This is a genomic window from Psychrobacter sp. ANT_H59, assembly GCF_008369225.1.
Classification (GTDB): Bacteria; Pseudomonadota; Gammaproteobacteria; order Pseudomonadales; family Moraxellaceae; genus Psychrobacter; species Psychrobacter cryohalolentis.
This window is the reverse complement of sequence record NZ_VOBE01000001.1, coordinates 692,057-782,174: the sequence shown is the minus strand read 5'-3', so window position 1 is coordinate 782,174 and position 90,118 is coordinate 692,057. Positions and strand designations below refer to the sequence as shown.

General features: G+C 43.1%; 69 protein-coding genes, 4 pseudogenes and 2 riboswitches. Of the genes and pseudogenes, 32 read left to right on the top strand and 41 right to left on the bottom strand.

All coding sequences use genetic code 11. The features are described from left to right. Positions 1-319: 319 nt before the first annotated feature. From FQ083_RS03085 to queC, 7 genes are all read right to left on the bottom strand, one after another. Positions 320-895, bottom strand: coding sequence for a TerD family protein (locus FQ083_RS03085; RefSeq protein WP_011513118.1), 576 nt, complete (start codon positions 893-895; stop codon positions 320-322). Positions 896-1,162: 267 nt separating this feature from the next. Continuing rightward, positions 1,163-3,493 (bottom strand): bifunctional 23S rRNA (guanine(2069)-N(7))-methyltransferase RlmK/23S rRNA (guanine(2445)-N(2))-methyltransferase RlmL, encoded by a 2,331-nt coding sequence (rlmKL, locus tag FQ083_RS03080; protein WP_149408780.1) that lies wholly within the window; start codon positions 3,491-3,493, stop codon positions 1,163-1,165. A 185-nt stretch (positions 3,494-3,678) separates the two neighbouring features. Then, positions 3,679-4,872: a mechanosensitive ion channel family protein gene (locus tag FQ083_RS03075; protein WP_227673075.1), complete on the bottom strand. Its 1,194-nt coding sequence runs from the start codon at positions 4,870-4,872 to the stop codon at positions 3,679-3,681. Between the two features lie 205 nt (positions 4,873-5,077). Further along, positions 5,078-6,613, bottom strand: a complete 1,536-nt coding sequence (locus tag FQ083_RS03070) for a dihydrolipoyl dehydrogenase (RefSeq protein WP_149408779.1) — start codon at positions 6,611-6,613, stop codon at positions 5,078-5,080. Positions 6,614-6,666: 53 nt separating this feature from the next. Beyond that, the gene (locus FQ083_RS03065; RefSeq protein WP_188004052.1) at positions 6,667-7,164 is read right to left on the bottom strand and encodes a peroxiredoxin; all 498 of its coding nucleotides are present in this window, start codon (positions 7,162-7,164) and stop codon (positions 6,667-6,669) included. A gap of 161 nt (positions 7,165-7,325) precedes the next feature. Continuing rightward, positions 7,326-7,655: a hypothetical protein gene (locus FQ083_RS03060; protein ID WP_011513123.1), complete on the bottom strand. Its 330-nt coding sequence runs from the start codon at positions 7,653-7,655 to the stop codon at positions 7,326-7,328. A 274-nt stretch (positions 7,656-7,929) separates the two neighbouring features. Further along, positions 7,930-8,706 carry a 7-cyano-7-deazaguanine synthase QueC gene (gene queC, locus FQ083_RS03055; RefSeq protein ID WP_020443065.1) on the bottom strand — a complete coding sequence of 259 codons (777 nt, stop codon included), beginning with the start codon at positions 8,704-8,706 and terminating at the stop codon, positions 7,930-7,932. 354 nt (positions 8,707-9,060) lie between these two features. Between queC and ttcA the strand changes: the two genes are divergently transcribed. Next, complete coding sequence (ttcA, locus tag FQ083_RS03050; RefSeq protein ID WP_149408777.1) at positions 9,061-10,206, top strand: tRNA 2-thiocytidine(32) synthetase TtcA; 1,146 nt, start codon at positions 9,061-9,063, stop codon at positions 10,204-10,206. Positions 10,207-10,314: 108 nt separating this feature from the next. On the opposite strand, the gene FQ083_RS03045 is transcribed toward ttcA, so the two are convergent. The 6 genes from FQ083_RS03045 to ccoN form a co-directional block, all read right to left on the bottom strand. Next, on the bottom strand, positions 10,315-10,896 hold the full coding sequence (locus FQ083_RS03045; protein ID WP_011513126.1) for a FixH family protein: 582 nt from the start codon (positions 10,894-10,896) through the stop codon (positions 10,315-10,317). Positions 10,897-11,042: 146 nt separating this feature from the next. Continuing rightward, positions 11,043-12,452: a cytochrome c oxidase accessory protein CcoG gene (gene ccoG, locus FQ083_RS03040; RefSeq protein ID WP_020443068.1), complete on the bottom strand. Its 1,410-nt coding sequence runs from the start codon at positions 12,450-12,452 to the stop codon at positions 11,043-11,045. Between the two features lie 440 nt (positions 12,453-12,892). Beyond that, positions 12,893-14,041, bottom strand: coding sequence for a cytochrome-c oxidase, cbb3-type subunit III (ccoP, locus tag FQ083_RS03035; protein WP_011513128.1), 1,149 nt, complete (start codon positions 14,039-14,041; stop codon positions 12,893-12,895). Further along, the gene (locus FQ083_RS03030; protein WP_011513129.1) at positions 14,041-14,220 is read right to left on the bottom strand and encodes a CcoQ/FixQ family Cbb3-type cytochrome c oxidase assembly chaperone; all 180 of its coding nucleotides are present in this window, start codon (positions 14,218-14,220) and stop codon (positions 14,041-14,043) included. The genes ccoP and FQ083_RS03030 overlap by 1 nt, the downstream gene beginning before the upstream one ends. Next, a complete protein-coding gene (ccoO, locus tag FQ083_RS03025; protein ID WP_011513130.1) occupies positions 14,220-14,858 on the bottom strand; it encodes a cytochrome-c oxidase, cbb3-type subunit II in 639 nt (212 codons plus the stop codon). Before ccoO ends, FQ083_RS03030 begins: the two co-directional genes overlap by 1 nt. A gap of 9 nt (positions 14,859-14,867) precedes the next feature. Next, on the bottom strand, positions 14,868-16,349 hold the full coding sequence (gene ccoN, locus FQ083_RS03020) for a cytochrome-c oxidase, cbb3-type subunit I (protein WP_020443069.1): 1,482 nt from the start codon (positions 16,347-16,349) through the stop codon (positions 14,868-14,870). Between the two features lie 872 nt (positions 16,350-17,221). Between ccoN and FQ083_RS03015 the strand changes: the two genes are divergently transcribed. Further along, positions 17,222-17,611, top strand: a complete 390-nt coding sequence (locus FQ083_RS03015) for a hypothetical protein (RefSeq protein ID WP_011513132.1) — start codon at positions 17,222-17,224, stop codon at positions 17,609-17,611. A 91-nt stretch (positions 17,612-17,702) separates the two neighbouring features. Here the strand turns inward: FQ083_RS03015 and FQ083_RS03010 are convergent, their stop codons facing one another. Beyond that, positions 17,703-18,671 carry a hypothetical protein gene (locus FQ083_RS03010; RefSeq protein ID WP_149408776.1) on the bottom strand — a complete coding sequence of 323 codons (969 nt, stop codon included), beginning with the start codon at positions 18,669-18,671 and terminating at the stop codon, positions 17,703-17,705. 449 nt (positions 18,672-19,120) lie between these two features. Here FQ083_RS03010 and FQ083_RS03005 point away from each other — a divergent pair, with 449 nt between their 5' ends. From FQ083_RS03005 to FQ083_RS02995, 3 genes are read left to right on the top strand one after another with little or no spacing between them, the layout of a single operon-like run. Beyond that, complete coding sequence (locus FQ083_RS03005; RefSeq protein WP_011513134.1) at positions 19,121-20,356, top strand: lipoprotein-releasing ABC transporter permease subunit; 1,236 nt, start codon at positions 19,121-19,123, stop codon at positions 20,354-20,356. Between the two features lie 44 nt (positions 20,357-20,400). After that, positions 20,401-21,081 carry a lipoprotein-releasing ABC transporter ATP-binding protein LolD gene (gene lolD, locus FQ083_RS03000; RefSeq protein WP_011513135.1) on the top strand — a complete coding sequence of 227 codons (681 nt, stop codon included), beginning with the start codon at positions 20,401-20,403 and terminating at the stop codon, positions 21,079-21,081. Positions 21,082-21,139: 58 nt separating this feature from the next. After that, the gene (locus FQ083_RS02995) at positions 21,140-21,448 is read left to right on the top strand and encodes a hypothetical protein (RefSeq protein WP_149408775.1); all 309 of its coding nucleotides are present in this window, start codon (positions 21,140-21,142) and stop codon (positions 21,446-21,448) included. 9 nt (positions 21,449-21,457) lie between these two features. Here FQ083_RS02995 and FQ083_RS02990 read toward each other — a convergent pair whose 3' ends face one another. Next, complete coding sequence (locus FQ083_RS02990) at positions 21,458-22,051, bottom strand: DUF2062 domain-containing protein (protein ID WP_011513137.1); 594 nt, start codon at positions 22,049-22,051, stop codon at positions 21,458-21,460. 262 nt (positions 22,052-22,313) lie between these two features. On the opposite strand from FQ083_RS02990, the gene FQ083_RS02985 reads away from it, so the two are divergent. The 4 genes from FQ083_RS02985 to FQ083_RS02970 all read left to right on the top strand — a co-directional run bounded on the left by FQ083_RS02985 (position 22,314) and on the right by FQ083_RS02970 (position 28,564). Continuing rightward, positions 22,314-25,304 carry a ComEC/Rec2 family competence protein gene (locus FQ083_RS02985; protein WP_262880827.1) on the top strand — a complete coding sequence of 997 codons (2,991 nt, stop codon included), beginning with the start codon at positions 22,314-22,316 and terminating at the stop codon, positions 25,302-25,304. A 256-nt stretch (positions 25,305-25,560) separates the two neighbouring features. Further along, on the top strand, positions 25,561-26,616 hold the full coding sequence (gene sppA, locus FQ083_RS02980) for a signal peptide peptidase SppA (RefSeq protein ID WP_020443076.1): 1,056 nt from the start codon (positions 25,561-25,563) through the stop codon (positions 26,614-26,616). Between the two features lie 160 nt (positions 26,617-26,776). Continuing rightward, positions 26,777-27,667: an alpha/beta fold hydrolase gene (locus tag FQ083_RS02975; protein ID WP_020443077.1), complete on the top strand. Its 891-nt coding sequence runs from the start codon at positions 26,777-26,779 to the stop codon at positions 27,665-27,667. Between the two features lie 111 nt (positions 27,668-27,778). Continuing rightward, complete coding sequence (locus FQ083_RS02970; protein ID WP_262880826.1) at positions 27,779-28,564, top strand: CPBP family intramembrane glutamic endopeptidase; 786 nt, start codon at positions 27,779-27,781, stop codon at positions 28,562-28,564. Between the two features lie 96 nt (positions 28,565-28,660). Here the strand turns inward: FQ083_RS02970 and dusA are convergent, their stop codons facing one another. The 3 genes from dusA to FQ083_RS02955 all read right to left on the bottom strand — a co-directional run bounded on the left by dusA (position 28,661) and on the right by FQ083_RS02955 (position 32,979). After that, positions 28,661-29,632 carry a tRNA dihydrouridine(20/20a) synthase DusA gene (gene dusA / locus FQ083_RS02965; protein WP_149408772.1) on the bottom strand — a complete coding sequence of 324 codons (972 nt, stop codon included), beginning with the start codon at positions 29,630-29,632 and terminating at the stop codon, positions 28,661-28,663. Positions 29,633-29,782: 150 nt separating this feature from the next. Next, complete coding sequence (locus FQ083_RS02960) at positions 29,783-31,084, bottom strand: MFS transporter (RefSeq protein WP_149408771.1); 1,302 nt, start codon at positions 31,082-31,084, stop codon at positions 29,783-29,785. Between the two features lie 194 nt (positions 31,085-31,278). Further along, positions 31,279-32,979, bottom strand: coding sequence for a phospholipase D family protein (locus tag FQ083_RS02955; RefSeq protein ID WP_149408770.1), 1,701 nt, complete (start codon positions 32,977-32,979; stop codon positions 31,279-31,281). A gap of 424 nt (positions 32,980-33,403) precedes the next feature. On the opposite strand from FQ083_RS02955, the gene FQ083_RS02950 reads away from it, so the two are divergent. From FQ083_RS02950 to FQ083_RS02935, 4 genes are all read left to right on the top strand, one after another. Next, positions 33,404-34,672 carry an O-succinylhomoserine sulfhydrylase gene (locus FQ083_RS02950; protein ID WP_149408769.1) on the top strand — a complete coding sequence of 423 codons (1,269 nt, stop codon included), beginning with the start codon at positions 33,404-33,406 and terminating at the stop codon, positions 34,670-34,672. An 84-nt stretch (positions 34,673-34,756) separates the two neighbouring features. Then, on the top strand, positions 34,757-35,086 hold the full coding sequence (locus FQ083_RS02945; RefSeq protein ID WP_011513146.1) for a YbaB/EbfC family nucleoid-associated protein: 330 nt from the start codon (positions 34,757-34,759) through the stop codon (positions 35,084-35,086). A 109-nt stretch (positions 35,087-35,195) separates the two neighbouring features. Further along, complete coding sequence (gene recR, locus FQ083_RS02940) at positions 35,196-35,789, top strand: recombination mediator RecR (RefSeq protein ID WP_020443082.1); 594 nt, start codon at positions 35,196-35,198, stop codon at positions 35,787-35,789. Positions 35,790-35,937: 148 nt separating this feature from the next. Further along, positions 35,938-37,236, top strand: a complete 1,299-nt coding sequence (locus FQ083_RS02935) for a ribonuclease D (protein WP_149408768.1) — start codon at positions 35,938-35,940, stop codon at positions 37,234-37,236. A gap of 17 nt (positions 37,237-37,253) precedes the next feature. On the opposite strand, the gene FQ083_RS02930 is transcribed toward FQ083_RS02935, so the two are convergent. The 5 genes from FQ083_RS02930 to gcvT form a co-directional block, all read right to left on the bottom strand. Then, a complete protein-coding gene (locus tag FQ083_RS02930; protein WP_149408767.1) occupies positions 37,254-37,931 on the bottom strand; it encodes an esterase/lipase family protein in 678 nt (225 codons plus the stop codon). 161 nt (positions 37,932-38,092) lie between these two features. Then, the gene (gene gcvP / locus FQ083_RS02925) at positions 38,093-40,990 is read right to left on the bottom strand and encodes an aminomethyl-transferring glycine dehydrogenase (RefSeq protein WP_149408766.1); all 2,898 of its coding nucleotides are present in this window, start codon (positions 40,988-40,990) and stop codon (positions 38,093-38,095) included. Between the two features lie 63 nt (positions 40,991-41,053). Continuing rightward, a complete protein-coding gene (locus tag FQ083_RS02920) occupies positions 41,054-41,812 on the bottom strand; it encodes a nitroreductase family protein (RefSeq protein ID WP_262880825.1) in 759 nt (252 codons plus the stop codon). 349 nt (positions 41,813-42,161) lie between these two features. Next, a complete protein-coding gene (gcvH, locus tag FQ083_RS02915; protein WP_011280078.1) occupies positions 42,162-42,542 on the bottom strand; it encodes a glycine cleavage system protein GcvH in 381 nt (126 codons plus the stop codon). 66 nt (positions 42,543-42,608) lie between these two features. Beyond that, on the bottom strand, positions 42,609-43,781 hold the full coding sequence (gcvT, locus tag FQ083_RS02910) for a glycine cleavage system aminomethyltransferase GcvT (RefSeq protein WP_020443087.1): 1,173 nt from the start codon (positions 43,779-43,781) through the stop codon (positions 42,609-42,611). A gap of 169 nt (positions 43,782-43,950) precedes the next feature. Beyond that, positions 43,951-44,089, bottom strand: a riboswitch (glycine riboswitch). 56 nt (positions 44,090-44,145) lie between these two features. Beyond that, positions 44,146-44,283: riboswitch (glycine riboswitch) on the bottom strand. Between the two features lie 383 nt (positions 44,284-44,666). On the opposite strand from gcvT, the gene FQ083_RS02905 reads away from it, so the two are divergent. The 4 genes from FQ083_RS02905 to FQ083_RS02890 all read left to right on the top strand — a co-directional run bounded on the left by FQ083_RS02905 (position 44,667) and on the right by FQ083_RS02890 (position 48,312). Further along, positions 44,667-44,990: a YcgL domain-containing protein gene (locus FQ083_RS02905; protein ID WP_149408764.1), complete on the top strand. Its 324-nt coding sequence runs from the start codon at positions 44,667-44,669 to the stop codon at positions 44,988-44,990. A gap of 230 nt (positions 44,991-45,220) precedes the next feature. Beyond that, positions 45,221-45,808 (top strand): hypothetical protein, encoded by a 588-nt coding sequence (locus FQ083_RS02900; RefSeq protein WP_011513154.1) that lies wholly within the window; start codon positions 45,221-45,223, stop codon positions 45,806-45,808. Between the two features lie 293 nt (positions 45,809-46,101). Continuing rightward, positions 46,102-46,956 (top strand): AAA family ATPase, encoded by an 855-nt coding sequence (locus FQ083_RS02895; RefSeq protein ID WP_149408763.1) that lies wholly within the window; start codon positions 46,102-46,104, stop codon positions 46,954-46,956. A 132-nt stretch (positions 46,957-47,088) separates the two neighbouring features. After that, complete coding sequence (locus FQ083_RS02890; RefSeq protein ID WP_149408762.1) at positions 47,089-48,312, top strand: vWA domain-containing protein; 1,224 nt, start codon at positions 47,089-47,091, stop codon at positions 48,310-48,312. Positions 48,313-49,104: 792 nt separating this feature from the next. Here the strand turns inward: FQ083_RS02890 and FQ083_RS12790 are convergent. The 6 genes and pseudogenes from FQ083_RS12790 to FQ083_RS02870 all read right to left on the bottom strand — a co-directional run. Then, positions 49,105-49,281 (bottom strand): annotated as a pseudogene (locus FQ083_RS12790) (glycine zipper domain-containing protein); the annotation flags it as partial. 90 nt (positions 49,282-49,371) lie between these two features. Then, positions 49,372-49,842: pseudogene (locus tag FQ083_RS12930) on the bottom strand (hypothetical protein); the annotation flags it as partial. A 593-nt stretch (positions 49,843-50,435) separates the two neighbouring features. After that, the gene (locus tag FQ083_RS02880) at positions 50,436-51,275 is read right to left on the bottom strand and encodes a phosphodiester glycosidase family protein (protein ID WP_149408760.1); all 840 of its coding nucleotides are present in this window, start codon (positions 51,273-51,275) and stop codon (positions 50,436-50,438) included. 64 nt (positions 51,276-51,339) lie between these two features. Continuing rightward, positions 51,340-53,142, bottom strand: a complete 1,803-nt coding sequence (locus tag FQ083_RS02875; protein ID WP_149408759.1) for an FMN-binding glutamate synthase family protein — start codon at positions 53,140-53,142, stop codon at positions 51,340-51,342. Positions 53,143-53,604: 462 nt separating this feature from the next. Then, positions 53,605-53,754: pseudogene (locus FQ083_RS12785) on the bottom strand (septicolysin); the annotation flags it as partial. A gap of 207 nt (positions 53,755-53,961) precedes the next feature. Beyond that, positions 53,962-54,789, bottom strand: a complete 828-nt coding sequence (locus FQ083_RS02870; RefSeq protein WP_149408758.1) for an IclR family transcriptional regulator — start codon at positions 54,787-54,789, stop codon at positions 53,962-53,964. Positions 54,790-54,964: 175 nt separating this feature from the next. On the opposite strand from FQ083_RS02870, the gene FQ083_RS02865 reads away from it, so the two are divergent. Further along, positions 54,965-56,149, top strand: a complete 1,185-nt coding sequence (locus FQ083_RS02865; RefSeq protein WP_020443096.1) for an acyl-CoA dehydrogenase — start codon at positions 54,965-54,967, stop codon at positions 56,147-56,149. A gap of 223 nt (positions 56,150-56,372) precedes the next feature. Next, a complete protein-coding gene (locus FQ083_RS02860) occupies positions 56,373-57,644 on the top strand; it encodes a CaiB/BaiF CoA transferase family protein (protein WP_149408757.1) in 1,272 nt (423 codons plus the stop codon). 184 nt (positions 57,645-57,828) lie between these two features. Here the strand turns inward: FQ083_RS02860 and FQ083_RS02855 are convergent, their stop codons facing one another. Next, a complete protein-coding gene (locus tag FQ083_RS02855; RefSeq protein WP_149408756.1) occupies positions 57,829-58,587 on the bottom strand; it encodes an IclR family transcriptional regulator in 759 nt (252 codons plus the stop codon). A 285-nt stretch (positions 58,588-58,872) separates the two neighbouring features. On the opposite strand from FQ083_RS02855, the gene FQ083_RS02850 reads away from it, so the two are divergent. The 3 genes from FQ083_RS02850 (at position 58,873) to FQ083_RS02840 (ending at position 63,481) form a co-directional block, all read left to right on the top strand. After that, positions 58,873-60,339, top strand: a complete 1,467-nt coding sequence (locus FQ083_RS02850) for an NAD-dependent succinate-semialdehyde dehydrogenase (protein ID WP_149408755.1) — start codon at positions 58,873-58,875, stop codon at positions 60,337-60,339. A gap of 155 nt (positions 60,340-60,494) precedes the next feature. After that, positions 60,495-61,754: a 4-aminobutyrate--2-oxoglutarate transaminase gene (gene gabT / locus FQ083_RS02845; RefSeq protein ID WP_149408754.1), complete on the top strand. Its 1,260-nt coding sequence runs from the start codon at positions 60,495-60,497 to the stop codon at positions 61,752-61,754. A 284-nt stretch (positions 61,755-62,038) separates the two neighbouring features. Further along, on the top strand, positions 62,039-63,481 hold the full coding sequence (locus FQ083_RS02840; RefSeq protein WP_133105330.1) for an APC family permease: 1,443 nt from the start codon (positions 62,039-62,041) through the stop codon (positions 63,479-63,481). A gap of 96 nt (positions 63,482-63,577) precedes the next feature. Here the strand turns inward: FQ083_RS02840 and FQ083_RS02835 are convergent, their stop codons facing one another. Further along, a complete protein-coding gene (locus FQ083_RS02835; protein ID WP_149408753.1) occupies positions 63,578-64,951 on the bottom strand; it encodes an NAD-dependent succinate-semialdehyde dehydrogenase in 1,374 nt (457 codons plus the stop codon). An 83-nt stretch (positions 64,952-65,034) separates the two neighbouring features. Then, positions 65,035-66,102: pseudogene (aguA, locus tag FQ083_RS02830) on the bottom strand (agmatine deiminase). A 74-nt stretch (positions 66,103-66,176) separates the two neighbouring features. On the opposite strand from aguA, the gene FQ083_RS02825 reads away from it, so the two are divergent. Beyond that, a complete protein-coding gene (locus FQ083_RS02825) occupies positions 66,177-66,554 on the top strand; it encodes a cupin domain-containing protein (RefSeq protein WP_227673000.1) in 378 nt (125 codons plus the stop codon). Positions 66,555-66,762: 208 nt separating this feature from the next. On the opposite strand, the gene FQ083_RS02820 is transcribed toward FQ083_RS02825, so the two are convergent. The 8 genes from FQ083_RS02820 to FQ083_RS02785 form a co-directional block, all read right to left on the bottom strand. Further along, complete coding sequence (locus FQ083_RS02820) at positions 66,763-68,061, bottom strand: glycosyltransferase (RefSeq protein ID WP_149408752.1); 1,299 nt, start codon at positions 68,059-68,061, stop codon at positions 66,763-66,765. A 152-nt stretch (positions 68,062-68,213) separates the two neighbouring features. Beyond that, positions 68,214-69,098, bottom strand: a complete 885-nt coding sequence (locus FQ083_RS02815; RefSeq protein ID WP_149408751.1) for a TIGR03915 family putative DNA repair protein — start codon at positions 69,096-69,098, stop codon at positions 68,214-68,216. Positions 69,099-69,153: 55 nt separating this feature from the next. Beyond that, positions 69,154-70,422: a putative DNA modification/repair radical SAM protein gene (locus FQ083_RS02810; protein ID WP_149408750.1), complete on the bottom strand. Its 1,269-nt coding sequence runs from the start codon at positions 70,420-70,422 to the stop codon at positions 69,154-69,156. Between the two features lie 402 nt (positions 70,423-70,824). Then, on the bottom strand, positions 70,825-71,769 hold the full coding sequence (locus FQ083_RS02805) for a hypothetical protein (protein WP_149408749.1): 945 nt from the start codon (positions 71,767-71,769) through the stop codon (positions 70,825-70,827). A 387-nt stretch (positions 71,770-72,156) separates the two neighbouring features. Continuing rightward, positions 72,157-72,633 (bottom strand): transcription elongation factor GreA, encoded by a 477-nt coding sequence (gene greA / locus FQ083_RS02800; protein ID WP_011513174.1) that lies wholly within the window; start codon positions 72,631-72,633, stop codon positions 72,157-72,159. 351 nt (positions 72,634-72,984) lie between these two features. Next, a complete protein-coding gene (gene carB, locus FQ083_RS02795) occupies positions 72,985-76,239 on the bottom strand; it encodes a carbamoyl-phosphate synthase large subunit (RefSeq protein WP_149408799.1) in 3,255 nt (1,084 codons plus the stop codon). A gap of 144 nt (positions 76,240-76,383) precedes the next feature. Continuing rightward, on the bottom strand, positions 76,384-77,616 hold the full coding sequence (gene carA / locus FQ083_RS02790) for a glutamine-hydrolyzing carbamoyl-phosphate synthase small subunit (RefSeq protein ID WP_149408748.1): 1,233 nt from the start codon (positions 77,614-77,616) through the stop codon (positions 76,384-76,386). Between the two features lie 432 nt (positions 77,617-78,048). Next, positions 78,049-78,618 carry a phosphatase PAP2 family protein gene (locus FQ083_RS02785; protein ID WP_149408747.1) on the bottom strand — a complete coding sequence of 190 codons (570 nt, stop codon included), beginning with the start codon at positions 78,616-78,618 and terminating at the stop codon, positions 78,049-78,051. A gap of 174 nt (positions 78,619-78,792) precedes the next feature. On the opposite strand from FQ083_RS02785, the gene FQ083_RS02780 reads away from it, so the two are divergent. From FQ083_RS02780 to FQ083_RS02765, 4 genes are all read left to right on the top strand, one after another. Next, positions 78,793-79,329: a gamma carbonic anhydrase family protein gene (locus FQ083_RS02780; protein ID WP_149408746.1), complete on the top strand. Its 537-nt coding sequence runs from the start codon at positions 78,793-78,795 to the stop codon at positions 79,327-79,329. An 86-nt stretch (positions 79,330-79,415) separates the two neighbouring features. Continuing rightward, on the top strand, positions 79,416-80,123 hold the full coding sequence (locus FQ083_RS02775) for an HAD family hydrolase (protein ID WP_149408745.1): 708 nt from the start codon (positions 79,416-79,418) through the stop codon (positions 80,121-80,123). A 93-nt stretch (positions 80,124-80,216) separates the two neighbouring features. Continuing rightward, positions 80,217-81,312 (top strand): peptide chain release factor 2 gene (gene prfB, locus FQ083_RS02770; RefSeq protein ID WP_149408744.1). Its coding sequence is split into 2 segments (ribosomal slippage): positions 80,217-80,288 and positions 80,290-81,312, totalling 1,095 coding nucleotides; the frame shifts between segments, so codons are not numbered across the junction. A gap of 70 nt (positions 81,313-81,382) precedes the next feature. After that, positions 81,383-81,667 carry a pyrimidine/purine nucleoside phosphorylase gene (locus FQ083_RS02765; RefSeq protein ID WP_149408743.1) on the top strand — a complete coding sequence of 95 codons (285 nt, stop codon included), beginning with the start codon at positions 81,383-81,385 and terminating at the stop codon, positions 81,665-81,667. A gap of 113 nt (positions 81,668-81,780) precedes the next feature. On the opposite strand, the gene FQ083_RS02760 is transcribed toward FQ083_RS02765, so the two are convergent. Further along, on the bottom strand, positions 81,781-82,257 hold the full coding sequence (locus FQ083_RS02760; protein ID WP_133105342.1) for a GNAT family N-acetyltransferase: 477 nt from the start codon (positions 82,255-82,257) through the stop codon (positions 81,781-81,783). Between the two features lie 174 nt (positions 82,258-82,431). Here FQ083_RS02760 and FQ083_RS02755 point away from each other — a divergent pair, with 174 nt between their 5' ends. From FQ083_RS02755 to clpB, 5 genes are all read left to right on the top strand, one after another. Next, complete coding sequence (locus tag FQ083_RS02755) at positions 82,432-83,559, top strand: DNA topoisomerase IB (RefSeq protein ID WP_149408742.1); 1,128 nt, start codon at positions 82,432-82,434, stop codon at positions 83,557-83,559. A 202-nt stretch (positions 83,560-83,761) separates the two neighbouring features. Beyond that, positions 83,762-85,495 (top strand): AMP-binding protein, encoded by a 1,734-nt coding sequence (locus FQ083_RS02750; RefSeq protein WP_149408741.1) that lies wholly within the window; start codon positions 83,762-83,764, stop codon positions 85,493-85,495. Positions 85,496-85,565: 70 nt separating this feature from the next. Next, complete coding sequence (locus FQ083_RS02745; protein ID WP_149408740.1) at positions 85,566-86,357, top strand: SDR family NAD(P)-dependent oxidoreductase; 792 nt, start codon at positions 85,566-85,568, stop codon at positions 86,355-86,357. A 345-nt stretch (positions 86,358-86,702) separates the two neighbouring features. Next, positions 86,703-87,194, top strand: coding sequence for a murein L,D-transpeptidase family protein (locus FQ083_RS02740; protein WP_262880823.1), 492 nt, complete (start codon positions 86,703-86,705; stop codon positions 87,192-87,194). 243 nt (positions 87,195-87,437) lie between these two features. Continuing rightward, on the top strand, positions 87,438-90,035 hold the full coding sequence (gene clpB / locus FQ083_RS02735; protein ID WP_133105347.1) for an ATP-dependent chaperone ClpB: 2,598 nt from the start codon (positions 87,438-87,440) through the stop codon (positions 90,033-90,035). Positions 90,036-90,118: the final 83 nt, after the last annotated feature.

The window sequence follows — 90,118 nt, the reverse complement described above, 5'->3', positions numbered from 1 at the left end:
TCAATGCGATAGCTGTGAAGATGAAGTCTAAATAAAAATGTCTCATGACACATCCTGTCTGGTTGCGTAAAGCTAAGGTTGTCTATTATAGACGCAGCATAAAAAAAGTGGCTATCGCTAGCCACTTCTCCATGTGTGATTTTTAATGAAATATAAAGTATTATCAGTCATTTGGCTATTAAAGATTGTGACTATTTTGCAACCATATTTTACAGCCAATAGTGAGGCATAATGGCTTTAGGTTTTGCACCTACTTATCATCTAATGGATGGTTTTAGCACGGGCTAAATATCGATTTAGATAGTAGTTAACTAACAGTTTAAATAACGACACCATATTGCTGGCACATCGCTTGTAAGCCACCAGAGTAACCTTGACCAACGGCGCGGAATTTCCATTCTGCATTGTGGCGATAGACTTCTCCAAATACCATTGCTGTCTCAACAGAGTAGTCTTCTGCTAAATCAAAACGGACCACTTCAGCACCCGTTTCTTCATTCACAACGCGAATAAAGGCATTAGCAACTTGACCGAAGTTTTGGCTACGAGCCGCTGCATCATGAATAGTGACTGTCACAACGATTTTATCGACATCGGCAGGTACTTGCGTTAGGTTGACTTTGACGACTTCGTCATCACCGTCGCCTTCGCCTGTACGGTTATCACCAGTATGCTCTACTGCGCCATTATCAGACTTGAGTTGGTTGTAAAAGATAAAGTCATGGTCGCCACGTACTTTGCCAGCTGCATTTAATAAGAATACGCTTGCATCAAGATCAAATTCGGCACCAGAAGTTGCACGCTCATCCCAACCAAGACCAATAAGCAGCTTAGTTAAGTTTGGATCCGTTTTGGTTAGCGATAAATTACCGCCTTTATTTAGAGATAATGCCATGGAATGGTCCTTGTTATTTATTGGAGTAGGGTGGACTGCACGTTTACAACGGTAAAAGTAATAACTATTTTGAGACCGTCAGTTCAAAATAGTGCTGTGTCGCTTTTGAATTAGATACGCTATACCAGCGATAATGGGATTCAATAAAGATAAAACGATCGCTAGTAGCTCTCTATCATACCAACAAAAAATGACCCAATCAAAGCTGATTGGGTCATTGTTATGTTTTATAGCAAGTTAGGCGTCAAAGCTAAGATTTAGTATTTGTTATAGACTCTGACGATGACGAATCTCAAAGCTTTGATGAATCGGTTTTTTGATATCAAAATCAAAACCAATGGTTTTTTGGGTAATGTCGATGATGTCATAACGCTCAGTCAGCTGTTCATCCAACTCAAAACGGGTAAAGTTATTAGAGAAGTATAAGATGCCATCTGCCGTTAAGCGGTTCATCGCGCGGTTGATTAGTGCAGCATGGTCACGCTGGACATCAAAGGTACCTTGAAACTTTTTAGAGTTTGAAAAGGTTGGCGGATCAATAAAGATAATATCGAATTGTTCCGTATTGTCTTTGATCCACTCAAAAATATCGGCAGCAACGAATTGATATTTATTACCACTGACATTTAAGCCATTTAAAGCAAAGTTTTGTTTGCCCCAATCCAGATAGTTCTGTGATAAATCAACGCTGGTGACTTTTTTAGCGCCCGCCAATGCCGCATGCACACTCGCCGTACAAGTATAAGCAAATAAGTTCAATACCGATTTATTACGACTGTTGTCTTTGATACGCGCACGCATATTGCGATGGTCAATAAATAGACCCGTATCGAGATAATCGGTGAAATTGACATAAAGATAAGCACCATCTTCGCGGGCAATATAAAACTTGCCACGCTTTTCGGTATTGCCTTGTTTACTATATTGATCATTACCGGATTGACGAGCACGGGTTTTAATAAAGATTTGTTCGCGGTTAATACCGAATACTTCACGAATACCCATTAGCGCCAAATTAAAGCGTTTTTTGGCGGTTTCTGGTGGAATAGTCTTCGGCGGCGCGTACTCTTGTACATGGGCATAATCACCATATAAGTCGATTGCCACTTTGAAATCAGGTAAGTCAGCGTTATAAACACGGATATTACTCACGTTGTCTTTTTTAGCCAATTTCTTTAGTCGGGTCAGGTTTTTTTGCAAACGATTGATAAAATCTTGACCGTCTTCAACCTCAATTTCACGTTTCTCAAAACGGCTAACAAGATTCCCTGTCTGACCAGCAATCAAGGTGCCATAGCGGAAATACACGGTAATGGCGCCATTATGACACCGTAACGTTTTTGGCTCTCTAATTGGCAAAATATCGACTTGCTCAACGTGAGATGCCAATATACCAAGCATCGGGTCAATACCACTACCGGCAAAGCTGTCTTGTAAGATAAGCCCAATCGATTGATATAACGGCTTAATCATTTCTTCATCACCCAGACGCTCACCATAAGGTGGGTTGGTGATAATTAAAGGGTTGCTCAAACGACCGTCAGCAACCAAAGGTTTTAAGAGCGTGCTTAGCTGATCAAGGGCGCGCGTTTCGATATCGAGTAGCGGTAACAGGTCTTGTAAACCAGCAGCAATCAGATTCTTTTCTGTGGCAATGATAGCGCCATTATCGGCATCAAATCCAAAGATAAGCGGTAATGTATCTGGCTGCTCATTAGCAATCTCTAAGGCTGCACGGAAACGCGTTTGTGCATCATCAATCATTTCTTGCCATAAAATCTTGTCATGATGCTGCCATTCATAAAAACCAAACTGATTGGCGGCTTTATCGATACCGACGGCATAATCGCAGTGCATGAGGAGCGCTTCAATGATAAAGGTACCAGAGCCACACATAGGATCGATTAGCGCATTATAAAAAGGCGCATCACCTGCTTCGTTTTTCTTATGCCAGCCTGCGCTATAAAGTAGCGCCGCTGCTAAGTTTTCTTTTAGTGGTGCTTCTGTCATTGCAACGCGATAGCCACGGCGATGCAAGCTGGTACCTGACAAATCCAAATATAACTCAGCTTGCTTGTCATTGACGGTCGCAAAAACAGAAAAGTCTGGGTTTTTACTATCGACGTTAGGGCGGCTCTCATACACTTCGTTAAAGGTATCCGCAATCGCATCTTTAATACGTAGCATGGCAAACTGTTGGCTGACAGCCACACGTTTATCAACAGAAAGACGAATCGCAAAGGTTTGCTCTAGGCTAAATTGCTCTGTCCAATTGACCGATTTCGCCAAACCATACAGCTGCTCAGCCACATCATATTCGGCATTGATATTTTTGCGTTTAATCAGCATTAATACGCGCGATGCCACGCGCGACCAAAGACAGATCTTATATAAATCACGCAAGGTACCCGTAACAGCAAGGCGACCGGTACTCTTTATCTCACTTGCAATACCAAAACTGGTCAGCTCAGTCTGTAGCGGTGCTTCTAACCCATCGGCGCAGGTGATGATAAGGTCAAGCGACAATACCTGTGAAGATGCTTGTGAAGATGGTTGCGAAGACGCTGTGGATGAGGCGAGCGCGGTTGTTTCGGTCATACGGATACCTGTGGGCTAAATTGATAAATAGTGCACATCATAAAATAAGATGTTTAACCGCTAATTTTACCATAATTCTATAGCGGATGGTTTAAAGCGCTGATGTTTAAGAAAGCGATGGTTAAAAGATTTCTATTTGAAAGTACTTTTTATGGCATATAAATGCTAAATAAGTTGCAAGGATATTAATGCTGGTCTTTGTTCAGCGCTAATGACTCTGAAACAGTTTGCGCGGTCGTTGCCAATGGCTTGGGTTTGGTCACAATCGGATAGACGTCTTCTCTTGGCATAAGTAAGCGCATATGAGGATAAGGGGTCGAGATATCAGCGGCATCAAAAGCGCGTTTGATATTCTCTCGTAAATCTTCTTTGATTTTGGGCATACGAGCAACTGCCGCTGGTTTGACCCAAAAGCGTACAATAAAATATACGCCATACTCGCCAATCTCTGCCACAGTCGCAGAAGATTCAGGTCGGTTGAGGACAGCCTCACTATCAGACAGTACCTGCAAAATCTCATCACGTGCTTTATCAATATCATCTTCAAAAGCAATACGCATCTGAATATCAAAGCGTATAAAATTTTTGGAGGTCAGGTTGGTAACGACAGAGGAGGCCACATTCGAATTGGGTATGATGACCGTAATATTGTCACGAGTTAAGACGTGGGTCGTACGTAAGGCAATCACCACCACGCGCCCTTCATTGTCATTGATATTGACCCAGTCACCAACTTGAAAGGACTGCTCAAGCAAAATGGTAATACCTGCGATAAAATTGGCAAGCGTTGACTGCGCGGCAAAGCCGACCGCCAAACCAGCAATACCCAAACCTGCCACCAGAGATACAATATCAAAGCCGAACTGAGCCATGACACTGGCAAGCCCTAAGACTAATAGCAGCACAGATAAGATATTTTTAAGCAGCTGCTCAATAGAAGCGTTTAAACCGTAGTGCTGTAGTATTTTATGGACAATTTGTCCCGATGATGTCCATAGCACGTAATATATTCCCGCCCATGTACTGGCTTTGGCAGTGGCTTTAATGGTATCGGGCTCAAAATTCAGCTGACTCATAATAGCAATGACACTGGTCACAGCCCATACATAACGCAAGATTGAGCGGGCAATTTTAGCGCGGCGCTCATTCAGACGAATGCGTGCTTTGCTTTTTTTTAGTACATAAATAGCAAGCCAATACATAAACCCCGATATCGCAAGCAGTATTAGAATTTTGATGCCAGTGCTTACCAGTTCTACTGATTTAGACGACCAATCTAAGGTGCCTTCCTCGATAGAGCCACCAATCGCAAGAAAAAGGCTGGTATGTAGGTCACGAGCAATCTCTTGAAAAAATTCAGTAATACTAGCGATTGCCATTATCTTATCCATGAAAGGTGTGGTTCTAAAAATGTATTACTTTGCACTAATAAGACGTTAACAACATGATTTAAGCGACTTTAACCGTCATCTAATGATATCAATATCAGTATTGAATCAGCTTAAATCATCGCTACAAATCTCACTGACGTTGGCGACAGTCCATATATTTCATTATTTTAAAAAACAGCGTTTTAATAGGCATTTAAGAGTTATTTTTTTGGGTATCAAGCGACTGATACGGTATTTCCATCAAATCCTGAACATCACGCAAGGCGGTACGCAAGCCTTCTAGGATAGTAGGATGGTAAAAAGGCATATCAAGCATGTCTTTAATACTCAAGTCATTAGTAATTGCCATTGCTAAGATATGCCCGATGTATTCTGCATCTGGACCAACCATACTTGCACCTAAGATTCTGTCTGTTTTTTTGCAGCCATAAATATGCAATAGACCACAGTTAACACCCATGACGCGGCTACGACCTTGATTGTCGAAGCTGACTTTCCCAATCACATGCTCAAGTGTTGAATCTTCTTGGATTTCCGGTAAAGACATACCAACATTGACGATTTGTGGTGAGCTAAATACGATGGAAAATGGCGTGGCAGGCGGACGAATATAAGCGTCTTTTTTATTGTCACAGACCATACTGCCGGCGCTAAAACCTTCATCGCTTGCTACATGCAGCAAGGGAATATTAGCATTGGCATCACCAACGATATAAACGTCTAAATCACCGATTTTACCAGTTTTTTTGTCCAGCTGTTGTGGGCGATTTTTTTCATCAAGTTCAACGCCTAGGTTTTCAACACCCAATGCCTCTATATTATTACGTCGACCAGTCGCGACTAGTACGTAATCACCTTGCCATTGTTGCACTTCGCCAGCGCTGTCTTCATAATCAATAAAGGCAACAGTGCTGTTTTTATTTATGCTTTTATCGCTATTTTCATCTGATTTTTGACCGACATCAGTAATTTTGCTGCCCAAGTGCATGGTCAGCTCACGACTTAAGCAATCAATAGCTTTGTTATTGATGTCTTCGTCTTTTAGACCAGCAACGCGTTTGGCGCGATTAAATACCGTTACCTTGACACCCAATCGTGTGAAAGCTTGGGCAAGTTCTAAACCTATCGCACCTGCGCCAATCACAGCCATAGATTTTGGCAAGTCGGCTAACTCAAAGACAGCATCTGAGGTCAGCATAGTATCACCAAGCTTATCTTCCCAGCCATCTGGAATAAAGGTCGAGCTACCAGTGGCGACAATGATTTTATCTGCTTTGATCAATTGATCATTGACCTCAATCAAGCCTTGCTTATTAATATAAGCCCGTCCCGCTATCTTACTATCCTCAGGCCAGCTATCGACTTGTTTTTCGATGTAGCTGGCAAAATGATCACGCTCAGCGCGCACCCGTTCCATCACTTGTTTGCCATCTATGCGAGCAGTGGCATGTACGCCAAACTCAGCAGAATGATTGGCATCATGAGCGCGGTCAGCAGCTGCAATGAGTAGCTTGCTTGGCATGCAACCTACCGCAATACAGGTAGTCGTCCAAAAGCCATCATTGATAATAATGACATCTTCTAAGAATTTTTTTGCTTGGCGAAAAGCGTTTTGTCCGGCAGTCCCAGCACCAATGACCGCAACAGATACCTTGCGAGTCACGTTTTGATGATTGCTATGATCAAAGGGAGCAGAAGAATCAGAGGCGGTATCAGGCTGTTTATTCATAGTATTCTCAAATAAAAATAGTTTTAAGGTTTATCGTAAGATCGATTAGAAGACTAAGGTGCAAGTGTAGTTAATAAACGCTCAGTATAATCCTTTGCTTTAAGGTTACGCTGTGCATGAGTGAGCGTACCATTTTTATCAAAGACAAACGCCGAACGTACAAGACCTAGAGTAATATTGCCATACATGTTCTTTTCTTTAATCACATCAAAATAGTGGCAGAGTTTTTCATCGGCATCACTAATAAGTGGAATATGTAGATTATATTTGCTAATAAAGTTTTCGTGTGATTCAACGCTATCACGTGAGACGCCAATAATGTCGTAACCTAAATCATCAAATTCGTTAAGATGGGCGGTAAACTCAGTTGCTTGTGTGGTACAGCCAGGTGTATTGTCTTTTGGGTAAAAATAAAGGATAAGTCCTTTGCTGGTGTTGGCGACCAGCTCTTTTAGGCTAATATCATCATGAATGAAATGACCATCTAACTCACGTACGATAGTGACTGGAAAATCAGGTAGAGTAATGGTTTCTGTGGTTGGCTTTGCCATCATAAAATCCTTATTTATTTTGATTGCGGTTATATTATTATTGGTCATCCCATTATAGGCAGATTCATAGAAATAAATCCTCGATTTTACACATCACTTATGGATGAGCAACAAAAAAGACTGGCAATGGCCAGTCTTTTATATATCTAAAAATTTGAGGATTAAGCAGGTTTTTGTGGCTGTTTTAAGTCCAAACCAACGGTACACTGTTGCAAATCTTTTTGCATTTTTTTCACATACGAGAGGCTTGATGGGTCTTTTTTACTTTGCGCATAGCTCTCAATCTCCCACATCTGACCAATGGTCATATTGCTACGGACACCGATCGTGCAATCACAAAGCTTGGTTGCAGTGCTCTTGTCAGCGACTTTATATTTGACCGCGCCGTTGACGCAAGTATTGATATTATTCTGCTTAATATCAACAGCGTTCGCTTGTGGCATGGCAAATAGTGCAGCAAGAGCTAGAGGTAGTACTGGCAAAAATTTCATAAATATCCTTTTACATGTGACTGCGATAACTTGAATTTTTTATAAATGAATTAGATTTTGTACAAATGATAAAATATTACTTCTAATAAAATGTTGCTACTTTGATGAGCATTTATATCTTGTGGTAGAGAAAGTGGTTCATACCATAGCAATGATTGTATTTAAAATACAACGGCAGCGTGCTGTGTTAATGCAAGCGAATGTTTCGCCAATGTTTAATTGCCTTTATTTTAAGACCGTTTATTCATTTTCCAAGGCGAAACTTCTAAAATTATTACTGATAATGGGTAGGGTCGGCAACGCCTGCCTGAGCGAACCCTTGACGACGCAGCGCGCAACTGTCACAAACGCCGCAGGCAAGACCATTGGCATCTGCTTGATAACAAGAAATTGTTTGTCCGTAATCAACCCCTAGCGACAGACCCAGCTCGATGGTTTTGGCTTTCGATAATTGTTGTAGCGGGGTTTGAATCGATAAATGATGACCGGTAACGCCCGCTTTGGTAGCAAGATTTGCCATATGTTGGAAAGCGGCAATATACTCAGGACGGCAATCAGGATATCCTGAATAATCGACTGAACTGACACCAATGACGATATGGTTTGAATCGGTTACTTCAGCAACTGCTAGGGCATAAGATAAGAAGATAGTATTGCGCGCTGGCACATAAGTGTTTGGAATCGCGTCATTATCAATCTCATCACGCTTTTTGTCTGGGAATTTATCCGTATCACCATCAGGCACAATCATACTGTGATCCGTTAGTGATGAGCCACCCAGTTGGGCGATATCGATATCAATAATTCGGTGATTAACGCCTGCAGTTTCAGCGATTGCTTTGGCAGCGACCAGCTCACTATTATGACGTTGACCATAATCAAAGCTGACTGCAGTTACTGACGCATAACGGGCCTTTGCCCAATATAAACAAGTCACTGAATCAAGCCCACCTGATAGCAGTACGACCGCATTTTGGCTTTTATGCAGCTCATTTAATTGGGTATCGTTTTCTTGATCAGCAGAAGAGGTTGGCAGAGCAGTATTTGTCATAATGGCATCTATTATTGGTTAGCGAAAAACGCCTATTTTAGCAAAAATTCTACCATTACAGAACCTTGAAAGCAGCATTAAAACATCATGCAAGTAATAGGATAAAGTTTAGGAAATCGATAATTAGTAGCTTTAGATAAGCAGTCACATTTAAGACGATAATTTAATGTCATCTTTTCAATCTGTTAGCAAATTTTGTTATAATCGCTGCTGTTTTAAATCATGTTTGAAGCGTTGCCTTATGAAGCATCATTGTTAGCCATACGCAGATAGCTTTTATTGCAGCCTTTTGAATAAATCGATTGATTATCTCTTTTGAAGTAACGCCATTCTTGTCAAGATATTGAGTAACTTATGACTGCAGCAACCTTATTTACACCATCAATCACGCCTCAGTTTGACAAGGCTTCTATCGATACTAATGTGAATCATCATGATAAAACAACTGATATCGAACAGATGTTATATGATGATGTCGATGACAGAAATGATGATTTTATGGATGAGCAAGCAGATAACATATTGGCTGATACGCAATCACTGACCGAGTCGGCTCACTTTCGGAAATTGCAAAAGAAGCTTCGTCGTCAAGTATCATGGGCGATTCGTGACTTTAATATGATTGAAGATGGCGATGTGGTGATGGTCTGCGTATCAGGCGGTAAAGACAGCTATACGTTGCTCGATATCTTGCTGCTATTAAAACGTATCGCCCCGATTCATTTTGATATCGTTGCCGTCAATCTTGACCAAAAGCAGCCCGGCTATCCAGAAGAAGTACTACCTGCCTATCTAAACGAGCAGGGCATCGCTCATTATATTCTGGAAAAAGATACTTATAGTATTGTCAAAAGTGTGGTGCCAGAAGGGAAAACTTATTGCTCGGCGTGTTCACGTCTGCGTCGTGGCTCACTGTATGGTTTCGCTAAACAAATCGGTGCGACCAAGATTGCGCTTGGGCACCATCGCGATGATATGTTGGCGACTTTCTTTTTGAACTTATTCCATGGCGGCGCGTTGAAATCGATGCCGCCCAAATTACTCAGTGATGACAAGCAAAACATGCTCATCCGTCCACTGGCTTATGTGGAAGAAAAAGATATCATTGAATATGTGAACCTAAAAGAATTCCCGATTATTCCGTGTAATCTCTGTGGCAGCCAAACCAATCTGCAACGTGCCATTATCAATGACATGTTACGAGAATGGGACGATGCCCATCCCCAGCGCCTAGCGTCTATTTTTAAAGCGATGCAAAATGTTGCGCCCTCGCAATTGGCAGATAGAGAGCTGTTTGATTTTGAGACATTAAGTCTGGATCGTGACGATAACGAGCGTTTATTTGAAGGCGATAATATCCAAGCGGGGCAAATAGAGAGTCTGGCTGAGATTGGTTTGCCAGTATCACCAGAAACGCAGATATTCAATCCAGACTTTGCTAATGCAGAAAAGGGCAGCCGTGCGCCGAAAAAAATCCCAACGATCAATCCAGTGATTTGATGATTTAATAATTTAATGATCTAATACTGTTTACGCTCTTCAAATAATAAAAACCAGCTCATGATAGGTTCATGGCTGGTTTTTTATTTTAATCATACTTTGAACAGTTTAGCTTTCGCCAAATACTGGTAGAGGATCAAAGCTAACCTCTGATCGTGGTAACTTGGCAACATCTTGCATGCGCCAATCGTCTTTACCTTTATGACTTACTTGTAAATAATATTTTGCTTTAAGAGGATCGATATCTACTTGGGCGCTATATTTATTGCCTTCTAGATGCTTTAACACCGCATCACGGTCTTTTTTAATGTCAGTGGCATGAGATATAGACAAATCCAGTGTTTCAGGATAACTAAGTGGACTGCCATTAATCAGTTTGCCTGACTGCAAACTTTGCTCAGGATAATTCAGATAAAACACAACATCGCCATTATCTGCAAATTGCATTTGTCCATGCAAGTCTAAATCATAGGTCAACTTGTCACGCGACACATCATGATAAAGGGTTTTACCATCCATATACCAGTCGTCGCGTACCACGCTATCACGAATCTGATAAGAGTAATAAACAAACCAGATGCAAGCAATGACGACAAAAGCTGGCATACCAATGACAAAGATAACCACCATGTAGTTTTTGTACCATGGCTGGCTGTCTTGATGCTTAAAATTTGGGGCTGGACTGGACATAACATACCTATTAATCAGATATCTAGTAACCGTATCAACGGATAAAGCTGACAGCCAAAAGCTGCCAAGGTAAGGTAACTCAATAACCAGTGAGCTATCAAGCGCTAACTCACTGGTAGGTATCATTTAACAATGAATGTTAATATTTACTGACCTTGAGTGGTAAAAACATTTTGCTTACTAACATGATATTTGCCGTCTTCACTACTGACATTCAAAGTCACGGGTGTTTGACCAAATTCAATCATATCAGGGTCGCCATAGATACTAACTGGCATATCAAAGCTTTCACCGGCATCTAACGGCACATCGTTAAAGCGAATCTCCAAGCTCAAACCCTCTTGCGGTGCGAGCGTTATTTTATAAGTATGGGCATCTTGGGTTTTATTGGTCAGCTTAACGATATAACTGTTTTCAATCATGCCTTGCTGATTCAATGAAGACAACTGATTGCGGTCACGCCGTATATCAATCTCTAATGGCACACGGTCATTCAAAGCGTATAAAACACCGCCACAAAGTATCGTGAGAAGTGCTAAGTAAGCGAAGAAACGAGGGCGAAAGACACGGCTCTTCTCTTTTTCAGCCAATTGACGCTCTGTGGTATAACGGATAAGTCCGCGTGGATAGCCCACTTTATCCATTATCTCATTACAAGCATCCACACAGGCGGCGCACTGAATACAAGCTACTTGTAATCCATCACGAATATCAATTCCAGTAGGGCAGACCTGTACACACATCTGACACTCGATACAGTCGCCTAAATTATCAGGGTTGGTGCCTTTTTTGCGAGCACCGCGAGGCTCGCCGCGCTCATAATCATAAGAAACCACCAAGGTATCTTTATCAAACATCACACTTTGAAAACGACCATAAGGGCAGATTTGGATACACATCTGCTCGCGCATATAACCTGCATTGACGTAGGTCGAAAACGCAAAAATAAATACTGATACCCAAATCCACGTCGCCCAATCAGGGAAGGGGATAAAACCAATCATCTGCCAGCTATTGTATAGAGCATCTGTACCGGATACATAACTTACAAAGGTCGTGGCGGTAATCATGGAAAACACAAACCAGATGAAATATATCAAGAAGCGTTTAAACACCTTGGTTGCGCTCATTGGTTCTTTATCAAACTTAATGCGTTTATTACGATCGCCAATCACCCATTTTTCTACATATTGAAATAAATGCGTCCAAATGGTCTGGGGACAAGCATAGCCACACCAAACTCGCCCTGCATAGACTGTTACCATAAATAAGGCGAAGGCTGCAATGATAGCAAAGGCGGCAATAAAATAAAAATCCTGCGTCAAAAATGTCATGCCAAAAATATAATAATGCTGGGATGGCACATCAAACCAAATAGCTTGTCGTCCGTTATAGCGTAACCAGGGCAACAGCAAAAACGCCGCTAAAAGTGCATACATCGTAATAACACGAATGTTTTGATAGAAACCAGTCACAAATCGTGGATGGACACGATGCTTGGTAGCATCAAGATCTACTTGCTGTACAGGGATTTTATTAGATTGTGGTGCTGACATAAACGTGCCTCTTTAAAAAAAGAATCAGTCTGCTGGCATGGGTAACAAACATCTATTATAAAAATAAGATAGGTGGATGTGCGGTGTTATCAATGTCAGTAAGTAGAGAGATAAAAATTAAAATGCCTTTAATTCGTCTACCAAATGAGGGATGATCAATAATTGGCAAAAAAGCTGAAATGGCTCTGTCACCAATGTCTTATGGTCTAACTATTTTAACATTCTCCCTACTATAAATGGGGTGAGAGTGTTAAAAAGCAATATCTATATGAGGGCTATTACGCTACAAATAGTAGTACTGCTAAAAGCCATAATTGATGACAAAGCTTAAATATTTTTAATAAAAAAGAGAGGACTGTAATGACAGACCTCCCTTTATCTAAATCTACTCGTCAATGAGATAGCTGCTAACCAAGTAACTATAGTTAAAATTAACCGTATTAGTTAACCGTCTTCTCTGTACTTACCACTTGTTTTGGCATTGCAGCAGCAACAGAAGTTGCCTTAGCAGCAGGTTGAACAGTTCTATCTGATAATGAATATACGTAGGCCGCAAGCAACATAATACGTTCATTACCTAGCTTGGTTTCCCACTCAGGCATCACACCTGCACGACCATAACGTAATGTTTCTCGAATAGTCTCGCGATCGCCACCATATAACCAGATATTATCTGTTAAGTTTGGCGCACCCGCTGAAATCATACCTTTACCCTCTGGACCATGACAAAGCACACAGTTGGTAGGTTCTTTAAAGATAGCTTCACCTTGAGCAACTTGGGCTTTATCAAGCTCGTAACCGGGTTGGTTACCAGATAGTGACAACACATATTCAGAAACAGCACGAATACCATCTTCACCAAGTTGATCACGCCATGCAGCCATACCGCCGACGCGACCATTATGTAACGTCGTTAAGATGTTTGACGCTTCGCCGCCATATAACCAATCATTATCGGTTAGATTTGGATAACCTGTAGCACCTTTGGCGTTTGAGCCATGACAGACCGCACAGTTCTGTAAGAACAAGCGACTACCGACTTTTAACGCATTCGGGTTTTCAGATAACTTTTCTACATAAGGTGACAGTTCTGCAATTTTCTCATCAATTTGAGCTTGCAGATCTGCAGGCGGCTTTTCACTACGACGCATAGTCGCTTGCATCTCAGACAAGCTGGCTAGGGTCTTAGTAGCACCGCTGGCATCTGCTTTTGCCAAAATGTTTTTCTCAAAGTTATCCGTAAATACTTTGTTGTTACTCTCAAGCTCACTGTAAAGCTCGTTTTTAGAAGTCCATGGCAAAGTTTTGCCATCGACTTCTACGGTTGTGATGCCTTCCCATTTTGAGGGGAAAATACCTGGAAAGAACACCCAGTAAGCAACACCCCAAATGATTGATCCAAAAAATATCACTAGCCACCATTTAGGCAGCGCTTTATCATATTCTCGAATACCGTCGTATTCATGCCCTGTGGTACCATCGTCTTCTACTTCTGGTTTGAATTTTAAGACCATTAGTAAAATACCGAGGATAAACGCCCAGCACATGATACTTAGTATAGTTATCCAAGAACTCCAAAAGAATGTCATCATTTATCCTTATCGCGCTGCTCGTCAGACAGAGATTTGATATCCTCGTCATCAAGCGCAAGTTGTGCATCTTCTTCGAAGCGTTTTTTGTTTTTTGGCGAATACGCCCACCATGCAACACCTACGAAGGCAATAAAGGCAGAAACGGTCGCAATTGTTTGTAATTCACCAATACCCATTAGCGCTGTCCTTCCATTGCGGTACCTAACTGCTGAAGGTAGGCAACCAAAGCATCAAGCTCAGTAGCACCAAGCACAGCATCTGGAGCGCCTTCGATATCTTCTTCAGTATAAGGCACACCGAAGCGATCACGGAAGAGACGCATTTTGGCTTGAACATTAGAACCATTCACTTCATTGGTCGCAAGCCATGGGAAACCAGGCATGACTGATTCAGGCACTAATGAACGTGGATCAATCAGATGTTGTCTTTGCCAATCTTCAGAATAACGTCCGCCCACACGTGCTAAATCAGGACCAGTACGTTTTGAGCCCCAAAGAAAAGGGTGATCCCACGTTGATTCGGCAGCACGTGAATATGGTCCATAACGCTCAACTTCAGCACGTAATGGACGTACCATTTGGGTGTGGCAGACATGACAACCTTCACGAATGTAGATGTCACGACCTTCAAATTCAAGCGCAGTCCAAGGCTCCATAGAAGGGAGAGGAGTGTTCACACCACCTTCTTCAGCACCTCTATAATCGTATATCAGCGGTACAATCTCAACGAGCGTTGCAAAGCTAATAGCGATAACGATACCGATGACCAACAAGCCTGTATTTTTTTCAATAATTTCATGCGGTGTACCAGCCATGATCGCTCCTTATACTTTAGCTGTCGAGATTTGATCGACACTAGGTTCATGATCAGTCGGATCAGCAATGTCTACTGGCTTACCTTCTGGCATCTTGATTGTTCTATAGACATTATATGCCATTACAAACATACCAGATACATACAGAAGACCACCAAACGCACGACCAATATATGGGAAATGCGAGAACTCAACGGTATCAACAAAGCTGTATACCAAAGTACCATCAGGGTTGGTCGCAAGCCACATCATGCCTTGGCCAATACCTGAAATCCACATAGATACGATATAGAAGATGGTACCTGCTGTTGCTAGCCAGAAATGCGTTGTGATCAAGCTGATAGAATACATTTTTGGCTTGTTATAAATACGTGGTAACAGTACGTATAGCGAACCAATGGTAATCATACCAACCCAGCCAAGCGCACCTGAGTGTACGTGACCGATCGTCCAATCCGTATTATGCGATAACGCATTGACTGTCTTAATCGACATCATTGGACCTTCAAACGTCGACATGGCGTAAAATGACAAAGCGACAATCATAAAGCGAATGATCGGATCGGTACGCAGCTTATCCCAACTACCTGAGAGCGTTAGTACACCGTTAATCATACCACCCCAAGATGGAGCAAATAGAATAATAGAGAATACCATTGCTAGAGACTGCGTCCAATCTGGAAGCGCTGAATAATGCAAATGGTGACCACCAGCCCACATATATGAAGCAATCAATGCCCAAAAGTGAACGATAGACAAACGGTAAGAATAAATAGGGCGACCAATCTGTACTGGTACGAAATAATACATCATGCCTAAGAAAGCAGCCGTCAGATAGAAGCCTACCGCATTATGCCCATACCACCACTGCACCATGGCATCGGTTGCACCGCCAAACAGCGAGTAAGACTTAAACGCACTAACAGGAATCGCCATGCTGTTTACAATATGCAGTAGCGCAATCGTAATAATAAAGGCAGCAAAGAACCAGTTAGCCACATAGATATGTGAGGTTTTACGCTTAATCAGTGTACCGAAGAAGACAATAGCATAAGATATCCATACCAATGCGATAAGGATGTCAATCGGCCATTCAAGCTCAGCGTATTCTTTAGCCGAGGTTAAACCTAATGGTAAGGTGATAACAGCCGATACGATAACCGTCTGCCAACCCCAAAAGGTAAACCAAGCTAAGTAAGGCGCAAATAATCTTGTCTTACAAGTACGCTGAACGATGTAATAAGACGTTGCGAACAAGGCTGAGCCACCGAACGCAAAAATAACCGCATTGGTGTGCAGTGGTCTTAAACGACTAAAAGTCAGCCATGGAATGTCAAAATTGAGTGCTGGCCATGCTAACTGAGAAGCAATGAACACACCAATACTCATGCCGACGATGCCCCATACCACGGCCATAACCGTAAAGAATCTTACGATAGTAATTTCATATTCACGGTCAATGGGGGCGAGTGCTGTGTTTTGTAAACTCATTGGATGATTCCTTTACAGCCCGAATTATCAACAGAATTAACTAACATGCCATGTCATCTAGATCATGATAAAGATCATAACCAAACAATGGCTTTGGTAAAGGCTGTTTTCACTCGTCTTATCAGGCTGACGGTATTAACTATCAAGCTAAGCATGGCCTAGATATCAGTGATTGCTGATGGGTAGAGAGCAGTACTAAAGCGGACTGCCCGCGAAGCTGATTGATAGTAGGATTGTTAATATATTGTCAGGTTTAATAAGAAAATGTGCCGTTCTCGAGCATCAAACATCTATTGAGGCTGAGTATTTATCTTAATTGTCACTGCTAAAAGCCGTACAAACCAAGATAAATACTGATGTTCAACCGGTGATAAGAAGGTATCGACCGTCAATGTATGCTAGCGATAGCTGACAAAAAAACATATTTACGTAATGTTTAGTTAAAACTCCCGACTCTGTTTAAGGGTATTGTAACGCAAACCTAATCAAATATCATCAGAACTATGCGCCAAAATACAAACTCTTTAGTAAAATCTTAGCAAGCAACTTATCACTGCTACGCTATCCGCTTATTTTATACCCAATTTCATGACTATTCTATAGATGAAAAAAGATAGTATTCACAAGTTTGTATGGACCAACTATGAACAAGGTTTTGTAACAATTTTATTATTTGTTCTACAAATAAGTTTTACTTATTGTAAAGTCGCATCTTATAATGCCACTGAGCAGCATCCATAATAAAGTGCTTATTATATAAAATAGTCACCTTGTAGTAGTAAGTTTTTTGGCATTTAACTGGCTGTTAGGTTGGAGCACGAAGGGTGCTGACCTAGCACTGATTAACAACAATAGGTATTAAGGATAATAATATGGCAGTTTTTTTGACAGATGAATGGTTTGAGCAAGTTGAGCAAATGGGTCAAGAAGCAGGTGAGCTTAATTTGCCGCCTGCACTTGCGAATATGATCGTCAATCTAAAAGTATCTGATAGCGATCAAGACATCGAAGCCAACTTTGCAAACGGTCTATTACATCGCGGCTTAAACGATGGAGCGACCACCACGTTATTGCTTGATCGTAGTATCCTACAATCCATCATCACTGATTTCGATACCAATGAAATCATGGGCGCCTTTATGGGTGGCAAAATTCGTGTCGAAGGCGATATGTCACAGTTGATGGCAGTACAGACGGCTCGTCCAAGTGCTGAGCAAAAAGCGCTTTATAGCAATATTAAGTCAATGACTACAATGGCTTAGAGTCATTATTAATTTAATCGTATTTAGACAAATAAAAAGCCCCTAAAATCAATTAGGGGCTTTTTATTTGTCTAAAATAATCTAAATCTGACTAGCTGGCTTTCGATTGTACTACTTGCTGATTTTCTTTATAAATGGCAGCTTGTAGCCATACGTTTGCTTGTACGTAATCATGAACGTTAATAGAGGCAGTATCAGGTGTTTTTAGCGCCCCAATACGCATCACAAACGGATCAGCATCTTGTTCGCGCAGTACCACCACATCAAACAGAATAATCGTTTTACCATTAAATAAGGTTTCTTGCTTGCCCAGTACTTGACCTTGACACCACGCTTCGTCTTCCTGCCCTAACGTATCGCCAAACAAATAAGCACACATATGACCCAGATTGATCTCGACCGGCGCCATTTGTTCTTTGGTTTCTGGTTGCCATGCTTTGATTTGTTCTTGTAGGTCATCCGGCATCTTTCCATCGTTTGCCGCGACGATATCATTGAAAGCACGGTGATAGCGTATCGCTTCTTGGTCTTCTACTTTGATGACTTCATTTTGTTCACTGATTTTGATCTCATGTGCCCATGCGCTAAAGTTCACAAAATAGCTGGTATCACGTTGGTATAAATGACGATTAGCAGTATATAGCTGATCAAAAGCATAGATGATGCTGCCATCAGTGGTACGTAAGCGTAATACGGCATCGTGTGAGTTGTCATTGACAATCATACGCTCGATTTTACAGCTCAATCCATATGGGCTGTCGACACAAGGATAGGCATTGATAAAGCATTCAGGCTTGCCACCCTTCATTGCCAGTACTTGATTGATATGACAAGGCTGGTTCTCAGATAGCAATAAACAGCTGTCTTTGGCACTGACATCGGTATTAAGGCCTTTAGGCATCGCTGCTTTTTCAATCATCTGTTGTAACCATTCAGGTACATCATGACTCATGTCATCAGTCAGAATACGCCAATGGTCACCGTGACCAGCTGATTGCTCATCAGTTAAGGTGATTTTGGTAGGAGATTGGATGTTTTTATATTGATAATTAATGGTCATGAAAATACTCAAACTTAAGTCAGCCATGAGGTTTGGGTCTGAAACTGTGATCGCTGAGTACCATGTGCCACTTTAAAAGAGGGGTTTATGATGGTCAGCAATGCCGTCAGTAAAGAGGCAACAAACAACAATGAGGGGTTAATGACAATTGTCCTTAGCATACAATATATAGGTATAGACACAGAGAATAGCAAGTCTGTTATAAAAAATAATCATAAAACCGCATTTTTTATTATAAAATCTGGACAGTTTTCGGTAATGACTGGCACCTGTTAGCCAAATTGTGTCAAACTAGCTCCCTTTTGACAGCCACATTTGGCTTGTCTTACACCCTGTTTTTGTGTTCGATTGATATGTTTTTGTGGCAGCTGCAAAAGTGTGATGCAATTGCCGCTATTTGTTTTGTAACCTACATAAAGTCGCACGTAGATAAGATAAAGAGTTTGAATATGTTTCGTCCTTTAGCGTTATTTATCGGCTTACGGTATACCCGAGCAGAACGTAGTAATGGTTTTATCTCTTTTATATCACTGATCTCAATGATTGGTCTGACGCTTGGCGTGGCAGTATTGATTACCGTACTGTCGGTCATGAACGGCTTCGATCGTGAGCTAAAAACGCGTATTTTGGGTATGGTACCGCAAGCGACTGTCACATCAACCGAGATTATCGGTGATTGGAAACAAGTCGCTGATAAGATTAAAGAAGATCCGGAAGTGGTTGCAGTTGCGCCTTTTATCCAGTTGCAAGGTATGTTGACCTCGAATGGTCAGGTAGCTGGCATCATGGTGACAGGTGTTGATCCTGAGTATGAGAAAAACGTTTCTATCATCAATGAGCATATGGTAGAAGGCAATATTGATACGCTAAAGAATGGCGAGTTCGGTATTGTGCTTGGTGAAGGTATGGTGCAATCACTAGGACTGCAATTGGGTGACAAAGTCACTCTCGTGCTGCCAGAAGCATCACCATCACCTGCTGGCGTGATACCACGCTTTAAACGCTTTACCTTGACTGGTATATTCTCTATCAGTCCAGAAGTGGACAGTCTCATGGCATTTATTCCAATGGGCGATGCGGCAAAATTACTGCGTTTACCAGAGGGCGCCCAAGGTATCCGTATGAAGCTTCATGATATCTTTACAGCGCCAATGGCAGCACAAAAAGCGGCTGCGATTGCGCCAGAGCAATTATATCCTAGTGATTGGACCCAGACGCATGGCAATCTATTTGGTGCTATCCAAATGGAAAAAGCCATGGTTGGCTTGCTACTGTTCTTAATTATCCTCGTGGCAGCTTTTAATATTGTTTCAAGTTTAGTGATGCTAGTCACAGATAAAAAAGCAGACATCGCTATCTTAAAAACTTTTGGCGCCTCTCCGCGTCTGATTACCCAAGTTTTTATGGTACAAGGTGTAGTGATTGGTTTTATTGGTACCATTGCAGGTACGATATTGGGCGTGATATTTGCATTAACGGTCAGTGATATTTTGGGCTTTATCAATAATAGCTTTGGTCTAAATTTATTTGATGCCTATTTTGTGAACTATCTACCATCGCAGCTGCGTTTGGCAGATGTGGTATTGATTACCAGTGCGTCATTTATATTGAGCTTTTTGGCGACCATTTATCCAGCACGCCGAGCGGCTAAAATTCAGCCTGCACAAACGCTGCGTTACGAGTAATTTACAGGCGTTAATGCCGTTATAAATAAAATAAAGGAAGCATTATGTCTGCTATCTTAAAAGCGACCAATATTAATAAGATATACGATGAAGGCGCTGTGAGCACCCAAGTCTTGACCGGTTTGGATTTGACTGTCACCGCCGGTGAGCGTATCGCTATCGTTGGTACCAGTGGCTCAGGAAAGAGTACTTTGCTCCATCTGCTTGGCGGACTTGATACGCCAACCAGCGGTGAAGTTTGGTTGCATGGTCAGTTGTTAAACAGTATGAATGAGACCGAACGCGGTGCGATGCGTAATAAGCATTTGGGATTTATTTATCAGTTTCATCATCTATTGGCTGAATTTACTGCCATTGAAAACGTTGCCATGCCACTATTGATGCGCCCAGAAGTATCGACGGCTGAAGCGCGTCAGCAAGCCATCGATATTTTAAACAGTGTTGGTCTTGAGCATCGTTTGGCTCATAGACCGGGTGAGTTGTCGGGTGGTGAGCGTCAGCGCGTGGCGATTGCGCGTGCTTTAGTCACCAAACCGTCGCTTATCTTGGCAGATGAGCCAACAGGTAACCTAGATTATGATAACGCACAAAGCGTTTTTGGATTATTATCAGAGCTGCAAAGTACGATGCAAACGGCACTATTGATGGTCACTCATGATCGAAATCTAGCGGCGCTTGCTGATCGTCAGCTGCTTTTACGTAATGGTCATTGGGAAAATTATTAAAATATAATAGGAAAGGACTGCAAGATAGCAGTCTATTGATTGAGTAAGGATAAATATAATGGATAAAGATAACGACCCGATTGCTGCTTTTGGCAGTATTGAAGAAGGCGATGAGCCACTAAACCTTTATATGGATACCGCGTTATTTGATACGCTCGATAAACAAGGTCAAATAGATTTACTGACGCCCGTTTTCGATCGTATTACTTTGGCAGGTGTTGATTTTGATTTAAAGGTTCAAGACAGTGCGACAGGTAAGCGTTATGTATTGCTCAAAAACGAAGAAGTGGTTGAAGTTTTTGTGATGGATAATAAGCTCACTGACAACATCCTTAATGCTATTGAAGCAAATAGAGATGAGGATTAATAGCATTTATTAAAGTTCGGGCGGCTTATCTAAAGAGCTAAGCTGCCTTTTTTGCCAACTCGTGACAGTCTTATAGCGCCAAATGGCTTTAAACGCTAAGCCGCAGACGATGCTTGTAATAATGGCTAAGATAGTCAGACCTAGGCAAAATGCGGTCAAGGACACAGTGCCTTTATAAGTAATAAAGGGGTTGGCGCCGTCCGATATAATCCATAAACTTAAGTCAGAGATCATCCTGCCGATCGTGCGCAAGCTAATCATCGGCAAATCGAGTATTTCGGCACCGATATAGTATCCAGCGTAAAATACCGGTAAGGTGGTGAGTGGATTGGTAATCCATGTTAAGCCCAGTGCCATAGGGACATTGGCACGGAAAATAAGCGCACCAATCAATGCTAATAACATCTGTCCTGGCAATGGAAAAAAGGCACTCAGCACGCCGATATAGACGGCTTTATTTAAGCTATGGCGATTAAAATGCCACAATCGTGGGTCAGAAAGTTGCGGCGCAAACAGTTTTAATGTGCGACTTTCTAACACTTTCTCAGGGGTAGGTAATAAGTCTTTTAAACGTTTTTTTGGCACAGATTTGCCTTTACTCATTGTCCGCAGCCCGCTCAATCATAATAATAGGCAGATAGGCAGTCATGTTATTGATAAAAGTATAGATAAGAATTCTATCAGAAAAACGTAAAAAGAACGTTAGACAATCACCATCCTAGTGTGTGCAATTAGTATAGGATAATATCCGGATAAATACCATGGCTTGATGTAGTGGTATTTAGCGCCAAGGTAATAGAGCAAGCACATTACGGTTTTTTAGTGGATGCTATATATTATTTCAAATATCACGCAAGGAGCACTGGTGTATTGGTTAATAGGTAGCTTTATCATCCTTGCTATGATGGGTGTTTTGGCGGTTGCTGATAGCACGCCTATACTAATAATGCCGCTATTTATGGATAGCGCCAGCACTCCTGTTCTGACTATTTCATTCGTACTTCTTACCTTTATTTTAATTTTGATAAGCCAGTTTACTATCCCGTCAGTTAATCCTATCAATTCTGTAAAAAATACGTCTCATCACTCTAGGTTTGCTTCTCGTATTCTCTATTTTATATCAATCGCTATACTAGTAAGCACTTTGGTTATTGGTAGTGGTTTGAAGGCACTAGTAAGTCACCAACAAGCAGACGATCAAAAAATTACTGAGCCAATGCGTGTGCAGGCTTTGGTTCATATAGAGGGAATAAGCGATAGTGTGTATGATGCTGGTACCGATACTGGCTATCGGCAAGTGGCGATCATCAGTCAAATATTGCCATTGGTTTCTGAGCTGACAGCGCAAGACTTAGATAAAGTGACAGCAGAATATGGAGCAGGGCTAAATAATAGCTTAAGCGGCGATGATATCAAGTATGAATCTTCAAATGCCATATCTTCACATCAAAACACACTCGCTGAAAACGCTGTTCAAGATAAGGTATACCGCGTCCTACTCAATGCTTACCCAAAAAAGCCAGCCAAACAGTCATCTAAGACTAACTCTCAGAAAAAATCTAAAAAAACAAAAAAACAAAGTCAGATTGCTGACTTAAATCATTTGCAGCCGGGTGATAGATTGTTTATGACCTTGAAGCTGGCACCGCTTGCTACTTCTGAGCAAGTATCAAATAACCCATCAGGGTTTGATAGTTATCGCTGGCTACGTAGTCGGCACATTGACGGCGTTGCCAATATACTGGCTACCAGCAGCGCAATTTTGCCATCCAGTCACCCACAGATACAGTCACATTCAAATTCAAATTCGCATTTACTCTCTTCTGATTCTTATTTAACACGGTTGCGTACTGCTATTGACCAAGGGCGTTGGCAATTACGTCAGCACTTTTATAAAGATTGGGCTACAAATACTACTGCAGAGCAACAAGCAAAAGCGGTCACATTAAGCTTGCTGACCGGTGATCGCAGTTTAATTAATCGTGAGACCAAAGATCTATATCAGTTGGCTGGCATTTCACATTTATTAGCAATATCGGGTACACATGTTTTGTTTTTAGCGATTGTGCTGGCTGGTATAGTTATCCTATTGATTAATCGTCTGTATCCCGCTCTATATCGCTATATTCCGCGCTGGCACGTACGTTGGTGGGTGATGATTAGCGCCGCATTTATTTATGCATTGTTTACAGGGTTTGATGTGCCCGCTGCACGTACCGCATGGATGCTACTGGCAATTGGTCTGACAAGACTAACTTTATTGCCCGTCAGTACCATGCGCGTATTACTTGCTCTGGCAGTACTGATGGCATGGCATGACCCTTATGTATTATGGCAAGCAGGTTATTGGCTGTCCTTTATTGCCGTGGCGTTATTGCTTAAATATGAAGATACCTCACAAAATCAGCCATTAACATCAAACCAACCCTCTACTTCTTATGACAAATTACTCAGACGTTTATGGCTAAGTTTTAAGCGCTTATTTAAGTTACAGTGTTGGCTATTTCTAGCTCTTTTACCTGTAACTTTGTTGCTCTTTGGCAAAGCGTCATTATGGGGATTAATCGTAAATCTTTTTGCTATTGGCTTATTTGGTTGGATTATTGTACCGCTGAATTTATTGGCTGGGCTTTGCTATCTTATATTGCCGTCTGTAGCCAATATTATTTGGATGTTAGTTACTGTGATTGTCAGTAACCTACAGGAACTGATAGCATGGCTAACGGCAATGCCTGTGCTATCAGATGCGTGGCTTTATACGCCCGTTAATGCCGCTATTTTGCTCATGGCATTATTAACCCTGTTACCTTGGTTGCTACCTCGCGGTCTGATCAGTCGTTGGTTAGTATTGCCACCGCTCAGTCTTTTGGTAATGACGGTATATGCCAATCAGCAGTCACTGACTACGACACCCACTCTATATATATTGCCAACGGGTGATCATTATATAAGTGCCACTTTATTACAATATCCTGGCGTCAATGATAAAGATGCCAAAAATACCAGCTGGCTGTTTTTGGCAGATCATAGACCCAGTAACACTAAAATTAAGACCATGCCCAGCAATCTGACGGCAGATAAATTCTCTGCCATGTTAGCGCAGCAATTGGGCAGCTTATCTGTCAATAAGCTAGAGGGCATCGTCGTACAAAGCAGTAGTAGTGGCGTGACTGATTCACGCGTTTACGATAAAAAGAGCAGCGCAGTGAGTCCTAATGATTCAGAACTCTTACCCATGATAGTCGCTCAGCTCAGTCAGAGATTGCCTGTGAGCCAATACTGGCAAGCAGGACGTAGTGAGCGTTGGTCTGCGCTGCATCAAGCTTATAAAGTTACTACGGACTCTCAAAAGACGGCAACTATCAGCGCCCAACGTTGCGAATCCGGTAAAATATGGCAGCTGCCAAATGGCAACTTAACGTTGCAAGCAATCACAGGTTGGAGCAAGCTAGAGGACGCCAGTGTTTGGGATTGTACTGTGGCTATTGATAGCAGCACGCCCATACGAGTGCTCAAGTATCAAGCAAATGATCCTCTCAAGTCATTACCTGCTAACTCACAAACACCTATGTCAAAAAGCCAACCACTATCTAACCAAGCAAATATGTCGCAATCGCGGCTAATTTTGAATGCAGATACGCATGAGCGAACTTGGCAAATGTGGTCGTTGCTATGCTCGGCTGATTTAACCAATAGCAATATAGCCATGAATCATACGACATGGCTGGGTCACAGTACCTCACATATCTCGAATGAGGTAATCACCCAGCAACAAATAGATGAGATAATAACCTATGATAATAAACCGTTAGAAGTGGCTTTATCTTCTGATGCGCTATTCAAAGAGGGTGATTAGGAATTGTTCCAATATCAATAATGTTGCAGATGTTATTGGGAACTCCTAATATCTAGTGATAGTGTTTTATTTGTGATATCACATTTATAAAATACACGTATTTCACAGAGATGCTATTGAACCACGAGTAAAATGGCACCATACTTAACCACCTATTCATACAGAAAACTTAAACAGTAAGAATCTCGAATTTTCTGTCGTAAGTTTATATAATCTGTCTTTTATCGTTTTACATTGTTTCTACTTAGGAAGTTATATGCCCAACTGGCCGCCAGACCCTAACAAACGTCCTGATAATTCGGCAAATCAGCCAGCACCGATGCAGCAGTCAAACCAGCCGAGCGGGCAAGAATGGCGACTGATTGAAAATACTTTATTAGCAAGCGTGGTCGAGCAACGCCGTGCTCGTCGTTGGAGTATTTTCTTTAAGCTACTGACCTTTGGCTATATTTTATTGATATTTTTGACGATTGGTCGTAGCTGTAGTACTGAAGCACCCACTGGTCTTGATGGTATCGATACCAGTAAGCCGCATTTGGCAGTGGTTGAGCTTCAAGGAACTATTAGCAGTGGTGATGTCGCTAATGCTTATGATGTCAATGATGCGCTCACACGCGCCTTTAAAAACAGTAACTCAAAGGCAGTGGCGCTCGATATCAACTCACCGGGTGGCTCGCCTGTGCAGTCAGATGAAATCTGGCAGACTATGATGGATTTGCGTAAAGAATATCCAGATAAAAAGCTTTATGCAGTGATTGGTGATATGGGGGCTTCTGGCGCGTATTATATCGCATCAGCGGCTGATGAGATTTATGTCAACCCATCAAGCCTAGTCGGTTCGATCGGCGTCATTATGCCAAGTTATAATGTAAAAGGCTTGATGGACAAGGTCGGCGTAGAAGATCGCACCATTACAGCAGGTGAATATAAAGATATCTTGAGTTTATCACGTCCCCTAACGGATTATGAAGAAAAGCATGTTGAAAAAGTGCTAGACAATACTCATAAGCACTTTATTAATGCCGTAAAAGAAGGTCGTGGCGATCGTCTAAAAAATCCTGAACAAAATAAGCTGTTTTCGGGACTGTTTTGGACAGGTGAGCAATCTATCGAGCTTGGCTTGGCGGACAAAAAAGGCAGTATCTCAAGTTTAGAGAAGCAGCTTAAATTAAATAACGTGGTTAATTATACGCCAAGTGATCCGTTCCAATTATTTATGGATCGCTTCGCCGTCAAATTGGGCGCAGGTGTGGGTTCAAGTATCAATCTTGATCTCTTGCCATCAGAAGAAGGCAACGCGCAGATGCGTTAATAGACTTTAATTTTTAGCGTTACCGTGTATGATTGTTAAGGCTGAGCGTATGATTACGCTCAGCCTTATTTATGTGTCGCTATCTAGCATTTAAAACCATAAATACAATACAAACCACTATAACAACTATAACAACTATAACAACTAATGAGAATGTGTCATGAGTGAAGTCAATTTGCAGTCTTTTGCGTCCTTACCGATATCGAAAATAACCCAAAAACCAGTCATCCATTTTGCTCATGCCAATGGAATGCCAAGTCCTGTCTATGAGCCGTTTTTTGAGAAATTGGCTGAATTTTTTACTATTGAATATATCTCCATGTTAGGCGATACGCCTGATTATCCGGTCGATAACCAATGGCGAAGTCTCACGCAGCAGATTGTCGATAGCGTCAAAGATACCTGTAAAAAACATGGCGTTAAGCAAGTCGTAGCCGTCGGGCATTCGCTTGGTGCCATGTGTACCTTGCAAGCGTTGTACCGTGCACCTGAGTACTTTTCGCAAGCCGTTCTGATGGATCCACCATGGATTTATGGCAAAGTTAGCTTGCTATGGCATCTTGCCAAGACAGCAGATCGATTGCCATTGATGAATAATCGTTTGATGGATAAGCTATCGCCAGCTGGCGTGTCTAAGCATCGCCGTGACGTATGGGATAGCCGAGAAGATGCGTATGACAAACTGCGCAATAAAGGATTTTTTAAAGATTTTACTGAGCGCAGTTTTCAAGGTTATATTGAGCATGGTCTGCATGAGCGTGCCGATGGTAAAGTTACCTTGGCGATTCCAAAAGCCAGTGAAGTCGCCGTCTTTCGCACCAACCCTTCTTGGTATTGGTTGACCCCAAATCGAGCCCCTAAAGTGCCAGTTACCTTGATTATTGGTGAGGACAGTATCTTTTTAAAACGTCGATTCCCGCAACAAATAAAGTCGCGCTTACGTATTCCTTATATTACTCATGCGGGCGGTCATATGTTTCCACTTGAGCATCCAGAGTCTGTGTCAGAGCAAGTATTAGCATTGATTGAAAAACAGTTATCTGCCAAATAACAACAAGCTTTGTTTTTAATCAATTTCCTTATGCTAAACCGATTGTCTTTGTGAGCAGTTTTTAAGTAATGCTTCAGTATCTTTTCGAGTAAACCTATTATGTCAATGCGAATGCCAAATAAGAGCGCCGCTGAAAACAATAAAGTTGTTATACATCATCAGCCTTTATTCACACGCTTAGGCGCTTTACTGCTTATCATAGGCATGGTGGTTTTTTTCTTTATCAGTCAATTGATCGGGATTTATATCGCTGGCAAACTGGTATTACCAACTGCCAAAAGCGCAACGGTCGGCGATATTTTCTTTTTTGGCAGCAATGATGGAACGGTTGTCAGTATTTCTATCATGATAGGCTGCGTGTTATTAGTGGCAATCAGTGCGTTGGTTATACGCGTGAGAGGCGGAAATTTAAAGCAGTATTTGGCATTAAGACCGTTCTCATTGGCGGTCGGTATGGGCATGATAGGGCTGCTGTTGATATTTATGATTGGCAGTCAGGCATTGACGTATATGCTTGATAAATCACCGTTGGCGTTTGTAGATCCTTTATATCAGTCTGTCAGCTCAGTATGGCTACTTATTTTTGCGATGGTTATCGTCGCGCCCATTTATGAAGAGCTCATATTTCGTGGCATATTGTGGTCGGCGATTGCAGAGCAGTTTACTTCGCCACCTGATACAGAATATCGCGGAGCAATCGTAGCAAGTCTGGTGACCAGTTTGATATTTGCGGTCATTCATTTGCAATATGGAATTTACGAGATCAGTACCATCGTGGTGTTAGCATTACTATTTTGCTATGCGCGTATCAAATCAGGCTCGCTGATATTGCCCATTTTATTACATATTATAAATAACGGCGCGGCTATGTGGCAATATTTGGCGCAAGTAGCATAAAGGATAACAGTGAATATTTGATAATTAATACTTACGCCGTATGCATTGTTATTTAATAGTAGGTTTTATCAGGCATCAGGCATCAGGCATCAGGCATCAAGCGCCAGGATTAAGGGCTAATACCTCAGTCGCCGCGTGCTTGATATCATCGATGGTCAAGTGAGGCTTACCGCTCAATGCTTGACGCCATTTTCGAGCACCCACTAATCCTTGGAATAACCCTAAATAGTGCCGAGTCATCGTTGGAAGCGCTTCACCTTTGGCGATTTGCTCTTCTAAATAAGGATACAGCTGAGCTAGTATATCTGAACGCTTGGGGACAGGGGTTTCCCACAAGCTATTGGCTTCGGCTAACAAATACGGGTTGTGATAAAAGGCGCGTCCAATCATAACGCCATCGATGTGCTCAAGGTGTGCCTCAATATCAGCGACGGTCTCAATCCCACCATTTATCTCAATATCAAGGGTAGGAAAGTCCTGTTTTAAACGATACACATCTTCATAACGCAGTGGCGGTATTTCACGATTTTGCTTTGGGCTCAAGCCTTGTAGCCACGCCGTACGCGCATGAACGATAAAGCGTGTACAACCACCTGCTGCTACCTTTTGTACAAAATCCGCCATAAATTCATAACTGTCAAAGTCATCAATGCCAATACGATGCTTGACCGTGACTGGAATATCGACTGCCGCTTGCATATGCTTGACCAAGTCTGCAACGGTATTGGGTTCTGCCATCAAGCAAGCACCGATTTTATTGTGCTGTACACGATCAGAGGGGCAGCCCACATTAATATTAACCTCATCATAACCATGCTGCTGAGCAAATTCTGCACACTGCGTCATCTCAGTGATATCTGCGCCGCCAAGTTGCAATACCAGCGGATGTTCAAGAGTATCAAAGCGTAAATGCCGTGCACGATTGCCATGTATCAGCGCGCCCGTACTGATCATCTCGGTGTACAAATAAACATGCGGATTAAAAAGCCGAGCAAAATAACGATAATCCGTCGTTGTCCAATCAATCATGGGTGCAACCGAAAGACGTTTATTGGTCATATCAACCATAGTGGTTAAGCCTTAATTTTTTAGAAATTTTTGAAGATGTATATGCTAAATGCTAATGCTATATGTGTCAGTTTACGTATCACTTGCAATGGCTTGTGAGTCTATAATCAATAGGCTGATAAAAGATCAGCCTATTTGGATAAAATAATATTATATGACCTGATCGATTTTCTTGAGTTCAGGCAGATTATAAAAATAAATGCCCATGATGATGGCAATAAAACCGATGAAAGTGATATAGAGTGCGGGTGAAAAGCTCACATATAAAGTGGCATAGCCAAGTCCAAATGGTACTAGTACCCCAACGATACCATAAGTGACATTGTAGCAAAAAGCCATTCCGGTGAGTCGCACATTGGTAGGAAAAAGCTGAATCAAGATGGCAGGTATCATGCCGATAACACCGGCACAAAAGCCTAAAAGTGCATACATAATAAGGATATAGTCGCCACTTGCCTCTAAATGATAGAAGAAAGCAAGCATTTGAGCGATTAAAATAATAGAGCCTATCGCCAAAATTTTGCCAAAGTTTTGATGGTTAGAGATGATGCCATAAAAAATACAGCCAAAAATCATAAAAACGATGCCAAGACTGTGTGAGAATCCAAACAAGTCAGTATCGAGCGTAAAGCGTAATTCAATCAAATCAGGCAATAAAATAACCACGACTGTGGTGATGCTTGAGACAATTAAAGTGAGAACCAGACCAATAAAGATAGCATGCTTGCAATGCTTAAATAGGGTCGTAAAAGGCTTAGCAACATAATCACTAGGTCTTGATTTTTTCATCTGAGTGAAAAACGGAGTTTCTTCTATCCATCGCCAGGCAAGGAGCGGTAAAACCGTCAGGATAGCCGCTATAAAGAAAGGCAAACGCCAGCCATAATCTGCCAATTGCTCAGTAGTCAACGTACTGCTTAACCAAAGAAAAAAACCATTAGAAAATAAAACGCCCACAAAAAAACTGGCAGTCACATAGCTACAGCCTACTGACAGATATTGGCGCGGCACGTGCTCTGCAACGAACACCCAAGAGAGTGGCACATAAAGACCATAGGCCATGCCATGTATGATTCGTAAGACGATAAACAATGCAGGCGCTGCCAAACCCCATTGTGCATAAGTAGGCAAACATCCCATCGCCAATAAGCTTGCTGCCGTAATCAAGATACTGATTAGTAATAACGGTTTACGACCTTTTATATCGCCATAACGTCCAAAGATAACACCACCAAGTGGGCGTGCCACATAACCAATTGCAAATAATGACAGCCCCTGTATCTTCATAAGATTGGGATCTGAGCTAACAGGAAATAAAGTCGCTGCCAACATATCTGCAAGATATAGGTATATTAAAAAGTCGAAAAACGCTATTGCACTGCTATAGCAAGTAAACAGTACCGTATTTTTATCTTTAGAAGACATAAGTGCATATTGAGAACGAGAAGGCATATTAGGTCACGCATCCAGACATTAAGGTATTCGTTAAGGCAGTCATTATCTAAATAACTGCCTATAATAAAAAACGATAAATCATCATTGCTAATGATTTATCGTCAAAATAAAGACGTTTATGTCAAATATGATTATATGAAACAGAATTAAGCCAAGAGCATTCAACTTCAGTTTCTTTTATATTGAGCCAACTATAATAGCCAATCAATAGGTAACCATGACATGATGGTTAGCCAAACATGGTCACTGACATCGACGCGCGGCTCTGAATCATAAATGACTTTCTTATCTTTTTCCATGGTATGCCATTGTAAATCACCGTTTTCTAGTAACTTCACTTCATACGCTTGGTTTAGTAAGTCATCGCTCAATGCACCATGCAACTGAGTGGCAAGCTCATCATCATTGATAATCACGCCCATCTCAGTATTAATATTAGCCGAGCGCGGGTCAACATTATATGAGCCAATGAATACTTGATAGTCATCAACGGCGAAAGCTTTTGCATGTAAACTGGTTGAAGATTGGCTACGCGCTTTCCAAAGTTTGTTTTCACGCTTTTCTTCAGAAGCGGTTGATTTTAGCTCATAAATCTTGACTCCCGCGCGCAGTAAACTAGGACGCCATTGGCTATAGCCAGAATGTACCGCTGTTACGTCGGTTGCATCAAATGAATTGGTGAGAATTTTGATTTCGATACCAGATTCTGCTAATGAGACCAACGTATTAACACCGTCTTTGGTCGGTACAAAGTAGGAGGAGATAATAGTCAATTTTTTTGATGGACTACCAAGCAAAGTGCGTAGCTGATGCACCAAATTGGTGTCTGCTGGCACGGTTTTGGTCAATTTGCCGACGTCATCACTCAAGAACTGCATGTCCGTCCAGCGAAACGGCACTCGCTTATTAATCAAATCCGTATCGATAGACGAGTCTTCTATGGCTGCTTTATACACTGATAAGCTGCCACTGCTACTACTTTTCTCATCGGCTTTTAACTTATCGAGCCCTTGTACGAAGTCAGTCGTCTCTCCTTTATCAAGGGTCGCTAAGGTTTGAATATCGAATGATATTGGTGCTGACCAGTAGCTGGCAAAGCTATTATCAATATCTGCCACCACTTTACCAATCAATAGTACATCCAAATCTGCGAACTGACTGCTTTTGTCATTGCTTAGGTATTCATCACCGATATTACGACCACCAATAATGGTGATTTGCTTATCAAAAATCATGCTTTTATTGTGCATGCGTCTATTGATACGTGGCAGACCGGTGACAAAATTTAAAGTCTGAAATTTACGATGCATAAGTGGATTGATGATACGCACAGCAATATTAGGGTGACTGGCAAAACGCAGTAAATGCTGATCAAACTTAGCATTATTATTAAAATCATCGAGCAGTAAACGTACGATCACGCCGCGCTCTGCCGCATCCCATAAGTCTTTGAGCATCAGCTGACCGGCTTGATCATCGTGCCAAATATAGTACTGGGCATCGATATTTCGCGTTGCCATACCTGTCAATATACTGCGTGAGGCAAAAGCATTGGCGCCCGTCACAATTGGATGATAGCCTGATAAATCAGGGTGAATCTCACTCTGTTGACTGATGGCAGCAACCAAATCAAGACTATCCGTGTTTGGGGTAGCAAGGTCTGTGCTGACAGTCGTAGTATTTATAGGATCGCCCTCTTTTTGGGCGTCTTTTTCTATTTCAGCTTGTTTGCTGATGTTCGATTGGTATAAAGCATTGACCCGTGCGGATAGTGCTTGGCTTTCAGGCAAGTGCGGCTGCTTGGGTAAGCTTTGGCATCCACTAAGACCTAAGGTGAGACCGAGTGTCAGGCTCAACGATAAGTTGCTGGGTTCTATACTGAACATCGACATAAATAAATTACCTTAGTGAGCCTTTATATAATGGAGAAGTTGCCAAAAAATATGTATGGATTTCTTGGTGGTTTTGCAGATAATAACACTGATTATAAGGCATATGATAATATCGCCTAAGGCAAAGTTTAAATCGCCGCTAAGCTTATCAGGTGTCGGCATCTGTGCCTATTATAAATACGTTACTTTTATAAAATATTGCCTGTATTAGCTCTTGTTCTTATTGGATCTAGTTAGCACAATTTTTGCTTCTTCTTTCTAATAAGTGATACGTTAGGCAAAATAATAGACAGTCAGCGCTGAAAACTGCTGCTTTGAAGCTGCTGCTTGGAATAATTTATCATGATATGATAACGCGAATACGTGAAGTTTATAATCAAAAATAAACGCTATTGTAAATAACAATCAAGGCAATGGAAACTTTATGAGTCAACCGCAAAATAAAGACAATATAAACGGCTTGGATGCAAACTGGTGCAATGATGCACTGGATTTAGAACTCGATTATGGTATGCAAACCATTGCAGTACGTGCAGGTCAGCATCGTACCGATGAGGGCGAACATTCAGAAGCTATTTTTACGACCAGCTCCTATGTTTATAGCTCAGCAGCTGATGCTGCCGGTCATTTTGATGGCACTAAGACGGGCAATGTCTACTCACGTCATACCAATCCAAGCGTACGTACCTTTGAGCGCCGTTTAGCAGCACTTGAAAATGGTGAGCGTGCAGTCGCAACAGCCTCTGGCATGGGTGCGATTTTGACCATGTGCTTGGCGTACTTAAAAGCCGGTGACCATTTACTTGCTGCTAATCAGCTATTTGGCTCCTCTATTGGTCTGTTTAATAACTATATGGCAAAGTTTGGTGTGGAAGTCAGTTACGTTGATTGTTTCGACAATGACGCATGGGCAAATGCTGTTCAACCAAATACCAAAGTCATTTATTGCGAAAGCCCTAGTAATCCATTGGCACAGATTTGTGATATTGGCTTTTTAAGCCAGCTATGTAAAGCCAATGATATACTCTTGGTCGTTGACAACTGCTTTGCCACCCCAGCTTTGCAACGTCCGCTTGATTTGGGTGCCGATGTGGTGATTCATTCTGCAACCAAATACTTGGACGGTCAGGGTCGAGTACTTGGTGGCGCGTTAGTCGGTAGCGATAAGTTGATGCAAGAAGCGTTTACGGTCATACGTTCAGGCGGCATCAGCATGAGTCCGTTTAATGCTTGGGTCTTTACCAAAGGACTTGAAACGCTTAAATTACGTATGCAAGCGCATTGTAGTAATGCCAATCAAGTGGCAGAGTTTTTGGTTAATCATCCCAATGTCAGCACCGTACACTTTTCAGGCTTGAGCGACCATCCATCGCATGAGTTGACCAAACGTCAGCATCATATGAAAGACGGTTATGGAGCCATTATGGGTTTTGAAGTGCTGCCATCAGAGACGCGTGATTCAAAATTTGCCGCATGGCATGTCATTGATTCAACCCAAATGGTCTCTATCACCAATAATTTGGGTGATGCGAAAACCACGATTACCCATCCTGCAACAACGACCCATTTTCGTTTGAGCGCCCAAGAGCGCGCAGAAGCAGGCGTAAAAGACGGTTTGATTCGTCTGTCTGTCGGTCTAGAAGATGTGGAAGATATCATCAAAGATTTGGCGCGTGGTTTAGACAGTTTGTAAAGATAACGGTATAATTGCTATTAGTATTTTATTTTTTATAATCAAAACCCCCATTATTTATTATTAAAAAACCAAGAGGCAACTATGAATATCCAAGCATTGATGCAACAAGCACAAACCATGCAAAAGAAAGTCGAAGCAAACGTCGAAAATGCTAAAAAAGAGCTTGGTAATAAAGAAGTGCATGCAGAAGCAGGCAGTGGTCTGGTAAAAGTAACCATGACAGGTCGTCATGTGGTCAAGCGCTTGACCATTGATCCAAGCTTATTAGAAGATGAGCCAGATATGATCGAAGATCTTATCGCTGCTGCTATCAATGATGCGGTGCGCCAAGCAGATGCGCTATACGAAGAAACCATGGCTGGCGCGACCTCAGGTATGGGCTTGCCACCAGGTATGCAAGGTATGTTCTAAGTAGCTGGTTCTTAAACGCTAAAGGCGACATATTAAAGAAAATGGGGTTGTTATCGACATGATACGACCCCATTTTCATAGTTATGATTTATAAACAAAGGACATCACTTTGCTGACAGCCAAATTTGATCAGCTGGTCAAACAGTTGCGTATCTTGCCGGGCGTTGGTCAAAAAAGCGCTCAACGTATGGCGCTGCATCTGCTCACCAAAAAACGCCCACAAGGCATGGCACTTGCTCAAGCGCTTGATGAGGCGATGCGTGATATCGTCGAATGTCAGCGCTGCCATAGCTTTAGCGATGAGGCTGTTTGCCCGTTATGCCAAGATCCTAGGCGTGATGATGCATTGCTATGCGTGGTTGAGACTGCAGCTGACGTGATGGCGATAGAGCAGACGGCAGGCTATCGCGGGCGTTATTTTGTGTTAGGTGGTCACTTATCACCGATTGATGGCATTAGCGCTGATGATTTAAATATTGAGCAACTGGTCTGGCGCGTCAAGCAAGAGCCTGTTGAAGAGCTGATATTGGCAACCGGTACGACGGTTGAAGGGCAAACGACCGCGCACTTTATCAGTGAGGCAGTCAGTCGTCATGTCAATAAAGTCACGCGTCTGGCGCAAGGCGTACCGATGGGCGGTGAGCTTGAATATCTTGACAGCATGACCCTTGGACAAGCGATGCAAAACCGCTCCTTTTTATAGCCTTCTTATCTTTATCAGATTAAAATCTTGCGCATTTTATTCAATGATGTGGTTATAATTGCTTATATTATTTTATCGCTTTCTCTTTTAATTTTATTAAGACGTGCTTTAGCGTTTTATTCTCTCTTATCAATGCAGGTATCTGCCCGTGTCTAACACTGCTCCAACCGAATCAAACCTTCAAAATACATTTTCGGCTGACGAATTACACCATTCAATCAATCCAGCCAAATTAGTAGACCTGCCAGTAGAGCCGGATATTGACGCATTATTAGATATTGCTGATGAGGTTACCGTCACTTGGGTGCGTAAGCAAAGCCAGTTGGATGAAGTGATTGAGGCATTGGCCACTTGCGGGCGTGTGGCATTAGATACCGAGTTTATCAAGCGCGATACCTATTATCCACGCTTAGCACTGATACAGCTGAATACTGGCAATCATGTATATTTATTAGATGCGCCGCAGTTACAGCTGAGTGAGCTATGGCAAGCACTTATGAAAGTTGATGTGGCTATCTGGCATGCTTGTGGTGAAGATTTAGGTATATTTTATCTATTGTCCGGCTGCCCGCCGCTGACCAATATTTTTGATACGCAAATTGCCTTGTCCTACTTAACAGGTCAATTACAGATGGGCTACCAGCAAGCGCTTGATGAGCAGCTCGATATGCATATTGATAAGGAACAAAGCCAGTCAGATTGGTTACAGCGTCCATTATCAGATGAGCAAGAGCAGTATGCGATTGATGACGTGCGCTTTTTACCTGCGTTATATTTGAGTCTTGAATACGCCCTAAAATCTCAAGGTCTCTATGAGTATGTCTGGGAAGACTGTCAGCTTTACGCCAACGACTTATATGATGCTCAAAATGTTGCAGACGAGCAGATGTATCTAACCATGGCAGATTATCGCTATACCTCTGAGCAAATGGCCATATTGCAGGCGGTAGCCACATGGCGTGAAGAGCTGGCGCGCTCAACCAATCAGCCACGTACTTTTGTCATAAAAAAACAAGCGGTGCGTGAGATTATCACTGAAAAACCAAACACGATGCGTGAGCTTGCGCATAAGACAACGATACATCGCAGTATGTTGCGACTGTATGGTGAAGAATTACTCAAAGTGATAAAGGAAGCAAAAAATCTGCATCCTGCAGAATATCCAGATTCTCTATTGCCGCCGTATCGCTCAAAGAATAAAGTACTCTCAAAAGCGGTACAAAAAACGATAGATGATCAAGCAAGAGTTACCGGCGTACCTGCCAATGTCTTGATGCGTAAAAAATGGCTTGGGCAATTATATGAAGTGATTGCTTTTGATCAAGATATCAGCGAGTTGCCGCAAGGGTTGAAAGGCTGGCGTCATGATTGGGTAATGCACACCTTTATTCCCGTTATCGAAGCGCATAAAACCGAGCTACAGCAATGCATGGGTATCAATGTATAGGGTTTAACGCCTGATACTTATCTGCGTTCAAATTGACCGTACTGTAAAAAATATCCTGTCTGCTTGGCAACGTTAGTATCAATCAACATGCCGGTATGCGATACAGGCAGGATTAAATGGTCAGCCGCTGCTTCAAGTTTGGTCTCTTTTAAATAGACGGTGCCATCATGCACCAGATGTTCATCAAGCAATGGGTTATGAGCTTGGCGTAATTTGCGATTATGATATTGCAGAAATATCTGACCCAAACCGTATGGACGATTCCCAGCAATCACGCCAAGGGTAATATGCTCAGGTAATGGCCCAACGGTGCCATCTAATGCATCGATATAGGATTGCCCAACGATAGCAGGGCTCAGCCGCCAAATATAATTCGCACAAATACTGCCCATATGCGGTGTCCCAAGGGTCACGCAGCGACCAATTTGCCACTTAGGATACTGAGTAACAAAATCACGAATAATCAAACCGCCCAAGCTATGACCGACCAAATGTATCGGCTCATCAGGATGATGATTTTTTTCAAGCCACTTATTAAGCCGTTGGCTATTGGTTTGAATACCATCGCGCATACTACGATAGCCAAATTGATGAGTTTTAAACCCTGCTGCTTGTAAGCGTTTGGCAAGTGGTCGCATAATCCAAGCCGTTTGGTGCAGACCATGGATAAGAATGACAAGATTATTTTTCTGCATATGTGATTCTAACCAAGTGGATGATATGAATAGATTAATAGCCATTTTATTATAGCGCTAAATGTTAGTAGTAAAATAAAAACCTCCAAATCAGCTGCTGACTTGGAGGTTTATTTTTATCTTTTATAAAGTATCAAAACTAAGACTATATAAAACTGGGATTACATATAGTTCTCGATACTTGGGCACGAACACATGAGGTTTTTGTCACCATAGGCGTCATCGACACGTGCCACACTTGGCCAGAATTTATTGGTGCGGATATAAGGCAGTGGGAATGCTGCTGTCTCACGGCTGTATGGATAGGTCCATTCGCCGTCAATTACCATAGCAGCTGTATGCGGGGCATTGACCAATGGATTGTTCTCTAACGTCCAGTTGTCTTCGCCCGCTTTGGCTTTCAGCGCTTCCGCTTTAATAGATTTTAGAGCACTGATAAAGCGATCAAGCTCTTCTTTTGACTCTGATTCTGTCGGCTCAATCATCAAGGTGCCCGCTACTGGGAAACTCATGGTTGGTGAGTGGAAACCATAATCCATCAAGCGTTTCGCGATATCGCTTTCACTGATGCCCGTCTCTTCTTTTAAAGGACGAATATCGATGATACATTCGTGAGCAACGCGACCGTTTTTACCCGTATATAGCACAGGGTAATGGTCTTTTAATTCAGCGGCAACATAGTTGGCATTCAGTAGCGCAAGCTCGGTCGCTTTTAATAAACCATCGCGTCCCATCATGGCAATGTACATCCATGAAATAGGCAAAATGCTCGCTGAGCCATAAGGGGCTGCTGATACTGCTGAGCAGTCTTTTTGTGCATTGTGCACAGGGCTTAAAGTATGGTTAGCCATAAATGGCGCCAGATGCGCCTTCATACCGATAGGACCCATACCAGGACCACCGCCGCCATGTGGGATACAGAAGGTTTTATGCAAGTTCATGTGCAGTACATCAGCACCAACGTCAGCTGGCTGCATCATGCCAACCTGCGCATTCATATTAGCGCCATCCATATAAACTTGACCGCCATGTTTATGAATGAGGTCACAGATTTTACGGATACCTTCTTCAAACACACCATGCGTCGATGGGTAGGTGATCATCAATGCACCTAGACGCGCGCTATGCTCTTCAGATTTAGCAGTTAGGTCATCGATATCAACGTTGCCATTGTCATCAGTTTTGACCACAACCACTTTCATGCCCATCATCATAGCAGTCGCAGGGTTAGTACCATGCGCTGACATAGGGATCAAGCAAACATCACGGTCAGTCTCACCGAGTGATTCATGATAACGACGAATCGCTAGCAAGCCTGCATATTCACCTGAAGCGCCAGAGTTTGGCTGCATAGAGACATCATCAAAACCGGTAATGGCTTTTAATTGCTCTTGCAAGCTATCAATCATAGCAACGTAGCCTGTGACTTGGTCACGCGGTGCAAAAGGATGCACATTGGCAAATTCAGGCCAAGTGATCGGTAGCATCTCACTGGTGGCATTCAATTTCATGGTACAGCTACCAAGTGAAATCATGCTGCGGTTCATCGCCAAATCTTTGTCTTCAAGCGATTTTAAATAGCGCAGCATTTCATGCTCGGTATGATGCGAGTTGAATACTGGATGCGATAAGATAGCATCAGTACGTAAATGAGCACTATCAAGAGAGACACGAGCGTCTTCTGGTAGATCATGTGCTTTAGTAACGAACAGCTGAGTTAGGACATTAAAGTCTTTCTGATCGCTGGTTTCACTGAATGCAACGCTTAATTTGGTCTCACCAAGACGCCATAAGTTATAACCAACATTGTCAGCATTTTGAAAGATTTGGCTAGCAAGTTTTTCTGAGCCACAATCAACCACAACGCTATCAAAGAATTGATCATGGACAACATTTAAATTACTATCGTTGGCGTTTTTGATGACGTCAGCGAAGGCAGTCGCAAATGCATGGATACGAGTAGCGATACGCTTTACACCACCTGGACCATGATAAACGGCATACATACCAGCTAGGTTTGCCAATAGTACTTGTGAGGTACAGATGTTTGAGTTGGCTTTTTCACGGCGGATATGCTGCTCACGAGTCTGTAGCGCCATACGTAGGGCAGTATTGCCTTGTGAGTCTTTTGATACCCCGATGATACGACCAGGTGCTGAGCGCTTGGCTTTATCAGAGAACGCAAAGTAGGCGGCATGTGGACCACCAAAGCCCATTGGAATACCAAAACGCTGCGTGCTACCCAATGCCACGTCTGCGCCCATGTCCGCTGGTGATTTTAGTAACACCAAACTCATGATGTCACTGACGACACTCACATAAGTTTTGTTTTTCTTCACAGCAGCGATGACGTCGGTTAGGTCTTTAACATCGCCTTCAACACCGACATATTGGAAGAGAGCACCGAAATAGTCGCCTGATTTAGCCAGTTCAAAATCACCAACAACCACTTCCCAACCAAAATATTTGGCACGAGTATTAATAACATCTAGCGTTTGCGGATACACGCGGTCATCAACGAAAAACTGCATAGACTTGCTTTTGCTGACACGTTTTGACATTGCCATCGCTTCAGCAGCAGCCGTTGCTTCATCAAGCAGTGATGCACCAGCAAGCTCAAGACCAGTCAGGTCGATACAAACTTGTTGGAAGTTAAGCAATGCTTCTAGGCGACCTTGAGCGATTTCCGCCTGATAAGGCGTGTAAGCGGTATACCAACCTGGATTTTCAAGGACGTTGCGCTGAATAACTGCTGGCATACGCACAGGCGAGTAACCTTGACCGATATAGCTCTTATTAACAGTGATGTCATCTGCCATGGTACGCAATTTGGCAAGCGCTGCGTGCTCACTCATCGCCACTGGCAAATCTAATTCTTTATGCAGACGTACTGGTTCAGGCACGGTATCATTGATAAAAGTTGCCATGTCGCTGTAACCAATAGCGCTGAGCAGGTCAGCTTGTTTGGCATCATTAGAGCCAAGATGACGATAAACAAATTCGGCTTCATTAAACAAGCCTTCAAACGTATCAAGCGTTGGGTTTTGAGAGATAGTCATGGTGATCCTTGGTAAATATAGGAATAAAGGAGATGGCTATAATAAAAATAGGGTAGTAGCAGGTTATACGTAATGTACAAATTGGTCTTGCTCAAAGCGGAACTGGGTATTGTAAACGCCATTATCAGCACGCTCCCCAGCACCAATCATCATAACGATATGATGATTATCACTCAGTTTTAATAAGCGCTTCATAGCCGGCTCATCGAAACCGCCCATCGGGCAGCTATCAAATCCATGCGCGCGTAAGGCAAGCATCAGGTTTCCAGCCGCTAATGCGGTGTTATTGGTTGCCCAATTTTTGGTATCTTCAAAGGTATAATAAGGCGATTTTATAGGACCCTTTATACGTCTGACTACTTGAATGGCGCTCCATTTGGCTACTGATACCACGTTAGCAGGTCCACGCAAAAAATCTAAGGCAACGACTTTGTTGTAGTAGTCTTTGACTTTTTTTGGCACCGGCATATCAGGGTATTCACGCAATATTTGCTTTGCATGGTCATGCCAAACGTCAGTACGAGCAACGACAGCGATTAAACGTGCTGAAGTTTTTGCTGCGTTTTGATTCATGCAGTTTTTGACTGCGCTCTTGCGCTTACCAGCATCATCAATAACATAAAATTCCCATGGCTGAAGATTGCTTGAGTTTGGGGCAAGCATTGCCAAACGCAGGCAGTCTACTAATACATCGTCAGGTATCGGCGCATCTGTAAATCGGCGTACCGAACGGCGCGACTCTACCACCTCACAAAATGCTTGCAGCTGCGGAGTGTGACTAGGCGTCGCAAGACTGTCTTTATTGCCAGTATTAGAATTCATAGTAGGATCCATGCTGAGGAATGAGTAATCAGCTTCAGGCATTATCGATTGCATATCTTCAATAATGTCTGACGAGTGATTAATATGAATAAATCAGATAGCAGTTGGGCGTCATAAATTGAGTGCTGATTGTCTTGAAAATACTGCATTGAAAACACGGTCTTGCCATTATTGTCTTAAAAGTAAAGCACACAGATACCAGCGCTTGCCAGTATCTGTCGAGTTGCTTCTTTTAATCAGTAAACATTTTATAAATGACAATCTTATCAAAGACTGTCTTATCAATAAAAATATTAAAAGCAGCAATACTAAAGTTAAATGCTGCTTTTAAGAGAGCATAAGACTGATATTACAGCTCGTTTTCGTACTCATCAGCCGTTAGCAGTGCTTCATAGTCAGCGATATTGTCAGGCTTCATTCTGAAGAACCAACCTTCACCATATGGATCAGAGTTGATGATTTCTGGATCATCTTCTAAGGCCTCATTGATAGCAACCACTTCACCTGAAATAGGCGCGTAAACGTCAGATGCGGCTTTTACTGATTCAACAACAGAGATTTCGTCATCGACAGCGATGATGTCACCTACGTCTGGCAATTCAACAAATACTACGTCACCCAATAGGTCTTGAGCATGATCAGTGATACCAACCGTGATAGTACCGTCGTCTTCTAAGCGTAACCACTCGTGGCTGGCGATGTATTTTAGTTCTGCTGGGATATTACTCATGGTTTCTCTCCTAGGTGATAGAGGTTAATTAATAAAAAAGAAAGCTAATAATAGATTTTCTGTTGCCTACGAGTCAAACTGCTGCTTGCCATTACGGACAAACGGTAGTTTAAGCACGCGTACATCGACGAACTTACCTTTACCGCGCAGATCAATTTGCACATTGTCATCTTCTGCTAGGGTAGCAGGAACACGGGCGATGGCGATAGAATTTTTGAGGCTAGGAGAGAAAGTACCACTAGTAATGATACCTTTTTGCTCTTTATCAGTGCCTTGATTAATGGTCACTTCCATACCTTCACGTAATACGCCACGGCTAGTCATTAATAAGCCCACTTGCTTCATAGCAGTATTGTCATCTTTTGACTGTTTGCGTTTACTGACCATAGCATCGCGACCAATAAAGTCACGATCGTCTTTTAGCGCCAGTGTCCAGCCCATGTTGCACTCATAAGGGCTAACATCTTCATTCATATCATGACCATAGAGGTTCATGCCAGCTTCCATACGCAATGTATCACGAGCGCCAAGACCGGCAGGCTTTATACCATTGGCTTTTAATTGCTCAAAGAACGCCGGCGCATCATCGCCATGCATAATGACTTCGACGCCATCTTCACCGGTGTAGCCCGTACGAGCGACGAACCAATCTGTACCTTCGATGTCTGTTAAATCAGCACCAACGAAAGGCTTAAGACCAGCTAAGGTATCTGCCCAGCTAGGTTTGGTTTGCGCCAGTTTTTCAACGGCGTTTGGTCCTTGCACGGCAATCATGGCAAGCTCTGGCCGCTCAGTGATGCTGATGTCAAAACCTTCAGCGACTTTGTCAAATTGCGCCATGTCTTTATCGCGAGTAGCAGCGTTTGAGACGATACGGTATTCAGTAGCGTTTTCGTTCATCAGGTAAACGATTAAGTCATCGATGACGCCACCTTGCTCGTTGAGCATGCCAGAATATAGCGCTTTACCGACGGTTTTGAGTTTATCGACATCATTAGCCAGTAGCTTTTGTAGCCATGCTTTGCTGTCAGCACCTGTGACATCAGCGACGACCATATGTGAGACATCAAACATACCAGCATCAGTACGCACCGCTTCGTGCTCTTCGATTTGTGAGCCATAATGGATTGGCAATTCCCAACCAGAAAAATCCACCAGTTTGCCATCACTCTCGACATGAGACTGATAAAGGGGTGTGCGTTGAGGAGCTTGGCTGTTAGTATTTTGAGTATCGGTCATAACAAATCCTTATGTGGACATTAGCTATACTTAGTAAAAGTATTAGAGCTGATGTACATGATCATAGTAGCGAGAAGCAATATTGCAGGGTACAAGCATTGCAACCAAGGGTGGTACAGAAATAAGATAAAACTATCCGCCAAACAAACGCTTAACGTCAGTTTAGAGGGAAGCCCTATCTGTCCTGTGACCTGAGATTTTCAACACGATCCATCATCGTAATTCTTCAACAGAGCAATGATGTCGCGTTTTCTCCCCTTCGGTGGGTAAGACGTCGTCCGTCCTTACCGCTCTCCAGATTTGTTATGCCTAAGGTTTGAAGAACAATACGCCAATCAGCGTGATGCAAATAAACCGTTATGACATGTGTTTTTCAGTCCTTTTACCTGAGCGATTAGCAGGGTGGATGCGCCTTCGGTGGTCATGTAGCGGCTGTCAGTACAAACTCGTTAATATGAGCATTACTAACATTAGGCTAAAGACTCTCTCCTGAAAAACGCTTTTATTATGAAAGGTTCACAGCTTTTTTACAACCCATCATATAAATTATAGTGAATAATTTTAGCAAACATGCTTTTTTATACGGACAATACATCGAACGACAGCAAAATAGAGTACATGTGTTTCTGTAAAATTACATAGCGCCAATATAAAATAAAGCTGAAGCATTTATTATCAAAATTTAAAAGTATAAAATTTATCTATGAGCATCATGCCTGACCGTACAAGGGATACAGAGTGCTCATATGAAGATGTTCCTTACTTTCTCTTAAGCTAAGTTGCGATAGTATTTGGGATGCTTTACCTTATCTGAACGTAAAGTCACTACTGATAATGGCTTGAAATATGCTAATCTATGACGATAGTTTCTGATAGGTTGTTTTTATGCATTGCGATATTTATAAATTCCTTAAACATGATGATATGTATATCTATATTGCCCGTCCTGATTATCCGAATGATACGGATGAGATCAAGGATTGGCTGGGTGTGTTACCCAAAGACTTTCGTGCAGGCTTAGGTCGTAGCAAGTTTGTCATGCATCTGGATTTGGGTACAACGCCTACACTTGCTAGAGTGGACAAAGAAGAAGTGCTAGAAAAGCTAGCGTCGCAAGGGTATTTTGTACAATTACCACCACAAGATGTCATGCGCCGCCAAGCAGAATTGCGTGCCCGTGAATCTCAAGACAGTATTTATAATACGTAATAGTTATAAAATTATATTTTAACAAGGTTTACGTCGATATTTTGCAGCTCATTTTATCAAGTCTAATTTTTTAGCTGGCTTTTTTGAACAGAGTATATAGATACAGATGAAATGTCGAAATATCAAAATATATAGTGTCATGCATTTTGGTGAATAGTCATGATAAACTAGCAGTTTATTAATATAATCACTATTCCGCACTATTTACGAACGCAGGTAATAAAACACGCATGGACTGGTTAAAAAATATCTTACACAGCTTACCACTAGAAGCCATCAGCGATATTCTCGGTGAGATTGCTATTTGGTGGGGGCAGCTGGTAAAAGACGTGCCGGTAGCAGATTTACCAATGTATGCTTATCTTGGTGGCGTCATTATCGTGTTAGTACTTTGGCTACTGGTCGCGCGCATACTACCACGTCCATTAGGCGGCATGAGTTGGATGATACTGTTTGCTGTATTGTTAGCACCAGGTACAGCACTGGGTGACCCAAGCGTAATTGCACCTGCCAGTATCAGCGTGGTCTATGCGATTATGATGAAGGACACGACTGGGGCGATTGCCAATATGCTGCCCATCATGGTGGTATTATTTGTTGGTTTATTTGTTGGTTTTGTTTGGCAGCTTATTCGCGGTGCCTTTGAATCAAGCTTAGATAAAGCTCGCAGTCGTACTGCACAGGACACGCAAGCAAATATGCAGCTAGCTTCTGGCAATTATTTGGCGACAGAATCTGATGAAGTGGGGGCAGTTAAAGATATTGATCCAGCAATTAATCTAAAAAAGGATACGCCTGTATCTAAAAATAATGATTAGTCTGAATGCGATTGCTTTAACGCTATAACCTTTTAAAGTATTTCCTTTCTAGTTGACAGTGTTGATTCCTGATTCCTGATTCCTGATTCCTGATTCCTGATTCCTGATTCATGATTCATGATTCATGCATTTTTTCTAATGATTATAAAAGACACCATGCGTGTCTTTTTTTATATGATAAATATCTGCGAACGCATGAGTATTTTGGCAATCAATAAGGCTGTGCTAATCTAAATGACAATTTATTAACGCTCTTAAAACCTTTTAACGATAACAATAAATGAGATTGTATTATGACCGATAAAAAAACCAAATTTACGGGTACGCAAAGCTATATCGCTACTGATGATCTGCAATTGGCAGTCAATGCGGCAATGACGCTACAAAAACCGCTACTTATCAAAGGTGAGCCGGGTACAGGCAAGACTTTACTAGCAGAAGAGGTTGCTGAAAGTTTAGGTATGCCACTGATTACGTGGCATATCAAGTCGACGACTAAGGCAGAGCAGGGTTTGTACGAGTATGATGCGGTATCGCGTCTGCGTGATTCGCAAATGGGTGACGATAAAGTCTATGAGATTGGCAATTATATCAAGCCGGGTAAATTGTGGGATGCCTTTACCAGCAAAGAGCGTAGTGTATTATTGATTGATGAAATTGATAAAGCAGATATTGAATTCCCAAATGACTTGTTGCACGAGCTTGATAAGATGTCTTTTTATGTTTATGAGACGGGCGAAACCATCACAGCGGCGCAGCGTCCCGTGGTTATTATCACCTCAAACAATGAAAAAGAGCTACCGGATGCGTTTTTGCGTCGTTGCTTCTTTCACTATATTGATTTCCCTGAAGAGGAAACCATGCGCCAAATTGTTGAGGTGCATTTTCCCAATATTCAAGAAAAGCTGGTCAATGACGCGCTTGATATCTTTTATAAACTACGTAACGTTCAAGGACTCAAAAAGCCGCCATCAACGTCTGAGTTGGTCGATTGGTTGACGCTATTATTGGCGGATGATATGGCTCAAGCAGAGTTAGAAGAAAACTTGCGCGGTGAAAAGTCTATTCCGCCACTATATGGTGCCCTGCTGAAAAACGAAGCCGATGTGAGTTTGTTGCAGCGTTTTGCTAATATGATGCGTCGTTAATATTTGTAGCTTGCATTGATTTTAACATCAGATATCAAAGTCAATGCCAGCGCTTAGCCTATGACTGTATCAATTAATGATATCAGCAATATCACCAGATAATAATATCAGCCAATAAGTGATACGACTCTTATGTTTATCAAACTATTTTACACCTTGCGTACTTATGGCGTGCCAGTCAGTACCCGCGAGCTGCTCGATTTAAATGCTGCGTTAGAGCAAGGGCTGATGATGCAGCCGCACCCTGAAGATCCAGCATTGACTACTTTCGCCAGTCGTGAAGACATGTATCGTCTGATTCGGCTATGTATGGTCAAAGACGAGCGCCATTTTGATAAGTTTGATCGTGCCATGGCAGATTATTTCGAAGGCGTCGATAGTTTAGACATGGATGAGCTGTTGGCCAAGCTAACGGACGTGCCCAAAGAATGGCTCGATTTAAAGCTCGATCCAAAGAACCTGACCGATGAGCAAAGACGTCTGCTAAAAAAGTACGGCTCGCTTGAGGAGTTGATGAAGGCGTTGGAAGAGCGGTTAAAAGAGCAAAAAGAGCGTCATGAAGGTGGTAGTAAATGGGTCGGTACTGGTGGCACCTCACCGTTTGGCGCTTATGGTGACCATCCTGAGGGCGTGCGTGTCGGCGGTGAGTCACGCAAGCGTAGCGCGGCAAAAGTTTGGGAGCAGCGCAAATATCGCAATCTTGATGACGATAATCAGCTCGGTACTCGTCAAATTCAAATGGCGCTACGCAATCTGCGCCAGTTTGCACGGACCGGTAGTGCTGATGAGCTCGATATTCATGAGACAATTAAGCGCACGGCAAAAAAGGGTGTGCTCGATATTCATATGCAAGCAGAGCGCCGTAACCGTGTCAAAGTACTGATGTTATTTGATGTGGGCGGCAGTATGGATGTTCATGTCGAAGCGCTTGAAAAACTGTTTTCTGCGGCGAAAAATGAATTTAAAACCTTAGAGTTTTTTTACTTTCATAACTGTCTATATGATTATGTCTGGAAGGATAATAACCGTCGCCATAGCGCGCCTATGCCAACCTTTGAATTGCTTAATAAGTATGGGCGAGAGTATCGTGTTATCTTCGTGGGTGATGCGTCGATGTCACCGTATGAGCTGATGACGGTAGGCGGTAGCGTTGAGTATATGAATAATGAAGCAGGCATTGTTTGGTTAAAGAGGGTGCTCGCGCACTTTGATAAAGTTGCTTGGCTCAATCCTGAGACTCCAACCTATTGGCAATATACCCAAACCATCGTTGAGATTAAAAAACTGTTTGATAATAAGATGTATCCGATGACGTTACATGGCGTGGAAGATATGACCAATTATATGGCGCGCTAATATTATATTAGATTTAGAGTAATTGAATGTTAGCATTGCAGTCAGTTTTTAGATGATATAAATCAGAATAAAGAAACAGCTTCTATTATTTAATAGAAGCTGTTTCTTTATAACATTTTAATTGTTTACGATAAGCAATCATTGCCTCATCATTAATAATTAAATAATAGGACGATTCCACGCATCACGTACGGCAAATCTAGCATCTGACCATTCTAAGCGTGAGTTGCCACGTGAATTTAACCAATCTCTCTGCAAGTCTTGCTCTACCAGCTCAAACGTTTGATCGTTACCATACTGCTTGCGCTGCGCATAACCATAACCATAGGCATTACGATAATCGGTATCGTAGTCATATTGCGGGTTATAGTAGTCAGTCGTCGCATGCTGAGTACGCCAGTAAGTGTCTTCTTCCATATTGCCTTCAAAGGCATTGGCAACAGCGTTACCAGCTGTTGCACCGACGACTGCACCAACGGCACCGCCTACGACTGAACCTACTGGACCACCTACTGCACCGATAGCTGCGCCTGCTGCTGCACCCCCGACCATACCTGTACCACTACTAACAGGATTGGCTTCTCGTTGTACTTCATTTTGATCAGTAGGATTAACGGCTTCACCAACTTCTTGGCCGCCAGCACCACCAGCAACTGCGCCTGCTAAGCCGCCGATTACTGTACCGACTGGACCACCAACTGCTGTACCTACAGCAGCGCCTGCTGCTGCACCGCCTAGTGCACCAGTACCACTAGCAATAGGATGCGGCTTCTCATGAGCTTCTAAGCTATCGGTAGGATTGACCATCTCGCCTGCTTCATGTCCAACTTTGCTACCTGCGATGGCCCCAACAGCGCCACCAACTAAGGTGCCAACTGGACCTCCAACTGCTGTGCCTACGGCTGCACCTGCTGCTGCGCCACTAAGTGCGCCAGTACCAGTCGCCACTGGATGCGGCTTATCTTCACCATGATGGATCGGCTCAATAGGCTCTCTATGACCTGCATAATGGACGTACTCTTTTGGCTCATAGTTTTCACCATTCATACGAGCATGGGTCTTATCCCAACCATCGCGTACCATGTCTTTTGCTTGTAGCCAAGTCATGCGTGAATCGCCTTTTACCTCATACCAGCGCTGTTCAAGTTCAGCTTCAACTTCCTCAAAGCGCGTAGCATTCGGATAATGTGCACGGGTTGCATAACCTACTGCATAGGCTGGATGATAATCGGTATCGTAATCATAATCTTCGTGATAATAAGGGCGCGTGGTATGAGTTTCTTGCCAGTATTCATATTCTACCGTTGGATCTAGCATCTCACCGACTGAGCTACCTGCGACGCCGCCGACGATAGCGCCAATAGCGCCACCAATCAGCATACCTAGTGGACCACCAATAGCGCCAATAGCTGCGCCTGCTGCTGCACCGCCTGTACCACCAAGAGCTGTACCTATTGGATGTGAGCCTGGCTCACCTGTGATAGGGTCAGCGTTGTCATTGATTACTACTGTACGATTGATATTATCCATGAGCCATTATCCTTTTTTACTATTATTGTTAAATTATTAAGAATGATATAAATAGCCTAAAATCTAAATGACATTAAAATAAAAGTCATTTTTGACATCCAATCTTAGCTTGTCCTCTAAACCAGTATGCTAGCTATTAACGCTTGCTAGCAATCGTTGTGTAGCTGTTCAAATTTCTAATACTTATTTCAATACTTCGCACCTAAATCACCTTTGGAAAAGCTGGCGATCCCTGCTTGCTCAGTAATATAGCCCAAGGATGAGGGGCTAGTCTGTAGTACATATCTGCTACCTGTATAGCAGTTCAGTAAACGATACTTCCATAATGAGCATTATTGTTAACCAATGATTATCAAAGCGTACAAAAGTAAATAGAATGTAAGTTGAGCTTATTGGAATCGCTATTTCCCAGTTATTGATGTTATGAAAAGGATTAAGTAAGCACAAAAAAGGCACTATTATTAAGAGTAATAGTGCCTTCATTTTTATTAATAAATACTTAATGTGGCTCAGTGAGTCTAAAAAGATGCAGTCTCAGTAGATATGGTATTACTGATGATGAATTGGTGGAATGTAAGTAACCATACTATGGTCTATTGTGTTGACTCAACCAGTCCAATCATCACGCCCATCTCTTTTTTATCGTGCTTATCTATCGTGGGTGCGTATAAAGCGGATGCAATACCGCCATCTAAAAATAAAGCATTTGGACACTTCAATTCGTTTTTAAATAGTGAGGCAAACTGATAAAAGGTCACGGGTGCTTCGCTATTGACAAATTGTAGACTGCCATCGCTACACACGCCTATACCGTTGCGAATTTTAGCTGAGGTGCCATCAGGGTCAAACTGCGGATGGATAGCGTCGTTAATAACCAGCATAGGACCTGATTGGGTGGCATACAATGGCTTTGCAGTGCTGTTTTTTAGCTGCTCGGCTAAGGCATTGCTTTCAGTGATTTGTACCTTGCCAGACTTATCCCACCACAGTACACCATTTGGCAAGAGGTGAAAATTGCCGCCGCCTTCTTTCAGGTTTAATGCACGTATCTCTTCAGATTTGATGACGGTATAGCCAATGGGTGCATAATTTTCATTGTACATGCCCGCATTCATGGCAAACTTCAAAGATTGCGATGGGGGCAGTGTGCTCAAGAGATTATCGAAAGTCAGTAGCGGTTGACGACTGTCAGATTGTTGCCAAAACAACTGTAATGAATAGCGCTTATCTGTCAACAAATCAGACTGAATATGACAAGTGCTATAAGCAAACGGTGTGTTGTGTGATTGACATGACCAATCAGTAGAAGCAGTGTCCGCCTGATTACTATCAGTTGGTTGGCAAGCACTTATACCAACAGTCATAAGCGCCATAAGCGCCATAAGCATCATTGGCAGTACATGAAGAAGTTTTTTGAAAACAGTGTTTGGCATCAATCATCTATCTTTTATAAGGAAATAAATTGCGTGATTGTCACAGCCAAACACTGTTAAATGGTTAAACAGTTGGCGGTATAAAATCGCGGACGGTATTATTGACATTGCCAATCATTTTACCACCATCAATATTGACGTCTACCTCTCCAACCGTTTTTTCTGTTGGCGCACCTGTTTCTTTACCAATATCGCGCGAGTCTTTATTATAAGCAATCAGCGCATCATTATTGGCTAAAAAGCTCGACGAATCTGCCATTACCCACATCTGATTAAAGACCTCTGATCGCGCATTATGATCAAGTAAGGCGCCTTTATCGGTGAAATAAAAGAACTTCGACAATAGCTTAATTTGTCCATCATCCAAACGGCGTGCAATGTGATAAGGCTGCAATTGACTTGGGTGCTGTAAGCCGACTGCGCCAACGATGCTGGCAAGCGATTTTAGGGTATTTTTATGATAACTGGCAACGCGTTCAGCCTTACTTGGTACATCAAGTGCTTTTTGACGATAAGGGTCTTGGGTTGCCACACCTGTCGGGCAGGTATTGGTATGGCAAGAGCGTGATTGGATACAGCCGACAGCAAACATAAAGCCACGTGCAGAGTTACACCAATCAGCGCCCAATGCCAATAGGCGGGCGATATCAAAACCTGAGACGATTTTGCCACTCACGCCAAGTTTGATTTGGTTGCGGATACCTGCCCCAACCAAGGTGTTGTGAACGAATAAAAAACCATCGATCAATGGCATGCCGACGCTATCCATAAACTCAACAGGTGCAGCACCCGTGCCGCCTTCAGCACCATCAATGACGATAAAATCAGGGTAGTTATCGGCTTCTATCATGGCTTTGACAATCGCCATAAACTGCCAAGGCTGACCAATACAAAGCTTAAAGCCAACTGGCTTGCCTTCTGATAAATCCCGTAGCTGCTGTAAAAACACAACCAATTCGCGAGGCGTACTAAAAGCAGAGTGCGAAGCAGGTGATACGCAGTCTTGACCCATCGGCACTTGACGGGTTTCAGCGATTTCTGGGGTGATTTTTTCTGCTGGCAACACGCCACCCTGACCGGGCTTAGCACCTTGTGATAGTTTGATTTCAATCATTTTGACTTGCGGGTCAACAGCTTTTTCGGCAAATGACAGTGGGTCAAAGTTGCCATTGTCATCGCGGCAACCGAAGTAACCTGTACCCAGCTCCCAAATCAAATCACCACCGAATTTACGATGATAAGGGCTGATAGCGCCTTCACCACTATCATGAGTGAAGCCGCCCATTTTTGCGCCTTGATTGAGCGCCATAATGGCATTAGCAGACAAACTGCCAAAGCTCATCGCTGAGATATTAAACACTGACATATCATGCGGCTGCTTACACCGCTCACCGCCCACAATGATGCGGAAGTCTTTATTCTTAATCGGCTCACTGACAGCAGATTGCAAAAACCATTCTTTACCATGAGCATATAAATTGTCCAAAGTGCCAAAAGCATTGGTATCGCTGACGTTTTTGGCGCGCTGATAGACCAAGGCCCGCTGCTGACGTGAGAACGGCACTTGCTCTTTATCGTCTTCTAGCAAATACTGGCGAATCTCAGGACGGAAATCCTCTAACACATAGCGGATGTGACCGGCGATAGGATAGTTGCTTAAGATAGAGTGCTTAGACTGCAATAAGTCATAAATACCTAGCCCAACGGCGAGTCCACCGATGATGATGAGTGCCCAGTTGACGAGGAGTAATCCTGCTAAAAACAGCAAGATTGCGGCGCCAAAGGTGCTGTAGCGTAGCAAAACACCGGTTAGGTAAGGGGAGTTGTGTTCAGGCTCAGGGTTCAAATTGGTTCTGGAATCGGGCATAACAAGGCTCAACTATAAAAAATAGGAATTAAAAAATGCGGCAGTAAGTTATTTGGTAACTTTGCCGCTATTCATGATTCAATATAGAAAGATTAAGTAAGAGTTTTAAAATGAGCGAAAGCGCTAAAAGCCAACATGTTAAAAGCAGGCCAAACGCCCTTAGGGGCTCAAATTTGTGGTGTGTATCATACGCCTATAATATCACGGCTCCATATCAATTAAGTAACGGCAGACCGATAAAGACCTTGCAATTGCTACTCTTAGGCTTTAATAATTCCAAAAAAAACCTTAAGCTTATGTTTTAATGACCGTTTGTCGCGTAGCTATGATTAAATCACCTATAATCAATGGCAGAAAATATTAAAAATAAAATTGAAACCGACTGTCAGTATCTGGTGGTAAGGTCTAAAAAGCACCTTGTAAGCTGTGACGAGGACGGCGCATGAAGGGTAAAAAAAGCAATTATTCAACAAGGTCAATTTGCCAGTTATTGGTTTGAATGACAATATTGATTTTGCGCAGTTTCATGGCGATGTCATCCGCTTGTCTTTATAAGCTTGCGACCGAGACCATGAGATTCCATTTAATCTCACGGTGGCTATAGCGATCCGCCTATGTATCAGTCGCTTCTATCAATAGCTTATGGCATATTACTTTTATTATTGGTATTTGCATTAAATTTTAACGTCTCTTACGCTTTAGCACAAAATACTTGCTACAAAGTGTATAGCACTTAGACCAAATCACTTTGTGATTGTATCGAAACGCTTTATTATCATTGGTAAACTAAGTTAAAACTTACCTGGCAACTCAATTAGTCTAAACCCCGCTGCCAATCCTTTCAGCCAACACTTGCAACTTAGGTACTATCATCGCCGCATAGTCTTTGCTTTCCCAGTTAGCACTTGGGACACTGGCATTGAGTGAATACGCATATTGCCCAGTCGCAACATCAAAGACACCAACGGCCACTGCTAATATGTCCGTAGAGAACTCACCATCCGATACGGTATAACCATGCATTTTATAATGGTCTGCAGCGTCAGATAAAGCACCCTGCGCATGGTTATAATCTTCTGCTGATAGCTGCTCTTGTAAATTACTACGAATAACAGCCTGTCTTATTTGCGAGCTAGCCGCATAAAAAGCACGTCCAATAGCAGTGCGGGCGACGGGAACGGCTGAGCCAACTTGCAAATTGACCGATAGGCGGGCAGGGCTACGACAGCAAGCGTGATAGCGCATTTCCCCTTCGACTTCGGTTGCTAAATTCACCGACACCTCGTTTTGACTGGCAAACTGCCGCAATAACGGTTCAGCTGCTGCCACTAAATCATGACGACTCCACGCTGTTGCACTTAATCGCACCGCACTACTACCCAATTGATACTGTCCATGTAGCGTCACGCGCAAAAATCCAAGCGTCATCAAGGTATGAATCAGACGAGTAATTGTCGCTTTTGGCAATTTTGTCATCTGGCATAACTGCTGATGGCTAAGCGCCTCCTCATGCTCAAAAGCTGCCAATATCATTAAGCCACGTCCAAGGGCAGTGACAAATTGCCTATCGTTGTCTTCTTTACCTTGGGTAAGGGAGCTATTTAATCGATCCAATAATGGTGCGGCTACCAGCATATTTTTTCTCATTTTATAACCATCTGAATGAATAAGGGTTTACAGGACGCTAAAATTTTGCTTAAATAGTTCATATTATGAAACTAAGTTTCGCATAGCGGAATTTTGAAGTCAATAGTAAATTTAGCCAAAGCATCATATTCACCATTAATCGTCGGTCAGGATGATTGACAACAAGGAGCACCACATGGCAACTTCTAGCAGCCCGCGTTTTGATTGGGAAGATCCATTTTTATTACGTGACCAGCTTACAGATGAAGAGCGCATGGTAACGGATAGTGCGCGTCAGTTTTTTCAAAAAGAGCTGATGCCGGGTATCATTCAGGCCAATCGTAATGAACATTTCGACCGCGATATCATGCGTCAGATGGGCGAGATGGGTCTTCTTGGTGTGACGATCGACGGTTATGGTTGTGCTGGCATGTCAAGCGTGGCTTATGGCTTGATTGCGAAAGAAGTGGAAGCGGTGGATTCGGGCTATCGTTCAGCGATGAGCGTGCAGTCAAGCTTGGTCATGCACCCGATACATGCCTATGGTACAGAAGAGCAGAAAGAAAAATATCTACCAAAACTGGCAACTGGGGAATATGTCGGCTGCTTTGGTCTGACAGAGCCGGATTCGGGTTCAGATCCTTCATCAATGTCAACGCGCGCGCGCGCAGTGGCAGGCGGTTATGAGCTGACTGGTAATAAAATGTGGATTACCAATAGCCCGATTTCTGATGTATTTGTCGTTTGGGCAAAAGATGATGCCGGTGACATTCGTGGTTTTATCTTAGATAAAGGTATGAAAGGGCTGTCCGCACCGAAAATCGAAGGCAAGTTCTCATTGCGTGCGTCTGTCACGGGTGAGATTGTTATGGACAAAGTGTTTGTCCCTGAAGCCAATGCTTTCCCAGATATTCGTGGTCTAAAAGGTCCGTTTGGTTGCCTAAATAAAGCCCGTTATGGTATCGCTTGGGGGTCAATGGGCGCCGCTGAATTCTGCTGGAAAGCGGCTCGTCAGTACACCCTTGACCGTAAACAATTTGGTCGTCCGCTAGCAGCGACACAGTTGGTACAGCTAAAACTTGCCAATATGCAAACGGAAATCACACTAGGTCTGCAAGCAGCATTGCGTGTTGGCCGTTTGATGGATGAGGACAATGCGGCGCCTGAAATGATTTCACTGATTAAGCGTAATAATTGCGGCAAAGCGCTAGAGATTGCCCGTATTGCCCGTGATATGCATGGCGGCAATGGTATCTCTGATGAGTTTCATATTATTCGTCATGTGATGAATTTAGAAGCGGTCAATACTTATGAAGGTACCCATGATATTCATGCGCTCATCTTAGGTCGTGCGCAGACTGGGATTCAGGCATTTTATTAAGCGTTGTTAGCTAATAAGTATTAGCTAATTTCCCGACCATTAACGTACGTTACTGTTGTGCTTCTTACGAAGCACTTGATAAGCAGTAGCGTGCGTTTTTTAGTTATTAGTCCTCATTTATATCTGGTTTAGCAGTAGTTCTAAAGAATTAGATAAATGAGGACTAGGCACTGTCTTATCATTTTTATCATTATAAAAAATACGTTATCAATAAGGGATTATTATGACTGTCACTACAACGACACAACAGCCTGAACAAGCCAACTTTACTAATAATGCTACCGCTGATATTGCGACTGATGCTGTATCACAAGGCGCATTATATGGTATCAAGGTGCTTGATTTGTCGCGGGTATTGGCAGGTCCTTCTTGCACTCAAGTGCTCGCCGACCTTGGTGCCGATGTGATCAAGGTTGAGCGTCCACATATCGGTGATGAAACCCGTCATTGGGCGCCGCCAAAATTCAGCGATGATACATCCGCTTATTACGCTACCATTAATCGCAATAAAAAATCCCTTACGGTCGATATCACCACGCCTGCTGGACAAACCATCATTAAGCAGCTCGCTGAAACAAGCGATATCGTGGTAGAAAACTTTAAAGTTGGCGGTCTGAAAAAATATGGTTTGGACTATGAGAGTCTAAAGCAAAGCAATCCACGTCTGATTTATGCCTCACTAACGGGCTTTGGGCAAACAGGTCCCGATGCTGAACTTCCGGGCTATGACTATATTATTCAAGGTTTGTCAGGGCTAATGAGCATCACTGGACCTACTGATGGCGAACCGCATAAAGTTGGCGTGGCAGTGGTAGATTTGTTTGCAGGTTTGCAGCTGACGATTGGTATTCAAGCGGCGTTAATAGCGCGCCAGCATACTGGAATGGGTCAACATGTCGATGTCGCGTTACTAGACAGTGCGCTGGCAATGCTCGCCAATGTTGGTATGAATCATTTGGCATCTGGTGAGGTACCGCCGAGACTGGGCAATGGTCACCCTAACATCGTTCCTTATCAAGTGTTTGCCGGTGCAGGGGAGGAGCATTTCATTTTAGCCTGCGGTAATGACAGTCAATTTGCCAGACTATGCCAGATGTTATCCGTAGAGTGGCATACTGACAGTCGTTTTGCGACCAACCCTCAACGCGTTGCCCATCGTGAGCTGATTTGTGAGTGGCTCATAAACGCATTTGCCGAGCATCCACGTGCATATTGGCTTACGCGCTTGCATGAGGCAGGTATTCCTTGCGGTCCTATTCATAATGTTGCAGAAGCTTTGGCTATGCCGCAGGCGATGGCACGAGGGATGATTGTTAATTTTGCCGCGCAAGGCAGTCCGGTAAGAGCACTTGGTAGCCCCATTAAACTCTCAGGCTCGCCTGTCACTTATCGTACACCGCCACCGCGTTTGAGCGAGCATACTGACAGCACGCTTAGTAATTTGGGCTATGACAGCGATATGATCGCCAAATTGAAAGCTGATGGGATTGTTTGATTAAACCCCTAATTGTCTTGGTCGAAGGCGGCTATTACCTGCAAAAGCTCAATGACAATTTGCAGGCGTTTTTGTCAGGGCTTATAGTCAGCCCTAAATAAAATAAGTACAAATATCATAAAGTGCTACTGGTATAAATTTTTCTTTCTTTAAACAAGGAAATAGTAGCGTTTAGGTTTTATTGCTAATCAATGAAACCTAAACGCTGTTCAATTTGCTTCGCCAATTCAATCAGTACAGCACTGACCTCAGCACGCTTGGACTCATATTCTGCTTGTAAAAAGCTGACTGCCATACCCGCAACCGCATTGCCCGACGCATTGCGTATGTAAGTCCCTAAGCAATACATACCATCACGCAATTGCCCATCATCCAGTGAAATACGGCTCTGCTGTATGGCAGCAATTTCATCCGCTAAAGTTTCAAAGTTGGTAACTCCGTTAGGTGTCATTGGCTCTGGAAAGATACCTTCATAAAGTGATTTGATATTATGCATGGGCAAGGTTGAAAGCATAGCTTTGCCCGTGGCAGAAAATACTGCTGGTACGCGCACACCAGCACGGAAAGTAAAACCAAGCGGAGCTGGTGCTTCATGACATGCTAAAAAAACCACTTCGCCCAAATCCATTTTGGACAGGGTGACGGTGTGCTGTAACAGGATAGGATATTGCATGATAAGGTCTTTAAATAACTGCACCACCCCTTGCTGCTGCTCGTATTTACCCGCCCAATATAGCAAGTAAGACCCTAAGTGAAAGCGCCCTTCGCTATCCTTATAGATGACATGCTTGGTAAGTAGGCTTTGCAAAATATTATGCGTTGAGCTACGTGGTAGCTTTAACTCTTTTGCAATATAAGCTGCCGTTAAGGGCTGCTTGCTTGCCGTGATTAAATCCAGAATTTGAAACGTTTTGTCTAGAGCAGGAACGGCGCTGGTACTCATAAGTTGCCTATTAAAATGTCAGTTGAAAAGTAAAAATAAAAAATATGTTCGAGAACTATCAAAATAACGGTTGCAAAGAGTATCGCATCGTTCTTATAATGATGTCTCATATATGGAATATCTGTTCAGTATATTGAACAGTGCATATATTATCAATCATTATTACTGACTGCTTACGTCAATTTTTCATTGGTTTAATAGCTGTTTAAAAAGACAAGCTTATGCCAACGTTAGATAGCTTTATAAATAATAAATAAGTAATAGCGACAAACATGGAGTGTTACGATGCTAAATACGACCCTAAATCTCTCAAACCCAGATTTGATCAAACAGCAGTGTCTTATCAAAGACGGATGGCACGGTGCCAATGATGATGCCACTATTGAAGTGAGCAATCCATTCAACGGCGATGTTATCGGTACGGTGCCAAGCTTGACGACCGCTGATGTCAATGATGCTGTTACTTACTCTCACGAAGCTCAAATCACTTGGGCCGCTAAAACCCCACAAGAACGCGCGCAGCTGCTGCAAAAATGGGCAGATCTTATCGATGCCAACAAAGAAGATTTGGCCATTATCATGACCGCCGAGCAGGGCAAGCCTTTGGCTGAATCACGCGGCGAGATTGGTTATGCCAATAGCTTTATCCGCTGGTTTGCAGAAGAAGGCAAGCGTGTTTATGGTGATGTCATTCCTGCAACCAACTCGCAATTACGCTATGTGGTATTAAAACAGCCCGTTGGCGTTTGTGCTGCCATCACGCCTTGGAACTTTCCAGCGGCGATGATCACGCGTAAAGCAGCTCCTGCACTAGCAGCAGGCTGTACCATCATTATCAAACCTGCGACTGAAACACCATTTTCTGCCTTAGCACTCGGTGCATTGGCTGAGCAAGCAGGTATTCCTGCAGGCGTTATCCAAGTTGTGACCGGCAAATCATCTGTTATCGGCGATATTCTTACCGGCGATGCTCGCATTCACAAGCTATCATTCACAGGCTCTACCGAAGTCGGTCGCACCTTAATGGCGCAGTGTGCTCCAACGATTAAAAAGCTGTCATTAGAGCTTGGCGGCAATGCACCGTTTATCGTTTTTGATGATGCCGATCTTGAAAAAGCTGCTGAAGGTCTAATCGCCTCTAAATACCGTAACGCCGGTCAAACCTGTGTGTGTGCCAACCGTGTTTATGTTCAAGACAGCATTAAAGATGAATTCTTAGATATCTTTATCAAAAAAGTCGCTGAGCTAAAAGTCGGTAATGGCATGGAAGAAGGGGTCAACGTTGGTCCTTTGATTAATGAAAAAGCCTTACAAAAAGTACAAGCGCTACTAAAAGATGCGCTAGACAAAGGCGCAACCCTGATTGCTGGTGGCAGTACGAACAATGCGTCAGCCCTTGCTTACAACCCAACTGTTATCACCGATATCAGCGCTGATATGGATATTGCCAGCGAAGAGATATTTGGTCCTATCGCGCCAGTCTTTACTTTCTCATCTGAAGAAGAAGTTATTCGCGCAGCCAACGACACTATCTACGGTCTAGCAGCTTATTTTTATAGTAGCGACTATGCGCGTGCTTGGCGCGTGACCGAAGGTCTTGAGTATGGCATGGTTGGACATAATACGGGCATGCTCTCAACAGAAGTAGCACCATTTGGCGGCGTCAAACAATCTGGTTTTGGTCGTGAAGGTTCAAAATACGGCATCGAAGAATATGTTGTGACCAAATACTGGTGTTCTGACGTCAGCTAAGCTTTTCAGTTTTATATTCTATTTTAATGGTCACATATTTAATTGTCACATAGCGCGAAACGGGGTTCAGTACTATGAATCCCAACTGTAATTTACTCTATAAACCGCCATCACTTCACTGGCATCTACGTAAAAAGAAAGAAAAGGACATTCTTATGAGTACCAATCAATCATTACTTGCACGCCGTAAAGCGGTATTGCCAACCGGACTGGGTGTGGCTTTTCCTATCTTTGCCGAAAAAGCAAAAAACTCAGAAGTTTGGGATATTGAAGGCAATCGTTATATCGATTTCGTTGGCGGCATCTCAGTACTAAATACCGGTCACAGTCATCCAAAAATCACGCAGCGTGTGCACGAGCAGCTAGACAAATTCACCCATACTGCTGCGCAAATGATTAACTATGAATGCTATGTCGATCTTGCCGAAAAACTTTGCGAAAAAGCGCCTATCAGTGGCGACACCAAAGCGTTCTTCTTGACCACTGGTGCAGAAGCGGTTGAAAACTGTATCAAAATTGCTCGTGCAAAAACCCGTCGTCCAGGTGTGATTTCTTTCGTTGGCGGTTGGCATGGCCGCACGCTTATGTGCATGAGCTTGACTGGTAAAGTATTGCCATACAAAAAGAACTTTGGTCCGATGCCAGGGCCTGTATTCCATGCACTATTCCCATGCGATGAGCTGAATGTTACTGAAGAACAAGCATTGCATAGCCTTGAGATGATTTTCCAAGCGGATATCGATCCTAGTGAAGTGGCGGCGATGATTATCGAGCCAGTACAAGGTGAGGGTGGCTTCCATCAAGTCACGCCATCATTTGCTAAGTCTTTACGCGATATCTGTGATGAGCACGGCATCGTCCTAATCTTTGATGAAGTACAGTGTGGTTTTGCGCGTACGGGTACGTTGTTTGCCTGTGAACAATTGGGCGTTGAGCCAGATCTAATGACCAGTGCCAAGAGCTTGGCAGGTGGTTATCCTATTTCTGCCGTTATTGGTCGTGCCGATATTATGGATGCCCCGCAAGTAGGTGGCTTGGGTGGTACTTATGCTGGTAACCCACTTGCTTGTGTAGCCGCTTTAGCAGTCATCGAAGTCATCGAAGAGGAAAACCTACTTGAGCGTAGTATTGAAATTGGCGACAAAATTGAGTCATTTTTAAAGGGCTTAAACTTAAGTAGTATCGGACATATTCGCCATAAAGGCGCCATGCTCGCGTTTGAATTAATCGATAGTGATGGTAAGCCTGACGTTGAAGCGACGACTAACCTAAAAGCGAAATCATTTGAGCAAGGTTTATTACTAGCATCTTGCGGTATGCATGGCAATGCCATTCGTGTGATGGTGCCATTGACGGTTGAAGATGAAGTGCTACAAGAAGGTCTTGATATCATCAAAGGTATTTTGACTGCCTAAGTATTTGATAGCTTAAAGGATAACAAGTGCTAAAGGTTGGGCTGTGTTTATAGTCAAATCCTAAACAGTGTTGGTACAACGGCGCCTTGCAAGTCAAGACGCCGTTGTTGTCTCCGCTATCGAGATATTAAAAATACTATCGAGCTTCTCGGCTGAGAAGTATGGAAAGATAAACATGAGGGGCAATGCCCTGTTAAATAAAACCCTGTTATATAAAATACAGTGTCACTCTAAGTGTAATGAAAAAAGATTCACACGGATGAAGCACGGACAAGGAGCAAGTTATGTCTGAATTAAAAAAATCGTTAGGGACGCTAGATGTTATCGCCTTAGCATTTGGTGCAATGGTCGGTTGGGGCTGGGTCGTCTTGGCGGGCGGTTGGATTTTATCTGCTGGTACTTGGGGTGCGATGTTGGCATTCTTTATAGGTGGGCTGGCAGTGATACTGATTGGTGTGACTTATGCTGAGCTTGCGGCATCGATGCCCATCACTGGTGGTGAGCATACTTATACCCATCGCGCGCTGGGAGTCAATGTCTCCTTTATCTGTTCATGGAGTATCCTATTTGGTTATTTCTCTGTGGTCGCCTTTGAGGCAGTTGCCTTGCCGACAGTCGTAGAATATTTTATTCCTAATTATAATCAAGGTTATCTCTGGACCATTGCTGGATGGGATGTTTATGCCACATGGGTAGGGGTTGGGATGCTGGGCTCCGTCATTGTAACGTGGCTAAACATACGCGGTATGGAAGTCAGTGCATGGTTCCAAAAAACTGCAGTACTAGGTATTTTATTCGTCGGAACCTTGCTATTTATTGGTGCAGTGCTTTATAACCCTGAAACCTCTACAGCAATACAATCGCCAGCCTTCATTGGTGGTGTCGGTGGCATGATGGCCGTCATTGTCATGGTGCCCTTTATGTTCGTGGGTTTTGACGTTATTCCACAAGCGGCAGAAGAGATTGATTTAACTCGTCCTAATATCGGTAAGTTTTTGATTATCTCTATCGTCGTTGCGGTGATGTGGTATGTGGGTATCGCTTGGAGCGTGGGCACGACGTTGCCACTGGTACAAGCAGAAAGCTCAACCTTAGCCACAGCTGATGCCATGACCAATGCTTGGCAAGGCAAATGGGCAGGTATTTTACTGGTTATCGGCGGTGTACTGGGTATTTTATCAAGCTGGAATGCGTTCTTAATTGGTGGTAGTCGTCTACTTTATGCGATGTCAAAAGCGCGCATGTTGCCAGCTTTTTTAGGTAAGTTACATCCAAAATACAATACACCTTCGAATGCGATTCTCCTCATTGGTGGTTTAGCAACGCTAGCACCTTTATTTGGTCGCAAGATGTTGGTTTGGATCGTTGATGCTGGTGGTTTTGGTATCGTCATTGCCTATACCTGTGTTGCTATTTCATTCTTGGTACTACGCTACCGCGAGCCTGATATGGTACGTCCCTTTAAGATACCAGCAGGTAAGCTTGTCGGTATGATAACGATTGCGCTTAGCTTTGGTTTATTGATGCTATATATGCCAGGTATGCCATCAGCACTGACTGCTGTTGAATGGTGGATTTTCTTTGGCTGGACCGTCTTAGGTATTGTGTTATATAGCTATGCAAGGATTAAATATCCAGGTATTAGTGAATCGATTATGGCAGAAGAGCTACGTGAATTAAAAATCGTCAATCAATTGTGGTTAAAAGATAACCCACCTAAGCGCTAAGTTTTTCGATAAGATATTTTTTCATCAATGATCATTCAACAAAAAGCCTAACATTAAATGTTAGGCTTTTTGTTTATCTAAGAAAAACACTATCGATTACGATTTGTCACGAATCAACTTATAGTTTAAAAATTCAGTGATACCAAGGGTACCAAGCTCGCGACCAAATCCAGAGCGTTTAACGCCGCCGAATGGGGTATTGGCCTCACTACCAGAAGGCGCGTTGATAGTCACCATACCGACATCTAATTGCTCAGCAATCTCTGCTGCCAATGCTGCGTCTTGAGTTTGAATGGAAGCACCTAGACCAAATGGTACATCATTGGCAATTTTGATTGCATGCGCAATGTCATTCGCTTTGTAGATAACGGCGACAGGACCGAATAGCTCCTGACGATAGACATCCATTGAGTCATCAACATCTGCCAATACCGCAGGGGCAAACCAAGCACCTGGCTTGTCTTTAACGATGCCACCCTCGACTAATACCGTTGCACCGGCTTTGACAGCACTGTCTAACTGCTCTTGCAAATTATTTGCTGCCGCCTTCGAAGACATAGGGCCAATGAAAGTATCTTCATTTTGTGGATCAGCTAGGGTCATGCCACGCACGGCGTCGGTAAAGCCTTTAACAAACTGGTCGTACACGCTTTCGACGATGATTAAGCGTTTAGCAGCATTACAAGCCTGTCCAGTGTTACCAAAACGACCTACGATTGCACCTTGTACGGCCTGCTCGATGTCAGCATCCGCTGCGACGATAAAGGCATCGGAGCCACCAAGCTCTAAAACGACCTTTTTGAGGGCGCCACCAGCTACTTTTGCAACTGCTTGTCCTGCACGTTCAGAACCTGTCAACGAGACGCCTTGCACTCTGGTGTCTTCAATAATAGTCGCTGCTTGATCGTTGGTAGCGAAGACATTGTTATACACGCCACTAGGTAAGCCGGCGTCTTTTAGAATATCGACGATAACTTCTGCGGTGTTAGGGCACTGCGGCGCATGTTTTAAGATAATGGTGTTACCTGCCATCACGTTTGGTGCCACAAAACGAGCCACCTGATAATGCGGGTAGTTCCATGGCATGATGCCAAGTAAAACGCCAACTGGGAGCTTTTCTACTGAGGCAGAACCTTGATCCACATCAATGGTATTTGGTGCTAATAGTTGCTCACCGTTATCTGCATAATAGCGATAAATTTGAGCAACCAGTTGGAGCTCACCCTTTGCTTGTGCGAGAGGCTTGCCCATTTCGTTGGCAACGATACGTGCTAGCTCATCTTGGCGCTCAATATAGATGTCAGCTATTTTATTTAATAATGCACTACGTTCGCTAAGCGAGGTCTTTTGCCAGTCTTGATAAGCATTATTTGCTTGTTCAATAGCGTTTTGGATATCTTGTTCAGTGGCGGTAGGGTAAGTGGCTTCTACTTCACCAGTGGCTGGGTTATTAACTTGATAATCGCTCATAGTTATGTCCTTTTTTAAAATATTATTGGGTTCAAAATCCATTTGGGTCTATATTTTTATGCGGCTGCTTTTAGTTAATACTTTTAGTTGCTGCTTTTAATTGATGATTTTGGTTGCTGCTGCGTAATGCAATGAATATTGCCGCCACCAAACACAATCTCTTTCGTTCGTACTCCCACTACCTGATGTTGAGGAAAGACTTTTTCAAGCTGCTCGATAGCGAGTGCATCATTTATATCATCATATTGCGGTACGATGACAGCGTCATTACAAATTAAAAAATTGGCATATGAGGCAATACAGACGTCACCCGTTAAGCGCGCCTTGGCATCATCAGATTGTTCAATATCATAATGTTCAGGCAAGGTGACAGAGTTTTTGGTACAGCAAAGCTTATGGACTTTTAAACGTCTGCCTTTTGCATCAGTCATATTTGAGAGCTGCTCATAGGCTTTTTGCGTGGCTTCATAAAACGGATGCTTAGGGTCGTCAGTAAACAAGCAAACCACTTCACCAGGGCGCGCAAAGCAAGCGATATCGTCAATGTGACCTGTAGTCTCATCAGGATCAATACCGTCATCAATCCACAGCACTTTTTGTACATTGAGATAGGCTTTTAGCTTGTCTTCAATTTGAGCTTCGGTTAGGTGCGGGTTGCGCCCTGGGCTTAGCAGACACATGCGCGTAGTCAGAACCGTGCCTTCACCATCGACATGAAATGCACCGCCTTCCATCACAAAGTCATCCGTTCGATAGCGTTTGGTATCTAAATGGTCACATAAGCGTTCAGCCAGCTTATCATCGTCATCCTACGGCGAGTATAGCCCGTCATAGTCGCCGCCCCATGCATTGAATGTCCAATCACAAGCGCGTAGCTCACCTGCTTCATTGATTAAAAATGTCGGGACAGTATCACGCGCCCAAGCATCGTTGCTGGGCATGGATATGACGTCGATATCAGCAGGTAGACTATCGCGGCATGATTGATAGTCATCAGGATTGACCAGTATGCCAATTTCACAAAATCTGTTAATTGCCAGTGCAACATTGGCATAAGCTTTCTGAGCAGGAAGTGCTTGCTGTCGCCAATTATCAGCACGGTAAGGCCATACCATCCATATTTTTTGTATCGGCTCAAATTCTGCTGGCATGTAAAAGCCGTCTTGTTGTGGTATTGAGCCAGTGATTAATCGGTTCGGTAATAATGACATATAGAGCACCTTATTTGACGACTTTTTTTAGCGATGAGTGGAAAGAGCCTAAAGCTCGAGTGGTGGTCACGCCAAAAGATTTGATAGAGCTGAGCGAGCCGAGCAGTAGAGTGTCTCTAAAGCAGGTATATAACTGTAGCACCACCAAGAATCTGGGTTTTTTGATCGAGACTTATCAGCCAAACAGCTCAACGGAAGAAAAAATTGCTCATGAAGGTGAAGAAATCGGTACCGTCATCGAAGGTAAAGTGTTGATTCGTATTGAAGAGACCACCTACTTATTAAATGAAGGTGACAGTTATGTGATCGATACGATTAAACCGCATACTTTTATCAATCCTACTGATGGCGTGACTCGTATCGTTAGTGCGCATACGCCAACGACGTACTGAACAAAAATCAGCACAAGCTTTTATACAGTGATAAGTCCATATATTAATGCATTTTCAAAAGCGTATGATTATTGAACATACAGGATTGCCTTTTACTCACGCTATTTTCTACTAGAAAGTAGCGTTTTTTATATGTGTCTTTGAAGCAAGCTGATAAGAGGAAAGTTAATAATAGATAGGCAAGAAGTCAAATTAGAAATGACGCCAATTAAGCATCGTTTGGCTCTTCTGTTACTTTAGTACTATAAGATGTGTTGGGTTTGTCTTTGACCAACCTGACTTTATTGGCTGTTTTTTTATTAATGATGGGCTCAGAAGTCACGCCAAAGACTTTTTTGTGTCTTCTTACGGCTAAAGCATCCGCTGCCGCTTTTTCTTCTGCTAATGCCTGCTCATGCAGATTTTTATAGACGCCTATTGTCTCATCAATCATCTCACGCATGGTAAATTTGTTGGTCATCTCAGGGCGAGTCACACTTTCTAACTGATTGCGCACCGCTTTGCACAGTGCGTTGGCATTGTATTTTCTGACCAAACCTTGCGGATAGAGTGGGCGCAGAATTTCACTAAATGCCGCTTGATCCCAGCCAATGACAGGCGTACCCAAATGAATGGCTTGTAAGGCATTAATGCCGATAGATTCAGGCTGATTGGCAAGTGCCATGACGACATTGGCCGCTGACAACCACTCACGCATATCATTACGTTTGCTGCCGACATAAGTGATACGATCGGCTAGTCCCAAAGTATTGCTGCGTTGACGAAAATCTTCATGGGCGACATCGCCTGCGCGATAATCATCATCCATAATAATGGCATGGATATTGGGGAACTGCTCTTGAAGATTGCCCAAGATATCAATCAGCCATTCTTGACCATATTCCTTACCGATAATGGTTGGAAATACTAGCCATTTTTTATTCTCAAGCTCAGGGTATTCAGCAAAAGTATGACGTAGCCAATATACTGATGGATTATGACGATAAGGATAACGCCGCGTATCAACACCGCGGTAGATACGTTTAATGACTCTGGGGTCCAGCTCCTCACGGCGCAGCCCTTTTTTTAAGTAATCAGTCACACTATCAGACACAGTAATAATGGTGTGAACATCAAGCAAGGCTTGTGAGTATTTATTAATAGGATAGAAGCCATACATGGTCGATACCAGTTTTGGTCGACGTTTTACCCGTGCACGGCGCAGCGCTAAATGCAGTACCCATGCTGGTGTCCGCGAATGCACATGGATGATATCAGGGTCATATTTTTCAATCAGGCGGCGCAGTGGCGCGACCTGTAACAAGGACAGCCAAGACTTTTTGTTCATATATAACTGATGATAATGGTTGCCATCACGCTTTAGGCGTCTGACCAAGTCATTGTCTTCATTAGCGCTAGAGATAATAATTGAGGTATGCTCGTTTTTAACCAAAGCACGCCCAAGATGAAAAATACCGCGCTCGGATTCATCATGCTTCAAAGACGACAGTAAACGCATAACTTTCATAATGGCGTGAGTCACTATTAGAGGATATCAAGCTGCTATTGTCAGTGAAAAGCGTCTAAAACTCAACCACCAAGATAAAAAGATAGCATGGGACGATGACTATTATTTGTCGTCAATAAATACAGATAATATAAATAACAGTAATCAAATATTTAGCGCTGTTTTTTGAGGTGCGGCGCATTTGGCAGGACTTGTTTTTCACTCAAGTATTTCCAATAGCGCTGCGGTAAATATTGCTTGTGCAAACGTGGATTTTTACGCTCTTTGATATTGACGTTGGTAAAATAGCCTTGCCAAAAACGCTGATAACGTTGCTCATCTTCGCTATGAATGCTGGCAGGATTGCGCAGTACTGCCTCATCAAGCTCAGTAATGGTTTGCAGGGCTGCGGGGCGCTTGGGCGTGCTTTGACTTTTGTTATAATAAATACCATAGCCACGCGCCAAATCATAAATTGCCCAATGCTGATCTTGATAACGCTGACGAAAATGCTCTCCGATTAAAGGCAAAACATTAAAATCCGGCTCAACACGGGCAAAGTAAATGTCTTCAACTGTATGCTCAAAGCGTACAAAGGCTTCCATGCGGTGTTTTTCACGACCGACAGACTTGACCGTTTGCACGAGCTCTAAAACATTGAGATTACCCAAATCATCCATGATATGGCGACTTGGGTAGTTAATAGCGTATTTGACCACTTGAAACAATGTGCTACCAATATTGTCTTTTTCTGACAAAAAACCCCAAAGTAAATTGCGCATACCCGAGCGACCTAGGAGTTGATTCAACTTCGTAAGTACTCGTTCGGCATGGTTGGCATTGGTCTCTACACTAATGGCGTGAGCGAGTAATGACGGCACATAACAGTCCTGCGCAATAAGCTGTAGCGATGTATCGTCCTGTAAGTGATTGGAATAGACGTAAAATACTGCACTGAGCCACCCCTCAAAACTTGGCTCATAAAGTACAATACTGGGCGTCAATTGACCCAGCTGGTAATTTTGGTTTTTGACAAGTTCTGATAGTGATTGCGACATTATTTGTCCTAAGATAACTTCATGATAGTGGCTAAATTATCAATAATTTTGATATTTAAAACAAAGCCAACTGTCCACTGCGTTGATCTTTAAATTTCGTCTGCGTTTGCGCCAGCACATATTGACGAAAGTTGTCACGGGTTAAGTGTGCGAGATGCTCGTTTTTACCAGTAGTTGCAATGAAGTATTTGGCGCGATTGACCGCCGCGCCCATTTTCTTCAAGTGATAAAGTGTGAGCTGATTAAACTTGCGGGCTTTGACTATTTTCTTAGCCGTTTTTGTACCGATACCGGGAATACGTACAATCATCTCATAACTTGCTGTTTGGATATTGACCGGAAAATGCTCACGGTGGCGGATTGCCCATGCTAACTTTGGGTCGCAGTCCAAATCTAAAAATGGCGAGTCCGGTTCAACGATTTCGTGCGCGCCAAAACCATAAAAACGCATCAGCCAATCCGCTTGATAGAGACGGTTTTCGCGTATCATTGGCACAGGCGTACCGATAGCTGGCAGGCGACTGTCAGATAGCATTGGCACATAGCCAGAATAGTAAACTCGCTTTAAATCATAGTGTTTATAAAAATGACTCGATAGCTGAATCACTTGCAAGTCGGTCTCGTTACTTGCGCCAACAATAATCTGGCTAGTCTGACCTGCAGGCACAAATTTCGGCGCTTTTTTATGCGTTTTACGGCTCTCACGAATGGTGATGATTTCTTCTTTTACCGTCTCCATCGGTGCTTTTAATTGTTCGTGAGATTTTTCTGGTGCCAGTAACGCCAATCCTGATTTAGTCGGAATTTCGATATTGACGCTTAAACGGTCAGCATATAATCCAGCTTCTAATAATAATTCTTTTGAAGCTCCGGGAATGGTCTTTAGATGAATATAACCATTAAAACGCTCACGGGTACGTAATATCTTAGCGACCTCTACCAGTCGCTCCATCGTATAATCACCACTTTTAAAGATACCTGAGCTAAGAAACAGTCCTTCGATATAATTACGGCGGTAAAACTGCATGGTTAAATCAACCACTTCTTCAACACTAAAAGCAGCGCGCGGAGTGTCATTGCTTTTGCGCGAGGTGCAATAAGCGCAATCATATATGCAATGATTGGTCAGCAGGATTTTCAGGAGGCTGACGCAGCGACCATCTTCGGTATAGCTGTGACAAATACCGGTTGCTGAGGCATCGCCAAGGCCCCCGCCTTGGTTTTTGCGGGTACCAGCGGAGGATGAGCAAGAGACATCATACTTTGCCGCATCGGCTAAAATATTGAGCTTACCTTGTAGACGTTCATAATTGATGGTTGCCATAAGCGGTATTTACCATGTCAGTAATGAAAGACTATTTTAGCAAAATTAGCGTTAAGTCATTGTATTTATGAGTAAAATAGCAATGATAGACGACAACTGTTGTCGCCTATTCTGAGCTGCACTATACGATTATAAAAGCGCTTAAATTTGAAGCAATATAGTCAATGAAAAGTAATATCGATGCATTGAGTACTGCTAGTATTAATTTTTTTTGCTTGCTGTGCCTAGGCAGACAGAGGCTACAGAAAATTATACTAGCAGTACCGTAACGTTTTTAAGGTATTTTACTATGGTTTATGAATAGCCACAAAAAAGGCCTTGCCGGCTAGAGACTTAGCAAACAAGACCTTTTATTAGTTTTAGTATTTCTTAAGTTTTAATACTATAACTTCACTGCCGTATTTATTGAACTTTAGCGCGTATCACGACAGTCTGTGCAGCTTTAGGACTAAGATTTACCAAGTTCCATTTAAGACCTGAGTAATTTTCTTTTACCACTACTGTATTGCCAACTTGTTGGATAGTTTGATAGCTATCGCCACCAGTGGTCGCAAGCGTTGGTAGTGGACTGTTCAATGACACCATTCTGACGCCATTTGGCAAAGAAACCATGGCATTGATATCAGTCACTGGTTGTGCTGTGGTATTGGTATAAACGGTATGATACTCAATCACATCACCAGGCGCGATATGGTTGGCAGGTACTGCAACTTCACGTCCATCGCTATTTTTCAGGATTTTCATAACTTTGGTTTGCGCGTTGACCACATCAGGCGTACTAAAGGTTGGTTTGAGCTGCAAGGCTTCTATAGAAGTAATTGTTGTCATAGGGGTGGTGATCATCGGTGCATTGATTACTGACGTATTTATGACTGGCAGCTGAGTTGCCGTGGTAACAGGCAGTACTTGAGTCGTCGGTAATACTTGAGTGACAGTACTGGTCGGTACTGCGATGACATCAACACGACTGCTTTGATTGGTTATTTGGTTGGTCACCGGTACGCTAGTGACAGTCGCACTACCTTGAGTGACGACAGTATTACTAACACCATTACTGGCTACTTGGCGAACCACGTAGCGCGGTACATTGGTAACCTGCGTCACAGCAAACGGCATGCCATCTTGCATACCAATGCTATTAGGCGTAGCAGTAATGACAGCTGTTTTACCATCAGAATACTGCTCGACCACGGTGGTACTACCGCCCGTAGAAGGTAGAACGGTCACTTCAGTGGCGGCATTGGCAGCAGACATAGCCATAACAGTGCCTGCCAACAGTGTGGATACCGCCGTGAATGTAGCTGTTTTTTGCATCACAACGAATGAGCGATTAATAGTGGTGGTCATAATAAAGTCCTTTAAAATGATAATAAGTAACACAAAAATAGAGAACACTTAAATAAGAAAGCCCAGATAAGAAAACCCCCGTTAATTGACGCTGCAGGGGAGGTCAAATAACGGGGGCAGCATTACTGATAATAGTAGTAAATAGCCAGACGATAAAAGCTATCTGTCAAACCGTCCTATCAAACTATTGATTTATCCGTGATTATTTTAATTAGTTGCTAAGCATACACTTAGCAATCTCAACTCAAGAATTATGCGCTAAAACGAGTTAGGTAGAAAAGCAGCGTTGTGTAACTGCTATCCTATAAATGATGACTTTTTGTGTGGTTTACTTTATCTAATTTCTTAAGAAAGTTACTATTTGATTCACTACAAAAGACGACTATATTAATCGTAAATGACTTTCATAATTTCGTATTCAACCACACCTTTTGGGGTTTCAATACGCGCTTCATCGCCCTCAGATTTACCAATCAAACCACGCGCAATCGGTGAGTTAACAGAGATTTTACCGGCTTTGAAATCCGCTTCGTCGTCACCAACGATTTTGTACTGCTTTTCTTCTTCAGTGTCCATGTTTTCAATAACGACGCTGACGCCGAATATCACACGGCCATCTTTTGGTAACGTCGTAGGATCAATCACTTGCGCACCGCCAAGTTTGGCTTCGATGTCACGGATACGAGCTTCACAAAATCCCTGCTGTTCACGCGCTGCATGATATTCAGCATTTTCTTTCAAATCACCGTGTTCGCGCGCTTCAGCGATAGAGGCGGTGATGCGAGGACGGTCAATACTTTTTAACTGTTTTAATTCGGCTTCTAAAGCCGCATGTCCTTGCGGAGTCATGGGATAACGTTGCATGTTTTTTCCTTAAACCAATAACACGGGCACCATCTCCTACTCTTAGTGAATAGTGAGATGGTGTCAGAGTTGTTGCAATGGGTATAAAATAAAAAAAGAATAATGATGCAGACAGCGTAACCAGTCAGGTCGCTATCATTCATTGATATCAATTCAATAATCTGGGTGTTTAAGCTTACGTAATAAAAAGCATAGTCGCAGTTTAGCCACTATGCTTTTTAGGTCTATCATTTAAATTTTATTTCAAGCATGGTCTACATTATTAAACGCTACACTATGCTCAAATAAGCTCCTAGGCAAGCCTAACGGTTATGCTTAATCTACTGAAATTATTCAGCCAAGTCAATAGAGCTATACAATAGACTTTGCTTGCTCATGTAAATCTTGTAATTTATACACCTCAAAAGGTAGGTCAATCGCATAAGATTTACAAACGGCATCTGCTGCACCCAAAGTCGTGACGTAGAACACTTTGCCTTGTAGCGCGCTACGACGGATAGAGAAAGAATCCTCTTGTGCCTGCTTACCTTCAGTCGTGTTAATAATAATATCGATTTTGCCGTTTTTTAAGGCATCAACGATATGTGGGCGACCTTCGGTGACTTTGTTAATTTGCTTGCATTCAATACCATTGTCACTTAGTACTTCTTGCGTACCAGTAGTCGCTACAATGTTAAAGCCAAAGTCAATCAGCTGACGAGCGATAGGGGAAATTTGCTCTTTATCGCTATCACGTACTGAAATAAAGACGGTTTTGGTTTCACCTTCAGTTGGCAAACCGGGTAAACGCTCATTACTACCGATAACCGCTTTGTAGAATGCTTCGCCAAAGGTTTTACCCACGCCCATCACTTCGCCAGTCGATTTCATCTCAGGGCTCAAGATTGGGTCAACACCAGGAAATTTAGCGAATGGGAAGACGGCTTCTTTTACCGCAAAGAATGCAGGAACGATTTCTTTCGTAAAGCCTTGGTCTTTAAGCGACGTGCCAGCCATACAGCGTGCTGCGATTTGTGCTAAAGAAGTGCCGATACATTTAGAGACAAACGGTACGGTGCGCGCGGCACGTGGATTGACTTCTAAGATGTAAACCGTTTCACCTTTTACCGCAAACTGGACGTTCATTAAGCCGACAACACCAAGCTCTTTTGCCATGGCGACGGTTTGTGCGCGCATCACATCGCACAGCTCATCAGACAACGAGTAAGGAGGCAATGAACAGGCTGAGTCACCAGAGTGGACACCCGCTTGTTCGATATGCTGCATGATACCGCCAATCACCACATCTGTACCGTCGCTAACACAGTCGACATCGACTTCGATGGCATCATCTAAGAAGCGGTCTAATAGAACCGGCGCTTCATTTGATGCTTGTACCGCAGTGCGCAAGTAATGTCTTAATTCATCTTCGTTATAAACGATTTCCATCGCGCGACCACCGAGTACATAGGATGGGCGTACAACCAGCGGATAGCCAACATCTTTTGCTTTGACCAAACCGTCTTCTAAGCTCGTCGCCAAGGCATTGGTTGGTTGCACAAGATTCAACTGCTGAATCATATGTTGGAAGCGTTCGCGGTCTTCCGCACGGTCAATGGCATCAGGGCTGGTACCAATGATTTTAACGCCAGCAGCTTCAAGCGCGCGGGCGAGCTTCAATGGCGTTTGACCACCAAACTGTACAATCACGCCGTCAGGATTTTCGATACGGACGATTTCTAACACGTCTTCTAATGTGATTGGCTCAAAGTAGAGACGGTCAGAGGTGTCATAATCGGTAGAAACGGTTTCAGGGTTACAGTTGACCATGATGGTCTCGTAGCCGTCTTCGCGCATGGCAAGCGCCGCGTGTACGCAGCAATAGTCAAACTCGATACCTTGACCGATACGGTTAGGACCACCGCCGATAACCATGATTTTCTTGTTATCGGTAGGATTGGCTTCACATTCGCTATCGTATGTTGAGTACATATAAGCGGTGCTGGTAGCAAACTCTGCTGCACAAGTATCGACACGCTTATAAACTGGATAGACATTTAAGTCCCAACGTTTGGTACGTAGCTGCTTTTGTGAGACGCCAAGCAACTTAGCCAAACGCAAATCTGATAAGCCTTTACGCTTAAAGCTGCGTAAATTATGCTCAGTTAAGCCGCCAAAACCTAACGCTTTAACTTGTGCTTCGGTTTTTACGATATCTTCGATTTGTACCAAGAACCATGGGTCGATTTTGGTTAGTTTGAAAACGTCATCGACGCTCATGCCGATACGAAAAGCATCAGCAATATAGTAGATACGTTCAGGCGTTGGAATGGTTAAGCGGTTGGTGATTTCGCTACGCGCTTTTTCAATACTTACTTTTGATAAGTCAATTTGCTCATCAAAACCATCATTGCCAGTTTCCATACCGCGTAATGCTTTTTGCATCGACTCTTGGAAGTTACGACCAATCGCCATGACTTCACCAACTGACTTCATTTGCGTTGATAATACATTATCGGCTTGTGGGAATTTCTCAAAGTTAAAACGAGGAATCTTAGTGACGACATAATCAAGCGCAGGCTCAAAGCTGGCTGGGGTTTTGCCGCCCGTGATGTCATTTTGCAATTCATCTAGGGTATAGCCAATTGCTAATTTTGCCGCAATTTTTGCAATCGGGAAGCCCGTGGCTTTTGAGGCCAATGCTGATGAACGTGATACGCGTGGGTTCATTTCGATGACGACCATACGACCCGTTTCAGGGTTGATACCGAATTGCACGTTTGAGCCGCCCGTTTCGACACCAATCTCACGCAGTACTGCTAGTGAAGCATTACGCATGATTTGATATTCTTTATCGGTCAGCGTTTGTGCTGGAGCAACCGTGATTGAGTCGCCGGTATGTACGCCCATCGGGTCAAAGTTCTCAATCGCACAAATGATGATGCAGTTGTCGTTTTTGTCACGAACCACTTCCATCTCATATTCTTTCCAACCGATGAGCGACTCATCGATAAGCAATTGATGGTTTGGCGATAAGTCAAAGCCACGCTCGCAGATTTCAATGAACTCATCACGGTTATAAGCGATACCGCCGCCTGAGCCGCCCATCGTGAATGATGGACGAATGATGCACGGATAGCCCATTTTTTCTTGGGTCGCAAATGCTTCTTCCATGGTTTCAGCGGTTTCAGCACGTGGACACTCAAGACCAATACGCTTCATGGCTTTATCGAACAAGTTACGGTCTTCTGCCATCTCGATAGAGTCTTTGGTTGCCCCAATCAATTCGCAGTTATATTTGGTTAATACACCGTGCTTGTCTAACTCTAAGGCACAGTTTAGAGCGGTCTGACCACCCATCGTTGGCAAGATCGCGTCAGGACGCTCTTTAGCAATGATTTGCTCAACCGTCTGCCACGTAATCGGCTCGATATAGGTCGCATCCGCCATGGTTGGGTCAGTCATGATGGTCGCAGGGTTTGAGTTGACCAAGATGACGCGGTAGCCTTCTTCTTTTAGCGCTTTACACGCCTGCGCGCCTGAGTAGTCAAACTCACATGCTTGGCCGATGACGATAGGGCCTGCGCCAATGATAAGAATGCTTTTTATGTCGGTACGTTTTGGCATAGTTAGGGCTACCTTCGTTTGAGTGATATTTTGAGTAATCTGCATTTTAACGATATGTTCAATAACGCTTATCGTGTCTGGCATGGTGTAGCTTGAATCACCATCTGTGCTTCAAGCTTTATACTTATTATTTATGGCTAGGTATTAAGCTTTCGCTGCTGCCATCATATCGGCAAATTTATCGAACAGTGGCGCAGCATCATGCGGTCCAGGGCTGGCTTCTGGGTGACCTTGGAAACTAAAGACTGGCTTATTAGTCAGCTCAATCCCTTGGTTGGTACCGTCAAATAATGAGCGATGGGTCGATTTAACATTGGCAGGCAGCGTGTCTTCATCAACCGCAAAACCATGGTTTTGACTGGTAATCATAACCGTGCCAGTTGCCAAGTCTTGCACTGGATGGTTGGCACCGTGATGACCGGTTTTCATTTTGATGGTTTTTGCACCGCTGGCAAGACCAATCAGCTGATGACCTAAGCAGATACCAAAGGTTGGAATGTCAGTTTGTTCAATGATATGACGTACCGCATCGATAGCGTAATCACAGGCAGCTGGATCGCCAGGGCCATTTGATAAGAAGATACCATCTGGATTCATCGCGAGGACATCTGCGATAGGCGTTTGTGCTGGCACGACAGTGACATGACAACCGCGGTCAACGAGCATACGTAGGATATTGGTTTTGCTACCAAAGTCATAGGCGACAACGTTGTATTTTGCTTCGACGTGCGTGCCCAAATGCTTAAAGAAGCCGCCTGTACCGCTATCATGGCTACCAGCTACATCGCGGTTAAGTAAGGTGTCTGATAAATCCCAGCTACCAGCGGTCCATTCAAATGTCGTCGGTGTACAGCATTCTTTTGCCAAGTCCATGCCTTCGATACCAGCAAATTCTTGCGCCAGTTTGATGGCTTGCTGTTCATCTTCGCTGCTAATTGTTGTACCGTTAGAAGCGGTCATGATACAACCGTTTTGCGCGCCTTTATCACGTAGCAGGCGGGTCAATTGACGGGTATCAATATCAGCAATGGCGACGGTATTATGGCTCTGTAAATAATCAGTCAGTGACTCTGAGTTGCGGAAGTTTGAGGTCACCATGGTCGCATCGCGGATGATAAGACCTTCAGCCCATACTTGATGACCATTACCAGACTCGACATCTTCAGCGTTGGTGCCGGTATTGCCAATATGCGGATAAGTAAGCGTGACCAGCTGACGTGCGTAACTGGGGTCAGTAAGGATTTCTTGGTACCCTGTCATGGCTGTATTAAATACCACCTCACCGACACGATGACCAAGACTACCGATACTCAAACCGCGAAAAATCGTACCGTCTGCTAGTGCCAAAATTGCTTGTATTTCTGCCGATGAATTCAAGGGTTGCCTCCGCTGTTATTAGTGAGTGCTGTGCTGTTTTTTGGTTAAAATAAAGCGCTGCTTTTTTGATTATTGCTATTTAACTGCGGCTAAATAACCATAATAAAAGAGACAGCGCCAAAATTTTTCCACAAAAAAGCGAGAAGACATCATAGATGAAAAGGTACAGGATTCACTAGGTGGTGAATAAGTAACTTACATCATGTCCGCTCGCTTTGGCACAGATTTTGCGCATTATACTAGAGTTTTGCACTAAGGGCTAGCATCTTAAGCTGATGCTTGACTAATAAATTTAAGATGTTTCTTATTTAACCTTCAATCATGAGCAGCCATAGTAGATTTGGCTATAGGTAGTGACTAGGAGGTGATATAAATAGGTATATAGGTATATAGGTATATAGGTATATAGGTATGAAGATTAGGATTTATTGATCAAAAGTTATAATGTACTGATAAGCCATAATAATCTGGCGATAAGTTGGTGGCGATATGCAGCTGGTCATCTTGATAGCTTTTCGTCAGATACATACTGCTCGCCATACCTAAGGCAGCGCCTGCCAATACATCGACAGCATCATGCTCATCGGCTTCAATGCGGCTATAAGCCACAAAACCTGCGCCAATATAGGCAGGAACACTATATTTTAGTCCATAGCGTTTATGAATAAAACTGGCACCCTGAAAGGCTCTTGAGGTATGACCAGATGGATAAGAATCATCATCGCTGCCATCTGGGCGCTCTTTACTAATCACAGATTTTAGGGCATAAGTGGCTGCAACATTAGTTGCAAATGAATAATAAAATTGCTCTCGTCCCTCTTTATCATCCATATAATAAGTGCTACCGTAAGCAACGGCTGGTATAGCGAAAGATAGAATGTCACCCGCCTTGTCGATATTATCGCTACTACTGGCTTGAGCTGGCATAGCGACAAGCAAGCTGCTCGATAATAAAAAACTACTGGGTAATAAAATGATAGCGGAAGCGTTTTTGCTGATCATTGCGGCAATCCTAAAGAGGGTTTATAGGGCAGATGAAGGAAAACCGCATTATACTACAACTGCTTGCTCCTAAATTCAGCGCTCACATATTTACAGGTCAGTTTTATAGCCGATATCTGTCTCAACTACATTTATGAATAATAACAACTGAATAAAACCTATCAAGGATAGAGTATGATTTATCAATATTTAGACAAAGTGCCTACATTCGCTGTACCCTTTAATGGTTGGGTTGCAGACTCAGCATGCGTGATAGGCGACGTGTATTTGGGTCATCAGTCAAGCGTCTGGTTTGGGGCAGTGATTCGTGGCGACAATGAACGCATCCATATCGGTGACTATACTAACGTGCAAGAAAACAGTGTTATTCATACTGATGCTGGTATCGAGGTAAAAATCGGTAATCATGTCACCATTGGTCATTTAGCGATGCTGCATGGGTGCGAAGTCGGTGATAATAGCTTGATCGGCATTGGCGCGGTCATCTTGAATAATGCCAAAATCGGCAAAAACTGTATTATCGGTGCCAAAGCCTTGGTCACCGAAGGCAAAGAGATACCAGATAATTCTCTCGTTGTGGGCGCTCCTGCAACAGTGGTCAAAACTTTGACTGATGAACAGGCAGTCATGATGAAACTGTCAGCGCTACACTATAGCGATCGTTGTCAGAAGTTTAAAACGGGTCTTAGAGAGATTGAGCAACCAGAATAAATTGCTAATGAACAATCACTAATCAACAGTTACTAACGACCGATTACTATTAATTATTACCAATTGTCATTAATGAGTATTTTATTATGAGCACGCCAAGCATTGTCAGCCAGACTGTCTCACGCACGTTAGCGCTATTTGATTTAGACCATACTTTGCTCGATGTCGATAGCGACTACTTATGGGGCGAATATATCGTCAAGCATAATCTTGTCGACGAAGCCGAGTATCGCACTGCCAACCAGAAATTTTATAATGATTATATTGAAGGTACGCTTGATGCGACGGAATATAACGAGTTTGTGGCACAGTTTTTAAGCAGCTTACCAATGGATAGGTTGCATGAGCTGCGAGAAGATTATATTAAAAGTGAAATCGAGCCGCACATTCGCCCAAAAGCGATGGAAGTCCTGTGTCAACATGTTGAAGCAGGTCACGATGTGGTGATTATTTCAGCGACCAATGACTTTGTCGTTTCGGCGATTGCTAAGCGTTTTGGGATTGAAGACGGCAATGTGCTCTCAACGCCTCTTGAGATAAAAGATGAGCGCTATACGGGTAAATTGACTGATAAGCCAAACTTTAAAGAAGGTAAAATTTATCATTTGGATAAATGGATTGGCAAACAGCAACTGGCAGGTATTAATTTTGACAAGACTTATGCTTATTCAGACTCCAAAAATGATATTCCTTTACTAGAGTGGGCAGATGTGGCGATTTGTGTATCACCTGATGATGCGCTACATGCTCATGCGTTGTCGCATCGCTGGGCGGTTGAGGATTGGTCAATTTAAAAGATGAAAATAGCGGCTAAAATTAGCCAAACATTTCACCCAAATCTCATTTAAAATAGCGCCATCGTATTTTTAAAACAGACAGGAACCCTTATGGAAATCAATCCGTATCAAGAACGAATTAAAGATTTATCAGAGCGTGGGCAGGACTTGCGGAGGTATCTTTGACTTCGATGGTAAGCAAGAACGCTTAGAAGAAGTCAATTTAGAGTTAGAGAATCCCGAGCTATGGAATGATCCAGAGCGTGCGACTAAGATTAATAAAGAAAAAAGTCAGCTTGATGGTGTGATTGATGTGGTGGTGTCGCTTGAAACCACATTGGAAGATGCATCTGCCATGCTGGAGCTGGCGGTAGAAGCAGAGGATGAATCCTTGCTGGCGGATGTGCAAGCCGAATTAGACAACGCTGAAAAGCGCGTTGCCGATTTAGAGTTTCGCCGGATGTTTAGCGGTGAGATGGACCCAAATAACTGCTACCTAGATATCCAGTCAGGCAGTGGCGGTACCGAAGCACAAGATTGGGCAGAAATGCTACTGCGTATGTATACGCGCTGGGCGGAAGCGCATGGCTTCAAGGTTGACGTTATAGAAGTATCATCAGGTAGCGTCGCTGGTATTAAGTCAGCCACGATTGAGATTAAAGGGGATTATGCCTTTGGTTGGTTACGTACCGAAATTGGCGTGCATCGCTTGGTACGTAAGTCACCATTTGATAGTAACAATGGTCGTCATACTTCATTTGCTGCCGTTTTTGTGTCTCCTGAAATTGATGATAATATCGAGATTGATATCAATCCAGCAGATTTGCGTATCGATACTTATCGCTCATCGGGGGCTGGGGGTCAGCACGTAAACACCACCGATTCTGCGGTACGTATTACCCATGAGCCAAGTGGTGTGGTCGTCACTTGTCAGAACGAGCGTAGTCAACATGGTAACAAAGCCACTGCGATGAAAATGCTACGTGCTAAGCTGTATGAGCTAGAAATGCAAAAACGTATGGAATCACAGCAAGCGGTTGAAGATGGTAAATCTGACGTCGGCTGGGGCAGTCAAATTCGCTCGTACGTACTTGATGACTCTCGTATCAAAGACTTGCGTACCGGTGTTGAAACCTTTAACACTGGTGCTGTGCTAGATGGTGATCTCGATCAGTTTATCGAAGCGAGCCTAAAAGCGGGTCTATAAAGCTGGACTGTAAAAATAGAGTATAAAGAAAGATTTAAAATAGCAACCAACATTTACTTAAGGAAAAATTATGCCAAGCGTTAATAATTATTTTGATGATAAAGTAACTTCTATTGCTTTTCAGACAGCGACTAAGCCTGCGACTGTCGGCGTCATGTCCATTGGTGAGTATGAGTTTGGCACCAGCGAATTTGAGACCATGAGTGTGGTCAGCGGTGCACTGACCGTCAAGCTACCAGAGAGTGACGAGTGGCAAACCTTTAATGCAGGTGAGCAATTTACCATTGATGCCAATCAGAAATTTCAAGTAAAAGTGGAAGTTGAGTCTGCTTATTTATGTACTTACGGTAAATAGCCATTTCCCATATGAATACAGTCGTCAAAAAAACGCCAAGTTAATGCTTGGCGTTTTTTTATGAGTAATTTATTCTCCGACTAATTTCAAAAAATAAAACAAGCTAATACAACCTATAAGTTCTTACGGTATTGCACCATATCTGTTTGAGTGGCGATTGTGTCATAGAGTTTGCGCGCTGTGGTGTTTCCCTCTTGGGTTGTCCAATAAACGCGGTTGCAGTTTTGCTGGCGGGCAAACTCATAAACCTGTTCAATCAATGCACGTCCTACGCCTTGCCCGCGCACAGATTGATTCACGTATAAATCCTCTAAGTAGCAGCATTCAGTGCTATTCCAAGTATTGGGGTGTAGCACCACATGCGTGATACCTACCAACTTGTCGTCTTGCCAAGCACCAAAACCATAAATCGGCACATTACTATCGAGCAAACTGTGCCACGTTGCATTCGTCGTTTCTAATGGCAAGCTGCTCTCATAAAACGTCAGATAGCTTTGCCATAGGCTTAACCAAGCATCGTAATCACTTTGAGATAATGGCATTATTTTTAAAGAGCCATTAGTTGGGTTTATAGGAGTGGCGTTTGTCATATTAATGGTGTCTTTAGTCAGTTTGTCTTAAATTATGCCGTAGCGCCCAAAATCTACAAGCCATTTATCGGTTTTATTTTACACAGCATTACACATTGTCCATGGCAAGTACACAGCAATGATAATGGCGGTTGATTATGCTAAAACAACGATATTAGTAAATGAGTATTTTTTATGGCGAAGTCAAATCAACCAACCAATATACAAGATGTGCGCCATGATTATGAGCACTTGGCGAGCCTCGCAAACTTACGTTATGTCAGCGATACCGATCCTGGATATGGGCGTCGGCGTTCTGGGCGTGGCTTTACTTATCGAGATGCCACTGGCAAAACGGTCAAAGATAAAGCCTTGCGTCAGCGCTTTGATGCTTTAGTCATACCGCCGATGTGGTCAGAAGTTTGGATATGCCAAGATGATAAAGGACATCTACAATCGACAGGTCGAGATGATAAAGCGCGTAAGCAGTATTTATATCATTCAGATTGGGATCGGGTACGTGACCAAGCCAAGTTTAATGCCATGATAGGTTTTGCTGAAGCATTGCCCAATCTGCGTGCGCAAGTTGAAAAAGATTTAGAAGCCAAACCCTTATCACGTGACAATGTGTTGGCAGCAGTGGTCAAACTACTTGAGACCACCTTGATTCGTATCGGTAATAGTCGTTACGCCAAGCTCAATAAAAGTTATGGTTTAAGCACGTTACGCAGTAAGCATGTCAGCGAAACGGATACTGGACTGGCATTTGACTTTGTCGGTAAAAGTGCCAAAGAGCATCATATAGAATTGCAAGATGAGCGTTTGATTGACATCATCCAAGCGTGCTCTGAGCTGCCCGGTTATCAAGTATTCAAATACTTAGATGAAGAGGGCAATAAGCAAGTCGTTGATAGCGCTGATATCAATGATTATCTGCGTACGCACACCTGTGGTAATGAGTGTGAAAGTTATAGCGGCAATTTATACAGTGCAAAAGACTTTCGTACTTGGATGGCAAGTGTATTGGCAGCAAGCTACCTTTATGATGAGCTGCAAACCAAATCTGGTAAATTGATTTTAGCCAGTGCGCCTGATAGTAAGGAGCGTCAGCAACTGGTGACTGATATGGCAAAAAGCGTCGCCGATGAGCTCGGCAATACCCCAACGGTCTGCCGATCCTCTTATATCAATCCTATTATTATCCAGCAGTTTTTAGCAGGGGAGTTTTTTGAGCCTTATAAACAAGCGCGCCGTGGACGTACCAAACGGCATCAAAGCTGTGAAGAGAAGGCGTTACTTGGGTTTTTGAGCGCGCGACAGTAAACCATTACTAAGTAACTGTTTTTAGAGAATAATAAAAATGATACGTTATGTATTGAAATAAGTATAAAAATACGTTACTAATAGAGCATGTGCCATTTAAGATGTTTAAATAGTTGATCAAATATAGCTGTTTTACGATTTATTCTATTATTTCTAACTCTCTGATTTTGTCAGTGATTCTCGATTGCTAAAGGATTAGCTTATGAATACCTCTCCTTCAAGTACTACCTCTTTAAACACCCCTTCAAATCATGCTGTAAATACCTCACAGGCGCTAACGAGTTATAGTGACTATTATAATAATTTTGATATGAACGCATTACTGACAGAGATATTTGGTGAAAATGTAGATGACCGTTTAAACGCCTATATGGCGTGCTGTGGACGTCATGTACGTGACGGTCGCGGTGATAATATTGCGCTAGTTCATGAAGATACGGCTGGCAATGTCACGCGTATGAGCTTTGCTGAGCTTGATAAAGCAAGTGCACAGGTTGCCAGTTTACTACTTTCTTATGGCGTGCAAGCGGGTGACCAGGTAGCGACCATGCTACCTCGTACCCCTGAGTTACTTACCATTGTATTAGCCACTTGGCGGATTGGCGCAGTCTATCAACCGCTGTTTACCGCCTTTGGTTATGATTCGATTAAGTATCGAATGGACAAAGCTAATACTAAAGTTGTTTTTACCAATCAAGACAATCGTGGCAAGTTTGACGACTTGGCGAAGCAAACCAAAATGGTGTTGGTTGGTAGCAAAGTAGATGCGCAAAGCTGGGGTGATGATAACTATGCTGACAAGATATCAAAGCAGCCACAAACTATAGAACCAGTGTTACTAAATACCGATGCACCATTTTTACAGATGTTTACCTCGGGTACGGTGGGTAAGTCAAAAGGCGTTAGTGTGCCACTAAGCGCGCTCTCAGCCTTTTATCTGTATATGCGTTATGCGATTGACTTGCGAGCGGATGATAACTACTGGAATATGGCAGATCCAGGCTGGGCGTATGGGTTATATTACGCGATTACTGGGCCATTATTATTAGGTATTACTACCTATTTTAATGAAGTGGGCTTTGACGCTGCCAATACCCGCGACTTTATGGTACGCCATAAAATTAGCAATTTGGCGTCCTCACCGACAGCATTTCGTATGATGAAATCGAGTGGCGTGTTTGAAGCTGCTCACAATGACAATAGTAATGATAATGAGGCTAAACTATCACTGCGCTGTGCCAATTCAGCAGGCGAGACCTTAAATACCGAAGTGGTCAACTGGGTTGAGACCTACTTAAACTGTAAAGTTTGTGATCAGTACGGACAGACAGAAACGGGTATGACCTGCTGTGAGCATCATGCGTTAGAGCATGAGTGCCCAGTTGGCTCGATGGGTATGGCGCTACCGGGGCATACACTCGTTGTGTTAGGTGATGATATGAACATATTACCTGACGGCGAGCAAGGACAGCTTGCCGTAGTGGTCAGTCAATCGCCCGCGTTTTATTTCCGCGGCTATAGCTGGAATGAAAAAGACGCCTTCGCTGATGACTATTACTTAACAGGCGACGTGGTCGAGCGCCACAGCGATGGTAGTTATTGGTTCTCTGGGCGTGATGATGACATTATTATTACCGCAGGCTACCGCGTTGGACCTACCGATGTTGAAAATACCGTGCTGGAGCATGAGGCAGTCGCAGAGTCAGCGGCAGTTGGCGTGCCAGACGAAGTGCGCGGTCACACCATCAAGTCGTATGTGGTGCTAAAAGATGGTATCAAAGGCACAGACGAGATTGCTAAAGAGATTCAAGACTTGGTACGCAGGCGTCTATCAACGCACGCTTATCCACGTGAGGTTGAGTTTGTGAAAGAGTTACCAAAAACCCCAAGTGGTAAAATTCAGCGCTTTTTGCTGCGCAGTTTATCTGCGGCTTAATAAAGCAATGCATTCATATCATCAGGTTAAGATAAAAATAACAGTAAAAATATTAATTAAAGGAAAAATTATGCAAATTGAACAACACAGCTTTTTGGTCACGGGCGGTGCGTCAGGCCTAGGTGAGTCGGTAGTGCGTGCTATCGTCGCTCAAGGCGGCAAGGTTGTCATCGCTGATCTTAATGAGTCGACGGGGCAAGCACTGGTTGATGAATTGGGTGACCATGCTCGTTTTGTGCGCTGTGATGTGACCAGTGGCGATGAGGTACAAGCGGCTGTGGATATGGCTGAAAGCGACTTTGGTGGCTTACAAGGTTCTATCAACTGTGCAGGTATCGCTGTCGTACAGAAGCTCTTAGACCGTGAAAACAATCCGGCAGATCTCGATACTTTTAGTCGCGGCGTCAATATTAATCTTGTCGGTTCTTTTAATGTTGCGCGTTTGGTGGCAGCCAGTATTGCGAAGCGTGTAGCTAATGCCAATAACGCAGACAGCTCCGTAGAGAAGAACGCTGACAACGGCATCATTATTAATACGGCTTCTATCGCTGCCTTTGATGGGCAAGTAGGGCAAGGGAGTTATGCTTCATCTAAAGCTGGCGTCGTTGGTATGATGTTGCCGCTCGCACGTGAGCTGACTCGTCATGGTATCCGTGTCATGACTATCGCGCCTGGGGTATTTGCAACGCCTATGATGCAAAGTCTGCCTGAAAAGGCGCGCGAGCAACTAGAGGCTGCGGTACCGTATCCTAAACGCTTGGGTAATCCTAACGAGTTTGCCAAATTGGTCATGCACATCATTGATAATGCCTATCTCAATGGCGAAGTGATTCGTTTGGATGGCGCGATTCGTATGGTGTAATAGAATTCTAAGAATTTAATGTCGCAGTTTTAAGTCTCATTCGTACAACTCGCACAACGCTTGGCATGGTTTTTTGCTATAGTTGATCCACTTTTAAAAGAGTACGGAACTACTGGGGTTCATTATTTGCAGCCTCTGTCTGCGTAGGCACAGCAAGCAAGAAAAATTAACCCCAGTAGTGATTGATAATATTTGTATTTCTTTTATTAAGGACTGATTATATCTTATAGATAATAATTTTATTTATTAATAATAAGAAGTAATACCATGCCATTTTTTCGTGCAGATTTTAGTCAGTATCTTGTTTGGTTAGTAAGCGCAATAAGTCTTAGCATTGTGACTCTCATGAGTACCAATGCCGCGTCAAACATACAAAATAATTCAAAATCTACCCCCTCTATTCCTGATACTGCCATTATCGACAAAGTCTTCGTTGATAAATCAGCGCGTGTTCTACAATTATTAAGTGGTGACACTGTTATCAAGTCTTATCATATAGCGCTTGGTGGCAATCCTATTGGTCACAAGCAGGAGCAGGGTGATAAGCGTACCCCGTCAAGTTCTTATACACTCGATTATAAGAATGAAAAATCCAAATTTTATCGCTCTATTCACATAAGTTATCCTAATGCGGTTGATAAGGCACATGCTAAGAAGATGGGCGTCAATCCGGGCGGTGATATTATGATTCATGGTCAAAAGAACGGTTCTGGACATCTGGCTTCGGTCAATCAATTACGCGATTGGACCGAGGGCTGTATTGCCGTCACTGATGAAGAGATGGACGAAATCATGGCGATGGTCAAGGTCGGTACCGCTATTGAAATCGTAGAATGAAAATCTTAAATAAGCGGTATCCGTAGATGCATTTTTTTCTAAAATTGAATGAATTATATATTGAGTGTAATCACGATTTAGTGACTTTATTTCAAGCAATTAATATCATTACTATTAATAAGGTTTTAGTGCTGAGTAGGTTGAAATTCCTCTCTATATACCGCATATATAAAGGCAGACGAAGGCAAGTAAACAGCATAAGTTTGCTGCCTGATGATATATAAATGATAAAAGGATACTACTATGAGATTTGAGAAATTTACCCAAAAACTGCAATCTGCCATTCAAGAAGCACAAAGTTTGGCGTTAGGGCGTGACCATACGGGAATAGACCCTGTGCATTTGCTAGCAGTCTTGCTACAAGATGAGTCTAATTTGTCTATCTGCCAACAAGCGGGCGCGTCTATCCCTGCGCTAAAAAATGGCGTGGCAAAGGCGCTGGACAACCAAGCAACGATTAGTGAGCCAACAGGAGACGTTAATCTAAACCCAAATTCAGTCAAAATTCTGAACTTGGCAGACCGCCAAGCACAAAAAGAAGGTGATGATTTTATCGCCACCGAATGGGTAATGTTGGCACTGGCTGAACAAGGCGATACCAAAAAGATATTTGAAAGTGCGGGCGTTACAGCCAATAAATTGAAAGCCGTGATTGAGCAATTACGCGGTGACGATACCGTGAATAATCAAAATGCTGAAGATCAGCGTGATGCCCTCAATAAATATACGATTAACTTAACGGAGCAAGCAGAGCTAGGTAAGCTTGATCCTGTGATTGGTCGTGATGAAGAGATTCGCCGTACCATTCAAGTACTGTCTCGACGTACCAAAAACAACCCTGTGCTCATTGGTGAGCCAGGTGTTGGTAAAACGGCCATTGTAGAAGGTTTGGCTCAAAAAATTATCAATGGTGATGTACCAGAAGGTTTACGTCGCAAAGAAGTGCTGTCGTTGGACTTGGGTGCGTTGATTGCTGGGGCAAAATTCCGTGGTGAGTTTGAAGAGCGACTTAAAGCGGTACTTAGCGACTTATCGAAGCAAGAAGGTAACGTCATCTTATTTATCGATGAGCTACATACCCTAGTCGGTGCGGGTAAAGCAGATGGCGCGATGGACGCTGGTAATATGCTCAAACCAGCGCTTGCTCGTGGTGAGTTGCACTGCGTCGGTGCCACGACTTTAGATGAATATCGTAAGTATATTGAAAAAGATGCGGCGCTTGAGCGTCGTTTCCAAAAAGTATTGGTTGATGAGCCAACGGTCGAAGACACCATTGCGATATTGCGTGGTCTCAAAGAGCGCTATGAGCTTCATCATGGGGTCGATATTCAAGACAGTGCCATCATCGCTGCTGCTCGTATGAGTCATCGTTATATCACTGATCGCAAGTTACCGGATAAGGCGATTGACTTGATTGATGAAGCTGCCAGTCGCTTACGTATGGAGATGGACAGCAAACCTGAATCGCTTGGCAAACTCGATAGTCGTCTGATTCAGCTAAAAATGCAGCGCGAAGTACTCAAAAATGAAGAAGATGCTGGCGCGCAAGCAGAGCGTAAAGTGCTTGATGCACAAATTGAAGAGTTAGAGAAAGAATACGCTGATCTTAATGAGATTTGGCAAGCAGAAAAAGCTTTGGTCAAAGGCAGTCAGCAGCTAAAAGACGAGCTGGACAAAGCGCGTATTGCTTATGATAAAGCCAGTCGTGAAGGCGATTATGAGACCATGAGTAAGCTACAATACGAGACGATTCCGCAGTTAGAGCGCCGTATCCATGAGTCTGACTTGGCAGAGCAAAAAGAGCAGACTGGTGAAAATAGTGGTGTAAAATTGCTGCGTAACAAAGTCACGGATAATGAAATCGCCGAAGTTGTTGCTGCAGCAACGGGTATTCCAGTCAGTAAAATGATGCAAGGCGAACGTGATAAGATGCTGGCAATGGAAGAAAAACTCCATGAGCGCGTTATCGGTCAAGATGAAGCAGTTGAAGCGGTAGCCAATGCAGTACGTCGTAGTCGTGCTGGCTTGTCAGATCCGAATCGTCCTTCTGGTTCATTCTTATTCTTAGGACCTACGGGTGTTGGTAAGACTGAGTTAACAAAGTCGTTAGCAAACTTCTTATTCGATAGTGAGGATGCAATTGTTCGTATCGACATGAGTGAGTATATGGAGAAGCACAGTGTCAGCCGCTTGGTTGGTGCGCCTCCAGGATACGTCGGTTACGAAGAAGGTGGTGCCTTGACTGAAGCGGTACGCCGTAAACCTTATAGTGTGATTTTGTTTGATGAAGTTGAAAAAGCGCATCCTGATGTGTTCAATATCTTGCTACAAGTGTTGGATGATGGTCGTTTGACCGATTCACAAGGTCGCGTGGTGGATTTTAAAAACACGGTCATCATTATGACCAGTAACTTGGGCTCGCATAAAATCCAAGAAATGGTCGGCGAGAGCTACGAGGATATCAAAGCAGAAGTGATGGATTCAGTTGGGCAGCATTTCCGTCCAGAGTTTGTCAACCGTATCGATGAGATCGTGGTATTCCATCCACTAGGTATGTCGCAGATGGCAGGTATTGCTGCGATTCAGTTAAACCGCTTACGTCAGCGTTTATATGAGCGTGAGTTAGATATCGAGTTATCAGCAGAAGCGATGAATAAGCTGGTTGCGGTTGGTTATGATCCTGTTTATGGCGCGCGTCCACTCAAGCGTGCCATTCAGCAAGAGATTGAAAACCCATTGTCATTGAAGCTGCTGGCGGGTGACTTTGTTGCTGGTGATATCATCAAAGTCGATGTCGGTGTGGATGATAAGCTGACATTTGATAAGCTTAGAATGAGCTAATCGTTCATTTTAGCCCTTGATCCGAAAATAAGCCCCTTATTTGCCCATTTTTTATACAGGCAAGTAAGGGGTTTTTACTTTGT

Coding starts and splice junctions, on each gene's coding strand:
- FQ083_RS03085 (WP_011513118.1), bottom strand. CDS start 895: ATGGCATTATCTCTAAATAAAGGCGGTAATTTATCGCTAACCAAAACG.
- rlmKL (WP_149408780.1), bottom strand. CDS start 3,493: ATGACCGAAACAACCGCGCTCGCCTCATCCACAGCGTCTTCGCAACCA.
- FQ083_RS03075 (WP_227673075.1), bottom strand. CDS start 4,872: ATGGCAATCGCTAGTATTACTGAATTTTTTCAAGAGATTGCTCGTGAC.
- FQ083_RS03070 (WP_149408779.1), bottom strand. CDS start 6,613: ATGAATAAACAGCCTGATACCGCCTCTGATTCTTCTGCTCCCTTTGAT.
- FQ083_RS03065 (WP_188004052.1), bottom strand. CDS start 7,164: ATGGCAAAGCCAACCACAGAAACCATTACTCTACCTGATTTTCCAGTC.
- FQ083_RS03060 (WP_011513123.1), bottom strand. CDS start 7,655: ATGAAATTTTTGCCAGTACTACCTCTAGCTCTTGCTGCACTATTTGCC.
- queC (WP_020443065.1), bottom strand. CDS start 8,706: ATGACAAATACTGCTCTGCCAACCTCTTCTGCTGATCAAGAAAACGAT.
- ttcA (WP_149408777.1), top strand. CDS start 9,061: ATGACTGCAGCAACCTTATTTACACCATCAATCACGCCTCAGTTTGAC.
- FQ083_RS03045 (WP_011513126.1), bottom strand. CDS start 10,896: ATGTCCAGTCCAGCCCCAAATTTTAAGCATCAAGACAGCCAGCCATGG.
- ccoG (WP_020443068.1), bottom strand. CDS start 12,452: ATGTCAGCACCACAATCTAATAAAATCCCTGTACAGCAAGTAGATCTT.
- ccoP (WP_011513128.1), bottom strand. CDS start 14,041: ATGACATTCTTTTGGAGTTCTTGGATAACTATACTAAGTATCATGTGC.
- FQ083_RS03030 (WP_011513129.1), bottom strand. CDS start 14,220: ATGGGTATTGGTGAATTACAAACAATTGCGACCGTTTCTGCCTTTATT.
- ccoO (WP_011513130.1), bottom strand. CDS start 14,858: ATGGCTGGTACACCGCATGAAATTATTGAAAAAAATACAGGCTTGTTG.
- ccoN (WP_020443069.1), bottom strand. CDS start 16,349: ATGAGTTTACAAAACACAGCACTCGCCCCCATTGACCGTGAATATGAA.
- FQ083_RS03015 (WP_011513132.1), top strand. CDS start 17,222: ATGGCAGTTTTTTTGACAGATGAATGGTTTGAGCAAGTTGAGCAAATG.
- FQ083_RS03010 (WP_149408776.1), bottom strand. CDS start 18,671: ATGACCATTAATTATCAATATAAAAACATCCAATCTCCTACCAAAATC.
- FQ083_RS03005 (WP_011513134.1), top strand. CDS start 19,121: ATGTTTCGTCCTTTAGCGTTATTTATCGGCTTACGGTATACCCGAGCA.
- lolD (WP_011513135.1), top strand. CDS start 20,401: ATGTCTGCTATCTTAAAAGCGACCAATATTAATAAGATATACGATGAA.
- FQ083_RS02995 (WP_149408775.1), top strand. CDS start 21,140: ATGGATAAAGATAACGACCCGATTGCTGCTTTTGGCAGTATTGAAGAA.
- FQ083_RS02990 (WP_011513137.1), bottom strand. CDS start 22,051: ATGAGTAAAGGCAAATCTGTGCCAAAAAAACGTTTAAAAGACTTATTA.
- sppA (WP_020443076.1), top strand. CDS start 25,561: ATGCCCAACTGGCCGCCAGACCCTAACAAACGTCCTGATAATTCGGCA.
- FQ083_RS02975 (WP_020443077.1), top strand. CDS start 26,777: ATGAGTGAAGTCAATTTGCAGTCTTTTGCGTCCTTACCGATATCGAAA.
- FQ083_RS02970 (WP_262880826.1), top strand. CDS start 27,779: ATGCCAAATAAGAGCGCCGCTGAAAACAATAAAGTTGTTATACATCAT.
- dusA (WP_149408772.1), bottom strand. CDS start 29,632: ATGGTTGATATGACCAATAAACGTCTTTCGGTTGCACCCATGATTGAT.
- FQ083_RS02960 (WP_149408771.1), bottom strand. CDS start 31,084: ATGCCTTCTCGTTCTCAATATGCACTTATGTCTTCTAAAGATAAAAAT.
- FQ083_RS02955 (WP_149408770.1), bottom strand. CDS start 32,979: ATGTCGATGTTCAGTATAGAACCCAGCAACTTATCGTTGAGCCTGACA.
- FQ083_RS02950 (WP_149408769.1), top strand. CDS start 33,404: ATGAGTCAACCGCAAAATAAAGACAATATAAACGGCTTGGATGCAAAC.
- FQ083_RS02945 (WP_011513146.1), top strand. CDS start 34,757: ATGAATATCCAAGCATTGATGCAACAAGCACAAACCATGCAAAAGAAA.
- FQ083_RS02930 (WP_149408767.1), bottom strand. CDS start 37,931: ATGCAGAAAAATAATCTTGTCATTCTTATCCATGGTCTGCACCAAACG.
- gcvP (WP_149408766.1), bottom strand. CDS start 40,990: ATGACTATCTCTCAAAACCCAACGCTTGATACGTTTGAAGGCTTGTTT.
- FQ083_RS02920 (WP_262880825.1), bottom strand. CDS start 41,812: ATGAATTCTAATACTGGCAATAAAGACAGTCTTGCGACGCCTAGTCAC.
- gcvH (WP_011280078.1), bottom strand. CDS start 42,542: ATGAGTAATATCCCAGCAGAACTAAAATACATCGCCAGCCACGAGTGG.
- gcvT (WP_020443087.1), bottom strand. CDS start 43,781: ATGACCGATACTCAAAATACTAACAGCCAAGCTCCTCAACGCACACCC.
- FQ083_RS02905 (WP_149408764.1), top strand. CDS start 44,667: ATGCATTGCGATATTTATAAATTCCTTAAACATGATGATATGTATATC.
- FQ083_RS02900 (WP_011513154.1), top strand. CDS start 45,221: ATGGACTGGTTAAAAAATATCTTACACAGCTTACCACTAGAAGCCATC.
- FQ083_RS02895 (WP_149408763.1), top strand. CDS start 46,102: ATGACCGATAAAAAAACCAAATTTACGGGTACGCAAAGCTATATCGCT.
- FQ083_RS02890 (WP_149408762.1), top strand. CDS start 47,089: ATGTTTATCAAACTATTTTACACCTTGCGTACTTATGGCGTGCCAGTC.
- FQ083_RS02880 (WP_149408760.1), bottom strand. CDS start 51,275: ATGCCAAACACTGTTTTCAAAAAACTTCTTCATGTACTGCCAATGATG.
- FQ083_RS02875 (WP_149408759.1), bottom strand. CDS start 53,142: ATGCCCGATTCCAGAACCAATTTGAACCCTGAGCCTGAACACAACTCC.
- FQ083_RS02870 (WP_149408758.1), bottom strand. CDS start 54,789: ATGAGAAAAAATATGCTGGTAGCCGCACCATTATTGGATCGATTAAAT.
- FQ083_RS02865 (WP_020443096.1), top strand. CDS start 54,965: ATGGCAACTTCTAGCAGCCCGCGTTTTGATTGGGAAGATCCATTTTTA.
- FQ083_RS02860 (WP_149408757.1), top strand. CDS start 56,373: ATGACTGTCACTACAACGACACAACAGCCTGAACAAGCCAACTTTACT.
- FQ083_RS02855 (WP_149408756.1), bottom strand. CDS start 58,587: ATGAGTACCAGCGCCGTTCCTGCTCTAGACAAAACGTTTCAAATTCTG.
- FQ083_RS02850 (WP_149408755.1), top strand. CDS start 58,873: ATGCTAAATACGACCCTAAATCTCTCAAACCCAGATTTGATCAAACAG.
- gabT (WP_149408754.1), top strand. CDS start 60,495: ATGAGTACCAATCAATCATTACTTGCACGCCGTAAAGCGGTATTGCCA.
- FQ083_RS02840 (WP_133105330.1), top strand. CDS start 62,039: ATGTCTGAATTAAAAAAATCGTTAGGGACGCTAGATGTTATCGCCTTA.
- FQ083_RS02835 (WP_149408753.1), bottom strand. CDS start 64,951: ATGAGCGATTATCAAGTTAATAACCCAGCCACTGGTGAAGTAGAAGCC.
- FQ083_RS02820 (WP_149408752.1), bottom strand. CDS start 68,061: ATGAAAGTTATGCGTTTACTGTCGTCTTTGAAGCATGATGAATCCGAG.
- FQ083_RS02815 (WP_149408751.1), bottom strand. CDS start 69,098: ATGTCGCAATCACTATCAGAACTTGTCAAAAACCAAAATTACCAGCTG.
- FQ083_RS02810 (WP_149408750.1), bottom strand. CDS start 70,422: ATGGCAACCATCAATTATGAACGTCTACAAGGTAAGCTCAATATTTTA.
- FQ083_RS02805 (WP_149408749.1), bottom strand. CDS start 71,769: ATGACCACCACTATTAATCGCTCATTCGTTGTGATGCAAAAAACAGCT.
- greA (WP_011513174.1), bottom strand. CDS start 72,633: ATGCAACGTTATCCCATGACTCCGCAAGGACATGCGGCTTTAGAAGCC.
- carB (WP_149408799.1), bottom strand. CDS start 76,239: ATGCCAAAACGTACCGACATAAAAAGCATTCTTATCATTGGCGCAGGC.
- FQ083_RS02785 (WP_149408747.1), bottom strand. CDS start 78,618: ATGATCAGCAAAAACGCTTCCGCTATCATTTTATTACCCAGTAGTTTT.
- FQ083_RS02780 (WP_149408746.1), top strand. CDS start 78,793: ATGATTTATCAATATTTAGACAAAGTGCCTACATTCGCTGTACCCTTT.
- FQ083_RS02775 (WP_149408745.1), top strand. CDS start 79,416: ATGAGCACGCCAAGCATTGTCAGCCAGACTGTCTCACGCACGTTAGCG.
- FQ083_RS02765 (WP_149408743.1), top strand. CDS start 81,383: ATGCCAAGCGTTAATAATTATTTTGATGATAAAGTAACTTCTATTGCT.
- FQ083_RS02760 (WP_133105342.1), bottom strand. CDS start 82,257: ATGACAAACGCCACTCCTATAAACCCAACTAATGGCTCTTTAAAAATA.
- FQ083_RS02755 (WP_149408742.1), top strand. CDS start 82,432: ATGGCGAAGTCAAATCAACCAACCAATATACAAGATGTGCGCCATGAT.
- FQ083_RS02750 (WP_149408741.1), top strand. CDS start 83,762: ATGAATACCTCTCCTTCAAGTACTACCTCTTTAAACACCCCTTCAAAT.
- FQ083_RS02745 (WP_149408740.1), top strand. CDS start 85,566: ATGCAAATTGAACAACACAGCTTTTTGGTCACGGGCGGTGCGTCAGGC.
- FQ083_RS02740 (WP_262880823.1), top strand. CDS start 86,703: ATGAGTACCAATGCCGCGTCAAACATACAAAATAATTCAAAATCTACC.
- clpB (WP_133105347.1), top strand. CDS start 87,438: ATGAGATTTGAGAAATTTACCCAAAAACTGCAATCTGCCATTCAAGAA.